General features: G+C 61.0%; 109 protein-coding genes (2 of these 109 cut by a window edge). 40 read left to right on the plus strand and 69 right to left on the minus strand.

The window, feature by feature from the left end; genetic code table 11:
* The 6 genes from rimO to tsaA all read left to right on the plus strand — a co-directional run.
* A protein-coding gene (gene rimO, locus ACZYR5_RS16185; protein WP_489090115.1) for a 30S ribosomal protein S12 methylthiotransferase RimO crosses the window boundary here: on the plus strand, positions 1-137 show its final stretch. Its footprint begins 1201 nt before the window's first position; 137 of the gene's 1338 nt are visible here — the last part of the coding sequence; its start codon lies beyond the left edge, outside the window; its stop codon occupies positions 135-137.
* Between the two features lie 154 nt (positions 138-291).
* On the plus strand, positions 292-765 hold the full coding sequence (locus ACZYR5_RS16190; RefSeq protein WP_489090116.1) for a GNAT family N-acetyltransferase: 474 nt from the start codon (positions 292-294) through the stop codon (positions 763-765).
* An 82-nt stretch (positions 766-847) separates the two neighbouring features.
* Complete coding sequence (locus ACZYR5_RS16195) at positions 848-1558, plus strand: rRNA pseudouridine synthase (protein ID WP_489090117.1); 711 nt, start codon at positions 848-850, stop codon at positions 1556-1558.
* Positions 1559-1625: 67 nt separating this feature from the next.
* Positions 1626-2090 carry a YehS family protein gene (locus ACZYR5_RS16200; protein ID WP_489090118.1) on the plus strand — a complete coding sequence of 155 codons (465 nt, stop codon included), beginning with the start codon at positions 1626-1628 and terminating at the stop codon, positions 2088-2090.
* Between the two features lie 137 nt (positions 2091-2227).
* On the plus strand, positions 2228-2998 hold the full coding sequence (locus tag ACZYR5_RS16205; protein ID WP_489090119.1) for an SDR family oxidoreductase: 771 nt from the start codon (positions 2228-2230) through the stop codon (positions 2996-2998).
* Positions 2999-3137: 139 nt separating this feature from the next.
* Positions 3138-3836 (plus strand): tRNA (N6-threonylcarbamoyladenosine(37)-N6)-methyltransferase TrmO, encoded by a 699-nt coding sequence (tsaA, locus tag ACZYR5_RS16210; RefSeq protein ID WP_489090120.1) that lies wholly within the window; start codon positions 3138-3140, stop codon positions 3834-3836.
* Positions 3837-3894: 58 nt separating this feature from the next.
* On the opposite strand, the gene fpr is transcribed toward tsaA, so the two are convergent.
* Positions 3895-4674 carry a ferredoxin-NADP reductase gene (gene fpr, locus ACZYR5_RS16215; protein WP_003443014.1) on the minus strand — a complete coding sequence of 260 codons (780 nt, stop codon included), beginning with the start codon at positions 4672-4674 and terminating at the stop codon, positions 3895-3897.
* A gap of 138 nt (positions 4675-4812) precedes the next feature.
* On the opposite strand from fpr, the gene ACZYR5_RS16220 reads away from it, so the two are divergent.
* Complete coding sequence (locus ACZYR5_RS16220) at positions 4813-5739, plus strand: LysR family transcriptional regulator (RefSeq protein WP_027619007.1); 927 nt, start codon at positions 4813-4815, stop codon at positions 5737-5739.
* A gap of 4 nt (positions 5740-5743) precedes the next feature.
* Here ACZYR5_RS16220 and ACZYR5_RS16225 read toward each other — a convergent pair whose 3' ends face one another.
* Positions 5744-6106, minus strand: a complete 363-nt coding sequence (locus tag ACZYR5_RS16225) for a diacylglycerol kinase (RefSeq protein ID WP_095166877.1) — start codon at positions 6104-6106, stop codon at positions 5744-5746.
* A gap of 75 nt (positions 6107-6181) precedes the next feature.
* Positions 6182-6832: a response regulator transcription factor ErdR gene (gene erdR / locus ACZYR5_RS16230; protein WP_489090121.1), complete on the minus strand. Its 651-nt coding sequence runs from the start codon at positions 6830-6832 to the stop codon at positions 6182-6184.
* On the opposite strand from erdR, the gene ACZYR5_RS16235 reads away from it, so the two are divergent.
* Together ACZYR5_RS16235 and ACZYR5_RS16240 are read left to right on the plus strand one after the other, a co-directional pair.
* On the plus strand, positions 6825-7043 hold the full coding sequence (locus ACZYR5_RS16235; RefSeq protein WP_489090122.1) for a hypothetical protein: 219 nt from the start codon (positions 6825-6827) through the stop codon (positions 7041-7043). The genes erdR and ACZYR5_RS16235 overlap by 8 nt on opposite strands.
* Before the next feature lie 25 nt (positions 7044-7068).
* Positions 7069-7956: a DMT family transporter gene (locus ACZYR5_RS16240; protein WP_489090123.1), complete on the plus strand. Its 888-nt coding sequence runs from the start codon at positions 7069-7071 to the stop codon at positions 7954-7956.
* A gap of 4 nt (positions 7957-7960) precedes the next feature.
* Here ACZYR5_RS16240 and ACZYR5_RS16245 read toward each other — a convergent pair whose 3' ends face one another.
* Positions 7961-8671, minus strand: a complete 711-nt coding sequence (locus ACZYR5_RS16245) for a tRNA-uridine aminocarboxypropyltransferase (protein ID WP_489090124.1) — start codon at positions 8669-8671, stop codon at positions 7961-7963.
* A 190-nt stretch (positions 8672-8861) separates the two neighbouring features.
* Here ACZYR5_RS16245 and ACZYR5_RS16250 point away from each other — a divergent pair, with 190 nt between their 5' ends.
* Positions 8862-9287 carry a PA3611 family quorum-sensing-regulated virulence factor gene (locus ACZYR5_RS16250; RefSeq protein WP_027619012.1) on the plus strand — a complete coding sequence of 142 codons (426 nt, stop codon included), beginning with the start codon at positions 8862-8864 and terminating at the stop codon, positions 9285-9287.
* A gap of 3 nt (positions 9288-9290) precedes the next feature.
* On the opposite strand, the gene ACZYR5_RS16255 is transcribed toward ACZYR5_RS16250, so the two are convergent.
* Complete coding sequence (locus ACZYR5_RS16255; protein WP_489090125.1) at positions 9291-9482, minus strand: hypothetical protein; 192 nt, start codon at positions 9480-9482, stop codon at positions 9291-9293.
* A gap of 345 nt (positions 9483-9827) precedes the next feature.
* On the opposite strand from ACZYR5_RS16255, the gene ACZYR5_RS16260 reads away from it, so the two are divergent.
* On the plus strand, positions 9828-10943 hold the full coding sequence (locus ACZYR5_RS16260) for an LOG family protein (protein WP_489090126.1): 1116 nt from the start codon (positions 9828-9830) through the stop codon (positions 10941-10943).
* Positions 10944-10981: 38 nt separating this feature from the next.
* On the opposite strand, the gene recX is transcribed toward ACZYR5_RS16260, so the two are convergent.
* From recX to ACZYR5_RS16285, 5 genes are all read right to left on the minus strand, one after another.
* On the minus strand, positions 10982-11449 hold the full coding sequence (recX, locus tag ACZYR5_RS16265; RefSeq protein WP_489090127.1) for a recombination regulator RecX: 468 nt from the start codon (positions 11447-11449) through the stop codon (positions 10982-10984).
* Positions 11450-11457: 8 nt separating this feature from the next.
* Entirely contained in the window at positions 11458-12516 is a 1059-nt protein-coding gene (recA, locus tag ACZYR5_RS16270; protein WP_489090128.1) for a recombinase RecA, read from the minus strand.
* Between the two features lie 83 nt (positions 12517-12599).
* Positions 12600-13100 (minus strand): CinA family protein, encoded by a 501-nt coding sequence (locus ACZYR5_RS16275; RefSeq protein WP_489090129.1) that lies wholly within the window; start codon positions 13098-13100, stop codon positions 12600-12602.
* Between the two features lie 92 nt (positions 13101-13192).
* Complete coding sequence (locus ACZYR5_RS16280) at positions 13193-13543, minus strand: phage holin family protein (protein ID WP_489090130.1); 351 nt, start codon at positions 13541-13543, stop codon at positions 13193-13195.
* Between the two features lie 160 nt (positions 13544-13703).
* The gene (locus ACZYR5_RS16285; RefSeq protein ID WP_489090131.1) at positions 13704-14447 is read right to left on the minus strand and encodes a LexA family transcriptional regulator; all 744 of its coding nucleotides are present in this window, start codon (positions 14445-14447) and stop codon (positions 13704-13706) included.
* 177 nt (positions 14448-14624) lie between these two features.
* Here ACZYR5_RS16285 and mutS point away from each other — a divergent pair, with 177 nt between their 5' ends.
* Both mutS and fdxA read left to right on the plus strand, forming a co-directional pair.
* Complete coding sequence (mutS, locus tag ACZYR5_RS16290) at positions 14625-17204, plus strand: DNA mismatch repair protein MutS (protein ID WP_489090132.1); 2580 nt, start codon at positions 14625-14627, stop codon at positions 17202-17204.
* Between the two features lie 140 nt (positions 17205-17344).
* Positions 17345-17668, plus strand: a complete 324-nt coding sequence (gene fdxA / locus ACZYR5_RS16295) for a ferredoxin FdxA (protein WP_007908827.1) — start codon at positions 17345-17347, stop codon at positions 17666-17668.
* A gap of 485 nt (positions 17669-18153) precedes the next feature.
* Here the strand turns inward: fdxA and rpoS are convergent, their stop codons facing one another.
* The 8 genes from rpoS to ACZYR5_RS16335 all read right to left on the minus strand — a co-directional run bounded on the left by rpoS (position 18154) and on the right by ACZYR5_RS16335 (position 25362).
* Positions 18154-19158, minus strand: coding sequence for an RNA polymerase sigma factor RpoS (gene rpoS / locus ACZYR5_RS16300; RefSeq protein WP_489090133.1), 1005 nt, complete (start codon positions 19156-19158; stop codon positions 18154-18156).
* Positions 19159-19263: 105 nt separating this feature from the next.
* Positions 19264-20121 (minus strand): peptidoglycan DD-metalloendopeptidase family protein, encoded by an 858-nt coding sequence (locus tag ACZYR5_RS16305; protein ID WP_489090134.1) that lies wholly within the window; start codon positions 20119-20121, stop codon positions 19264-19266.
* Between the two features lie 211 nt (positions 20122-20332).
* Positions 20333-20968: a protein-L-isoaspartate(D-aspartate) O-methyltransferase gene (locus ACZYR5_RS16310; protein ID WP_489090390.1), complete on the minus strand. Its 636-nt coding sequence runs from the start codon at positions 20966-20968 to the stop codon at positions 20333-20335.
* A gap of 41 nt (positions 20969-21009) precedes the next feature.
* Positions 21010-21759, minus strand: a complete 750-nt coding sequence (gene surE / locus ACZYR5_RS16315; RefSeq protein ID WP_489090135.1) for a 5'/3'-nucleotidase SurE — start codon at positions 21757-21759, stop codon at positions 21010-21012.
* The gene (gene truD / locus ACZYR5_RS16320; RefSeq protein WP_489090136.1) at positions 21747-22805 is read right to left on the minus strand and encodes a tRNA pseudouridine(13) synthase TruD; all 1059 of its coding nucleotides are present in this window, start codon (positions 22803-22805) and stop codon (positions 21747-21749) included. Before truD ends, surE begins: the two co-directional genes overlap by 13 nt.
* On the minus strand, positions 22802-23275 hold the full coding sequence (gene ispF, locus ACZYR5_RS16325; RefSeq protein WP_489090137.1) for a 2-C-methyl-D-erythritol 2,4-cyclodiphosphate synthase: 474 nt from the start codon (positions 23273-23275) through the stop codon (positions 22802-22804). Before ispF ends, truD begins: the two co-directional genes overlap by 4 nt.
* A gap of 42 nt (positions 23276-23317) precedes the next feature.
* Complete coding sequence (gene fghA / locus ACZYR5_RS16330) at positions 23318-24163, minus strand: S-formylglutathione hydrolase (RefSeq protein WP_489090138.1); 846 nt, start codon at positions 24161-24163, stop codon at positions 23318-23320.
* A gap of 86 nt (positions 24164-24249) precedes the next feature.
* The gene (locus ACZYR5_RS16335; RefSeq protein WP_489090139.1) at positions 24250-25362 is read right to left on the minus strand and encodes an S-(hydroxymethyl)glutathione dehydrogenase/class III alcohol dehydrogenase; all 1113 of its coding nucleotides are present in this window, start codon (positions 25360-25362) and stop codon (positions 24250-24252) included.
* Positions 25363-25470: 108 nt separating this feature from the next.
* Here ACZYR5_RS16335 and ACZYR5_RS16340 point away from each other — a divergent pair, with 108 nt between their 5' ends.
* Positions 25471-26367: a LysR family transcriptional regulator gene (locus ACZYR5_RS16340; RefSeq protein ID WP_489090140.1), complete on the plus strand. Its 897-nt coding sequence runs from the start codon at positions 25471-25473 to the stop codon at positions 26365-26367.
* Between the two features lie 8 nt (positions 26368-26375).
* On the opposite strand, the gene ispD is transcribed toward ACZYR5_RS16340, so the two are convergent.
* The 22 genes from ispD to rpsB all read right to left on the minus strand — a co-directional run bounded on the left by ispD (position 26376) and on the right by rpsB (position 51689).
* Positions 26376-27089, minus strand: a complete 714-nt coding sequence (gene ispD, locus ACZYR5_RS16345) for a 2-C-methyl-D-erythritol 4-phosphate cytidylyltransferase (protein ID WP_489090141.1) — start codon at positions 27087-27089, stop codon at positions 26376-26378.
* Positions 27086-27364 carry a cell division protein FtsB gene (gene ftsB / locus ACZYR5_RS16350; protein WP_489090142.1) on the minus strand — a complete coding sequence of 93 codons (279 nt, stop codon included), beginning with the start codon at positions 27362-27364 and terminating at the stop codon, positions 27086-27088. The genes ispD and ftsB overlap by 4 nt, the downstream gene beginning before the upstream one ends.
* A gap of 169 nt (positions 27365-27533) precedes the next feature.
* A complete protein-coding gene (gene eno / locus ACZYR5_RS16355; RefSeq protein WP_027619032.1) occupies positions 27534-28823 on the minus strand; it encodes a phosphopyruvate hydratase in 1290 nt (429 codons plus the stop codon).
* A gap of 179 nt (positions 28824-29002) precedes the next feature.
* Positions 29003-30634: a CTP synthase gene (pyrG, locus tag ACZYR5_RS16360; protein ID WP_489090143.1), complete on the minus strand. Its 1632-nt coding sequence runs from the start codon at positions 30632-30634 to the stop codon at positions 29003-29005.
* Between the two features lie 274 nt (positions 30635-30908).
* Entirely contained in the window at positions 30909-32237 is a 1329-nt protein-coding gene (gene tilS / locus ACZYR5_RS16365) for a tRNA lysidine(34) synthetase TilS (protein WP_489090144.1), read from the minus strand.
* A 131-nt stretch (positions 32238-32368) separates the two neighbouring features.
* Positions 32369-33316 carry an acetyl-CoA carboxylase carboxyltransferase subunit alpha gene (locus ACZYR5_RS16370; protein WP_489090145.1) on the minus strand — a complete coding sequence of 316 codons (948 nt, stop codon included), beginning with the start codon at positions 33314-33316 and terminating at the stop codon, positions 32369-32371.
* Between the two features lie 139 nt (positions 33317-33455).
* Positions 33456-36977 carry a DNA polymerase III subunit alpha gene (gene dnaE, locus ACZYR5_RS16375; protein WP_489090146.1) on the minus strand — a complete coding sequence of 1174 codons (3522 nt, stop codon included), beginning with the start codon at positions 36975-36977 and terminating at the stop codon, positions 33456-33458.
* 75 nt (positions 36978-37052) lie between these two features.
* Positions 37053-37679: a ribonuclease HII gene (gene rnhB, locus ACZYR5_RS16380; RefSeq protein ID WP_489090391.1), complete on the minus strand. Its 627-nt coding sequence runs from the start codon at positions 37677-37679 to the stop codon at positions 37053-37055.
* A gap of 11 nt (positions 37680-37690) precedes the next feature.
* Entirely contained in the window at positions 37691-38821 is a 1131-nt protein-coding gene (lpxB, locus tag ACZYR5_RS16385; protein ID WP_489090147.1) for a lipid-A-disaccharide synthase, read from the minus strand.
* A 2-nt stretch (positions 38822-38823) separates the two neighbouring features.
* Positions 38824-39600, minus strand: coding sequence for an acyl-ACP--UDP-N-acetylglucosamine O-acyltransferase (gene lpxA, locus ACZYR5_RS16390; protein WP_489090148.1), 777 nt, complete (start codon positions 39598-39600; stop codon positions 38824-38826).
* A complete protein-coding gene (gene fabZ / locus ACZYR5_RS16395) occupies positions 39597-40037 on the minus strand; it encodes a 3-hydroxyacyl-ACP dehydratase FabZ (protein ID WP_007907157.1) in 441 nt (146 codons plus the stop codon). Before fabZ ends, lpxA begins: the two co-directional genes overlap by 4 nt.
* A gap of 108 nt (positions 40038-40145) precedes the next feature.
* Complete coding sequence (lpxD, locus tag ACZYR5_RS16400; RefSeq protein WP_489090149.1) at positions 40146-41201, minus strand: UDP-3-O-(3-hydroxymyristoyl)glucosamine N-acyltransferase; 1056 nt, start codon at positions 41199-41201, stop codon at positions 40146-40148.
* 3 nt (positions 41202-41204) lie between these two features.
* Positions 41205-41708 (minus strand): OmpH/Skp family outer membrane protein, encoded by a 504-nt coding sequence (locus ACZYR5_RS16405; protein WP_027619042.1) that lies wholly within the window; start codon positions 41706-41708, stop codon positions 41205-41207.
* A gap of 45 nt (positions 41709-41753) precedes the next feature.
* The gene (gene bamA / locus ACZYR5_RS16410) at positions 41754-44144 is read right to left on the minus strand and encodes an outer membrane protein assembly factor BamA (protein WP_489090150.1); all 2391 of its coding nucleotides are present in this window, start codon (positions 44142-44144) and stop codon (positions 41754-41756) included.
* A 74-nt stretch (positions 44145-44218) separates the two neighbouring features.
* Positions 44219-45571 (minus strand): sigma E protease regulator RseP, encoded by a 1353-nt coding sequence (gene rseP, locus ACZYR5_RS16415; protein WP_489090151.1) that lies wholly within the window; start codon positions 45569-45571, stop codon positions 44219-44221.
* 54 nt (positions 45572-45625) lie between these two features.
* Complete coding sequence (gene ispC / locus ACZYR5_RS16420; RefSeq protein ID WP_489090152.1) at positions 45626-46816, minus strand: 1-deoxy-D-xylulose-5-phosphate reductoisomerase; 1191 nt, start codon at positions 46814-46816, stop codon at positions 45626-45628.
* Positions 46813-47619, minus strand: coding sequence for a phosphatidate cytidylyltransferase (locus tag ACZYR5_RS16425; protein ID WP_489090153.1), 807 nt, complete (start codon positions 47617-47619; stop codon positions 46813-46815). The genes ispC and ACZYR5_RS16425 overlap by 4 nt, the downstream gene beginning before the upstream one ends.
* The gene (gene uppS, locus ACZYR5_RS16430; RefSeq protein WP_489090154.1) at positions 47619-48374 is read right to left on the minus strand and encodes a polyprenyl diphosphate synthase; all 756 of its coding nucleotides are present in this window, start codon (positions 48372-48374) and stop codon (positions 47619-47621) included. The genes ACZYR5_RS16425 and uppS overlap by 1 nt, the downstream gene beginning before the upstream one ends.
* 13 nt (positions 48375-48387) lie before the next feature.
* Positions 48388-48945, minus strand: coding sequence for a ribosome recycling factor (gene frr / locus ACZYR5_RS16435; RefSeq protein ID WP_016974404.1), 558 nt, complete (start codon positions 48943-48945; stop codon positions 48388-48390).
* A complete protein-coding gene (gene pyrH / locus ACZYR5_RS16440; protein ID WP_019692086.1) occupies positions 48942-49685 on the minus strand; it encodes a UMP kinase in 744 nt (247 codons plus the stop codon). Before pyrH ends, frr begins: the two co-directional genes overlap by 4 nt.
* A gap of 211 nt (positions 49686-49896) precedes the next feature.
* Entirely contained in the window at positions 49897-50760 is an 864-nt protein-coding gene (gene tsf / locus ACZYR5_RS16445) for a translation elongation factor Ts (RefSeq protein WP_489090392.1), read from the minus strand.
* A gap of 191 nt (positions 50761-50951) precedes the next feature.
* The gene (gene rpsB, locus ACZYR5_RS16450) at positions 50952-51689 is read right to left on the minus strand and encodes a 30S ribosomal protein S2 (protein WP_027619050.1); all 738 of its coding nucleotides are present in this window, start codon (positions 51687-51689) and stop codon (positions 50952-50954) included.
* Positions 51690-52058: 369 nt separating this feature from the next.
* Here rpsB and map point away from each other — a divergent pair, with 369 nt between their 5' ends.
* The 4 genes from map to ACZYR5_RS16470 all read left to right on the plus strand — a co-directional run bounded on the left by map (position 52059) and on the right by ACZYR5_RS16470 (position 57774).
* Complete coding sequence (gene map / locus ACZYR5_RS16455) at positions 52059-52841, plus strand: type I methionyl aminopeptidase (RefSeq protein WP_489090155.1); 783 nt, start codon at positions 52059-52061, stop codon at positions 52839-52841.
* Positions 52842-52878: 37 nt separating this feature from the next.
* Positions 52879-55581 carry a [protein-PII] uridylyltransferase gene (locus tag ACZYR5_RS16460; protein WP_489090156.1) on the plus strand — a complete coding sequence of 901 codons (2703 nt, stop codon included), beginning with the start codon at positions 52879-52881 and terminating at the stop codon, positions 55579-55581.
* 42 nt (positions 55582-55623) lie between these two features.
* Complete coding sequence (dapC, locus tag ACZYR5_RS16465) at positions 55624-56823, plus strand: succinyldiaminopimelate transaminase (RefSeq protein ID WP_489090157.1); 1200 nt, start codon at positions 55624-55626, stop codon at positions 56821-56823.
* Between the two features lie 225 nt (positions 56824-57048).
* A complete protein-coding gene (locus ACZYR5_RS16470) occupies positions 57049-57774 on the plus strand; it encodes a M12 family metallopeptidase (RefSeq protein WP_489090158.1) in 726 nt (241 codons plus the stop codon).
* A 33-nt stretch (positions 57775-57807) separates the two neighbouring features.
* Here ACZYR5_RS16470 and ACZYR5_RS16475 read toward each other — a convergent pair whose 3' ends face one another.
* Positions 57808-59439, minus strand: a complete 1632-nt coding sequence (locus tag ACZYR5_RS16475) for a Na+/H+ antiporter (protein WP_489090159.1) — start codon at positions 59437-59439, stop codon at positions 57808-57810.
* 288 nt (positions 59440-59727) lie between these two features.
* Here ACZYR5_RS16475 and ACZYR5_RS16480 point away from each other — a divergent pair, with 288 nt between their 5' ends.
* From ACZYR5_RS16480 to ACZYR5_RS16495, 4 genes are all read left to right on the plus strand, one after another.
* Entirely contained in the window at positions 59728-60036 is a 309-nt protein-coding gene (locus ACZYR5_RS16480) for an arsenate reductase (RefSeq protein WP_489090160.1), read from the plus strand.
* A gap of 34 nt (positions 60037-60070) precedes the next feature.
* Positions 60071-61105 carry a 2,3,4,5-tetrahydropyridine-2,6-dicarboxylate N-succinyltransferase gene (dapD, locus tag ACZYR5_RS16485; protein WP_489090161.1) on the plus strand — a complete coding sequence of 345 codons (1035 nt, stop codon included), beginning with the start codon at positions 60071-60073 and terminating at the stop codon, positions 61103-61105.
* Positions 61106-61177: 72 nt separating this feature from the next.
* A complete protein-coding gene (locus ACZYR5_RS16490) occupies positions 61178-62383 on the plus strand; it encodes an aminotransferase class V-fold PLP-dependent enzyme (RefSeq protein WP_489090162.1) in 1206 nt (401 codons plus the stop codon).
* The gene (locus tag ACZYR5_RS16495) at positions 62380-62784 is read left to right on the plus strand and encodes a SufE family protein (protein ID WP_489090163.1); all 405 of its coding nucleotides are present in this window, start codon (positions 62380-62382) and stop codon (positions 62782-62784) included. The genes ACZYR5_RS16490 and ACZYR5_RS16495 overlap by 4 nt, the downstream gene beginning before the upstream one ends.
* Positions 62785-62790: 6 nt before the next feature.
* Here the strand turns inward: ACZYR5_RS16495 and tcdA are convergent, their stop codons facing one another.
* Positions 62791-63609, minus strand: a complete 819-nt coding sequence (gene tcdA, locus ACZYR5_RS16500) for a tRNA cyclic N6-threonylcarbamoyladenosine(37) synthase TcdA (RefSeq protein WP_489090164.1) — start codon at positions 63607-63609, stop codon at positions 62791-62793.
* A gap of 213 nt (positions 63610-63822) precedes the next feature.
* Between tcdA and ACZYR5_RS16505 the strand changes: the two genes are divergently transcribed.
* The 4 genes from ACZYR5_RS16505 (at position 63823) to ACZYR5_RS16520 (ending at position 69061) form a co-directional block, all read left to right on the plus strand.
* Entirely contained in the window at positions 63823-66414 is a 2592-nt protein-coding gene (locus ACZYR5_RS16505; RefSeq protein WP_489090165.1) for a glycosyltransferase, read from the plus strand.
* A gap of 224 nt (positions 66415-66638) precedes the next feature.
* The gene (dapE, locus tag ACZYR5_RS16510) at positions 66639-67790 is read left to right on the plus strand and encodes a succinyl-diaminopimelate desuccinylase (RefSeq protein ID WP_489090166.1); all 1152 of its coding nucleotides are present in this window, start codon (positions 66639-66641) and stop codon (positions 67788-67790) included.
* Complete coding sequence (locus tag ACZYR5_RS16515; RefSeq protein ID WP_489090167.1) at positions 67790-68599, plus strand: putative RNA methyltransferase; 810 nt, start codon at positions 67790-67792, stop codon at positions 68597-68599. The genes dapE and ACZYR5_RS16515 overlap by 1 nt, the downstream gene beginning before the upstream one ends.
* A gap of 84 nt (positions 68600-68683) precedes the next feature.
* The gene (locus ACZYR5_RS16520) at positions 68684-69061 is read left to right on the plus strand and encodes a hypothetical protein (protein WP_489090168.1); all 378 of its coding nucleotides are present in this window, start codon (positions 68684-68686) and stop codon (positions 69059-69061) included.
* Positions 69062-69158: 97 nt separating this feature from the next.
* Here ACZYR5_RS16520 and ACZYR5_RS16525 read toward each other — a convergent pair whose 3' ends face one another.
* Positions 69159-69368 carry a cold-shock protein gene (locus tag ACZYR5_RS16525; RefSeq protein ID WP_027619064.1) on the minus strand — a complete coding sequence of 70 codons (210 nt, stop codon included), beginning with the start codon at positions 69366-69368 and terminating at the stop codon, positions 69159-69161.
* 373 nt (positions 69369-69741) lie between these two features.
* On the opposite strand from ACZYR5_RS16525, the gene plsB reads away from it, so the two are divergent.
* Together plsB and ACZYR5_RS16535 are read left to right on the plus strand one after the other, a co-directional pair.
* A complete protein-coding gene (gene plsB / locus ACZYR5_RS16530) occupies positions 69742-72243 on the plus strand; it encodes a glycerol-3-phosphate 1-O-acyltransferase PlsB (protein WP_489090169.1) in 2502 nt (833 codons plus the stop codon).
* Between the two features lie 51 nt (positions 72244-72294).
* Positions 72295-72693: a YbaY family lipoprotein gene (locus tag ACZYR5_RS16535; RefSeq protein WP_489090170.1), complete on the plus strand. Its 399-nt coding sequence runs from the start codon at positions 72295-72297 to the stop codon at positions 72691-72693.
* 39 nt (positions 72694-72732) lie between these two features.
* Here the strand turns inward: ACZYR5_RS16535 and ACZYR5_RS16540 are convergent, their stop codons facing one another.
* The 3 genes from ACZYR5_RS16540 to ACZYR5_RS16550 all read right to left on the minus strand — a co-directional run bounded on the left by ACZYR5_RS16540 (position 72733) and on the right by ACZYR5_RS16550 (position 78354).
* Positions 72733-74088, minus strand: a complete 1356-nt coding sequence (locus ACZYR5_RS16540) for a Fic family protein (protein WP_489090171.1) — start codon at positions 74086-74088, stop codon at positions 72733-72735.
* A 99-nt stretch (positions 74089-74187) separates the two neighbouring features.
* Complete coding sequence (locus ACZYR5_RS16545; protein ID WP_489090172.1) at positions 74188-77247, minus strand: efflux RND transporter permease subunit; 3060 nt, start codon at positions 77245-77247, stop codon at positions 74188-74190.
* A 6-nt stretch (positions 77248-77253) separates the two neighbouring features.
* Complete coding sequence (locus ACZYR5_RS16550; protein WP_489090173.1) at positions 77254-78354, minus strand: efflux RND transporter periplasmic adaptor subunit; 1101 nt, start codon at positions 78352-78354, stop codon at positions 77254-77256.
* A gap of 94 nt (positions 78355-78448) precedes the next feature.
* Between ACZYR5_RS16550 and ACZYR5_RS16555 the strand changes: the two genes are divergently transcribed.
* On the plus strand, positions 78449-79090 hold the full coding sequence (locus tag ACZYR5_RS16555) for a TetR/AcrR family transcriptional regulator (protein ID WP_489090174.1): 642 nt from the start codon (positions 78449-78451) through the stop codon (positions 79088-79090).
* Between the two features lie 8 nt (positions 79091-79098).
* On the opposite strand, the gene ACZYR5_RS16560 is transcribed toward ACZYR5_RS16555, so the two are convergent.
* Complete coding sequence (locus ACZYR5_RS16560; RefSeq protein ID WP_489090175.1) at positions 79099-79881, minus strand: class I SAM-dependent methyltransferase; 783 nt, start codon at positions 79879-79881, stop codon at positions 79099-79101.
* A 94-nt stretch (positions 79882-79975) separates the two neighbouring features.
* Between ACZYR5_RS16560 and ACZYR5_RS16565 the strand changes: the two genes are divergently transcribed.
* Positions 79976-80599 carry an energy transducer TonB gene (locus tag ACZYR5_RS16565; protein WP_489090176.1) on the plus strand — a complete coding sequence of 208 codons (624 nt, stop codon included), beginning with the start codon at positions 79976-79978 and terminating at the stop codon, positions 80597-80599.
* A gap of 3 nt (positions 80600-80602) precedes the next feature.
* On the opposite strand, the gene ACZYR5_RS16570 is transcribed toward ACZYR5_RS16565, so the two are convergent.
* The 7 genes from ACZYR5_RS16570 to ppc all read right to left on the minus strand — a co-directional run bounded on the left by ACZYR5_RS16570 (position 80603) and on the right by ppc (position 87955).
* A complete protein-coding gene (locus tag ACZYR5_RS16570; protein ID WP_489090177.1) occupies positions 80603-81301 on the minus strand; it encodes an extensin-like domain-containing protein in 699 nt (232 codons plus the stop codon).
* A 16-nt stretch (positions 81302-81317) separates the two neighbouring features.
* Positions 81318-82139, minus strand: a complete 822-nt coding sequence (locus ACZYR5_RS16575; RefSeq protein WP_489090178.1) for an isocitrate lyase/PEP mutase family protein — start codon at positions 82137-82139, stop codon at positions 81318-81320.
* A gap of 34 nt (positions 82140-82173) precedes the next feature.
* Positions 82174-83034: a DUF72 domain-containing protein gene (locus ACZYR5_RS16580; protein WP_489090179.1), complete on the minus strand. Its 861-nt coding sequence runs from the start codon at positions 83032-83034 to the stop codon at positions 82174-82176.
* A complete protein-coding gene (locus ACZYR5_RS16585) occupies positions 83034-83330 on the minus strand; it encodes a hypothetical protein (RefSeq protein ID WP_489090180.1) in 297 nt (98 codons plus the stop codon). Before ACZYR5_RS16585 ends, ACZYR5_RS16580 begins: the two co-directional genes overlap by 1 nt.
* Positions 83331-83621: 291 nt before the next feature.
* A complete protein-coding gene (gene tsaB, locus ACZYR5_RS16590; RefSeq protein ID WP_489090181.1) occupies positions 83622-84296 on the minus strand; it encodes a tRNA (adenosine(37)-N6)-threonylcarbamoyltransferase complex dimerization subunit type 1 TsaB in 675 nt (224 codons plus the stop codon).
* 92 nt (positions 84297-84388) lie between these two features.
* The gene (gene adk / locus ACZYR5_RS16595; RefSeq protein WP_489090182.1) at positions 84389-85036 is read right to left on the minus strand and encodes an adenylate kinase; all 648 of its coding nucleotides are present in this window, start codon (positions 85034-85036) and stop codon (positions 84389-84391) included.
* Positions 85037-85324: 288 nt separating this feature from the next.
* On the minus strand, positions 85325-87955 hold the full coding sequence (ppc, locus tag ACZYR5_RS16600; RefSeq protein WP_489090183.1) for a phosphoenolpyruvate carboxylase: 2631 nt from the start codon (positions 87953-87955) through the stop codon (positions 85325-85327).
* A gap of 205 nt (positions 87956-88160) precedes the next feature.
* On the opposite strand from ppc, the gene ACZYR5_RS16605 reads away from it, so the two are divergent.
* The 3 genes from ACZYR5_RS16605 (at position 88161) to lptF (ending at position 90027) form a co-directional block, all read left to right on the plus strand.
* A complete protein-coding gene (locus ACZYR5_RS16605) occupies positions 88161-88505 on the plus strand; it encodes a pilin assembly protein (protein WP_489090184.1) in 345 nt (114 codons plus the stop codon).
* 263 nt (positions 88506-88768) lie between these two features.
* On the plus strand, positions 88769-89182 hold the full coding sequence (locus ACZYR5_RS16610; RefSeq protein WP_489090185.1) for a DUF4398 domain-containing protein: 414 nt from the start codon (positions 88769-88771) through the stop codon (positions 89180-89182).
* 53 nt (positions 89183-89235) lie between these two features.
* Positions 89236-90027 (plus strand): lipotoxin F family OmpA-related lipoprotein LptF, encoded by a 792-nt coding sequence (lptF, locus tag ACZYR5_RS16615; protein WP_489090186.1) that lies wholly within the window; start codon positions 89236-89238, stop codon positions 90025-90027.
* An 81-nt stretch (positions 90028-90108) separates the two neighbouring features.
* Here lptF and ACZYR5_RS16620 read toward each other — a convergent pair whose 3' ends face one another.
* The 15 genes from ACZYR5_RS16620 to ACZYR5_RS16690 all read right to left on the minus strand — a co-directional run bounded on the left by ACZYR5_RS16620 (position 90109) and on the right by ACZYR5_RS16690 (position 106387).
* On the minus strand, positions 90109-90438 hold the full coding sequence (locus ACZYR5_RS16620; RefSeq protein ID WP_027619083.1) for a PA3694 family proteiin: 330 nt from the start codon (positions 90436-90438) through the stop codon (positions 90109-90111).
* Positions 90435-91349 carry an alpha/beta hydrolase gene (locus tag ACZYR5_RS16625; RefSeq protein ID WP_489090187.1) on the minus strand — a complete coding sequence of 305 codons (915 nt, stop codon included), beginning with the start codon at positions 91347-91349 and terminating at the stop codon, positions 90435-90437. Before ACZYR5_RS16625 ends, ACZYR5_RS16620 begins: the two co-directional genes overlap by 4 nt.
* 158 nt (positions 91350-91507) lie before the next feature.
* A complete protein-coding gene (locus ACZYR5_RS16630; RefSeq protein ID WP_489090188.1) occupies positions 91508-92785 on the minus strand; it encodes a flavohemoglobin expression-modulating QEGLA motif protein in 1278 nt (425 codons plus the stop codon).
* A 46-nt stretch (positions 92786-92831) separates the two neighbouring features.
* Complete coding sequence (locus ACZYR5_RS16635) at positions 92832-93374, minus strand: hypothetical protein (protein ID WP_489090189.1); 543 nt, start codon at positions 93372-93374, stop codon at positions 92832-92834.
* 26 nt (positions 93375-93400) lie between these two features.
* Positions 93401-94117, minus strand: a complete 717-nt coding sequence (locus tag ACZYR5_RS16640; RefSeq protein WP_489090190.1) for a TetR/AcrR family transcriptional regulator — start codon at positions 94115-94117, stop codon at positions 93401-93403.
* A gap of 98 nt (positions 94118-94215) precedes the next feature.
* On the minus strand, positions 94216-95718 hold the full coding sequence (lysS, locus tag ACZYR5_RS16645; protein WP_489090191.1) for a lysine--tRNA ligase: 1503 nt from the start codon (positions 95716-95718) through the stop codon (positions 94216-94218).
* A gap of 94 nt (positions 95719-95812) precedes the next feature.
* Positions 95813-96908, minus strand: a protein-coding gene (gene prfB / locus ACZYR5_RS16650; RefSeq protein ID WP_489090192.1) for a peptide chain release factor 2 whose coding sequence is annotated in 2 segments (ribosomal slippage) — positions 95813-96835 and positions 96837-96908 — 1095 coding nt in all. Because the reading frame shifts where the segments join, the coding sequence is not laid out codon by codon here.
* A 107-nt stretch (positions 96909-97015) separates the two neighbouring features.
* Complete coding sequence (locus tag ACZYR5_RS16655) at positions 97016-98017, minus strand: diguanylate cyclase domain-containing protein (protein ID WP_489090193.1); 1002 nt, start codon at positions 98015-98017, stop codon at positions 97016-97018.
* 48 nt (positions 98018-98065) lie between these two features.
* Positions 98066-99076 carry a chemotaxis response regulator protein-glutamate methylesterase gene (locus tag ACZYR5_RS16660; protein ID WP_489090194.1) on the minus strand — a complete coding sequence of 337 codons (1011 nt, stop codon included), beginning with the start codon at positions 99074-99076 and terminating at the stop codon, positions 98066-98068.
* The gene (locus ACZYR5_RS16665; RefSeq protein WP_489090195.1) at positions 99073-101361 is read right to left on the minus strand and encodes a hybrid sensor histidine kinase/response regulator; all 2289 of its coding nucleotides are present in this window, start codon (positions 101359-101361) and stop codon (positions 99073-99075) included. The genes ACZYR5_RS16660 and ACZYR5_RS16665 overlap by 4 nt, the downstream gene beginning before the upstream one ends.
* The gene (locus ACZYR5_RS16670) at positions 101358-102041 is read right to left on the minus strand and encodes a chemotaxis protein CheW (protein ID WP_489090196.1); all 684 of its coding nucleotides are present in this window, start codon (positions 102039-102041) and stop codon (positions 101358-101360) included. The genes ACZYR5_RS16665 and ACZYR5_RS16670 overlap by 4 nt, the downstream gene beginning before the upstream one ends.
* The gene (locus tag ACZYR5_RS16675) at positions 102038-103306 is read right to left on the minus strand and encodes a CheR family methyltransferase (protein WP_489090197.1); all 1269 of its coding nucleotides are present in this window, start codon (positions 103304-103306) and stop codon (positions 102038-102040) included. Before ACZYR5_RS16675 ends, ACZYR5_RS16670 begins: the two co-directional genes overlap by 4 nt.
* The gene (locus tag ACZYR5_RS16680) at positions 103303-103839 is read right to left on the minus strand and encodes a chemotaxis protein CheW (protein ID WP_489090198.1); all 537 of its coding nucleotides are present in this window, start codon (positions 103837-103839) and stop codon (positions 103303-103305) included. Before ACZYR5_RS16680 ends, ACZYR5_RS16675 begins: the two co-directional genes overlap by 4 nt.
* Positions 103839-105461: a methyl-accepting chemotaxis protein gene (locus tag ACZYR5_RS16685; RefSeq protein WP_489090199.1), complete on the minus strand. Its 1623-nt coding sequence runs from the start codon at positions 105459-105461 to the stop codon at positions 103839-103841. Before ACZYR5_RS16685 ends, ACZYR5_RS16680 begins: the two co-directional genes overlap by 1 nt.
* Before the next feature lie 233 nt (positions 105462-105694).
* Positions 105695-106387 carry a tellurite resistance TerB family protein gene (locus tag ACZYR5_RS16690; protein WP_489090200.1) on the minus strand — a complete coding sequence of 231 codons (693 nt, stop codon included), beginning with the start codon at positions 106385-106387 and terminating at the stop codon, positions 105695-105697.
* 197 nt (positions 106388-106584) lie between these two features.
* On the opposite strand from ACZYR5_RS16690, the gene ACZYR5_RS16695 reads away from it, so the two are divergent.
* From ACZYR5_RS16695 to ACZYR5_RS16725, 7 genes are all read left to right on the plus strand, one after another.
* Positions 106585-107499, plus strand: a complete 915-nt coding sequence (locus ACZYR5_RS16695; protein ID WP_166588604.1) for a LysR family transcriptional regulator — start codon at positions 106585-106587, stop codon at positions 107497-107499.
* A gap of 101 nt (positions 107500-107600) precedes the next feature.
* Entirely contained in the window at positions 107601-109091 is a 1491-nt protein-coding gene (locus tag ACZYR5_RS16700) for a gamma-aminobutyraldehyde dehydrogenase (protein ID WP_489090201.1), read from the plus strand.
* An 87-nt stretch (positions 109092-109178) separates the two neighbouring features.
* Positions 109179-110330, plus strand: coding sequence for a putative ABC transporter substrate-binding protein YdcS (gene ydcS / locus ACZYR5_RS16705; RefSeq protein WP_489090202.1), 1152 nt, complete (start codon positions 109179-109181; stop codon positions 110328-110330).
* 233 nt (positions 110331-110563) lie between these two features.
* Positions 110564-111601 carry an ABC transporter ATP-binding protein gene (locus ACZYR5_RS16710; RefSeq protein ID WP_489090203.1) on the plus strand — a complete coding sequence of 346 codons (1038 nt, stop codon included), beginning with the start codon at positions 110564-110566 and terminating at the stop codon, positions 111599-111601.
* Between the two features lies 1 nt (position 111602).
* On the plus strand, positions 111603-112550 hold the full coding sequence (locus ACZYR5_RS16715; RefSeq protein ID WP_489090204.1) for an ABC transporter permease: 948 nt from the start codon (positions 111603-111605) through the stop codon (positions 112548-112550).
* Entirely contained in the window at positions 112540-113364 is an 825-nt protein-coding gene (locus ACZYR5_RS16720) for an ABC transporter permease (RefSeq protein ID WP_489090205.1), read from the plus strand. The genes ACZYR5_RS16715 and ACZYR5_RS16720 overlap by 11 nt, the downstream gene beginning before the upstream one ends.
* A gap of 176 nt (positions 113365-113540) precedes the next feature.
* Positions 113541-114294: the 5' portion of a gamma-aminobutyraldehyde dehydrogenase gene (locus ACZYR5_RS16725; RefSeq protein ID WP_489090206.1), read on the plus strand. 671 nt of this gene lie beyond the right edge of the window; 754 of the gene's 1425 nt are visible here — the first part of the coding sequence; it begins with the start codon at positions 113541-113543; the stop codon falls past the right edge of the window.

A 114294-nucleotide genomic window follows, 5' to 3' on the forward strand; every position in this document is an offset into this window, starting at 1 on the left:
GCCGCTGCTTCTTCGATGCCCCGGAAATCGACGGCAACGTATTCATCGACAACGGCAGCAACCTCAAACCAGGCGACAAGGTCTGGTGCAAGGTCACCGACGCCGATGAGTACGACCTCTGGGCCGAGCAGATCTAACCAGCACAAGCTCCTGTGGGAGCGAGACCGCTCGCGAATTGCGCTGAACCCGAAAAGCCCCGCTCATTTCAAAATGATGCGGGGCTTTTTTACGGCTATCGTTTCCTACAGCCAATGGATTTGATCTCACGGACAGCAAAAGGAACAGGTGGGCATGCGCCATCACTCGGTCATCCAGACACCGAAACACAGTGACTACGAAGAACTGACCCAGGTCTGGGAGGCGTCGGTGCGCGCCACCCATGACTTTTTGCCAGACAGCTACATCGAACTCCTGAAAAACCTGGTGCTGACGCGCTACCTGGACGCCGTCATGCTGATCTGCACCCGCGACAAACAGCAGCGCATCACCGGCTTTGCCGGCGTGGCAGGAGGCAAGATCGAGATGCTGTTCATCGCCCCGCAGCACCGCGGCGAGGGTTTGGGCAAGCAGTTGCTGCACTACGCCATGCAGCACCTGAATGCCGACGAGCTGGACGTCAACGAACAGAATCCACAAGCGCTGGGCTTCTATTTCAAGCAGGGTTTCGAAGTGATCGGACGCTCGGAAGTCGACGGCATGGGCCAGCCTTACCCCTTGCTGCACATGCGTTTGAAACAACCCCGCCAGCAGGCGCAGCGCGGCTAAAAGCCACAGGAAGCAAATCGCCCCGCGATTAACCGGCGCGGGGCAGGTACAATACCCACCCCCTTTTTGTTACGGCCCTGTCATGACTGACCCGATTCGTCTTTCCAAACGCCTCATCGAACTCGTCGGCTGTTCCCGTCGGGAGGCTGAGCTGTTCATCGAGGGCGGTTGGGTGACCGTCGACGGCGAGGTGATCGATGAGCCGCAGTTCAAGGTCGGCGAACAGAAAGTCGCGCTCGACCCCGAGGCCAAGGCCACTGTGCCGGAGCCGGTGACCCTGCTGCTGCACGCGCCAGCCGGCGTGGATGTCGAGAGCGCCCAGCAATTGCTGAGCCCAGAGACCCTGAGCGAAGAACATCGTTTCAGCAAGCGCCCGCTCAAGGGGCACTTCCTGCGCCTGAGCGCCAGCGCCGACCTGCAGGCCAATGCCAGCGGCCTGCTGGTGTTCACCCAGGATTGGAAGGTCCTGCGCAAGCTCACCGCCGATGCGAGCAAGATCGAGCAGGAATACGTGGTCGAAGTCGAGGGTGAAATGGTCGCCCACGGCCTCAATCGCCTGAATCACGGCCTCAGCTACAAAGGCAAGGAACTGCCGGCGGTCAAGGCCAGCTGGCAGAACGAAAACCGCCTGCGTTTCGCAATGAAGAACCCGCAACCGGGGATCATCGCCCAGCTCTGCCAGGCTGTCGGGCTCAAGGTCGTCGCCATCCGCCGGATTCGAATCGGTGGCGTTTCCATCGGCAAGGTGCCAGCTGGACAATGGCGCTACCTGTCCGCCAAAGAGAAATTCTGACGCCGCCACCCATTTCGGCGTCGCCGACATCGGCAACGCCCACCGCTGAATGATCAGGACTGCACACATGATTCACAACGACGTACTGCGCAGCGTGCGCTACATGCTCGACATCAGCGACAACAAGGTCGTCGAGATCATCAAGCTCGGCGGCATGGATGTCACCAAGGACAATCTCGTCACCTACCTCAAGAAAGACGAGGAAGAAGGCTTTGTGTTCTGTCCCGACGAGGTCATGGCGCATTTTCTCGACGGCCTGGTGATCTTCAAGCGCGGCAAGGACGAAAGCCGTCCGCCGCAGCCGATTGAAACGCCGGTGACCAACAACATCATCCTGAAGAAACTGCGAGTTGCCTTCGAATTGAAAGAAGACGACATGCACGCGATCCTCAAGGCGGCCGACTTCCCGGTCTCCAAGCCAGAGCTGAGCGCGCTGTTTCGCAAGTTCGGCCACACCAACTACCGCCCGTGCGGCGATCAGTTGCTGCGCAATTTCCTCAAGGGCTTGACCCTGCGCGTTCGCCCGCAGTAACCCCCTCGCCGCCCCTGAACTGCACCCAGTCCGCTCAGGGGCTGGCCTTATGGCCAAGCATTGCGCAAAAAAATAGTGGCTCCGCTTCCGGCGCCTGACGACTAGGGTGTAATGACCTTCAGCCCTCAGGACTTGCCATGCATCCCTACTTCTCCCTGCAAGGCCGCACCGCCTTGATCACCGGTGGCACCCGCGGTATTGGCAAAATGATCGCCAAAGCCTTCGTCGAAGCCGGTGCGACCGTATATGTCTGCGCCCGCGATGCCGAAGCCTGCCAACAGACTGCCGACGAGTTGAGCGCCCTCGGCCGCTGCCACGCGGTAGCTGCCAACCTCGCCAGCGAGGAAGGCGTGATCCAACTGGTCGAGCGCCTGGGTAAACAACTGAGCCACCTGGATATTCTGGTGAACAACGCGGGCACCACCTGGGGCGCGCCGCTGGAGAGCTATCCGGTCAAGGGTTGGGAAAAAGTCATGCAGTTGAACGTGACCTCGGTCTTCACCTGCATCCAGCAATTCCTGCCCCTGCTGCGCAAGGCCGGTTCAGCCGCCAACCCGGCGCGCATTATCAACATCGGTTCGGTCGCCGGGATTTCATCCTTTGGCGAACAGGCCTACGCCTATGGTCCGAGCAAGGCGGCCCTGCACCAACTGTCGCGCATCCTCGCCCGCGAACTGGTCAGCCAGCACATTAATGTCAACGTGATCGCACCGGGACGCTTCCCGAGCAAAATGACCCAGCACATCGGCAACGACGAACAGGCCCTGACCGAGGACACGGCACTGATCCCGATGAAGCGCTGGGGCCGCGAGGAAGAAATGGCCGCCCTGGCGATCAGCCTGGCGAGCACCGCCGGGGCCTACATGACCGGGAATATTATTCCGCTGGATGGTGGGTTCAGCCTCTAGATCCGGGCACGCCCATCGCGAGCAGGCTCGCGCCTACAGGGGTCTGTGTTGCAATGTAGGAGCGAGCCTGCTCGCGATGGCGGCTTGACTGACTCACACGGGTTATCATGCCCACCCCATCCGGCCTCTCGACCCCATCATGACCTACAGCGTTTCCCCCATCGGCTTTGTGCGCTCCTGCTTCAAGGAGAAGTTTGCCATCCCACGCCAGCCCCAACTGGCCCCGGCCGCACGGGGCATTCTGGAACTGGTCGCGCCCTTCGACCAAGGCGACGCGGTGCAAGGCCTGGAGCAGGTCAGTCATGTCTGGCTGCTGTTCATGTTTCACCAGGCGCTGGAAGACAAGCCACGGCTCAAGGTCCGCCCGCCGCGCCTTGGGGGCAACAAGTCCATGGGGGTGTTTGCCACACGCGCGACTCACCGCCCGAATGGCATCGGTCAGTCCGTGGTCAAGCTGGACAGAGTCGAGGCCAATCGCCTATGGATTTCCGGGATCGACCTGCTGGACGGCACCCCGGTCATCGACATCAAGCCCTATGTGCCCTATGCCGACATTATCCCCGAGGCCGCCAATCAGATCGCCAGCGCCGCGCCGCAGCTGATTGCGGTGGAGTGGACGGACTGCGCACTGCAGCAGGCTCATAGCCACGCACAGCGCCTCGACGAGCCGCTGGTGGCCCTGATCGAACAATGCCTGGCACAAGACCCACGCCCGGCTTACCAGACGCCTACAGCGCAAAGGGAATATGGCGCGCAGTTCTGGGATCTGGACGTGCGCTGGCACTACCCCTCGCCAGAACTGATCCGGGTACTGGAAGTCATTCCGGCAAAAGCCTGACTCCGGAAACGACTGTGGGAGCCATTTGGCTCCCACAGGTCCTGCCAGCAGCAGTCGATTATTTCTCGACGAATGCCCGCTCGATCAGGTAATCGCCTGGCTCACGCATACGCGGCGAAACCTTCAGGCCGAAGCTGTTCAGCACTTCGCTGGTCTCGTCGAGCATGCTCGGGCTGCCGCACAGCATGGCGCGGTCGTCCTGCGGGTTAATCGGCGGCAGGCCGATATCGCTGAACAGTTTGCCACTGCGCATCAGGTCGGTCAGGCGGCCTTCGTTCTCGAATGGCTCGCGGGTAACGGTTGGATAGTAGATCAGCTTGTCACGCAGGGCTTCGCCGAAGAACTCGTTCTGCGGCAGGTGCTCGGTGATGAATTCGCGGTAGGCGACTTCGTTGACGTAACGAACGCCGTGGCACAGGATCACTTTTTCGAAACGCTCGTAGGTTTCCGGATCCTGGATCACACTCATGAACGGCGCCAGACCGGTACCGGTGCTGAGCAGGTACAGGTGCTTGCCTGGCTTGAGGTCGTCCAGCACCAGCGTGCCCGTAGGCTTCTTGCTGATAATGATCTCGTCGCCTTCCTTCAGGTGCTGCAACTGGGAAGTCAGCGGACCGTCAGGCACCTTGATGCTGAAGAACTCCAGATGCTCTTCCCAGTTCGGGCTGGCAATCGAGTAAGCGCGCATAAGCGGGCGGCCGTTGGGCTGTTGCAGGCCGATCATCACGAACTGGCCGTTCTCGAAGCGCAGGCCCGGGTCACGGGTGCACTTGAAGCTGAACAGAGTGTCATTCCAGTGATGGACACTGAGGACACGCTCGTGGTTCATGTTGCTCATGTACGGGGAACTCCTGGAGATTTATCTGCACATGCTCTGCGAAAAATGAGCGGCCGTGCGCAATTGCATCGCATTCTAATGGCAGCCACAATATCTGTTAACTGAATTATTAAGATAAGGGTTATCGGTTATATCGATATGCGATTTACTTTACGTCAACTGCAAGTCTTCGTCGCCGTCGCCCAGCAAGAGAGCGTGTCGCGGGCTGCCGGCCTGCTCAATCTCTCGCAGTCGGCAGCCAGCACTTCAATTACCGAACTGGAGCGCCAGTCTAGCTGCCAATTGTTCGATCGGGCGGGCAAGCGCCTGAGCCTCAACGCCCTGGGCAAACAGTTACTGCCCCAGGCCGTTGCCCTGCTCGACCAGGCCAAGGAAATCGAAGACCTGCTCAACGGCAAATCCGGGTTTGGCTCACTGGCGGTCGGTGCCACGCTGACCATCGGCAACTACCTGGCGACCTTGCTGATCGGCAGCTTCATGCAGCGCCATCCGGAAAGCCAGGTGAAACTGCATGTACAGAACACAGCCAATATTGTGCATCAGGTCGCACACTACGAAATTGATCTGGGTCTAATCGAAGGCGATTGCAACCACCCGGATATCGAAGTGCAGAGTTGGGTCGAGGATGAACTGGTGGTGTTCTGCGCCCCCCAGCATCCGCTGGCGGCACGTGGCCATGCGAGCATGGAAGAGCTCGCTCACGAGGCCTGGATTCTTCGCGAACAAGGCTCCGGTACGCGCCTGACCTTTGATCAGGCCATGCGCCATCACCGCAGTGCATTGAATATCCGCCTGGAGCTGGAGCATACCGAGGCGATCAAGCGTGCCGTGGAATCAGGCTTGGGGATTGGCTGCATTTCCCGGCTGGCCCTGCGTGACGCATTTCGCCGCGGCAGTCTGGTGGCCGTGGAAACCCCAGACCTGGACCTGGCGCGACAGTTCTACTTCATCTGGCATAAACAGAAGTACCAGACCTCGGCCATGCGCGAGTTCCTCGAACTGTGCCGCGCTTTCACCGCAGGGGTTCAGCGCAGCGACGAGATCGTCTTGCCGACCATTGCCTGAGCGGTCAGATCAGAATCACTGCCCACACCAGTGCAATCATGCTCAGGGCCACGAACTGAGCGGCGCTGCCCATGTCCTTGGCGTTTTTCGACAAGGGGTGCAGGTCGAGGGAAATTCGATCGATTGCCGCTTCCACCGCGGAGTTGAGCAACTCCACAATCAGTGCGAGCAGGCAGACGGCAATCAGTACTGCCTGTTCGACTCGGCTGACGTTGAGGATAAACGTCAACGGAATCAGGATGACGTTGAGCAGGACCAATTGACGAAAAGCCGCTTCGCCGGTGAATGCAGCGCGCAGGCCATCAAGGGAATAGCCTGACGCGTTGAGGATACGTTTGAGACCGGTTTGACCTTTGAAAGGTGACATAGAGTAAGCAACTGAACAAAAAGGAATGGGAAAGCTAGATCAACAAAAGTCAAAAAAGCGTGAAGGTATCGCCCTTTATTGAGGGGAAATTGACTCAAGTTGTTGCAACAGCAACGCGGCCTGGGTGCGAGTGCGAACGCCCAACTTGCGGAAAATAGCGGTCACGTGGGCCTTGATGGTCGCCTCGGAAACACTCAACTCGTAGGCGATCTGCTTGTTCAGCAGGCCTTCGCAGACCATGGTCAGCACGCGGAACTGCTGGGGTGTCAAGCTCGCCAGGCCTTCACTGGCAGCCTTGGCCTCAGGCGAAACATCGACCGCCTCGAATGCTTGCGGCGGCCAGAATACATCACCATCGAGCACGGCACGCACCGCCTGCTGAATCACTTCAAGCGAACTGGACTTGGGAATGAAGCCACTGGCCCCGAACTCGCGGGACTTGACCATGATCGAGGCCTCCTCCTGCGCCGAGACCATCACCACCGGAATCTGCGGGTACTGACCGCGCAGCAGGACCAGACCGGAAAACCCGTACGCGCCCGGCATGTTCAGATCCAGCAGGACCAGATCCCAGTCGGCTTTTTCCGTCAGGCGAGTTTCCAGTTCGGCAATGCTTGCCACCTCAACCAGGCGCACATCGGGCCCCAGGCCCAGGGTGACGGCCTGACGCAGCGCGCTGCGAAAGAGGGGATGGTCATCGGCAATCAGGATGTCGTATGTGGCCATTTTTCAAATGATCCTGTTTTTTATGGCAGACCTGATGCATTCAGATCTCGCCAAGACACTCAAGGTAGCACCAGCAGGTGCTACCAACAGGGTGCGTTCAACGCCAAGTGCCCGAAAAATCGGCGTTTCAATCTTCGGCCGCACCCCAATCGGCGCCAAGGATGCCCAGCGAAGCCGGGGTGGTCAAGCCGCATCCTTTACGGCATCTTAGCCGGCTAACTAATAAGAGTGCCATCATGCAGACCAAAGCCCTGCGCGCCGATGTCCTGATGCTGATCACCGCCATGATCTGGGGGTCAGGATTTGTCGCACAAACCTCCGGCATGGATCATATCGGTCCCTTCCTCTATTCCGGCCTGCGCTTCGCCCTGGGCTCACTGTGCCTGCTGCCGCTGGTGCTGTTGCGCACCCCCGCTCGAGCGGAGCCCTTTCTGACCCGCGGACTGCTGCTTGGCGGCTGCCTGATGGGACTTGCGCTGGCCCTTGGGATCAATCTGCAACAGGTCGGCCTGCTGTTTACCAGTGTGACCAACGCCGGGTTCATCACCGGCCTCTACGTCATTGTAGTGCCGTTGTTGGGACTACTCATTGGCCACAAGACCGGACTCGGTACCTGGCTCGGAGCATCCCTGGCGGTGGTCGGGATGTTTCTGCTCAGCGTCGGCGATCAGTTCCAGGTGGCTTCCGGCGACTGGTTGCAATTGATCGGCGCATTTGTCTGGGGCGGGCACGTGGTATTGGTAGGTGTTTTCGCCGGCCGACACGATCCGATTCGCCTGGCCTTTCTGCAATTTGCCACGTGCTCGGTGGTCAGCCTGCTGCTGGCGCTGTATTTCGAGCCTTTCGACATCGACGCAATCATCGCAGCCGGCCCGGCCATCCTGTATGGCGGACTGATTGCCGTCGGTATCGGTTACACCTTGCAGGTCATCGCCCAGAAGGACGCGATTGCCTCCCACGCGGCGATCATCTTTTCGATGGAAGCGGTATTTGCCGCCATCGCCGGCGCCTGGTTGCTGGGAGAACAACTGAGCATTCGCGGCTACATGGGCTGCGGGCTGATGCTGGCCGGCATGCTCGCAGCGCAACTCTGGCCAAAGGAGCCCCGATTGGTCGGAGCCTGAGGACTCAGAGGAAGGGTTTGAGGCGAGCGTGAGGGGCGTCGTTCGGATCGATCGGTTGTTGGAATTTGGCCGACAGGTAATGCGTACTGAACACATCCAGGTAAGCATCCAGCGCTTCGCTGGCCAATTGGTCGTCGGCCAGTTCCAGACACAATGCAGCCACTTCGGCGGTACAGAAGTGATCGTCGCGCCTGGAGCGGCGCAGCTTGTAGCGCGACAGTTGCTCGGGCGCCAGACTCAACACCGGCAGGTGCTCAAGATAAGGGCTCTTGCGAAACATCTTGCGCGCCTCACTCCAGGTGGCGTCCAGCAGGATAAACAACGGGCGCTTACCCTCCTCGACCGTGACCTGCGACACCACCCGCTCGGGCGCGACAAACTCGCCGGGAAACACGATGTACGGCTGCCATTGCGGATCGGCGATCAGTGCCAGCAAGTCCGGCTCGACCTCCGTGCGCGACCATGCAAACGCGCTGGTCTGGTCGACCACATCGGCAATCAGCCAGCCCGTATTGCTCGGTTTCATCGGCTCGACGTCGTGCATCACCAGGCACATGGCCGACCTTGCTGCGACTGTCGGTCGCCAGGCGCACATGCAATGACTGGGAATCACTCGGCAGCGGGCGCAACGCTCGGCCCGCGAGCCGCGCGCTACAAAAGGCCTGATGGCTCGCGCCAGACGCAAGGCGCGCAAACGGGAAACGGCATGACTCATGACAGGGTTCGTCGGCAGGTGGATTGAATCGACACGAAAAGCGCTCGGCTGGGCAGGAAAGTAGCGCCAGTTTATCAGAGCGCCCCGCACAAGCCTGTACCGCCCGCGCCCTGCCCCCTATAATTTGCCGCCACTGAACGCTCAGCCCTGTGACGGGTCGAAGCACCAGTCACTGAATCAGGAGAGTTCCATGCTGCGCCTTATCGTTCCCACCGCCGCCCTGCTACTGGCGCTACCCTTCAGTGCCCAGGCCGCGTCCAAGCAAGACTACGACCTGAACAAGATGCTGCAGAAGGTTGCCCAGGAAAGTAACGTCGGCCTGCCTCGCGAAGTCAGCAACGATATTCTCGACATGGGCTATACCGTTGAAGGCAAGGAATTGATCGACCATTTGAGCGTGCAGAAAGACTATGCCGATCAGATGCGCACCAACCCCAAGGCGGTGTACCTGCAATTGGGCGCCAGCGTCTGCCGCAACCCGAACTACCGCAAGCTGATGGCCAAGGGCGCGATCATGCGCTACGAGTTCACCGAGAACAAAACCAATCGCCCAGTCGCCTCGGCCAAATTCCAGGAATCGGATTGCCCGGCAACACCTGCGCAAAAGAAGAAGTAACCCCTACAAACCCGCGCGCCGCTGCTCTTCAGCCGCGCGCAGTTCGGCAACCAGCGCCTGCAAATAGGGCGAACGCTGCTCTCTGCTCTCCAGCCGTCGCCGACATTCCTCCTCGAGGCTCACCTGATGATCCTCGGCTGCCGCCTTAAGCGTTTGATACAACTGCGTATCGATCTCCAGAATCACCAGTTTCATTGATCCCGCCTCCGTGCCCTCGAATCACCACTACTTGCCGATGACTCCCTACCGCTCCTGATACCCTGCGCCTTGCCCTGGACGCACGGTTGACCTGTTGTGTCTGTTATCCAGTAAATCAGAGCCTGCCGGCTTGAGTGTGGGTTCAGACGGGCGGTGAACACCCATCGATCAGCGCGCAGCGCGCTTGCCAGCGCAGTCATGGGAGGGCCATGATCAAGCCAGCGCAACGGACCGCGAACGTCTAGATTCAATGTATTGATATTCAACGTTCGCGGCAGAAAAGGAGCTGCCATCCAGCGTCTGGCTCACGAACCGAGGGTTCCGTGTAGAAGGAGAAGTTGAATGCCCTACCAACCGAATGACCTGCTGATACGTCATTTTCAAAGCAACGGCGTCGATCTCAGTAGCAAGATCGAAGAGCAACTCAACCTGGTTTCCCCCAACAGCCCGAATATCCCGATCTACCGCGACATGATGCTGACGGTCCTGCGCATGGCCCAGGACGACCATAATCGCTGGAACGCGAAGATTACCCTGCAGGCCCTGCGCGAGCTGGAGCATGCCTTTCGCGTTCTCGAACAGTTCAAGGGACGACGCAAGGTCACGGTATTCGGCTCGGCACGCACCCCGATCGAACACCCGCTGTACGCCCAGGCCCGAGAACTGGGGCAGAAACTCGCGCAATCCGGGCTGATGGTGATTACCGGCGCAGGTGGCGGGATCATGGCCGCGGCCCATGAAGGTGCGGGGCGAGAGCATAGCCTGGGGTTCAATATCACCCTGCCTTTCGAGCAGCATGCCAACCCCACCGTCGGCGGCACCGGTAACTTGCTGCCCTTCCACTTCTTCTTTACCCGCAAACTGTTTTTCGTCAAGGAGGCCGACGCACTGGTGCTGTGCCCCGGCGGGTTCGGCACGCTGGACGAGGCTCTGGAAGTGCTGACCCTGATCCAGACCGGCAAAAGCCCGTTGGTTCCGGTGGTGCTGCTGGATGTTCCCGGGGGCACCTTCTGGGAGAGCGCACTGGACTTCATTCGCAACCAACTGGAGGCCAATCACTACATCCTGCCCAATGACCTGAAGCTGGTCCGCCTGGTCTACAGCGCTGAAGAGGCGGTGGCTCAGATCAATCAGTTCTACAGCAACTTCCACTCCAGCCGCTGGCTGAAAAATCAGTTCGTGATCCGCATGAGCCACCCGCTCAACGAGCAGGCACTGGAGCACATACAAAGCGCCTTCGCCGACCTGTGCCTGAGCGATCAATTTCACCAGCATGAATACAGTGGCGAGGAGCACGACGACGCTCAATTCAGCCACCTGACGCGATTGGCTTTCACCTTCAAGGCCCGCGATCACGGGCGCCTGCGCGAACTGGTGAACTACATCAACCTGAGTGGAAACTGGGCGACGACCAAGCCTGCAATCCCGAAACACAAACGGGAATCCAGAGTGACCTGAAATATAAGAGGCCCGACTACGTTCATAGCCGGGCCCAATCAGTCTTCCATTCCTCGGCCGCTGAACAAGCGGCCGATCATCTCCATGGAATAACCGCGATACGCGAGAAATCGCCCCTGCCTGGCACGTTCGCGGGCGTTCGCCGGCAACTGCCCGGAAAACTTGCGCCGCCAGACGTCTTCCAGCTGAGCCTGCCAGTTGATACCGCACTCACGCAGGGCCAACTCGATGTCCGCGCGCTGCAAGCCACGCTGCCCCAACTCATCGCGAATACGCGACGGGCCATAGCCAGAACGAGCACGGTAGGAAACAAAGCTTTCGAGGTAGCGTGACTCAGACAGCAGCCCCTCTTCCGTCAAGCGGTCGAGGGCAGTGTCGATCATTTCATCAGGAGCGCCGCGCTGACGCAGCTTTCGCGTCAGCTCGAATCGACCGTGCTCGCGGCGCGCGAGCAGGTCCATTGCAGTTCGCCGCACTGCGACGAGGTTATCGAGTACGGCGATCATGGGGTCAATCAGACATCAACGTCGACTTCGGCCAGATCATCTTCGGTCTGGCTAACCTTGGAGGCCTCAAGGTTCCCGGCAGGAGACAGCAGCTTATCGCGAATCTGCTTCTCGAGCTTGGCCGCAACGTCCGGGTTGTCCGCAAGGAACTTGGCCGAGTTGGCCTTGCCCTGACCGATCTTGGTGCCGTTATAGGCATACCAGGCACCGGACTTCTCGACAAAACCATGCAGCACGCCCAGGTCGATCATCTCACCGTTGAGGTAGATGCCCTTGCCGTAAAGAATCTGGAACTCTGTCTGGCGGAATGGCGCCGCGACCTTGTTCTTGACGACCTTGACGCGGGTTTCGCTGCCCACCACTTCATCGCCTTCCTTCACCGCGCCAGTACGACGGATGTCCAGGCGAACCGAAGCGTAGAACTTCAACGCGTTACCACCTGTGGTGGTTTCCGGGCTGCCGAACATCACGCCGATCTTCATCCGGATCTGGTTGATGAAGATCACCAGGCAGTTGGCGTTCTTGATGTTACCGGTGATTTTACGCAGCGCCTGGGACATCAGACGGGCTTGCAGGCCCACGTGCATGTCACCCATCTCGCCTTCGATTTCCGCCTTCGGTACCAGTGCTGCCACGGAGTCGACGATAATCACGTCAACCGCGTTGGAACGCACCAGCATGTCGGTGATTTCCAGGGCTTGCTCACCGGTGTCCGGCTGGGAAACCAGCAAGTCATCGACGTTCACACCCAACTTGCCAGCGTACTCAGGATCCAGAGCATGCTCGGCATCAACGAATGCGCAGGTCGCACCGGCTTTTTGTGCCTGGGCGATCACCGACAGTGTCAGCGTGGTTTTACCGGAGGATTCAGGACCGTAGATTTCAACGATACGGCCTTTTGGCAGACCGCCAATGCCGAGTGCAATGTCCAGACCCAGAGAGCCCGTGGAAATAGCCGGGATCGCCTGACGGTCCTGATCGCCCATACGCATTACGGCACCCTTGCCGAATTGACGTTCGATCTGACCCAGGGCCGCAGCCAAGGCTTTCTTCTTGTTGTCGTCCATTAAAGTCCTCACGTAATCAATAAGGCCTGACGGCCAACACCTGTATAAGTAGACAGTATTATTCCACAGCGATTGTGGATCGCCTACCCCTGATTTGAGATTTCTCCGGCAGCATGTTGCAGCAGCCCCTCTAGCGCGGCCTTCACCGTTTGTCGGCGGACGTCATCGCGGTTACCGGGGAAGTGCCGGCATTCGGCAAACACCGCCTCGCCTACCCCCCAGGCCAGCCAGACAGTGCCGACCGGCTTGTTCGGCGAACCGCCATCCGGCCCGGCGATCCCGCTGACGGCCACGGCGAAATGTGCATGACTGGCATGCTGGGCACCGCGGACCATGGCCTCGACCACCTCACGGCTCACCGCGCCCACCTGCTCGAACAATTCGGCCGGCACCTTCAATTGCCGGGTCTTCTGTCGATTGGAGTAAGTGACATAACCTGCCTCGAACCATGCCGAGCTGCCGGCGATCCGGGTGATTGCCTCGGCGATACCACCTCCAGTGCAAGATTCGGCAGTGCTGACATGGGCGTTGAGAACCTGCAGACGCCGGCCCAATTCCGCAGCCAGTTGGGTGATTTCATTCACGGTTATCTCCTTGTCAGACGGGCGTGCGCACTACCCTACATGACCAGGTAGCGCTTGCAAGGCACTGACTGGGACAAATTGTGAGACGAGGACTATGGCCGATCCTGGCCGCGATCCTGGGCAACCGCCTCCAGCACATTGATGCGTCGGGCTGCCCAGCGTCGATACAAGGCAATGGCGAAGTCCGCACCGGCCACCGCCGTCAAACCACCAAGGGCACCGGCCGTCCAGGCAGAAACATTGGCCGCATAGAGCAACATTACCACCGAAACTCCACACATCATGCTGGAACCGGAACGCAGAATCAGACGCCGCACCAACGCCCAGCCCTGCGCCCCTTCCTTATCAGCGCGCCACATTTCCCCCACCACCCCACCCAGCACGGCGAGTGCCATGACCAGCCAGACAGGGATCTCCAGCAGCCCTTGCTGTTCGATTGTCATTTCACTACCTCCAGGCTGGACGATGTTGGCACTCAGGATATGCATCAATGCATAGCAGGTCAATCGAAAAGACCTAGCCCCTGCCAAACCAATGCATCAATGCATTACCCAAGACAAGAAAAAGCCGCCTGCGGCGGCTCGATCGAGCAACTGGAAAACCTTAACGGGCGTACATACCCCACCAGAAGACGTGTCCCAGAATAACGATCTGCCCAGTCTGAATATCCTGGAAGCTGTAATCTTCATCCGGGTGTTCTTCCCGGTTGAAGCTGCGCAGGCGAATCCCGCTCGGCAGGCGGTACAACTGCTTCACCCGCAGTTGGCCGTTGTGATTGATGGCGTACAGGTCGCCATCGACTATATCGCCGATCCCGCACTTTCCAGCGTTGACGCCAACCGTGGCACCATCGCGTAGCACCGGCAACATGCTGTTACCACGCACTGTCACGCACTTGGCCTGGTCAAACTGAACCCCATTCTGTCGCAGGCTGCGCTTGCCGAATCGCAGGCTGGCGCGTTCGCTTTCCTCGATGGCGAATCTTCCCGATCCCGCCGCCAATTCAACCTCGCGCAAAAATGGCACCGACACCTCATCGTCATCGATAGGGGTTTCGTCATCCCATAGACTGATGTCCTTGAGTTCCGAGTGTGAAGGCTCACGAGGTGCTGGATGGTCTGAACCGATCTCGACACGGCCGCGAAGCTGGTCGGTACTGACCTGGAAATAATTGGCGATCTTCGAGATATGCCTGTCCGACGGATCAGCGATCTTGCCGCCAAGAATCCGCGACAGGGTGGATTGCGGCACGCCGGTACGCCGGTGCAACTCTGTAGGAGTGATCCCGTGTTGGTCGAGCAGCGCTCTGAGGACGATAGACACATTGCGTTTTTGCATAAACTGCATGATGCATCTTCTTTAGGGTGATGACAAATGCGCTGTTGCATAGGCCGCCAACGGCCCCGTAAGACGTTGATCCTGGGTCGTGCGGACTCGCCCGTGTTAACCTTGCGTCCATCGCGTAAAGGCCTGCGAAACACCACCCTTTACCCACCCTCTTGAATGAATTCACCTGATTACCCGATGAATAAAGCACTCTCCGATCTGTCCTCCCACACCCCGATGATGCAGCAGTACTGGCGCCTGAAGAACCAGCACCCGGACCAGTTGATGTTCTATCGTATGGGCGATTTCTACGAGATCTTCTATGAAGACGCGAAGAAGGCCGCCAAGTTGCTGGACATCACCCTGACAGCTCGCGGACAGTCGGCGGGCCAGGCGATTCCAATGTGCGGCATTCCTTACCATGCCGCCGAAGGTTACCTGGCGAAGCTGGTCAAGCTCGGCGAGTCGGTGGTGATCTGCGAACAGGTGGGTGACCCGGCGACCAGCAAGGGGCCGGTGGAGCGCCAGGTGGTCCGCATCATCACGCCAGGCACCGTCAGCGACGAAGCGCTGCTCGACGAGCGTCGCGACAACCTGATTGCGGCCGTATTGGGTGACGAACGCCTGTTCGGCCTCGCCGTGCTGGACATCACCAGTGGCAATTTCACCGTCCTTGAAATCAAGGGCTGGGAAAACCTGCTAGCGGAGCTGGAGCGGGTCAATCCGGTCGAATTGATGATTCCGGACGACTGGCCTAAAGATTTGCCCGCCGAAAAACGTCGCGGTGTTCGTCGGCGTGCGCCATGGGATTTTGAGCGAGATTCGGCGCTGAAGAGTCTTTGCCAGCAATTTTCCACCCAGGACCTCAAAGGCTTTGGCTGCGAAAACCTGACACTGGCCATTGGCGCTGCCGGCTGCCTTTTGAGCTACGCCAAGGAAACCCAACGCACTGCCCTGCCGCACCTGCGCAGCCTGCGCCATGAGCGCCTGGACGATACCGTGGTGCTGGACGGTGCCAGCCGTCGCAACCTGGAGCTGGACGTCAATCTGGCCGGTGGTCGCGACAACACCCTGCAATCGGTGGTCGATCGCTGCCAAACCGCCATGGGCAGCCGCTTGCTGACCCGCTGGCTGAACCGTCCATTGCGCGACCTGAAAGTACTGCAAGCCCGTCAGAGCTCGATCACCTGCCTACTTGATGGCTATCGCTTCGAGAAACTGCAACCGCAACTCAAGGAAATCGGCGACATTGAACGCATCCTGGCGCGGATCGGCCTGCGCAATGCCCGCCCTCGCGACCTGGCCCGACTGCGCGATGCCCTGGGCGCCCTGCCGCAATTGCAATTGGCAATGAGCGAACTGGAGGCTCCGCACCTCACTCAGCTGGCAGTGATTACCAGCACCTATCCGGAACTGGCAGCGCTGCTGGAAACGGCGATTATCGACAACCCGCCCGCGGTAATCCGTGACGGCGGCGTGTTGAAAACCGGTTACGACGCCGAGCTGGATGAACTACAAGCCTTGAGCGAAAACGCCGGCCAGTTCCTGATCGACCTCGAAGCCCGGGAGAAAGCCCGTACCGGACTGTCCCATCTCAAAGTCGGCTACAACCGGATCCACGGTTACTTCATCGAACTGCCGAGCAAGCAGGCGGAGCAAGCACCCGCCGATTACATCCGACGCCAGACCCTCAAGGGCGCCGAGCGGTTTATTACGCCGGAGCTCAAGGCGTTTGAAGACAAGGCACTGTCCGCCAAGAGCCGTGCCCTGGCGCGCGAGAAAATGCTCTACGAAGCATTGCTCGAAGACCTGATCAGTCAACTGCCACCCCTGCAGGACACCGCAGCCGCTTTGGCCGAACTGGATGTCTTGAGCAACCTGGCTGAGCGCGCGCTGAATCTGGACCTCAACTGCCCGCGCTTCGTCAGCGAGCCGTGCATGCGTATCAATCAGGGCCGTCACCCGGTTGTCGAGCAAGTCCTGACCACGCCGTTCGTGGCCAACGACCTGAGTCTTGATGACAACACACGGATGCTGGTGATCACCGGCCCGAACATGGGCGGTAAATCCACCTACATGCGCCAGACCGCACTGATTGTGTTGCTGGCTCATATCGGCAGTTTCGTGCCCGCGGCCAGTTGCGAGTTGTCGCTGGTGGACCGCATCTTCACCCGAATCGGTTCCAGTGACGACCTGGCAGGTGGGCGCTCGACCTTCATGGTGGAAATGAGCGAAACCGCAAACATCCTGCACAATGCCACCGAGAGAAGCCTGGTGCTGATGGACGAAGTCGGCCGCGGAACCAGCACCTTCGACGGTCTATCCCTGGCATGGGCTGCCGCCGAGCGTCTGGCTCAATTGCGCGCCTACACTCTGTTTGCCACCCATTACTTCGAACTGACGGTATTGCCGGAAAACCAGCCACTGGTGGCAAACGTGCACCTCAATGCTACCGAGCACAACGAACGCATCGTATTCCTGCACCATGTGCTGCCTGGCCCGGCCAGCCAAAGCTACGGGTTGGCGGTAGCACAACTGGCCGGCGTGCCGAATGAAGTCATCCTGCGGGCCCGCGAGCATTTGAGCCGCCTGGAAACCACCAGCTTGCCCCATGAAGCCCCCGCCCCGGCCAAAGACAAACCCGTGACACCGCAGCAGAGCGACCTGTTCGCCAGCCTGCCTCATCCGGTGCTCGACGAGTTGGCCAAACTTGATCTGGATGACCTGACGCCACGTCGTGCGCTCGAAATGCTCTATACACTGAAGACACGGATCTAACGCTGTCGCCTGCAAGCTGTTAGAATCTCGCGCGGTTTGGGGTGCTGCAGGCAATTAGCCTGGTCTGCAGTCGACCGCTCCCAAACCCAGCGACCCCAACGTGAAGGGGCGCAGCATGCCGCCTGAGGAGAGAATTAGAAATGACCTTCGTCGTCACCGACAACTGCATCAAGTGCAAGTACACCGACTGCGTAGAAGTCTGTCCGGTGGACTGCTTTTACGAAGGCCCGAACTTCCTGGTGATTCACCCGGATGAGTGCATCGACTGCGCCCTGTGCGAGCCGGAATGCCCTGCCGTGGCCATTTTCTCCGAGGACGAAGTCCCGGAAGAGATGCAGGAATTCATTCAGTTGAACGTTGAGTTGGCCGAAATCTGGCCCAACATCACCGAGAAGAAAGAGTCGCTGCCAGACGCCGAAGAGTGGGATGGGGTCAAAGGCAAGATCAAAGACCTCGAACGCTGATCCTGGCTTCGCGCTCTCAAAAGGCCCTTCGTGGGCCTTTTTGCTTTTCTACGGGCAAAAAAAAGGGGCGGTTTGACCCGCCCACATTTTTTCCCTATTCCCTGTGTTCCCTTTCATCGTCCTGATGAATCACGTCCTTGCGATGTTCCTTGACCATCATCCTTGATGGCTGTGTCTGTCCGTCGACACAGGGCTGATATTAAAGAGTTCCCCGACAATCACAATCACCCTTGGGAGTTAAACACTCCGTATAGGCGACCGAAGAAACACAAATAAATCCTTTAAAAACAATAGTTTAAATGACGTACTACACACCGGCGGAATGCAACTTCCGAAATTAAAAACTGAACACTTACGAAAGACTAAGCGAAGGCTTACACAAACCTGAGAAAGAGAACCAACCGCTAGCTCCATTGATCGACACCTGATCAGCGCCCAACAAAAAGCCCCGACACAGGCGGGGCTTTTGTTATCGAGAGAGGCTGTTACTGAAACAGTGACTCACTTGATAATCCATTTTTTTCGAGAATTTCACGCAGGCGTTTGAGTCCTTCGACCTGAATCTGCCTTACCCGCTCGCGGGTCAGGCCGATTTCCAGGCCAACATCCTCCAGCGTGCTGCTCTCATGGCCACGCAGACCAAAGCGGCGGATGACCACCTCGCGCTGCTTGTCCGTCAGCTCAGAGAGCCACTGATCGATGCTTTGCGACAGGTCATCGTCCTGAAGCAGTTCGCAGGGATCGGTGGGACGGTCGTCGGTGAGGGTGTCCAGCAGGGTTTTATCCGAATCCGGACCCAGCGAGACGTCAACTGAAGAAACCCGCTCATTCAAGCCCAGCATGCGCTTGACCTCTCCCACCGGTTTTTCCAGCAGGTTGGCGATTTCCTCGGGGGAAGGTTCATGATCGAGTTTCTGGGTCAACTCACGTGCTGCACGGAGGTAGACATTGAGCTCCTTGACCACATGAATCGGCAACCGGATGGTCCGGGTCTGATTCATGATCGCGCGCTCGATGGTCTGACGGATCCACCAGGTTGCGTAGGTCGAGAAACGGAAGCCGCGTTCCGGATCGAATTTCTCTACCGCCCGGATCAATCCGAGGTTGCCCTCTTCGATCAGGTCAAGCAATGACAATCCCCGATTGACGTAGCGCCGGGCGATTTTCACCACCAGTCGCAAGTTGCTTTCAATCATGCGTTTGCGCCCAGCCGGATCACCACTTTGCGACAGCCGCGCAAAATGAACTTCTTCTTCCGGGGAGAGCAAGGGGGAAAAGCCGATTTCATTGAGATACAACTGGGTGGCGTCTAGCGCCCGGGTGTAGTCAATGTACTTGTGTTGCTTGAGTGAGGCGGAGTGTTTGGATTTTGCGCGAGCTGAGGGCGTAGCAGCCCCATCATTCGACGTCTGATCCGATGCGACGTCGGTCTCCATCAGGAGAACCTCATCGTCGATGTCAAACTCCGGCACTTCTTTACTGAGAGCCATTGTTATAGTCCTTTGGTGAGTTCGACCTCAAGCTCTAGCGGCGCCTTTATCCTTGGCAACGCTGGAGCCTGTTCCCTCTACGTGACGGAACAGGCTGGAAGCACATCAACGACGTGGCAGGAATTGCAGCGGATCGACTGGTTTACCTTGGCGGCGAATCTCAAAATGCAGTTTCACCCGGTCTGTACCCGTTGACCCCATTTCGGCAATTGTCTGCCCGACCTTGACCTGCTGCCCCTCCCGAACCAACAGCCTGCGGTTGTGACCGTAAGCACTGACGTAGGTATCGCTGTGTTTGATGATGACCAACTCGCCGTAGCCCCGCAAGCCACTCCCGGCGTAAACCACTGTCCCATCAGACGCAGCTAAAACAGGCTGTCCCAAATCTCCGGCGATATCAATTCCTTTATTCAAACTACCGTTTGAAGAGAATTTTCCAATCAAAATGCCATTAGATGGCCATCCCCAACCTGTCGGCGCCGGCCCCGCAGGCGGCAACGGCGCGGGCGCCGTCTTGCTGGCAACGCTCGGAGCGACCGTGGTTGTAGGGGTGCCCGCGGCCGAGGCTGGACGTCGGGTGACGGTAAATTTGCCCGAAGGAGAACTGCTGGTCGTGGACGAAGCTATGACCGGCGTCGGCGTTGAACCGGTACGGCCATCAAAGCGAATCGTCTGACCCGGATGTATTGTGTAGGGCGCAGGAATATTGTTTCGAGCTGCAAGGGCCTTGTAGTCCCAACCGTAGCGAAAGGCGATCGAAAACAGCGTATCGCCGCGCCTGACCACATACTGACCGGTGGTGACGGCAGGACGCTGGGCAGCGGTATTGTTACGATCCACGACCCGCACGTCACTCGACTTGGTGCTCGAACATCCGACCAGCAATGAACTCAAGACAAGGCCAGTCACCAGGCACTGAAAGCTTTTTGTACCAATACACTGCGCAATGACTTTGAGACTCACCCGCCGCTCCCTTTCTGGTGGCTGAAATAGAAGATTGCCTTGTTCAGGCATGAAGTGTCGCAAGTATAACTGGCCGTTCGGGCTTTACCGGCGCTGAAGCGAAATCGGCACACGCACACGTTTGCCTGATGCTCCAGGACCGCGTTTAACCCATCCTTGCCGCTGTAAGACCAAGGCAAACGAAGAGAATTCAGCGGTGTTCAACAAATGCTCAGGCCAGCGGCCCATTGAGCAATGGGACGAAGCGAACCGACCCCAGAACACGCCTGGAAAAACCATGTTCCTCACGAATGATCAACATCAGTTGCTGGACTTCTCCCGAGCCAACCGGAATCACCAGACGACCTCCTGGCGCGAGTTGATCGAGCAAGGCCTGAGGCACATCAGTCGCCACCGCGGTGACAATAATGCCGTTGTAGGGCGCCAGAGCCGGCCAGCCCTCCCAGCCATCGCCCCAGCGAAAGACCACGTTGCGTAAATTCAACTCGACCAGGCGTTCCTTGGCCCGATCCTGCAGCACCTTGATGCGCTCGACTGAAAACACACGCTCGACCAGCTGCGACAAGACTGCCGTCTGATAGCCGGACCCGGTACCGATCTCCATCACCTTGTCCAGAGGACCGGCCTCCAACAGCAACTCGCTCATGCGCGCCACCATATAAGGCTGGGAGATGGTCTGGTTGTGGCCGATCGGCAGCGCTGTGTCTTCATAGGCGCGATGGGCCAGCGCCTCATCGACGAACAAATGACGCGGCGTACGACGAATGACCTCCAGCACCTGGGGGTTACTCACCCCTTCTTCGTAGAGACGCTGGATCAAGCGTTCGCGGGTACGCTGGGAAGTCATGCCGATCCCCCGGCGCAACATGTCGTCTTGCTCGCGAGCCATCAGCGCAGTCCCTCCAGCCAGCCATCGAGACGTGCAAAGGCATCATTGAAAGTACGATCGAGTTGCAGCGGCGTGATCGAGACATAACCCTGCATGACGGCATGAAAGTCAGTGCCCGGCCCACCGTCTTCCGCATCGCCGGCAGCGGCAATCCAGTAACCGGCCTTGCCGCGAGGATCGACCACCTTGATCGGTGCCGCCGCACGAGCCCGATGGCCCAGTCGAGTCAACTGGATCCCGCGGATGTGATCGAGCGGCAAGTTGGGAATATTTACGTTCAGCACCGTGCGCGGCGGCAGGTCCAGTTCGGCATGAGCGGCAACCAGTTTGCGCGCGAAGTAGGCAGCCGTCGGCAGGTTTTCGACCTGACGCGACACCAGGGAAAAGGCAAACGACGGCGCCCCAAGGAAGCGTCCTTCAAGTGCTGCGGCGACGGTACCGGAATACAGCACGTCATCCCCCAGGTTGGCCCCCAGGTTGATTCCCGACACCACCATGTCCGGCTCGTGCGCCAGCAGCCCATTGAGGCCCAGGTGCACACAGTCGGTCGGTGTGCCGTTGAGGCTGATGAAGCCATTGGCCAGGGTGTGTGGGTGCAGCGGACGGTCGAGGGTCAGCGAACTGCTGGCGCCACTTTTGTCCTGGTCCGGGGCAACCACCACGCACTCGGCATAATCCGCCAGCGCAGCATGCAGCGCGGCGAGACCGGGTGCCATGACCCCGTCGTCGTTAGAAATCAGAATACGCATGGGCTGTCCGTCTGCCCCACCGGCACCAGATCGACGAGTTCACGCACCAATACGGTGGCGAAGCATCCGGCCGGCAGGACGAATTCCAATTGCAGAATGTCAGGCGAAGGATAATGCCACGACAACCCGCCGATGGGCAGCCGCAGAATGCGCCGTTCCTGGCTCATTCCAGCGTTTGCCAACCAGTCGCGCAAATCGGCTTCGTCATTGGCGATGCGCTGCTCCAGCTCATGGGTCGCACCCGTGGCTGGCGAGTCACCCTCGCCCCACTGGGGCCCGGTGGGATGCAAGTCGAGGATGGCCAGGCGCGGGTCATTGCATTCAGCAACGCCTGCGGGGAAGAAACTGCGGCTGTCGGTGAAGGCCAGCAAATCGCCGACCTGAGCGCGCTGCCAACTGCCGTCGGCGACCCGGGCCGCCAACACCTGGTTGAACAGGAAGCTGCGGGCAGTCGAGAGCAAGCGCGAGCGCACGTTGCGTTGCTCTGGCAAGGCCTTGCGGGCCGCCCAGTCACGGGCATCAACCACGTTGCCACCGTTGTGACCGAAACGCTGGGCACCGAAATAATTGGGGATGCCCTGTTGGGCGATCAACTGCAGACGCGCCTCGATAGCCTCGCGATCGCCAGCAAACTGGGTCAGGCGCAGGGTAAAGCCATTGGCCGAGTGAGCGCCGCGCTGCAGCTTGCGCTTGTGCCGGGCGGTCTTGAGGATTTTCAACGTGGCATTTTCTGCGCCAGACAGATCGGGGTCGGCCTTGCCTGGCAGTTGCACGCTAAACCACTGGCGGGTCAGGGCCTGGCGATCTTTCAACCCGGCGTAGCTGACCGTGCGCAACGGTACCCCCGCCGCCTTGGCGATGCGCCGGGCGGCCTCTTCAGTATTCAGGCCACGCTTCTCGACCCAGATCCACAGGTGTTCGCCGTCGCCGGTCAGCGGGATGTCGAGCACTTCATCGACCTGAAAATCTTCGGCGATGGCTTTCAATACGGCGGTGCCCAGCGGTTCGCCATAGGCACGCGGGCCGAGCAATTGCAGTTCATTCATGGGCGCAGCAACAAGGCAACGGAATGCACGGCGATGCCTTCTTCGCGGCCGACGAAGCCGAGCTTTTCAGTGGTGGTAGCTTTCACGTTCACTTGATCCAGTTCAACTTGCAGATCCGCGGCAATCAGCGCGCGCATCGTTTCGATATGCGGGGCCATTTTCGGCGCCTGGGCAACGATGGTGTTATCGACGTTGCCGACCTTCCAGCCCTTGGCGTGGATCAACGCAACGACGTGACGCAACAGCACACGGCTGTCGGCACCCTTGAATTGCGGATCGGTATCCGGGAAGTGCTTGCCGATATCACCCAGCGCAGCAGCACCCAGCAAGGCGTCGCTCAATGCGTGCAACAACACGTCGCCGTCGGAGTGGGCGAGCAGCCCGAAGCTGTGGGCAATCTGCACACCGCCCAGAGTAATGAAGTCGCCTTGCGCGAAACGGTGCACATCGTAGCCGTGGCCAATACGCATAAAAAAACGCCCTGATTGAGTCAGGGCGTGATTCTACCTGCTTTAGGCGTTCAGGGCGTGCGCGTGATGCCGCAAGTGATCGTCGATGAAGCTGGCGATGAAAAAATAGCTGTGGTCATAACCGGGTTGCAGGCGCAGGGTCAGCGGATGACCTGCCTGCCTGGCCGCTTGCTGCAAGGCCTCGGGCTTGAGTTGCGTGGCCAGGAAGTCATCCCGATCGCCCTGGTCGACCAGCAATGGCAGTTGTTCCGAGGCCTCGCTGATCAGCACAGAAGCATCCCACTCACGCCATTTCGAGCGCTCTTCGCCCAAGTATCGCGAGAAGGCTTTCTGGCCCCAGGGGCAATCCATCGGATTGTTGATCGGCGAAAACGCCGACACCGATTGATAGCGTCCGGGATTGCGCAGCGCGCAGACCAGGGCACCGTGGCCGCCCATGGAGTGACCGCTGACACCACGTTTGTCCGAGGCCGGAAAATGCGCCTCGACCAACGCCGGTAATTCCTGCACCACGTAGTCATGCATCCGATAGTGTTTGGCCCATGGTTCCTGGGTAGCGTTGAGATAAAACCCGGCACCCAGGCCAAAATCCCACGCGCCATCCGGATCCCCCGGCACACCGGCACCACGCGGGCTGGTATCGGGGGCGACGATGATCAACCCAAGTTCCGCCGCCAGGCGCATGGCGCCCGCCTTTTGCATGAAGTTCTCATCGGTGCAGGTCAGGCCCGACAACCAATACAGCACGGGCAACTTACCGCCCTGCTCGGCCTGAGGCGGCAGGTAGACGGCAAACACCATGTCGCAACCCAGCACTTCGGAGTGATGGCGATAGCGTTTATGCCAGCCGCCAAAGCTCTTCTGACACGAAATATTTTCCAGACTCATGAACGCACCCTCGGCTTCAAGCCGCAAGCACTCGCGGCAAGGAGGTACAGCCTCTTGCCGCTTGAAGCTTGCAGCTCCCCGCTGCTTTAGAAGTGAATGACAGTGCGAATGCTTTTGCCTTCATGCATCAGGTCAAAAGCCTTGTTGATGTCTTCCAGGCCCATGGTGTGGGTGATAAAGGTATCCAGCGGGATTTCGCCGGTCTGGGCCATTTCCACGTAGCTAGGCAGCTCGCTGCGACCACGCACACCACCGAATGCCGAACCGCGCCAGACTCGACCGGTCACCAATTGGAAAGGACGGGTGGAGATTTCCTGGCCAGCACCGGCTACACCGATGATCACCGACTCGCCCCAACCTTTGTGACAGCACTCCAGCGCCGCACGCATCAGTTGCACATTGCCGATGCACTCGAAGGAGAAATCAACACCGCCATCGGTCATGTCGACGATGACTTCCTGGATAGGACGGTCGAAATCTTTCGGATTCACACAATCGGTAGCGCCCAGTTGTTTGGCAATTTCAAACTTCGCCGGGTTGATGTCGATGGCGATAATCCGCCCGGCCTTGGCCTTGACCGCACCGATCACTGCAGACAGGCCGATACCGCCCAGACCGAAGATGGCCACGGTGTCGCCCGGTTTGACCTTGGCGGTATTGATCACAGCACCGATGCCGGTGGTGACGCCGCAACCCAGCAGGCAGACTTTTTCCAGCGGTGCGTCCTTGGCAATTTTGGCCACGGAGATTTCCGGCAGCACGGTGTACTCGGAAAAGGTCGAAGTGCCCATGTAATGGAAAATCGGCTGCCCCTTGTAGGAGAAGCGCGTGGTTCCGTCCGGCATCAAACCTTTGCCCTGGGTGGCACGGATGGCCTGGCACAGGTTGGTCTTGCCCGATTTGCAGAATTTGCACTGGCCGCATTCCGGGGTGTACAGCGGGATTACGTGATCGCCCACGGCGACCGAGGTCACGCCTTCGCCAATGGCTTCGACCACAGCACCGCCTTCATGACCAAGGATCGACGGAAAAATGCCTTCCGGATCGGCGCCCGACAAGGTGTAGGCATCGGTATGGCACACACCGGAGGCGACGACCCGCAGGAGCACTTCACCGGCCTTGGGCATGGCGACGTCGACTTCAACGATCTCAAGGGGTTTCTTGGCCTCGAAGGCAACAGCAGCGCGCGACTTGATCATCCTGGCTCTCCAATGTGAATAAAAACGAAGCAACCAGTGTAAAACACTGCCAGACGATGAATAATCCAGACAAAAGCAAAACATTATTGCCATACAGGGATAATCTGCATGTCCGATAACCGCTGGGAAGGCATCGACGAGTTTGTCGCGGTCGCCGAGTGCAGTCAGTTCACCGCAGCCGCCGAACGCCTGGGGGTTTCTTCCTCGCACATCAGTCGACAAGTCGTACGCCTCGAAGAACGCCTGCAAACCCGCCTGCTCTATCGCAGTACCCGCCGCGTGACCCTGACTGAAGCCGGGCAGACCTTTCTCCAACACTGTCAGCGCTTGCAGGACGGCCGCGAAGAGGCATTGCGTGCGGTGGGCGACCTGACCAGCGAGCCCAAGGGCATGTTGCGCATGACCTGTGCCGTGGCCTATGGCGAACGCTTCATCGTGCCACTGGTCACCCGCTTCATGGGGCTTTATCCGCAACTGCGGGTCGATATCGAGTTGAGCAACCGTCCGCTGGACCTGGTACATGAAGGCCTGGACCTGGCGATCCGCCTCGGGCGCCTGCAAGACTCGCGACTGGTGGCGACTCGCCTGGCGCCACGGCGGATGTACCTGTGCGCATCGCCCTCCTACCTTGAACATTACGGTCGCCCACACAGTCTTTCGGAACTCAGCCGCCATAACTGCCTGGTGGGGAGTTCGGATCTGTGGCAACTGGCCCAGGACGGGCGCGAATTTTCCCAGCGCATCCAGGGCAACTGGCGCTGCAACAGTGGGCAAGCGGTGCTGGATGCTGCACTTCTAGGCGTAGGTTTGTGTCAGCTACCGGACTATTACGTACTGGAGCACCTGAACAGTGGTGCGCTGGTGTCACTGCTGGACGCTCATCAGCCACCGAATACCGCCGTTTGGGCGTTGTACCCACAACAACGGCATCTATCGCCCAAGGTGCGCAAGCTGGTGGACTATTTGAAGGAGGGTTTGGCCGAACGGCCGGAATATCAGGGCTGACGCGAAACCTACAAGGAACCGCGATTCGCCCAACGCAAGCGCAGCCACTCGAGATCTTCGGGGCGCGTCACCTTGAGGTTATCCGCCCGCCCCTCGATAAGGCGCGGTGCCTGGCCCGACCACTCCATCGCCGACGCTTCGTCGGTAATGCTGACATCGGCCACCAGGCTGTCGGCCAACGCTCGGTGCAAGGCGCCCAGGCGAAACATCTGCGGTGTGTAGGCCTGCCAGATCAAGCTGCGGTCGACGGTTTCGAGGACCCGTCCGTGCTTGTCCATGCGCTTCAAGGTGTCGCGAGCAGGAACAGCGAGCAAGCCGCCGACCGGATCGTCCGCCAGCTCCGAGAGCAATTTGTCGAGATCGTCGCGACTCAGGTTCGGCCGTGCCGCGTCATGGACCAGCACCCAATCCTCATCAGCGGCACCTTGCGCATGCAAGTGCAACAAGGCATTGAGTACCGAATCCGAACGCTCGGCACCACCCTCTACTCGCTGGATTCGCGGATCGCGAGCGCAGGCCAGGTTCGGCCAATAGGGATCATCAGATGCAAGGCTGACCACCAGACCTTTCAAGGCTGGATGATCGAGGAAACAGCCGAGGCTGTGTTCGAGAATAGTGCGTCCGCCCAATGGCAAATATTGCTTGGGACGGTCGGCGGCCATACGGGCACCCACACCCGCGGCAGGGATCACGGCCCAGAAGGCCGGCAAGGCGTGCATCATTGGGCCAACTGGTAAAGGGTTTCACCATCCTTGACCATGCCCAACTCATGGCGAGCCCGCTCTTCAACGGTCTCCATGCCTTTTTTCAGCTCCATCACTTCGGCGTCCATCACCCGGTTGCGCTCCAGCAACGTCTGGTTCTCAGCCTGCTGGTCGGCGATCTGCCGAGTCAACTCAGCCACCTGTGCCAGGCTGCCGTTTCCCACCCACAGGCGGTACTGCAACCCCCCCAGGAGCAAGAGCAAGACGAGAAACAACCAATAGGGACTGCGCATCGAATTTCAGGTATCCACTGAATAAAAACAGCCATGCCACACTTTGCAACGTCAGATAGCACGAAGCCTGGAAGAACCAGGCTCGTACTCTAAGGCATCAGACTAGTGGCAAAAAACCCGCTGTTGCGATTTTTTCGCCACAATCTGCTGTCTTTTCACTCCACCAAGCTTAGCCGCGGAATTCGCTGCGGCCGTTGTACTTGGCTTTGGCGCCCAATTGCTCTTCGATACGCAGCAGTTGGTTGTACTTGGAAACCCGGTCGGAACGGCACAGCGAGCCGGTCTTGATCTGGCCAGCAGAGGTGCCCACGGCCAGGTCGGCAATGGTCGAGTCTTCGGTTTCGCCGGAACGGTGCGAGATCACGGCAGTGTAGCCAGCGGCCTTGGCCATCTGGATCGCTTCCAGGGTCTCGGTCAGGGTGCCGATCTGGTTGAACTTGATCAGGATCGAGTTGGCGATCTTCTTATCAATGCCTTCTTTCAGGATCTTGGTGTTGGTCACGAACAGGTCATCACCCACCAGCTGGGTCTTCTCGCCGATCTTGTCGGTGAGGATTTTCCAGCCTGCCCAGTCGGACTCGTCCAGACCGTCTTCGATGGAGATGATCGGGTAACGCTCGGTCAGGCCTTTCAGGTAGTCGGCGAAACCTTCGGCAGTGAACACCTGGCCTTCACCGGACAGGTTGTACTTGCCGTCTTCGAAGAACTCGCTCGCTGCGCAGTCCAGCGCCAGGGTCACGTCAGTGCCCAGCTTGTAACCGGCGTTGGCGACGGCTTCGGAGATCACTTTCAGCGCATCTTCGTTGGACGCCAGGTTCGGCGCGAAACCACCTTCGTCACCCACCGCAGTGTTCAGGCCTCGGGCCTTCAGCACAGCTTTCAGGTGATGGAAAATCTCGGTGCCCATGCGCAGACCGTCCGAGAACGACTTGGCGCCAACCGGCTGCACCATGAATTCCTGGATGTCGACGTTGTTATCAGCGTGCTCGCCACCGTTGATGATGTTCATCATCGGAACCGGCATCGAGTAAACACCCGGGGTGCCGTTCAGGTTGGCAATGTGAGCGTACAGCGGCAGGTCCTGGTCGTGGGCCGCTGCCTTGGCCGCAGCCAGGGAGACGGCGAGGATCGCGTTGGCGCCCAGGTTGCCTTTGTTCTCGGTACCGTCGAGCTCGATCATGATGCGGTCGAGGGCTTTCTGGTCAACCGGGTCTTTACCCAGCAGCGCGGTGCGGATCGGGCCATTGATGTTGGCCACGGCCTTGAGCACGCCTTTACCCAGGTAGCGGCTCTTGTCGCCATCACGCAGCTCGAGCGCTTCACGCGAGCCAGTGGAAGCACCGGACGGCGCGCAAGCGCTGCCGATGATGCCGTTATCGAGAAGCACGTCCGCTTCCACGGTGGGATTGCCACGGGAGTCGAGAACTTCACGACCTTTGATGTCGACGATCTTTGCCATTGTTGTAAACACTCCAAAGTTGACGAAAACGCTGTATACCGATCGATTTATAACTTGTGGGTCACATTGCTTTTCGTGGGAGCCGATACCTGGCCCCACACGGAGAAACCTGGTTTCTGCCGTTGAAATCAAAGTGACCCACGGACCTTGCCGGGCCGTGGGTCACTTGGTCAGGCGGGTTACGCCTTCTTCTGGTGCTGTGCCAGGGCCGCCTTGACGAACCCACTGAACAGCGGGTGGCCGTCACGTGGCGTCGAGGTGAACTCCGGGTGGAACTGGCAAGCGACGAACCATGGATGATCCGGTGCTTCAACCACTTCAACCAGCGCGCCATCACCGGAGCGACCGGAAATTTTCAGGCCGGCTTCGATCAGTTGTGGCAGCAGCTTGTTGTTCACTTCGTAACGGTGACGGTGACGCTCGACAATCACGTCCTTGGCGTAGCAATCGTGGACCTTGGAGCCGGCTTCCAGCAGGCAATCCTGGGCACCCAGGCGCATGGTGCCGCCCAGGTCGGAAGTCTCGGTACGGGTTTCGACGGCACCGGTGGCGTCTTCCCACTCGGTGATCAGGCCCACGACCGGGTGACCGCTGGCACGATCGAACTCGGTGGAGTTGGCGTCTGTCCAGCCCATCACGTTACGGGCGAACTCGATGACCGCCACTTGCATGCCCAGGCAGATACCCAGGTACGGCACCTTGTTTTCGCGAGCGTATTGAACCGCGGTGATCTTGCCTTCCACGCCGCGCAGACCGAAGCCGCCCGGAACCAGGATCGCATCGACACCTTCGAGCAGCGCGGTGCCCTGGTTCTCGATGTCTTCGGAATCGATGTAGCGCAGGTTGACCTTGGTCCGGTTGCTGATGCCGGCATGGCTCATCGCTTCGATCAGCGACTTGTAGGCATCCAGCAGTTCCATGTACTTGCCGACCATGGCGATGGTGACTTCGTGCTCTGGATTGAGCTTGGCATCAACCACTGCTTCCCACTCGGACAGATCGGCGCTGTCGCATTGCAGGCCGAAACGCTCGACGACAAAATCGTCCAGGCCTTGCGAGTGCAGGATGCCCGGGATCTTGTAGATGGTGTCGGCGTCTTCCAGGGCAATCACCGCACGCTCTTCAACGTTGGTGAACTGGGCGATCTTGCGACGCGACGAAACGTCGATCGGGTGATCGGAACGGCACACCAGCACGTCCGGCTGCAGGCCGATGGAACGCAGCTCCTTGACCGAGTGCTGGGTTGGCTTGGTCTTGGTTTCGCCGGCAGTGGCGATGTACGGCACCAGCGTCAGGTGCATCAGCATCGCGCGCTTGGCGCCGACTTCGAAACGCAGTTGACGGATGGCCTCGAGGAACGGTTGCGACTCGATGTCACCCACGGTGCCACCGATCTCGACCATCGCCACGTCGGCATCGCCGGCGCCCTTGATGATGCGGCGCTTGATTTCGTCGGTGATGTGCGGGATCACCTGGATGGTTGCACCCAGGTAGTCACCACGGCGCTCTTTGCGCAGCACGTGCTCATAGACACGGCCGGTGGTGAAGTTGTTGTTCTGGGTCATGGTCGTGCGGATGAACCGCTCGTAGTGGCCCAGGTCCAGGTCGGTCTCGGCGCCGTCATGGGTGACGAACACTTCACCGTGCTGGAACGGGCTCATGGTGCCCGGGTCGACGTTGATGTACGGGTCCAGCTTGAGCATGGTGACCTTAAGTCCCCGCGCCTCCAGGATGGCCGCCAATGAAGCCGATGCAATGCCTTTCCCCAATGAAGAAACAACACCGCCCGTGACGAATATGTAGCGCGTCATGAAAAACCCTAGAAGTCTGCGTTAAAGCGGTCCGAGCCGCCGGGGAAAGCGAAGGAAGGCCGAAGCCCCCGATCACCTGCATTAATTACAGTGCATCTTTCAAAAAAACCGCCGCGTTGGGACAGACCGGCAGATGAAACACCGGTAGGTTGCTCGCTACACATTTTTTGGAATCGCCCAGCAAAGACTGCTTGGTAATCGGCAACTCCTGCAATTCAGGCGAATCCACAGAAGTTGTATCAAGAAGGGAGCGTAGTCTACCGGAAAGCCCCTTTCAGCTCAAACCTTGATCTTGGATTCCCGGCTGCCACTGCAAAACGTAGTCTGCCCCCGCGCTGCCGTCCAGCCCGGGCAGGTTGGCCACAGCGATCAATTGCTCGTCGAGGTACAGCAGCGGCAATCTGCCACGGGCGAACGATGGCAATTGCCGTTCATTGAACAGACGCTTGAGGTCGCGATGCCCACGGCCAGGCAATGCCATCACCTCTCCCCCCTGCCGGTAACGCACGCTGAGCCTGCCTGGCGGGGCTGATCCGCTGAGGTTGAGCGTACCGTTATCGGGCAACCGCAACGGCTGTGATGGATCAGACCAGACGCCCACCGGCAGGGCAGCTCGCAACCAATCGCCGGTCAGCCACCAGATCCGCCCATTGGCCCGATGCAACTCGCCTTCGGCCAGGCGCCAGATCGGCTGGGCGTCCGGCGCAGCATCGCGCAGCGAGGTCCAACCCGACCAATGGTCGCTGTCAGGCAGGCGAGTCTTCGCCGCCAACCAATGGCTGAGGGCATTGCGTTGACGTGCCGAAGAAAGCAACTGGAGGGTGGACAGGTCCAGCGACGGCAGCTTCAACCAATCGAATTCGCCGGGGGTTTGCGCTTTGGCCAGATCCATCACGGCCAGCTCGTCGAGCAAGCCCTGGGCTTCGCGCACATGCGCGGCACTGCGGGCAATGGTGGCAGCCGCTTGCGGCCAGCGTCGGGTCAGGACCGGGAAAACCAACTGGCGCAGGTAGTTGCGAGAGAACTGCGGATCGGCGTTCGACGGGTCTTCGATCCACTGCAGCCGATGCTCCCGGGCGTACGCCTCGAGCTCGGCCCGGGAAACATCCAGCAGCGGACGCAACAGATGCCCGCGCCCCAGCGGACGCTGCGTCGGCATCGCCGCCAGGCCCCTGCTCCCAGCGCCGCGCAACAAGCGAAACAGCAGGGTTTCAGCCTGATCGTCGCGGTGCTGGGCCGTCAGCAGTACATCGCCGGGTTGGGTCGCTTCAATGAATGCCCGATAGCGCGCATCCCGCGCCGCCTGCTCAAGGCTCGCGCCAGCATCGACCTGCACATGCACGATGGCCAAGGGCACGCTCAGTGCATCGCATGCCGCCTGACAATGCGCCGGCCACGCGTCTGCCACAGCCTGAAGGCCGTGGTGGACATGAATAGCGCTGAGTGCTGGCAGGGCATGATTGTTTGCGAGATGGGCAAGCAGATGCAGCAGGACGGTGGAATCCAGACCACCGGAGAAAGCGACACGCCAGCGTCTGGCTTGGTGCCAGGGCTGCAGACTGCGCAGCAACCGGGAAGGCAAATCAATCGTGGACTGAGCCATAGCTTTCTCTTCGTCCAAAACGAATGTAGGAGCGAGCCTGCTCGCGATTGCGGTCCGACAGCCAACACATGGGTTGAATGTTACGCCGCCTTCGCGAGCAAGCTCGCTCCTACATGGGTATTGCAGTCGACTTAGAGGCCGTAGCTCATCAGGCGCTCATAACGACGGGCCAGCAGCGCATCGTTGTCGAACTTCTTCAGCATCGCCAGTTGCGCGCTCAGCTCGGCACGGATCGAAGCTGCGGCGGCCGCCGGATCGCGGTGTGCGCCGCCCAACGGCTCGCTGATCACCTTGTCCACAATACCCAGGCCCTTCAGGCGCTCGGCGGTGATACCCATGGCTTCGGCAGCATCCGGGGCCTTTTCTGCGGTTTTCCACAGGATCGAGGCGCAACCTTCCGGCGAAATCACCGCGTAGGTCGAGTACTGCAGCATGTTCAACTGGTCGCAGACACCGATCGCCAGTGCACCGCCGGAACCACCCTCACCGATCACGGTGGCGATGATCGGGGTTTTCAGGCGCGCCATGACCCGCAGGTTCCAGGCAATCGCTTCGCTCTGGTTGCGCTCTTCGGCGTCAATACCCGGGTAGGCGCCTGGGGTGTCGATGAAGGTCAGGATCGGCATCTTGAAGCGTTCGGCCATTTCCATCAGGCGGCAGGCCTTGCGGTAGCCTTCCGGACGCGGCATGCCGAAGTTGCGGCGAACCTTCTCGCGCACTTCACGGCCTTTCTGGTGACCGATCACCATCACTGGCTGATCGTCCAGGCGGGCAATACCGCCGACAATCGCGGCGTCGTCGGAGAAGTGACGGTCACCGTGCAGTTCATCGAACTCGGTGAAGATGTGGTCGATGTAGTCCAGGGTATAAGGACGACGCGGGTGGCGCGCCAGACGTGCGATCTGCCAGCTGGTCAGCTTGCCGAAGATGTCTTCGGTCAGGGTGCTGCTTTTTTCCTGCAGGCGGGAGATCTCATCGCCGATATTCAGCGAATTGTCATTACCGACCAAGCGCAACTCTTCGATCTTGGCTTGCAGGTCGGCGATCGGCTGTTCGAAATCTAGAAAATTCGGGTTCATAGGCGTCCGTCTTGGGTCGAGGCCAAGTGAGCTTGGGTCGGCCGGTTGTCTATTCGCGCCCTACCTTAAGGGACAGGCGCGTTCAGGTCGAGATTAAAAATTCGGGTCAGGGTCAGGGCGCGGCAATGGCCCCTGGCCGTCAACGGTATTGGAGGAAGACGTTGTCTCGCCCGAACTGGTCACGCAGGGCTTGAATCAAGCTGTCTGCCGGATCGATTCGCCAGGTCTCGCCGAATTGCAGCAGGGCCTTGGCGTCGGGGCTGGTGTACTCCATGGTAATCGGGCACGCGCCTCGGTGGCGCCTGAACAACTCGCCCAACCAGCGCAACTGGTCGCCCTTGAGATCCTGGGTCTGGACCTTCAGGCGCAAGCTTTCAGCCAGGTTGGTACGGGCATCTTCCATGCTCATCACCCGCTTGACCCGCAGTCGCAGGCCACCGGAGAAGTCGTCATTGCTGACCTCGCCTTCGACCACCACCATCGCGTCGGTCTGCAGCAACGACTGCGCCGAGTGAAAAGCTTCGGCAAACAGCGAGGCTTCGATACGTCCGGAGCGGTCGTCGAGGGTGATGAAGCCCATCTTGTCGCCCTTTTTGTTCTTCATCACCCGCAAGGCGATGATCATGCCGGCAACCGTCTGGGTATCACGGGCCGGCTTCAGGTCGATGATGCGCTGACGGGCGAAACGGCGAATTTCCCCTTCGTACTCGTCAATCGGGTGACCGGTCAGGTACAGGCCCAGGGTGTCTTTCTCACCCTTGAGGCGCTCTTTGAGCGTGAGCTCCTTGGCCTTGCGGTGATTGGCGTAGACATCGGCGTCTTCTTCGACGAACAGCCCACCAAACAGGTCGGCGTGGCCGCTGTCGTGGGTGCGGGCAGTCTGTTCGGCGGACTTGATCGCCTCTTCCATGGCAGTCAGCAGTACCGCGCGGTTGCGATCGATGTTGGCCTGATAAGCCTTGGGCTCGTCATGGAAGAACGGCCCGAGACGGTCCAGCGCACCACTGCGGATCAAGCCGTCGAGGGTGCGCTTGTTGATACGCTTGAGGTCGACCCGCGCGCAGAAATCGAACAGGTCCTTGAATGGCCCGGCCAGACGCGCTTCGGTGATCGCCTCCACCGGCCCCTCACCCACCCCCTTGATCGCACCCAGGCCGTAGATGATGCGGCCTTCGTCGTTGACCGTGAACTTGAACTCCGAGGTGTTCACGTCCGGCGCGTCGAGGCGCAGCTTCATGGTGCGCACTTCCTCGATCAAGGTCACGACCTTGTCGGTGTTGTGCATGTCCGCTGACAGTACCGCCGCCATGAACGGCGCCGGGTAATGGGCTTTCAGCCAGGCCGTCTGGTACGACACCAGGCCATAGGCGGCGGAGTGGGATTTGTTGAAGCCGTAACCGGCGAACTTCTCCACCAGATCGAAGATGTTACCTGCAAGGTCGGCGTCAATATTGTTGGTCGCACAGCCTTCGATGAAACCGCCGCGCTGCTTGGCCATTTCCTCGGGCTTTTTCTTGCCCATCGCCCGACGCAGCATGTCCGCACCACCGAGGGTGTAACCGGCCATGACCTGGGCAATCTGCATCACCTGCTCTTGATAGAGGATGATGCCGTAAGTCGGCGCCAGTACTGGCTTGAGGCCTTCGTACTGGTAGTCGGAGTGCGGATAGGCCAGTTCGGCGCGACCGTGCTTGCGGTTGATGAAGTCGTCTACCATGCCCGATTGCAACGGACCTGGACGGAACAGTGCCACCAGTGCGATCAAGTCTTCCAGGCAGTCGGGCTTGAGCTTTTTGATCAGCTCTTTCATGCCCCGCGACTCGAGCTGGAACACCGCCGTGGTTTCGGCTTTTTGCAGCAATTGATAGGTCGGCTTGTCATCCAGCGGGATGAAGGCGATATCCAGCGGCGGTTCGTTGACCTTGGCGCGGTCGCGGTTGATGGTTTTCAGCGCCCAGTCGATGATGGTCAGGGTCCGCAGACCGAGGAAGTCGAACTTCACCAGACCCGCCGCCTCGACGTCATCCTTGTCGAACTGGGTGACCAGGCCGCCGCCCTCTTCATCGCAGTAGATCGGCGAGAAGTCGGTCAACTTGGTCGGCGCGATTACCACGCCGCCGGCGTGCTTGCCGACGTTACGCACAACGCCTTCCAGCTTGCGCGCCATCTCCCAGATTTCCGCCGCCTCTTCATCGACCTTGATGAAGTCACGGAGGATTTCTTCCTGCTCGTAGGCCTTTTCCAGGGTCATGCCGACTTCGAAGGGGATCATCTTCGACAGACGATCCGCCAGCCCGTAGGACTTGCCCTGCACCCGCGCCACGTCACGCACCACCGCCTTGGCGGCCATGGAACCGAAGGTGATGATCTGGCTCACCGCGTTGCGGCCGTACTTCTCGGCCACGTATTCGATCACCCGGTCGCGGCCGTCCATGCAGAAGTCGACGTCGAAGTCGGGCATGGAAACCCGTTCCGGGTTGAGGAAACGTTCGAACAGCAGGTCATATTCCAGCGGATCGAGGTCGGTGATCTTCTGCACATAGGCCACCAGCGACCCGGCACCCGAGCCCCGGCCCGGTCCCACTGGCACGCCATTGGCCTTACCCCACTGGATAAAGTCCATCACGATCAGGAAATACCCGGGGAAGCCCATCTGGATGATGATATCCAGCTCGAAATTCAGCCGATCGACGTAGACCTGACGCTTGGCTTCGTAATCTTCAGTGGTGTCCTTGGGCAGCAGGACCGCCAAGCGCTCCTCAAGGCCCTCGAAGGACACCTTGCGGAAATACTCGTCGATGGTCATGCCATCGGGAATCGGGAAGTTGGGCAGGAAGTGCTTGCCCAGCTTCACATCGATATTGCAGCGCTTGGCAATCTCGACCGTATTCTCCAGCGCCTCGGGCAGGTCGCTGAACAGCTCGGCCATTTCCTCGGCACTTTTGAGGTACTGCTGGTCGCTGTAGTTCTTCGAGCGGCGCGGATCGTCGAGCGCCCGCCCCTCACCGATGCAGACGCGGGTTTCGTGGGCGGCAAAGTCTTCCTGCTTGAGGAAGCGCACGTCGTTGGTAGCCACCAGCGGCGCGCCGAGCTTGTCGGCCAGGGCCACGGCGGCGTGCAGTTGTTCTTCATCGTTGGGACGGTTGGTGCGCTGGATTTCCAGGTAAAAACGGTCCGGGAATACCGCCATCCACTCACGCGCCAGGGCTTCGCCTTCCTGCGGATTGCCGCTCAGCAGGGCCATACCGATCTCGCCCTCCTTCGCCGCCGACAGCATGATCAGGCCTTCAGCGGCCTCGGCAACCCATTCGCGCTCGATGATGACCTGGCCGTTGCGCTGGCCCTCGATGAAGCCACGGGAGATCAGTTCGGTAAGGTTGCGATAGCCGACGGCGTTCATCGCCAGCAGGCTGATGCGACTGACCGGGTTCTCCGGGTCCTTGTTCGACAGCCACAGGTCGGCGCCGCAGATCGGCTTGATCCCCGCGCCCATGCTGTTCTTGTAGAACTTGACCAGGGAACACATGTTGTTCTGATCGGTGACCGCCACGGCGGGCATGTTCATGCCGACCAGGGTCTTGACCAGCGGCTTGATCCGCACCAGCCCGTCGACCAGGGAGTATTCAGTGTGCAGGCGCAGGTGAACGAATGAAGCCGGCATGGTGATCCTGTCCAGAACGTGGAGACAACAAGGCCCGGATTGTACCGGGCCTTGGCAAAAACATCAGCCTGGCGACTAGCTCCCGAGCAACTCCTCGCGAGCTTCATACGCCTGGCGCACCGGCGCGAACGAGCGCCGATGGATCGGGGTCGGGCCCAGACGGGCCAGCGCTTCCAGATGAACGGGCGTCGGGTAGCCTTTATGGCCGCCAATACCGTACCCCGGGTAGATCAACTCAAAGGCAGCCATTTCACGATCACGGCTGACCTTGGCCAGGATCGACGCGGCAGCAATCGCCGGCACCTTGCTGTCGCCCTTGACCACCGCCTCGGCCGGCATCGCCAGCTTCGGGCAACGATTGCCATCGATCATCGCCAGTTTTGGCTGCACATGCAGCCCCTCCACCGCGCGCTGCATCGCCAACATCGTGGCATGCAGGATGTTCAGTTCGTCGATTTCCTCGACCTCGGCGCGAGCAATGCACCAGCTCAAGGCTTTTTCACAGATTTCGTCGTAGAGCTTCTCGCGACGGGCCTCGGTGAGCTTCTTGGAATCATTCAGGCCGAGAATCGGACGCAGCGGATCGAGGATCACCGCAGCGGTGACCACGGCGCCGCACAGCGGGCCGCGACCGACTTCGTCAACGCCCGCCACCAGATCCTCGGCGTCGGCGACCAGGGTGAAATCCAGGCCCATTTGCATTTTTGCGTTACTCATTGTGCCCTGCCGATCAGATTGAGGACCGCTTCGGCGGCCTGATTCGAGGCGTCGCGGCGCAGGGTGCGGTGAATCTCGTCAAAACCGGTGGTCTGCTCCTCGCCGCCATCGATCAGCGGTGACAAGGTCAGCGCCAGGGCCTCCGGCGTCGCATCGTCCTGCAGTAACTCGGGCACCAATAGACGCTGGGCTAGCAAGTTCGGCAAGGAGATGTAAGGGCTTTTGACCATGCGCTTGAGAATCCAGTAGGTCAGCGGCGCCAAACGGTAGGCCACCACCATCGGCCGCTTGTACAGCAAAGCTTCCAGAGTCGCCGTACCGGAGGCGATCAATACCGCGTTACAGGCTGCCAACGCTTGATGGGAGCGACCATCGAGCAAGGTCACCGGCAAGTCGCGACCGCTCAGCAGCTCTTCGATCTGAGCCCGACGCTGCGCACTTGCACAGGGAATGACGAAGCGCACACCCGGGCGCATGGCGTGCAAACGCTCGGCAGCATCGAGGAACAAGCCACCCAGGCGCCCGACCTCACCGCCACGACTACCGGGCATCAATGCCACCAACGGTCCATCCGGCAAGCCCAGTTCGGCACGCGCAACCGCGCGGTCCGCCTCAAGGGGAATCGTATCGGCCAGGGTATGTCCGACAAACCGCACCGGCACGCCCTTCTCTTCGTAGAAGCGGGCTTCGAACGGCAGCAGGGTCAGCATCAGGTCGCAGCCTTCGCGAATCTTCAGCACACGCTTCTGCCGCCAGGCCCAGACCGAAGGGCTGACGTAATGCACGGTCTTGATCCCGGCCTGACGCAGTTTCAGTTCGATATTGAGGGTGAAGTCCGGTGCGTCGATGCCAATGAAGACATCAGGCTTTTCCGCGATCAGGGTCTTGATCAGCTTCTTGCGCCGCGCCAGCAACTCGCGCAGCCGGCCCAGCACCTCCACCAGTCCCATGACCGACAGGCGCTCCATGGGAAAATAGGAGGTCAGGCCTTCAGCTTCCATCAACGGCCCGCCGACGCCGATAAACTCGACAGCCGGATGCTGCACCTTGAGCGCGCGCATCAGACCCGCGCCGAGAATATCGCCGGAGGCTTCGCCTGCCACCAGCGCAATACGCAGATTGGCCATGGTTAGCGGGTGATGCCGCGAGTCGAAGACTGGATCGAGTCACGGAATACCGCGACTTCGGGAAATTGCGCGGCCGGCTCGGCCAACTCGTTCAAGGCCTGCTCGACCGTAAGGCCCTGGCGATAGACGGTCTTGTACGCGCGACGCAAGGCATGGATCGCATCGTCACTGAAGCCACGACGGCGCATGCCTTCAAAGTTCATGCTGCGTGCTTCAGCCGGGTTGCCAAACACTGTGACATAGGCAGGAACATCCTTGCCGATGGCCGTGCCCATGCCGGAAAAGCTGTGGGCACCAATGTGGCAGTACTGATGAACCAGGGTGAAGCCGGAAAGGATTGCCCAGTCGTCAACGTGCACATGCCCCGCCAGCGCGGTGTTGTTGACCAGAATGCAGTGATTGCCGATGACGCTGTCGTGGCCGATATGGGCATAGGCCATGATCAGGTTGTGGTCGCCCAGGGTGGTTTCCGAGCGATCCTGCACGGTACCCCGGTGAATCGTCACGCCTTCGCGAATGACATTGTGATCACCGATCACCAGACGGGTTTCCTCACCCTTGTACTTCAGGTCAGGCGTGTCCTCACCGATCGAGGAAAACTGGTAGATGCGGTTGTGCTTGCCAATGCGCGTCGGGCCCTTGAGCACCACGTGCGGGCCAATCACTGTTCCCTCGCCGATTTCCACACCTGCGCCGACGATCGACCACGGGCCGACCTCGACGCCGTCGGCCAGCACGGCCGTCGGATCGATGATTGCGCGAGGGTCAATCAAACTCATAGTTTGCGTTCCGCACAGATGATTTCAGCAGAGCAGACGGGCTTGCCGTCAACCGAAGCCTGGCACTCGAACTTCCAGATCTGGCGCTTGCAGCTCAGGAACTTGGCTTCGAGAATCAACTGGTCACCCGGCAGCACCGGCTGACGGAAACGCAGTTTGTCGGAGCCGACGAAGTAGTAAAGCGTGCCATCGGCCGGCTTGACGTCGAGCATTTTGAAACCAAGGATTCCGGCAGCCTGGGCCATTGCCTCGATGATCAACACGCCTGGCATGATTGGATGCGCAGGGAAGTGACCATTGAAGAACGGCTCGTTGATGCTGACATTCTTGTAGGCACGAATGCGCTTGCCTTCGACATCCAGGTCCACTACCCGGTCCACCAGCAGGAACGGGTAACGGTGAGGCAGGTATTCGCGAATCTCGTTGATGTCCATCATTTCGGGGGGAAGCCTATGTAAAGATTGGGAGCGCGCGACTGACGCGCACTCCTCTAGCAAATCAAGGAGGCAGTCTAACGTCTGTGCATACTTGATATGGAAATGGTATCAGCCATCTGATGAAGCATTACCGCCAGGGGTCACGTCACCGACTTGCTTTTCCAGTTGTCGCAAGCGTCGCGCGATGTCATCGAGCTGACGGATGCGTGCCGCGCTTTTGCGCCACTCGGCGGCTGGCTGCATGGCCGTACCGGAAGAATAGGCACCCGGCTCGGTAATCGAGTGAGTGACCATGGTCATTCCGGTGAGGAATACGTTGTCGCAAATATCAATGTGCCCAACCAGCCCTACACCGCCCGCGAGCATGCAATGCTTGCCGATTTTGGTGCTGCCGGAAATACCCACGCACGCGGCCATGGCGGTGTGATCACCGACCTGCACGTTGTGGGCAATCTGGATCTGGTTGTCGAGCTTCACGCCGTTGCCGATGATGGTGTCAGCCAATGCACCGCGGTCGATAGCGGTATTCACGCCAATCTCCACGTCATCGCCTACCAACACGCCGCCGACCTGGGCAATTTTCTCCCAGACGCCCTTCACGTTGGCAAAACCGAAGCCTTCGCCGCCGAGCACCGCGCCGGACTGAATCACCACGCGCTTGCCAATGCGTACATCGTGATAAAGCGTGACGCGCGGTGCCAGCCAGCCACCCTCGCCGATCTCGCTGCGCGCACCGATGAAGCAGTGCGCCCCGATCGTGACACCGGCAGCAATCCGCGCCGCACTCTCGATCACCGCGAACGGGCCGATGCTTGCCGCCGGATCGACCACCGCATCAGCAGCAATGACTGCAGTCGGATGAATGCCGGCCGCCGCTTTGGGCTTGGGATCAAACAGGTGAGAGACCCGCGCGTACGCGGCATAAGGATCCGGCACCACCAACGCATCACCGGTAAACCCTTCAGCGTCGGCAGCCTTGAGCAGCACGGCTGCGGCATGGCTGTCGGCCAGGTATTTGCGGTATTGAGGGTTTGCCAGAAAGCTCAACTGAGCTGGGCCAGCCTCTTGCAAAGTGGCTAGCCCAGTAATTGTCTTCTCCGGGTCGCCACGGAGGGTGGCGCCGAGGAACTCGGCCAATTGGCCGAGCTTTTTAGTCGCTGTCATGGATTACTTCAGCTGATTCATGCGCTCGATAACCTGGCGGGTGATGTCGTATTGAGGCTTGACATCAATCACTGCGCCACGCTCGAAGACCAGGTCAAAAGCACCTTTCTTGATAACTTCTTCCACAGCGCTGTCCAGTTTCGGCTTGAGCTGCTTCAGCATTTCACGGTCGGCAACGGCCTTGGCTTCGTTCAGTTCCTTGGACTGGAACTGGAAGTCACGGGCCTTTTGCTTGAATTCAAGCTCCAGACGCTCGCGCTCGCCCTGGGCCATTTTGTCGCCACCGCTTACCAAGCGATCCTGGATGCCCTTGGCGCTGCTTTCCAGGGTTTTCAGCTTGGTCAGTTGCGGACCGAACTTCTTCTCGGCATCCACGGCGTATTTCTTCGCCGCGTCGGATTCCAGCAACGCCATCTGATAGTTCAGGACCGCGATTTTCATGTCGGCAAATGCCGGGCCTGCTACCAGGACAGTCGCCAGGAGAACCAATTGAGTCAACTTACGCACGATGCACTCCTACAAAATCCATTGTCGTTATCTTGGGTCAGGCGCTTAGAACGTCTGACCGAGGGAAAATTGGAACACTTGGGTTTCAGCGTTATCAGGTTTCTTCACTGGCATCGCCAGGGCAAAACTCAACGGACCCAATGCCGTCACCCAGGTCACACCGACACCGACGGAGCTGGCCATATTGCTCAGGCTCACGTCGTTGCACTGCGTGTTCGACTTCGAGGTGCCATTGGCGTTAGTGCTTTGATCACACTTGGAGTCAAATACGTTACCCACGTCCCAGAATACAGAGGTCCGAAGCGAACGCTGGTCCTTGACGAAAGGCAGCGGGAACAGCAGCTCGGCACCACCCTGGATCAGGACGTTACCACCAAACGGCAATGGATCCTGGTCCGGGTCGGCCAGCGTGCCCTGGTTACCGGTTTCGCCAACACCACGGCTCGGAGTACTGCGCGGGCCCAGGGTACTGTCCTTGAAGCCACGAACCGAGTTGAAACCACCAGCATAGTAGTTTTCGTAGAATGGCAAGCCATCCGTCGAACCATAACCGTCACCGTAGCCCAGCTCGGTGTGGAAGCGCATGGTGTAGTTGTCGCTCAAAGGCGTGAACAACTGACCGCGGTAGTCGAGCTTGAAGAACGACAGGTCGCTGCCCGGCACCGTGGTTTCCAGCGTGATGCTTTGTGCATGACCACGGGTCGCCAGCACGCCTTTGTTCAGGGTCGATTCGGACCAGCCGGCCGACGCCTTGAAGTTCAGGTATTGGTCGCCTTCACGGTTAACGAAGTCGAAGATTTCGTCGACGGTGTAGTTACCGGTCTTGATCTTGTCCTGCTGGGCATTGAAGCCAAAGGTCAGGCGCGAAGTCTCGCTGATCGGGTAGCCAACGCTGACACCAGCACCCAGGCTGTCCACGGCATAGCTGGAAACGTCGGTATCGAGCTCATCGTAGTCAGTGGTGCGGTAGAACGCGTTGTAACCCAGGCTCACGCCGTCGGCAGTCCAGTAGGGGTCGACATAACCGAAGTTATAGCGGCTCTGGTATTCGCTGCGGGTCAGGCCGATGCTGACCTTGTTACCGGTACCCAGGAAGTTGTTCTGGGTGATCGAACCACCAAGGATCAGACCGGCGCTCTGGGCGAAACCAACGCTCGCGGTGATCGAGCCGGAGGCTTGTTCTTCTACGCTGTAGTTCACGTCAACCTGGTCATCGACACCCGGCACGGCCGGCGTCTCGACGTTGACTTCCTTGAAGAAGCCCAGACGTTCCAGACGGGTCTTGGACTGGTCGATCAGGTAGGTCGAAGCCCAGCCACCTTCCATCTGACGCATTTCACGACGCAGCACTTCGTCTTCGGACTTGGTGTTGCCACGGAAGTTGATACGGTTCACATAGGCGCGCTTGCCCGGATCGACCACAAAGGTGATGTCGACAGTGTGATCGTCATCATGTGGCTGAGGCACGCCGTTGACGTTGGCGAAGGTGTAACCCTCGTTACCCAGGCGGCGAGTGATCAAATCGGAGGTGGTGGTCATCAGCTTGCGCGAGAATACCTGGCCCTTCTGCACCAGCAACAGCGCCTTGACCTGATCTTCAGGCACTTTCAGGTCGCCGCTGAGCTTCACGTCACGCACGTTGTACTTCTGGCCTTCGGTGACGTTGACGGTGATGTAGACGTGCTTCTTGTCCGGGGTGATGGACACCTGGGTCGAAGCGATATCCATGTTGATATAGCCACGGTCCAGGTAGTAGGAACGCAGGCGCTCCAGGTCACCGGAGAGTTTTTCACGGGCGTACTTGTCATCGTTCTTGAAGAATGACAACCAGTTGGTGGTTTTTAGTTCGAACAGGTCGGTCAGGTCTTCTTCGGGGAAGACCGTGTTACCTACCACGTTGATGTGCTGGATGGCGGCAACGGTGCCCTCGTTGATATTGACCTTCAGGCCCACGCGGTTACGCGGCTGTGGAACCACTTCGGTATCAACGGTCGCCGAGTAGCGGCCTTGGGCCACGTACTGGCGTTGCAACTCGTTACGTACCCCTTCGAGGGTCGCACGCTGGAAGATCTCGCCTTCGGCCAGGCCGGATTGCTTCAGGCCTTTCATCAGGTCTTCGGTAGAGATCGCCTTGTTGCCTTCGATCTCGATACTGGCAACCGACGGACGCTCGACTACCGTGATGACGAGGACGTTGCCATCGCGACCCAGCTGGATATCCTGGAAGAACCCGGTTTTGAACAGAGCACGAGTCGACTCGACCAGACGACGGTCATCAGCCTGTTCACCAACGTTCAACGGCAAGGCACCAAAGACGCTGCCCGCGGATACCCGCTGCAGGCCGTTGACACGAATATCGGAGATAGTGAAGGACTCGGCGTGAACTTCGGCGATCATCAATACGGAGAGAACCGCAGTTAGCAGCAGACGTTTCATGAAGTCCTTTCTTATTCCAACTGGCAATAAACAAACTGCCGCACAATGCGGCAGATTCGCAATTTCGCGAAGCGTTACAGTCGACCCAGATCGTTGACCAGAGCAAGAAGCATGACCCCGACCACCAAGCTGATACCGATCTGTATCCCCCAACCTTGCACCCGATCCGACAAGGGACGACCACGCGCCCACTCGATCAGATAAAACAACAGATGCCCCCCATCCAGTACAGGAATGGGCAACAAATTCAGAACCCCCAGGCTAATACTCAGATAAGCAAGGAAATTCAGGAAATCAGCGACGCCCGACTGGGCAGAAGCGCCCGCCACTTTAGCAATGGTTATCGGTCCGCTCAAGTTTTTTACCGAGAGCTCGCCGAACAACATTTTCTTCAGCGAATCGAGCGTCAGGACGCTCATGGTCCAGGTACGGCGTGCGCCTTCGCCAATGGCTGCCAGGGGGCCATAACTGACCTCCCGAATCATCGCTGGTGGCCAATCGACAGCCTTGACCCCGGCCCCCAGGTATCCGGTAGCCGCCTTGCCGTCGCCGCGCGCCGCCAACGTGACAGGCACATCGATTTGTACGCCGTCACGCTCGACCTTCAGCACAATCTTGCTTTCAGGACGCACCCGAACCCAATCCACCACCTGCTGCCAATCGGTCAGTGCCTGGCCGTCCAGGGCCAGCAGACGGTCGCCGGTCTTCAGCCCGGCAGCCTGCGCCGGACCTTTCGGATCGAGCTCAGCCAGCACCGGCGGCAATGCCGGGCGCCATGGACGAATACCCAGTGAACGAATCGGATCGGGCTCATCGGCACCTTTGAGCCAATTATTTAGGATCAGTTCCTTGCGGATGTCGGCGCTGGAGCCTTCATCGCGAACCAGCACCTGCACCGATCCGCTTTCACCGAGGCGGCGTACCAGTTGCAGATTGACCGCCGCCCAACCGGACGTCGGCTCGCCATCGATCGCGACAATTTCCTGCCCCGCATTCAAGCCGGCCGTGGCGGCGATGCTGCCGCTCTCGACCGCTCCGATCACCGGGCGCACCTGCTCGCTGCCGAGCATCGCCAGGACCCAGAAGAACACCAACGCCAGCATGAAGTTGGCGATGGGACCCGCGGCGACAATGGCGATGCGCTGACGAACGGTTTTGCGATTGAAGGATTGATCGAGCTGATCGGCCGGTACTTCGCCTTCACGCTCATCGAGCATTTTCACGTAGCCACCCAGGGGGATGGCCGCGATCACGAATTCCGTACCCTGGCGGTCATGCCAGCGCAGCAGCGGCATGCCAAAGCCGACGGAGAAACGCAGAACCTTGACGCCACAGCGACGCGCGACCCAGAAATGGCCAAATTCATGGAAAGTGACCAGCACGCCCAGAGCCACCAGGGTGCCGACAATCATATAGAGCGCGCTCATCTACTTTTCTCCGCATTCCTAAACAGCGCCGCCACATGCAACCCAGCGCGACAGTTATCGCCCGTGACGACTCAACCAACGCCCGGCCAGCTCACGTGCCTTGGCATCCGCCGTGAATACTGCATCCAGATCATCAACCGAAACCACCGGTTCGAGGTTCAATACTTCCTCGATGATACTCGCGATTTCCAGGTAACGGACACGCCCATCGAGAAAGGCCGCCACCGCGACTTCATTTGCCGCGTTCAGCATGGCCGGCGCACTGTTGCCGGCCTCTGCCGCCTGGCGTGCCAGGCGCAGGCACGGGAAGCGTTCCTCATCGGGAGCCTGGAAGTCCAGGCGCGCCACGGCAAACAGGTCCAAGGGCGGCACTCCGGAGTCGATCCGCTGCGGCCACGCCAGGGCATTGGCAATCGGCGTACGCATATCCGGATTACCCAACTGGGCCAACACCGAACCATCGACGTAATCGACCAGCGAGTGGATCACGCTCTGTGGATGGATCACCACTTCAACCTGGGACGGCCTGGCATCGAACAGCCAGCAGGCCTCGATCAACTCCAGCCCCTTGTTCATCATGCTCGCGGAGTCGACCGAAATCTTGCGCCCCATCGACCAGTTGGGATGGGCACACGCCTGATCCGGCGTAACATGCTCGAGCTCAACCAGAGGGGTTTGTCGGAATGGACCGCCCGAGGCTGTCAGCAGAATCCGCCGCACGCCGACATTGCTCAACCCACGGGAAAAATCCGTCGGCATACACTGAAAAATCGCATTGTGCTCGCTGTCGATAGGCAACAACACCGAACCACTTTTATGCACGGCCTGCATGAACAGGGCGCCGGACATCACCAGCGCCTCCTTGTTGGCCAGCAGAATCTTCTTGCCGGCCTCGACCGCCGCCAGGGTCGGGCGCAAACCCGCCGCCCCGACAATCGCCGCCATCACTGCGTCGACTTCGGCGTCGGAGGCAATCTGGCACAGCCCCTCCTCCCCCACCAGAACGCGCGTCGGTAAACCTGCCGCACGCAAATCATCCTGCAGTCGGCGCCCCGCCACCGGCTCCGGCACCACCGCAAAACGCGGCACATGACGGACACACAGGGCCAGCAACTCGCTCAGGCGCGAATAGCCGCTCAGGGCAAAGACCTGGTAGCGCTCGGGGTGACGGGCGATGACATCCAGGGTACTCAGGCCAATGGAGCCGGTCGCCCCCAGTACAGTGATCTGTTGAGGACGGCTCACGGTGCAGCCATCCAGAGCAGCACGGCAAACACCGGAATCGCAGCGGTCAGGCTGTCGATGCGGTCCAGGACCCCACCGTGACCGGGCAGCAGATTGCTACTGTCCTTGATGCCCGCCTGGCGCTTGAACATGCTTTCGGTCAAATCGCCCACCACCGAGATGAACACAATGATGGCTGCCCCCATCAAGCCCTTGAGCGCGTCGGCCAGGGACCAGTCACGCACCAGGCCGACGATGAGGGTGATCACCAGGCTCAACGCCAGGCCACCGTACACGCCCTCCCAGCTCTTGCCAGGACTGACCATTGGTGCCAGCTTGCGCTTGCCGAAGGCCCGACCGGAGAAGTAGGCGCCAATATCGGCACCCCAGACCAGCACCATGACCGCCATGATCAGCCAGTTACCCAACGGGTACTGCTTGATCATCACCAGGCCCTGCCAGGCCGGCAACAGGATCAACAGGCCGATGACCAGCTTGCAGGCCGCACTGGCCCAATGCTCGCTGGTACGGGGATAGGTCAGCACCAGGAAGGTAGCAACGCCCCACCACAGCACAGCCGCCCCCAACACCCAGGGCGCAAGCCCCTGCTCCAGGTGCATGATGAACAGCATGGCGGCCACCACCCCTGCATAGCCGATACGCATGGACTGCGCCTCGAACCCTGCCAGGCGCGCCCATTCCCACGCACCAAGGGTCACTACCAGGCCGATGAACAGGGCAAAACCGGAACCCTCGAGCAGGAAAAACCCGCACAGGGCGATAGGCAGCAGGATCAGCGCCGTGATGATTCGTTGTTTAAGCATTAAACCCGGGCTCCAGCTTCGACCTGCTCGCTCGTTTTACCGAAGCGACGCTGGCGAGAAGCGAAATCGGCCAGCGCAGTGCGCATGGCTTCGTGTTTGAAGTCCGGCCAGAACAGGTCGGAGAAGTACAACTCGGAATACGCCAACTGCCACAGCAGGAAGTTGCTGATGCGGTGCTCGCCACCGGTGCGGATACACAGGTCCGGCAACGGCAGATCACCGGTGGACAGGCAGGTCTGCAACAATCCGGGCGTGATGTCGTCCGGCCGCAGGTGGCCGGCCTGGACTTCACGCGCCAGACGTTGCGCAGCCTGGGCGATGTCCCACTGACCGCCGTAGTTGGCGGCAATCTGCAGGACAAAACGGTTGGCGCCGGCGGTCATCGCCTCTGCTTCACGCATGGCTGCCTGAAGCTCGGGATGAAAACGCGAACGATCACCGATGATGCGCAAGGTGATGTTGTTGTCGTTGAGGCGCTTGGCCTCGCGACGCAACGCCTTGAAGAACAGGTCCATCAAGGCACTGACCTCATCGGCCGGGCGCTGCCAGTTCTCACTGGAGAAGGCGAACAGGGTCAGCACTTCGACACCCGACTCGGCGCACACTTCGATTACCGCACGCACCGCGTCAACGCCCGCCTTGTGCCCGGCAACGCCAGGCAGGAAGCGTTTTTTTGCCCAGCGATTATTGCCGTCCATGATGATCGCGACGTGTCGCGGCACCGTGGACAGCGCAGGTTGCTTGGTCTTTTCCATGAAAAGGTGACCCTTATACGGCCATCAGGTCTTTTTCTTTTTCTTCCGTAGCCTTGGTGATCTGGGCCTCGGCATCCTTGGTCAGCTTGTCGATATCAGCGACGGCACGGCGCTCTTCGTCTTCGCTGATTTCCTTGTCCTTGACCAGCTTCTTCAGGTCACCCAGGGCATCACGACGAATGTTGCGCACGGCAACACGAGCATCTTCAGCTGCACTGCGCGCCTGCTTGGTGAAGCCCTTACGGGTCTCTTCGGTCAGGGCAGGCATGGAAATCAACAGCAACTCGCCCAGGTTGGTCGGGTTGAGGTTCAGGCCAGCACTCTGGATCGCCTTGTCGACGGCAGCGAGCATGTTGCGCTCAAAGGCCACGACTTGCAGGGTACGGGAGTCTTTCACCGTGACGTTGGCCACGCCGCTCAGCGGGGTGTCAGCACCGTAGTAAGGCACCATCACGCTGCCCAGGATGCTCGGGTGCGCCTTGCCGGTACGAATCTGGCCGAATGCGTGGCTCAGAGACTCCAGGGATTTCTGCATACGCGCTTGGGCGTCTTTCTTGATTTCGTTGATCATTGTTCGCCTTCCTCGATCAGAGTCCCTTCAGCGCCGCCATGTACGATATTCAGCAGGGCGCCGGGCTTGTTCATGTTAAATACGCGCAGCGGCATCTTGTGGTCGCGGCACAGGCAGATTGCGGTCAGGTCCATGACGCCCAGTTTGCGATCCAGTACTTCATCGTAAGTCAGATGATCGAACTTCTCGGCATGCGGGTCTTTGAATGGATCTGCAGTGTACACACCGTCGACCTTGGTTGCTTTCAACACAACATCCGCGTCGATCTCGATCGCGCGCAAGCAGGCAGCCGAGTCGGTGGTGAAGAACGGGTTGCCGGTACCGGCAGCGAAGATCACCACTTCCTTGGCGTTCAGGTGGCGCATGGCTTTGCGGCGGTCATAGTGATCGGTCACGCCAACCATGGAAATAGCCGACATCACGATCGCCGAGATATTGGCGCGCTCCAGCGCGTCACGCATGGCCAGGGCGTTCATCACAGTGGCCAGCATGCCCATGTGGTCGCCGGTTACCCGATCCATACCGGCTGCACTCAATGCCGCGCCGCGGAACAGGTTGCCACCACCAATCACCAGACCGACCTGGACACCGATACCGACCAGTTGGCCGACTTCCAGCGCCATGCGATCGAGAACCTTGGGGTCGATCCCGAACTCTTCGGAGCCCATCAGGGCCTCGCCGCTAAGCTTGAGTAGAATGCGTTTATAGCGAGCCTGATAACCACTGCCCTGCTGAGCCATTGCGAATCTCTCCTGCGGCGTATTTTAAAAAATTCTTTGCGAGCTGGTTTGCAGCCTGCGTTCACTCTAGCTTGACGCTATCACAGCGCCATCGGAACACGGCTTTGTAAGCCAGTTCCGCCAGGATGCCAAATAAATCGGCCTCCCCATCTGAAAAGAGGCTGCGCGCGTAAGCGGGCAGCCTCTTCAGGGCGACAGTTGAAAAACTGTCTTACTGCTTGGCAGCAGCCAGTTGTGCAGCAACTTCTTCAGCGAAGTTGTCCACTGGCTTCTCGATGCCTTCGCCTACTTTGAAGTAAGTGAAGGAAACGATTTCAGCACCGGCTTTCTTGGCCAGTTCGCCAACCTTGATTTCAGGGTTCTTGACGAACGCCTGCTCAACCAGGCTTGCTTCGGCCAGGAACTTGCTGATACGGCCTTTGACCATGTTCTCAACAATGTTTTCTGGCTTGCCTTTGATTTTTTCTTCGTTCAGCTGCAGGAACACAGCTTTTTCGCGCTCGATCGCTTCGTCAGAAACTTCCGAAGGCAGCAGGAACTCAGGGTTGCTGGCCGCTACGTGCATAGCGATGTCCTTGGCCAGCTCAACATTGCCGCCTTTCAGGACTACAGCTACGCCGATCTTGTTGCCGTGCAGGTAACCACCAACCACGTCACCTTCAACGCGCACCAGGCGACGGATGTTGACGTTTTCGCCAACCTTGCCAACCAGCACCAGACGATCAGCTTCTTGAGCTTCGATCAGCGGAGCAACGTCAGTCAGCTTGTCAGCGAACGCTTTTTCAACGCTGGCAGCAACGAATGCCTTGAAGTCGTCCTGCAGAGCCAGGAAGTCGGTCTGCGAGTTCACTTCCAGCAGAACGGCGGATTTGCCGTCTTCTTTCAGCGCGATGGCGCCTTCAGCAGCAACGTTACCTGCTTTTTTGGCAGCCTTGATGGCGCCCGAAGCACGCATGTCATCAATGGCTTTTTCGATGTCGCCGCCAGCCTTGGTCAAGGCCTTCTTGCAGTCCATCATGCCTTCGCCAGTACGCTCGCGCAGTTCTTTGACCAACGCTGCAGTAATCTCTGCCATTTCAAAATTCCTCTTGGATAGGTTATCAACCATTCCACCCGATCGAACGGGCGTTCAATTCTTCCCCGAACCACCCTTGTTAGCTGCCGCACGTTACAAAAAAGGCAGTGGGCGCCGACAAATGGTTTTCGAGGTGGCAAAAAGGGGGCCAAGCCCCCTTTTTGCTTACTGAGTCAACGCCAAGGCGTCAATTACTCAGCGGCAGCTGCCGGAGCTTCTTCAACGAAAACTTCGGTGGCGCCAGCAACGTTGTTGCGACCACGGATAACAGCGTCAGCCATCGAACCCATGTACAGCTGGATAGCGCGGATGGCGTCATCGTTGCCTGGGATGATGTAGTCAACGCCTTCCGGGCTGCTGTTGGTATCGACTACGCCGATAACCGGGATGCCCAGCTTGTTGGCTTCGGTGATCGCGATGCGCTCGTGATCAACGTCGATAACGAACAGTGCGTCAGGCAGACCGCCCATGTCCTTGATACCACCCAGGGAACGATCGAGCTTTTCCAGGTCACGGGAGCGCATCAGCGCTTCTTTCTTGGTCAGCTTGGCGAAAGTACCGTCTTCGGCTTGTACTTCAAGGTCACGCAGACGCTTGATGGAAGCACGGATGGTCTTGAAGTTGGTCAGCATGCCGCCCAACCAGCGGTGATCGACGTACGGCGAGCCGCAACGTGCTGCTTCTTCAGCAACGATCTTGCCAGCGGAACGCTTGGTGCCGACGAACAGAATCTTGTTTTTGCCCTGGGCCAGGCGCTCTACGAAAGTCAGAGCTTCGTTGAACATTGGCAGGGTTTTTTCAAGGTTGATGATGTGAATCTTGTTACGCGCGCCGAAAATGTACTTGCCCATTTTCGGGTTCCAGTAACGGGTCTGGTGACCGAAGTGCACACCGGCCTTCAGCATATCGCGCATGTTGACTTGGGACATGATAGTTCCTTAATAAGTCGGGTTTGGCCTCCACGTATCCCAATGACCAACCAGCAGCTTCAGCTGAAGGCACCCAGGTCATCGTGTCGACACGTGTGTGGATTTAAGCTTTTCGGGGCATCCCCGGAAAGCGGCGCATTTTATACCACAGCGAGGTTGAAAACGGAACCCGGATTCTCAAAAGCCCGCGCGCGGCGCCGTTGCAGCCGTAGAATCAGCGCAGACTGCGCCACCCTATAGAGAGAAGCGATGCAGCCCGCCACGGTTTTGCCCTGATCGTCTGGTAGAATTGCGCTTTTCGGGGCAACACACCGCACCACACCGCCCCATTCCGCATAGAAAGCGCCACTGAGCGTAGAGAGAGCCTGTATGACCGTCACCCTCAAAACCCCAGAGGACATCGCCAAAATGCGCATCGCCGGCAAGCTTGCCGCCGACGTCCTGGAAATGATTGCCGAATACGTCAAGCCCGGCGTCACCACCGAAGAGCTCGACCGCATCTGCCACGACTACATCGTCAACGAGCAGAAGGCCATCCCTGCCCCGCTCAACTACAAAGGCTTTCCGAAGTCGATCTGCACTTCGATCAACCACGTGGTCTGCCACGGCATCCCCAATGAAAAAGCGCTGAAGGATGGCGACACCCTGAACATCGACGTCACGGTGATCAAGGACGGCTACCACGGCGACACCAGCCGCATGTTCCATGTCGGCACCGTGCCCGTGTGGGCCGAGCGCCTGTCGCAGGTCACCCAGGAATGCATGTACAAGGCCATCGAACTGGTCAAGCCTGGCTGCCGCCTGGGTGACATCGGCGAAGTGATCCAGAAGCACGCCGAGAAGAACGGTTTCTCGGTGGTTCGCGAGTTCTGCGGCCACGGCATTGGCAAGGTGTTCCACGAAGAACCGCAGATCCTCCACTACGGTCGCGCAGGCACCGGCATGGAGCTGCAAGCCGGCATGACCTTCACCATCGAGCCGATGATCAACCAGGGCAAGGCTGACACCAAGGTGCTGGGCGACGGCTGGACCGCCATCACCAAAGACCGCAAGCTCTCGGCACAGTGGGAGCACACCCTGCTGGTCACCGACACCGGCTACGAGATCTTCACCTTGCGCAGCGATGACACCATCCCACGCGTTTCCGCCTGACTTGCCGTTCCCAGCCTTATAGAAGGAAAGCCAATCGATGCCGCAGGTGGATCCAGAACTGTTTGACCGCGGCCAGTTCCAGGCTGAACTGGCCCTGAAGGCAAGCCCGATTGCGGCATTCAAAAAGGCCATTCGCCAGGCCCGCGAAGTGCTCGACACGCGCTTTCGCACTGGCCGCGACATTCGCCGGCTGATCGAAGACCGCGCATGGTTCGTCGACAACATCCTGCAAAAGGCCTGGGAACAGTTCACCTGGAGTGCAGACGCCGACATCGCCCTGGTCGCCGTGGGCGGCTACGGACGCGGCGAACTGCACCCCTACTCCGACATCGACCTGCTGATCCTGCTGGACAGCGCCGATCACGAAATCTTCCGCGACTCCATCGAGCGCTTTCTCACGCTGTTGTGGGACATTGGCCTGGAAGTGGGCCAGAGCGTGCGCTCGGTCGAAGAGTGCGCCCAGGAGGCGCGCGCCGACCTCACGGTTGTTACCAACCTCATGGAAAGCCGCACCATCGCCGGCCCCGAGCGTCTGCGCCAGCGCATGCTCGACGTCACCAGCACCCAGCACATGTGGCCGGCCAAGGAGTTTTTCCTGGCCAAGCGCGCCGAGCAGAAGGCCCGTCACCACAAGTACAACGACACCGAATACAACCTGGAACCCAACGTCAAGGGCTCGCCCGGCGGCCTTCGGGATATCCAGACCATCCTCTGGGTTGCCCGTCGCCAGTACGGCACCCTGAACCTGCACGCCCTGGCGGGCGAAGGTTTCCTGGTCGAAAGCGAAAACGCCCTGCTGGCCTCGTCCCAGGAGTTCCTGTGGAAAGTCCGCTATGCCCTGCACATGCTGGCCGGGCGCTCCGAGGACCGCCTGCTGTTCGACCACCAGCGCTCGATTGCCGGCTTGCTCGGCTTTGAGGGCGATGACGCGAAACAGGCCATCGAAAACTTCATGCAGCAGTACTACCGGGTGGTCATGAGCATTGCCCAGCTCAGCGACCTGATCATCCAGCACTTCGAGGAAATCATCCTCGCCCCGGAAGACGAAGCGCCGCCGCAACCGATCAACTCGCGCTTCCAGTTGCATGATGGCTACATCGAGGCAATCAACAGCAATGTGTTCAAGCGCACGCCGTTTGCCATGCTGGAAATCTTCGTGCTGATGGCCCAGCAACCGGAAATCAAAGGGGTGCGCGCCGACACCATTCGCCTGCTGCGCGAACACCGGCACCTGATCAACGATGAATTTCGCCACGACATTCGCAACACCAGCCTGTTCATCGAGCTGTTCAAGTGCAAGATCGGCATCCACCGCAACCTGCGGCGCATGAACCGCTACGGCATTCTCGGGCGCTACCTGCCGGAGTTCGGCTTCATTGTCGGGCAGATGCAGCACGACCTGTTCCACATCTACACGGTTGACGCCCACACCCTGAACCTGATCAAGCACCTGCGTAAACTGCAGTACACCCAGGTGTCAGAAAAATTTCCGCTGGCCAGCAAGACCATGGGCAAGCTGCCCAAGCCCGAACTGGTCTACCTCGCCGGGCTGTACCACGATATTGGCAAAGGCCGGCATGGCGACCACTCGGACATCGGCGCAGTCGACGCCGAAGCCTTTTGCCAGCGCCATCAACTGCCCGCCTGGGACAGCCGACTGATCGTCTGGCTGGTGCAGAACCACCTGGTGATGTCGACCACGGCCCAACGCAAGGACCTCTCCGATCCGCAGGTGATCCACGATTTTGCCCAGGTGGTCGGCGACGAAACCCGGCTCAACTACCTCTATGTGCTGACGGTCGCCGACATCAACGCCACCAACCCGACCCTGTGGAACTCCTGGCGAGCCAGCCTGCTGCGCCAGCTGTACACCGAGACCAAGCGCGCCCTGCGTCGCGGCCTGGAGAACCCGGTGGATCGCGAAGAGCAGATCCGCCAGACTCAAAGTGCCGCCCTGGACATCCTGGTGCGCGGCGGCACCGATCCAGACGACGTCGAGCAGCTGTGGTCGCAATTGGGCGACGATTATTTCCTGCGCCACACCGCCGGCGACGTCGCCTGGCACAGCGACGCGATTCTCCAGCAACCGTCTGACGGCGGCCCGCTGGTGTTGATCAAGGAAACCACCCAGCGCGAATTCGAAGGCGGCACGCAGATTTTCATTTATGCCCCGGACCAGCACGACTTCTTCGCCGTGACCGTGGCCGCGATGGACCAGCTCAACCTGAACATTCACGATGCCCGGGTCATCACCTCCACCAGCCAGTTCACCCTCGACACCTACATCGTGCTCGACACCGACGGCGATTCGATTGGCGACAACCCGGTCCGGGTCAAACAGATCCGCGACGGCCTGACCGAAGCCCTGCGCAATCCGGACGACTACCCGACCATCATCCAGCGCCGGGTACCGCGCCAGCTCAAGCACTTTGCCTTTGCGCCCCAGGTGACCATCCATAACGACGCCCATCGCCCGGTGACCGTCCTCGAGCTCAGCGCGCCGGATCGGCCGGGCCTGCTGGCGCGGATCGGCGGGATATTCCTCGAGTTCGACCTGTCGCTGCAGAACGCCAAGATTGCCACCCTGGGCGAGCGGGTCGAAGACGTGTTCTTCATCACCGACGCCGAGAACCAGCCGTTGTCCGACCCGCAACTGTGCAGCCGCCTGCAGGATGCAATTGTCGAGCAACTGAGCGTCAGACCCGAATCCGATGTCAACCTGTCGCGCATCAGCATCTGATGCACGCCATGATTTAACTGCTTTGATCGAGACCCCGCACCGATGAACAACGCTCTGAACCAGCTCCAGCCTTACCCGTTCGAGAAACTGCGCGCCCTGCTCGGTGCGGTCACCCCCAACCCGGACAAACGCCCGATCGCCCTGTCCATCGGCGAGCCGAAGCACCGCTCGCCGGAGTTCGTCGCCCAGGCCCTGGCCGACAACCTCGACCAGATGGCGGTCTACCCGACCACCCTCGGCCTGCCCGCATTGCGCGAGGCCATCGGCGGCTGGTGCGAGCGTCGTTTCAAGGTCCCGGCTGGCTGGATCGATCCGGCGCGCAATGTGCTGCCGGTCAATGGCACCCGTGAAGCGCTGTTCGCCTTTACCCAGACCGTGGTCAACCGTGGCGAAGACGCGCTGGTCGTCAGCCCGAACCCGTTCTACCAGATCTACGAAGGCGCAGCGTTCCTCGCCGGCGCCAAACCCCACTACTTGCCGTGCCTCGACGAAAACGGCTTCAACCCGGATTTCGATGCGGTGTCGCCCGAGATCTGGCAGCGTTGCCAGATTCTGTTCCTGTGCTCGCCAGGCAACCCGACCGGCGCACTGATCCCGGTCGAGACCCTGAAGAAACTCATCGCCCTGGCCGACGAATACGACTTCGTGATCGCCGCCGACGAGTGCTACAGCGAGCTCTATTTTGACGAACAGACCCCTCCGCCAGGCCTGCTCAGCGCCTGCGTGGAACTGGGCCGTAAAGATTTCAAACGCTGCGTGGTATTCCACAGCCTGTCCAAGCGCTCCAACCTGCCGGGCCTGCGTTCGGGCTTTGTCGCCGGCGACGCCGAGATTCTCAAGGGTTTCCTGCTGTACCGCACCTACCACGGCTGCGCCATGCCGGTACAAACCCAATTGGCCAGCGTCGCGGCCTGGAACGACGAAGAGCACGTGCGCGCCAACCGCACCCTGTACCGCGAGAAGTTTGACGCCGTGCTGGAGATCCTCGCCCCGGTGCTCGACGTCCAGCGTCCGGATGGCAGCTTCTACCTGTGGCCGAACGTCGAAGGTGACGATGCCGCCTTCTGCCGCGACCTGTTTGTCGAAGAACACGTGACCGTGGTCCCTGGCTCCTACCTGTCGCGCGAAGTCGATGGCTTCAACCCTGGCGCCGGACGCGTGCGCATGGCCCTGGTTGCGCCGCTGGCCGAATGCGTGGAAGCCGCCGAGCGGATTCGCGCGTTCATTATTCGACGCAAGTAACATCGACAGTTCTGCGCCAGGCAATCTGGCGCAGTACTTCATTGCCAGAACCTGACCTCACAAGCAGCAACAACCTCTCACACTTGCGGCTTTACCCAGCGCTCCATCATCCCTAAGTTATGCCCGCGCTATCACCATTACCTGAGAAAACACTCAATCGTTACTAGCGATAATTGCGTTTAAACCCACCCTTCAAATCAACTCGTTAATTCAAGGATGACATTAATGAAACCCTTTGCGCCGTGCCGAACTCGCCAACCTGACAATGAGACAGACTCATTTCATGCTGCGATCTCGGAGAATCCGAACAACCAACCAGCCGCAGCATCCGGTGCTCGCCACAAGCGCTCGACAGGCTCGTGGCAAAAGTTCTGGGGCAATGGACGGGTGTTGAACATCAGTTTCATGCCACCTGTCGCTACTGACCTCAAGGCCCGCGTTGAGCGGCTGATCCGACAATGGGAGCCGGCCACCAACCTGTCATTCAACTTTGATGACAAGCGCGCAGGGGATATTCGTATCTTCCTCGGAGGTGATCTGAACAATTCCTATATCGGGACTGACGCTCTCCTGGCGGCGATGGATGTTCCCACCCTGAGCATCGCCGCTGGACCGGATGAAGCAGAGTTCGACCTGACCGTACTCCATGAGTTCGGGCATGCGCTGGGACTGCAACATGAACACTTGCACCCGAAAGCCAACATCCCGTGGGATGTAGCGAAGCTCTACGACTACTACGCCCTGCACTTCGGGTGGACCACGGAAGAAGTCGACTTCAACATCCTCACGCCACTAAGCGACGACTTGCTGACGGGACCGTACGACAAGGACTCGATCATGCACTACGAAGTCCCCAACGAGTTGACCACCGAAGATTGGCAGGTGGGGGTCAATACCCGGATCAGCAAGCTTGATCGACGCAACGTTCGTCGAGCCTATCCAAAACCCTAGCCAATCGACCGCAACCAAGGCGCCCCACCCTCCTTATTTGACGTGACCCAGGTTGGCCTCGCTCAAGTCCAGGTCAGCCAGCACCTCGCGCAGCACGTCATCACCAATCTGGTGTTGGCGGCTGAGCCGGTACAGTTCCAGGCGCTGGGCGCGCAAGGCGTTCAGGCGCATGCGTCGCTCCAGCAAATCCATCTGGAAGGCCAGCGCCTGGGCTTCGGCGGAATCGTTGAACACGTCCAACTGATGCCGGTACTCGGACATGATCCGCGCCTTGAGTTCAGCCGCCAGTGCCGCTTGCGCCGCGTCCTGCGGGTTGACCTCCTGCGCCTCCAGCGCATGGATCGCCGCCTCGGCGGTCTTGCGCCAGGCCTCACGCACCTCTTGCAGACGTTTTTCGTCAGGACTTTGCTCAATCCCCCGCAACAGGATCGGCAAGGCGATACAGGCCGCCACCAGCGACAGCAGGATCACCCCGGCAGCGATGAAGATCAGCAGATCGCGCTCCGGGAAGTCCGCGCCGTTGAGCAGCAGCGGTATCGACATTACACCTGCCAGGGTCACCGCCCCCCGCACCCCGCCCAGCGTCAACAGCCAGCACGAGCGCGCGGTCGGCACCAACGTCAACTCGCCCCTTCCGCGCCAGCGCCGCAGCCAACCATAGAGGCGCCAGATGCTCTGCACCCAGATGTAGCGCAGCACCAGCAACACCGCAAAGATCGCCAGCACTGCCAGGGCGCGATAGAACAGCGTCGGCCACAACGAGCTTTCATGGCTGGCCACCGCCTTGATGATGTCCGGCAGTTGCAGACCCAGCAGCAGGAAAATCAGGCCGTTGAAGGCAAACTCCAGCAGCGACCAGACGCTGCGGTTGAGCAGTCGGGTGCTGGTCTGGCGCGGCAGCAGGTCGAGCCAGCTCTGCATCATCCCCGCCGCCACCGCCGACAGAATCCCCGAGGCGCCAAGGCGTTCGGCCAGCACATAGGCGGCAAACGGCAGCAGCAACATGAACACCACATGGGTCGCCGGATCGTCCCAGCCCCGGGCGATCATCCACGCCCGCAAGCGGCCGACCAACCAGCTCAAGGCCACGCCGACCAACAGCCCGCCAATCGCCACCAGCACGAACGTCAGGCTGGCATTGGCCAGGGAGAACATGCCAGTGAGCGCCGCCGCCAGGGCGAACTTGAAGGTCACCAGGCCCGTCGCGTCGTTCATCAACGCCTCGCCCTGGAGCATGTGCATCAAGGGCGTCGGCAGGCGGTTCTGGGTGATTGCCGACACCGCCACGGCGTCGGTCGGCGACAGCACGGCCGCCAGCGCAAAGGCCACCGGCAGCGGTATGCTCGGCAACAGCCAATGAATGAAGTAGCCGGCGCCGACCACGGTGAACAGCACCAGCCCAACCGCCAGGGTCAGGATGGGTCCGCGCAGTTTCCACAGTTCACGCTTGGGCATGCGCCAACCATCGGAAAACAACAGCGGCGGCAGGAATAGAAACAGGAACAGCTCGGGATCCAGCGCCACGTGCAGCCCCAACGTCGGCCAGGCCAGCAGCGCACCCGCGGCGATCTGCACCAGCGGCAGCGGCAGCGGGATCAACCGGCCGACCAGACGCGAAAGGCTGACCAGCATCAGCAGAATGAGGACGGTGTAGGCGGTTTGCATAAAACGAAGTTCCCGATCAGTCGACACGCAACAGCATGTAACAGGCAACGAGTTGCCGTCGAAGTGCCATATTAGACGCTTAAGCTGCTGCCTGACCGTTGCACAAAGGTCGCACCCGGCCTGGTAACTTGTCGCACAATCGCTCAATCCCGCCCGCCGCCGACGCCGAACCCGCTCGGTCGTGGCATAATCCGTCACCTTTTAATCCCAGCACCTCCAAAGGGGGGCAATTCCTTGACCGCTTCAAGCAAAACGTTGCACCTTTTCGGCATCAAAGCCTGCGACACCATGAAAAAGGCGCGCACCTGGCTCGATGAAAACGCTGTCAGCTTTGATTTCCATGACTACAAGACGGCCGGAATCGACCGTGAACACCTGACCCAGTGGTGCAACGAGCACGGCTGGCAAGTGGTGCTCAACCGTGCAGGCACGACCTTTCGCAAACTCGACGACGAACACAAAGCCGATCTCGACCAGGCGAAAGCGATCGAACTGATGCTTGCACAACCCTCGATGATCAAGCGCCCGGTGCTCGATCTCGGTGACCGAACCCTGATTGGCTTCAAGCCAGATATCTACGCGGCCGCTCTCAAGTAAGGCAGCCCGTTCATCTTTTTTTAGAGGTAATTGCATGTCCACTACTCTGTTCAGCGTCGCCTTCGGTGTCGGTACCCAGAATCGCCAGGGCGCATGGCTGGAAGTGTTCTACGCACAGCCATTGCTCAACCCGTCGGCCGAACTGGTCGCCGCCATCACCCCGATCCTCGGCTACAGCGAGGGCAACCAGGCGATCGCGTTCAGCAACGCCCAGGCGGCTCAACTGGCTGAAGTGCTGAAGTCGGTCGATGCTACCCAGGCCGCCCTGCTGACCCGCCTGGCGGAAAGCCACAAGCCGCTGGTCGCCACCCTGCTGGCCGAAGACGCCGCACTGAGCTCGACCCCTGAGGCCTACCTCAAGCTGCACCTGCTGTCCCACCGCCTGGTCAAGCCCCACGGCCTGAACCTGACCGGTATCTTCCCACTGCTGCCGAACGTGGCCTGGACCAGCCAGGGCGCCATCGACCTCGGCGAACTGGCCGAACACCAACTGGAAGCGCGCCTGCGTGGCGAACTGCTGGAAGTGTTCTCGGTAGACAAGTTCCCGAAAATGACCGACTACGTGGTACCGGCTGGCGTGCGTATCGCTGACGCCGCCCGCCTGCGCCTGGGCGCCTACGTCGGCGAAGGCACCACCGTGATGCACGAAGGTTTCGTCAACTTCAACGCTGGCACCGAAGGCCCGGGCATGATCGAAGGTCGTGTCTCGGCCGGCGTGTTCGTTGGCAAGGGTTCGGACCTGGGCGGCGGTTGCTCGACCATGGGTACCCTGTCGGGTGGCGGCAATATCGTCATCAAGGTCGGCGAAGGCTGCCTGATCGGCGCCAACGCCGGTATCGGCATTCCGTTGGGCGATCGCAATACCGTCGAGTCGGGCCTGTACGTCACCGCCGGCACCAAAGTCGCGCTGCTGGACGAGAACAACAACCTGGTCAAAGTGGTCAAGGCCCGTGAGCTGGCTGGCCAGGCCGACCTGTTGTTCCGCCGCAATTCGGAGACCGGTGCAGTGGAATGCAAGACCCACAAATCGGCCATCGAACTGAACGAAGCGCTGCACGCTCACAACTAAGTACAGCGCCAACCACCCCAGACCCCGCAGGGTTTGGGGTGTATTCGCCCATCTTCACCAGGGCCAGAAACCGTGATGATTGCCTCCCCCTGGCGCGCCGATTTTCCGGCCATCGCCGCTCTGCAACGGCAGGACCAGACCTACCTGGACAGCGCCGCCACCACCCAGAAACCCCAAGCCCTGCTTGACGCGCTGACGCATTACTACGCCAACGGCGCGGCCAATGTGCATCGTGCCCAGCACCTGCCCGGCGCTCACGCCACCCAGGCGTTCGAAGACAGCCGCAGCAAAGTCGCGCACTGGCTCAATGCCGGTGACAGCGGGCAGATCATCTTCACCCATGGCGCCACCTCGGCGCTGAACCTCCTGGCCTATGGCCTCGAGCACAAATTTACGGCGGGCGATGAGATTGTCATCAGCGCCCTGGAACACCACGCCAACCTGCTGCCCTGGCAGCAACTGGCGAAACGACGTGCCCTCAAACTGGTGATCCTGCCCCTGGACGCCGACGGCCTGATCGACCTCGATGCCGCCGCCACCCTGATCGGCCCACGCACCCGTCTGCTCGCCGTCAGCCAGCTGTCCAACGTGCTCGGCGCCTGGCAACCGCTGGCGCCTTTGCTGGCACTGGCCAAGACGCAAAACGCATTGACGGTGGTCGATGGCGCCCAGGGCGTGGTCCACGGTCGTCACGACGTGCAGGCCCTGGGTTGCGACTTCTATGTCTTTTCCAGCCACAAACTCTACGGTCCGGACGGCCTCGGAGTGGTCTTTGCCCGCAACGCCGCGCTGGGACAACTGCAGCATTGGCAGTTCGGCGGCGAAATGGTGCTCGATGCCAATTACCACGACGCACGCTTTCGCTCTGCCCCCCTGGGCTTCGAAGCCGGCACGCCGCCGATTGCCAGCGTGATCGGCCTCGGCGCGACCCTGGATTACCTGGCCGGGCTCGACCAGGTCGCCGTATCCGCCCACGAAGCTGCACTGCACGACTACCTGCTGCGTGGCCTGCAGGCGCGCAATGGCATCCGCCTGCTGGGTAAACCGCAACTGGCCCTGGCCAGTTTTGTCGTCGAAGGCGTGCATAACGCCGACCTGGCGCACCTGCTCACGGAGCAGGGGATCGCCGTACGCGCCGGGCATCACTGCGCCATGCCGTTGCTGAAAAGCTTCGAACTGGCCGGCGCCATTCGCGTATCGCTGGCGCTGTACAACGACTCCGACGACCTTGAACGTTTCTTCGAAGCCCTCGACCAGGCGCTGGAGCTCCTGCGATGACCCTCCCCGCCGACGCTGTTACCGCCCTCGCCACCTTCCAGGCCGCCGCCGGCTGGGAGCAACGGGCACGCCTGCTGATGCAATGGGGTGAGCGCTTGCCGCCCATGAGCGACGCCGACAAGACCGAGGCCAACCGGGTACACGGCTGTGAAAGCCAAATGTGGCTGGTGGGCGCCTTGCACGACGGCCACTGGCAATTCAACGCCGCCAGCGATGCACGCTTGATCCGCGGCTTGGTGGCGCTGCTGCTGACGCGGGTCAACGGCTTGTCCAGTGCCGAGTTGCAACGGGTGGACCTGCCGGGCTGGTTCGAGCAATTGGGGCTCAGCCGCCAGTTATCGCCGTCGCGCAGTAATGGGTTGAATGCGGTGTTGCAGCGGATGAGGGAGTTGGCTCAGTAACACCACTCAAACCTGCGGCTTCACCCTATCCGCCGGCCGCCGTACCCCCGCGACAATCTTGTCCACCGCCTTGGTCGCCGCCACCATGCCGAAGGTCGCGGTAACCATCATCACCGCGCCAAAGCCTCCAGCGCAGTCCAGCTTCACGCCATCACCGACAAAACTTTTCTGCAGGCAGATGCTGCCGTCCGGTTTTGGGTAGCGCAGTTGCTCGGTGGAAAACACGCAGGGCACGCTGTAATGGCGGGTCACGGTGCGTGAGAAGTTGTACTCGCGGCGCAGGGTGGAGCGCACTTTCGAGGCCAGCGGGTCGTTGAAGGTGCGGTTCAGGTCGCAGACCTGGATCAGCGTCGGGTCGATCTGCCCGCCCGCGCCGCCGGTGGTGATGATCTGGATCTTGCGCCGCTTGCACCAGGCGATCAGCGCCGCCTTGGCGTTGACGCTGTCGATGCAGTCGATCACGCAATCGATATTCGGCGTGATGTATTCAGCCATGGTGTCGCGGGTGACGAAGTCCGGCACCGCATGCACCGTGCAGTCCGGGTTGATCCCGCGCAGACGCTCGGCCATGACCTCGACCTTGGGTTTGCCCACGGTGCTGTCGAGGGCGTGCAACTGGCGATTGGCGTTACTGACGCAGACGTCATCGAGGTCGAACAGGGAGATCTCCCCTACCCCGCAACGGGCAATGGCTTCCGCCGCCCAGGAACCGACGCCACCGACGCCAACGATCGCCACATGGGCCGCCCGCAAACGGTCCATGCCCTCGATGCCATACAAACGAGCGATGCCAGCAAACCGCGGATCTTCTGTACTCATGACCACTACCCTGAAAACCGGCGCGCATTATAGGGGAACCCGACGACAAGTTTTCACCTTCAGCCTTCAAGTGTAAGAACTTATGTGAAAACAGGCTGCCAAATGCCTGACACCGCCCTGCCCGCTGTACGGTCAGGGAAAGCCCAGTGTAGGATGCGCGCCCTTTGGCCGTATGCCGACCGTCCCCTCGTTCCACACCCTTTGGAACCCGAAATAGCCATGTCATCGCGTAAATTTGGACTCAACCTCGTGGTAGTGCTGGCAATCGCCGCGCTGTTCACTGGTTTCTGGGCGCTGATCAACCGCCCGGTCACGACCCCCAACTGGCCTGAACAAATCTCCGGTTTTTCCTACTCGCCGTTTCAGCAAGGCCAGTTCCCACAGAAGAACCAGTATCCGTCCGACGACGAAATGCGCCGTGACCTGGAAATCATGAGCAAGCTGACGGACAACATCCGCACCTACTCGGTCGACGGCACGCTGGAAGACATCCCGAAACTGGCGGAAGAATTCGGTCTGCGGGTAACTCTGGGGATCTGGATCAGTCCGGATCAGGAGCGTAATGAACGCGAGATCCAGCGCGCCATCGAAATTGCCAACACCTCGCGCAGCGTGGTGCGGGTGGTGGTCGGCAACGAAGCGATCTTCCGCAAGGAAATCACTGCCGAGCAACTCAGTGTGCTGCTGGATCGGGTACGGGCTGCGGTCAAAGTCCCGGTCACCACGTCGGAGCAATGGCACGTCTGGGAGGAACACCCGGAGCTGGCCAAGCACGTCGACCTGATCGCCGCGCACGTCCTGCCCTACTGGGAATTCATTCCGGTGGATCAGGCTGGGCAATTCGTCCTCGATCGTGCCCGCGACCTGAAAAAGCTGTTCCCGAAGAAACCGCTACTGCTGTCCGAAGTGGGCTGGCCGAGCAACGGTCGCATGCGCGGGGGTGCAGACGCTTCGCCGGCAGACCAGGCGATTTACCTGCGTACCCTGGTGAACAAGCTTAACCGCCAGGGCTTCAACTACTTCGTGATCGAAGCCTTCGACCAACCCTGGAAAGCCAGCGACGAAGGCTCGGTCGGCGCCTATTGGGGCGTGTTCAACGCCGCGCGCCAGCAGAAATTCAACTTTGAAGGGCCGGTGGTGGCGATCCCGCAATGGCGGGTCCTGGCGATCGGCTCGGTAGTGCTGGCGCTGCTGTCGCTGACCTTGTTGATGATCGATGGCTCGGCCCTGCGCCAGCGCGGCCGGACCTTCCTGACCTTCATCGCCTTCCTCTGCGGCTCGGTGCTGGTGTGGATCGGTTACGACTACAGCCAGCAATACAGCACCTGGTTCAGCCTCACCGTCGGTTTCCTGCTCGCCCTTGGCGCCCTCGGGGTGTTTATCGTGCTGCTCACCGAGGCCCACGAACTGGCGGAAGCGGTGTGGATCCACAAGCGTCGCCGCGAATTCCTGCCGGTTGAAGGGGATTCGACCTACAGGCCCAAGGTGTCGATTCACGTGCCCTGCTACAACGAGCCGCCGGAGATGGTCAAACAGACCCTCGATGCCCTGGCCAACCTCGACTATCCGGACTTCGAAGTCCTGATCATCGACAACAACACCAAGGACCCGGCCGTCTGGGAACCGGTACAGGCCTACTGTGCCACCCTCGGTCCGCGCTTCAAGTTCTTCCATGTCGCGCCACTGGCCGGTTTCAAGGGCGGCGCGCTGAACTACCTGATCCCGCATACCGCCAAGGATGCCGAAGTGATCGCAGTGATCGACTCCGACTACTGCGTGCACCCGAACTGGCTCAAGCACATGGTGCCGCACTTTGCCGATCCGCAAATCGCCGTGGTGCAGTCGCCGCAGGACTATCGCGACCAGAACGAAAGCACCTTCAAGAAGCTCTGCTACGCCGAGTACAAGGGCTTCTTCCATATCGGCATGGTCACCCGCAACGACCGCGATGCGATCATCCAGCACGGCACCATGACCATGACCCGTCGCTCGGTGCTCGAAGAACTGGGCTGGGCCGACTGGTGCATCTGCGAAGACGCCGAGCTGGGCCTGCGCGTGTTCGAAAAAGGCCTGTCGGCGGCGTACTACCACGACAGCTATGGCAAGGGCCTGATGCCCGATACCTTTATCGACTTCAAGAAACAGCGCTTCCGCTGGGCCTACGGCGCGATCCAGATCATCAAGCGCCACACCGCCAGCCTGATCCGCGGCAAGGACACCGAGCTGACCCGTGGCCAGCGCTACCACTTCCTCGCGGGCTGGCTGCCGTGGGTGGCGGACGGCATGAACATCTTCTTCACCGTCGGCGCGCTGTTGTGGTCGGCGGCGATGATCATCGTGCCGCACCGGGTCGATCCGCCGCTGCTGATCTTCGCCATCCCGCCATTGGCGCTGTTCGTGTTCAAGGTCGGCAAGATCGTGTTCCTCTACCGCCGCGCGGTCGGGGTCAATCTCAAGGATGCGTTCTGCGCGGCGCTGGCCGGGCTGGCGTTGTCCCATACGATTGCCAAGGCGGTGCTGTACGGGTTCTTCACCAGCAGCATTCCGTTTATCCGCACGCCGAAAAACGCCGACAGCCACGGCTTCTGGCTGGCGATCTCGGAAGCCCGCGAAGAGCTGTTCATCATGCTGCTGTTGTGGGGCGCCGCCCTGGGGATCTTCCTGGTCCAGGGCCTGCCGAGCAACGACATGCGTTTCTGGGTGGCAATGCTGCTGGTGCAGTCACTGCCGTACGTGGCGGCGCTGATCATGGCGTACCTGTCGTCGCTGCCAAAACCGGCGGTTGCCGCGCAAACCGCAGCGGCCAGTTAAATCTGCAGCGATCCACCAAACGGCGGCCAATGGTCGCCGTTTTGCTTTAAGATAACCGCCATTTTGCGGGGCTTGGCTTAAGGGTCAGACCCAAAACCTGTGGGAGCTAGCCTGCTCGCGATGCAGGCGATGAGGTTTGTCATATGGACCCTGTCATCGTTCATCGCGAGCAGGCTCGCTCCTACAGCAGTCCGCGCCCATATTCATGATTTCCGGAGTTTTCCATGACGGCCCACGCCGACCTTTCGCCGACCCTTCAACTTGCCATTGACCTGATTCGCCGTCCGTCGGTGACGCCGCTGGATGCCGACTGCCAGAAGCAAATGATGCAGCGTCTGGGCGATGCTGGTTTCATGCTGGAGCCGATGCGCATCGAAGACGTGGACAACTTCTGGGCCACCCATGGCAGCCAGGACGGTCCGGTGCTGTGCTTCGCTGGTCACACTGACGTGGTGCCGACCGGCCCGGTGGCGGCCTGGCAGATCGAGCCGTTCAACGCGCTGATCGACGAACACGGCATGCTCTGCGGCCGCGGCGCCGCCGACATGAAAGGCAGCCTGGCGGCAATGACCGTGGCGGCCGAGCGCTTCGTCGCCGACTACCCCGACCACAAGGGCAAGGTCGCGTTCCTGATCACCAGCGACGAAGAAGGCCCGGCGCACCACGGCACCAAGGCCGTGGTGGAACGCCTGGTGGCCCGCAAGGAGCGCCTGGACTGGTGCATCGTTGGCGAACCGTCGAGCACCAGCCTGGTCGGTGACGTGGTCAAGAACGGTCGTCGCGGCTCCCTCGGCGCCAAGCTGACCATCCGTGGTGTGCAGGGGCACGTGGCCTACCCGCACCTGGCCAAGAACCCGATCCACCTTGCCGCACCGGCCCTGGCCGAGCTGGCCGCCGAACACTGGGACCACGGTAACGACTTCTTCCCGCCGACCAGCTTCCAGATCTCCAACGTCAATTCCGGCACCGGCGCGACCAATGTGATCCCTGGCGAGCTGGTCGCGGTGTTCAACTTCCGCTTCTCCACCGAGTCCACCGTCGAAGGCTTGCAGCAGCGGGTCGCCGACATCCTCGACAAGCATGCCCTGGACTGGCATATCGACTGGGCGCTGTCCGGCCTGCCGTTCCTCACCAAACCTGGCGCGCTGCTGGATGCCGTGGCGTCGAGCATCAAGGACATCACCGGTCGCGACACCCATGCTTCCACCAGTGGCGGCACCTCGGACGGGCGTTTCATCGCCACCATGGGCACCCAGGTGGTCGAGCTCGGCCCGGTCAACGCGACCATTCACCAGGTTAACGAGCGAGTCCTGGCCAGCGACCTCGATGTGCTGACCGAGATCTACTACCAGACCCTGATCAAGTTGCTCGCCTGATGCTTGCCTGCCCTATCTGCAGCGCACCGCTGAGTGCGGTCGACAATGGTGTGGCGTGCCCGGTCGGGCATCGTTTCGACCGTGCCCGCCAGGGTTACCTGAACCTGCTGCCGGTGCAGCACAAGAACAGCCGCGATCCGGGCGATAACCAGGCCATGGTTGAAGCCCGCCGCGATTTTCTCAACGCCGGTCACTACGCGCCGGTCGCCCGGCGTCTCGCCGAACTGGCCGCCGAACAAGCCCCGCAGCGCTGGCTGGACATCGGTTGTGGCGAGGGTTACTACACCGCGCAAATCGCCGACGCCCTGCCCGCTGCCGACGGCTACGCCCTGGACATTTCCCGCGAAGCGGTGAAACGCGCCTGCAAGCGCAACCCGCAACTGACCTGGTTGATCGCCAGCATGGCGCGCATCCCTCTGGCCGATGCCAGCTGCCAGTTCCTCGCCAGCGTGTTCAGCCCACTCGACTGGGACGAAGCCAAGCGCCTGCTCAGCCCTGGCGGCGGCCTGATGAAAGTCGGCCCAACCAGCGGCCACCTGATGGAGCTGCGTGAGCGCCTGTACGACGAAGTGCGCGAGTACACCGATGACAAGCACCTGGCGCTTGTCCCCGAAGGCATGAGCCTGCAACACAGCGAGACCCTGGACTTCAAGCTGACCCTGGTCAGTCCCCAGGATCGTGCCAACCTGCTGGCCATGACCCCGCATGGCTGGCGTGCGAGCGCCGAGCGCCGGGCAGCCGTGATCGAACAGGCAGAGCCGTTCGAGGTCAGTGTGTCGATGCGCTACGATTACTTCGTTCTGCAGTAACCCTTAAACCCTTGGCCTCACGCGATGACGTGAGGCCGGCAAAATCCGCGAATGGATTTTCAGAACCCGCAGTGAGGAACATCCATGCGCCAACCCGATATCGAGATTTACCTGAAGGACGCCGACGTCGACCACAAGGCCATCGCCACCTGGCTCGCCGAAGCCCTCGGCCCTTGCAGCGACTGGGTACAGAAAGGCCAGACCTACAAGTGCACGGCCGGCAACGTGCCCGTGACCTGGCTGCCAAAGGCTGTAGGCAAATGGAACAGCCTGTACCTGGAAAGTGACCAGACGCCGTGGGATGACGACATCGCCTGCGCCCGCGCCGCCTTCGTCGCGCTGAACGTGGAAGTGCGCTGCGCACCGGGCACCTGGGTCGAGGAAGAGGGTGAAGAGTCGGCTGATCGCTGGATTCGGATCAGCGCCGATGGTGAAGAAGAGATCACCTGGAAAACGGCGTAAAAGCTTGAATCTGATGGAGCTTGCTTGCTGGCGATCATGACTGCGCGGTGTACCTGGCACTCCGTCTCGCTGGCAAGCCAGCTCCTACAGGATCGTATTACAGGCCGATTACGTCTTCGGCCTGCAGGCCTTTCTGGCCGTCGACCACCGCATATTCCACCTGCTGGCCTTCGGTCAACGAACGGTGGCCTTCGCCACGGATCGCACGGTAGTGCACGAATACGTCCGCCCCGCCTTCACGCTGGATAAAGCCATAACCCTTGGCGTCGTTGAACCACTTGACGTTGCCGGTCTCGCGCGTTGCCATCAATCAGTACTCCCATTTTTTTATTATTGAATAGGCCTAGGGAACCTGTAGGAGTGAGCTTGCTCGCGAAAAACTTCAGGGCGCCGCGTTTATTCTGTATATCCGCGTTATCGTTGACGTCCTTCGCGAGCAAGCTCGCTCCTACAAAAAAGCCGTAGCCTCGGCCCCTGAACAAACCCGATGAACATTTGCCAGCGCTCGACGGTCTGTCAACAACAGGGTCGATAGTGGCAAACGGCCGGCCGAGTATATGACAGTCTTGAAAACTCTCAACTCAACTTTACTTGCCTGCTTTTTTGCCGATTTTCGACGAATACGGCACACTATCGCCCCCGAGCAATTGCTCGGTTTTTTCCACTAAAGCAGCACGCCTATGACCCGCTCTCCGTTCCGCCGTCTGGTGTTCGGCGCCCTGCGCCGACTGTTGTACCTCTGGGTTCGCTCGGAAACGATCAACCAGTCGTCCTTCACCCTCAACCTCGACCGCAGTCGTCCGGTGTTCTACGTCCTGCAAAGCCCGTCGCTGACCGACCTGGCCGTGCTCGACCGCGAATGCACCAAGGCCGGCTTGCCGCGTCCGGTGTTGCCGGTGTCGGTGGGTAATCTGCTGGAGCCCGCGGCGTTCTTCTACCTGACGCCCGAGCCCGACTGGCTCGGCCGCCAGGACAAGCGCGGCGCACCGCCGACCCTGACGCGACTGGTCAGCGCCCTGAGCCAGAACGCTGCCGAAGATGCGCAGATCATTCCGGTCAGCGTGTTCTGGGGGCAGTCGCCAGACAGCGAGTCGAGCCCGTGGAAACTGCTGTTCGCCGACAGCTGGGCAGTGACCGGGCGCCTGCGTCGACTGCTGAGCATCATGATCCTGGGGCGCAAGACCCGGGTGCAATTCTCGGCGCCGATTCACCTGCGTGAACTGGTCGAGCACAACAAGGGCCACGAGCGCACCGTGCGCATGGCCCAGCGCATCCTGCGGGTGCACTTCCGTAACCTGAAGACGGCGGTGATCGGGCCGGACATTTCCCACCGACGCAACCTGGTCAAGGGCCTGGTCAATCAGCCGCTGGTGCGCCAGGCGATCCTCGACGAAGCCGAGCGCGAGAACATCAGCCCCGAGAAAGCCAAGGCCCAGGCGCTGCGCTACGGCAACGAGATCGCCTCGGACTACACCTACACCGCCATCCGCTTCCTCGAAGTGGTGCTGAGCTGGTTCTGGAACAAGATCTACGACGGAATCAAGGTCAATCACATCGAAGGCGTGCAGAAGGTCGCACCGGGCCATGAGGTGATTTATGTGCCTTGCCATCGCAGCCACATCGACTACCTGCTGTTGTCCTACCTGCTGTTCCGCAACGGCCTGACCCCGCCGCACATCGCTGCCGGGATCAACCTCAACATGCCGCTGATCGGCGGCCTGCTGCGCCGTGGCGGCGCGTTTTTCATGCGCCGCACCTTCAAAGGCAACCCGCTCTACACCTCGGTGTTCAACGAGTACCTGCACACCTTGTTCACCAAGGGCTTCCCGGTGGAGTACTTCGTCGAAGGCGGCCGCTCACGCACCGGGCGCATGCTGCAACCGAAGACCGGGATGCTGGCGATCACCCTGCGCAGCTTCCTGCGTTCCTCGCGCATGCCGATCGTGTTCGTGCCGGTCTATATCGGCTACGAGCGGGTGCTCGAAGGCCGTACCTACCTGGGCGAACTGCGCGGTGCGAGCAAGAAAAAAGAGTCGATCTTCGATATTTTCAAAGTGATCGGCGCGCTCAAGCAGCGCTTTGGCCAGGTCGCCGTGAACTTCGGCGAGCCGATCAAGCTCGCCGAATTCCTCGACAGCGAACAACCGGACTGGCGCTCCCAGGAGCTGGGCCCGCAGTTCCGTCCCACCTGGCTGAACGAAACCACCCATCGCCTCGGCGAACGCGTCGCGCGTCACCTCAACGAAGCGGCGGCGATCAACCCGGTCAACCTGGTTGCCCTGGCGCTGCTCTCCACCAGCCGCCTGGCGCTGGATGATCGAGCCATGGCCCGAGTCCTCGACCTGTACCTGGCGCTGTTGCGCCGCGTGCCCTACTCACCGCACACCACTTTGCCCGAAGGTGATGGCCGCGCGCTGATCGAGCACGTCAAGGACATGGACCTGCTGTCCGAGCAGAGCGATGCGCTGGGCAAGATTCTCTATCTGGACGAGCAGAACGCCGTCCTGATGACCTACTACCGCAACAACGTCCTGCACATCTTCGCTTTGCCGGCGCTGTTGGCGAGCTTCTTCCAGAGCGCCTCGCGGATGAGCCGCGAACAGATCCTGCGCTACACCCGCGCGCTCTATCCGTACCTGCAAGCGGAGTTGTTCATCCGCTGGTCGCTGGACGAACTGGACGCGGTGATCGATCAGTGGCTCGAAGCCTTTGTCGAGCAGGGCCTGCTGCGTTTCGAGAACAACGTCTACCTGCGCCCGGCGCCAAGCTCCCGGCATTTCGTGCTGCTGACCCTGCTGTCCAAGAGCATCGCCCAGACCCTGCAGCGTTTCTACATGGCCATCTCGCTTCTGCTCAACAGCGGCCAGAACACCCTCAGCGCCGAAGAACTGGAAGACCTGTGCACAGTCATGGCCCAGCGCCTGTCGATCCTGCACGGCCTGAACGCCCCGGAGTTTTTCGACAAGAGCCTGTTCCGACACTTTATCCAGACCCTGCTCGACCTCGATGTGTTGCGCCGCGATGAAGCCGGCAAACTCAGCCATCACGAGTTGCTCGGCGAGTTGGCCGAAGGCGCGGCGAAGCGCGTATTGCCGGCGGAAATTCGCCTGTCGATCCGCCAGGTGGCCCTGCACCGCAGCGAAGATGCGGCGGATCAACCCGCGCCTGCGCCAACTGCCTGATTTGTTCAAGGCGCCAGTCTGCTTCTGGCGCCGCCGATACGGAGTACTCCGATGAAAAAACTCACCCTGCTCGCCGCCGCGACCCTGCTCAGCGCCTGCCAGTCGACCTCCCCCACCGGTAAAGCCAGCCTCGACGGCGAGGTGTTTTACCTGCAGCGCATCGCCCTGCCGCCGACTGCGACCCTGAGTGTCAGCCTGCAGGACGTATCGCTGGCCGATGCGCCGGCACAGGTGATTGACGAACAGAAAGGCCAGGTCCAGGGACAGGTCCCGCTGAAGTTCCACTTGAGCTATGACCCGCAGCAAGTGCAGCCCGGACACCGTTACTCGGTGAGTGCGCGGATCGAGAACGAAGGTAAGTTGCTGTTCATCACCAGCGAACATCACGCCGTGCAATTGGACGGCAGCGACCCGCAGCCAATGAAAGTCCGCGTCGACGCTGTTCGTTAAGTATCAACGGTCGGATGAGAGGAGCCCGCTGGCGGGCTCCTACTTCCAGTCAGCCTGGATATTCGCGGCATCCCGCAGGAAGAACACCCACTCGCGCCCCATCTTTTTCTTCTCGAACACCTTGAGTGCCACCAGACCATTGAGAGTGCTCGCCGCAGTGTTGTAGGAGCAATCGAGGTTTTCCTTGACGTTGACCGCGGTGAACTCCTTGGCCATGCCACTCTTGGCGACCTGCACCAGCGTGCGCTGCTTATCGCTCAATTGTTTGAACAGGCCGGATTCTTCCAACCAATGGTTGAAGCCCTTGGCGTATTCCAGGCTGTTGCGGAAAGCCGCCGTAAACTCGGTGACGGCTCGCAAAATGACCGAGCACTGGTAATCGATGAAATAGGTCAGGTCGAGGCCGTCGCTCTCGCTGTACAGGTAGGACCGGCCATATTTCACCGGCGCATTGCGCAGCAGAATACTGATGGCAATGTAGCGAAACGCCGAAAAATCATGCTTGAACATCAGCCAGTAGAACAACGCCCGGGCCACCCGGCCGTTGCCGTCACGAAACGGATGCTCGTAGCCAATCGCGAAATGCAGGGCGATGGCCCTGATCAGCGGGTGCACATAATCACCCTGCAGCAGATCGTTTTGCGCCTGATTGATCCAGTTGCTCAGACGCTCCAGCCGCGCGCCGAGGCCGGACGCCGGTGGCGGCGTATGCACGGTATTACCTTGCGCATCCTGCACCACGACCTGATCGTTGCTGCGGAACTGGCCAGGTGAGTATTGCCCGTCATCGATACCCTCCACGCCGACACCATGCAGTTGCCGAATAAGATCGAGGCTCAATGGCTCATCGCGCTTTTCCCAGGCCAATAGCATCATTTTGTAGTTGCCGATGACCATCCGCTCATCCGGCGAGCGTGGCAGGCGATTGCGCTTGAGCATGTCCTTGGCCACCTGCGTGGTGGTCGCCGCCCCCTCCAACTGGCTGCTGCTGATGGCTTCGTCTTCGATCAAGTCATTGAGCAGGTAACTGAAATGCGCCGTCTCGCCGATATGATGGGTCATGTACTCCAGCGCCGCAGTGGTGGCCTGGCGATCGACCACCGACAGGGTTTTCTGCGCCAACGGCGTGAGCACGTACTGCCCCCAGCACGTCGGTTCTCCAACAGGTAATAGGCGTACGTACTGCGCGGCGCGGGCCTTTTTCACCAAGGCCCAGCACAAGGTTGCATCCAGGCCAGGGGCCCAGCGGTAACGCAGATCATCGAACGGCAAATATCGCCCCTGCTCATCCAGCGGCTTGAGCAAGGCCAGGTACTCGGCAAGCTTTTCCTTGTGAGGAGAAAGCGCGAGTCTTTCCAGCACATGGGGATCGATGGTGGGAGGGCTTTTGATCATCGCTGTCTCAAAATCAGCTAAAACTGAGACAGCAGTACAGCATATGAGGCTCCTTGTCTCAATATTCGCCAATATTGAGACAAGGATTTCTGACTGGCCCTATTCCTTCCTGATCCTGAACCATGCCGCATACAGCGCCGGCAGGAACAGCAGGGTCAGCGCCGTGGCGACAATCAGCCCGCCCATGATCGCTACCGCCATCGGCCCGAAGAATACGCTGCGCGACAGCGGAATCATCGCCAGCACCGCGGCCAGTGCGGTCAGCACGATGGGGCGGAAGCGCCGTACGGTGGCTTCGATGATCGCCTGCCAGGGTTTCAGGCCGGCGCGGATGTCCTGTTCGATCTGGTCCACCAGGATCACCGAGTTGCGCATGATCATCCCCGACAGCGCAATGGTGCCGAGCATGGCCACGAAGCCGAACGGCTGGCGGAACACCATCAGGAACAGCGTCACGCCAATCAGCCCCAACGGCGCGGTGAGGAACACCATGGCCGTGCGCGAGAAGCTGCGCAGTTGCACCATCAGCAAGGTCAGGACGACCACGATGAACAACGGCACGCCGGCTTTCACCGAGTCCTGGCCACGGGTCGAGTCCTCCACGGTGCCGCCGACATCCAGCAAGTAACCGTCAGGCAACTCGGCGCGAATCGGCTCCAGGGTCGGCAGGATCTGCTTGACCAGGGTCGCCGGTTGTTCCTTGCCATAGATGTCGGCGCGCACCGTCACGTTGGGCAGGCGGTTACGGTGCCAGATGATGCCCTCCTCGAAGCCGTACTCCAGGGTGGCCACCTGGGACAGCGCCACACTCCTGCCGTTATCGGTGGGCACTGCCAGGCTCGACAACCGCGACAACTCGCTGCGCTCGTGCACCGTGCCGCGCAGCAGGATTTCGATCAATTCATTGTCTTCGCGATACTGGCTGACGCTGGAGCCGGTCAGCGAGCTTTGCAAAAACTTCGACAGGTTGGCGGTGCTCACCCCCAGCGCTCGCGCGCGGTCCTGATCGATGTTCAGGTAGACCACCTTGCTCGGTTCTTCCCAGTCCAGGTGCACATTGACCACATGCGGGTTCTCGCGGACCTTGGCCGCCACCTTGCGCGCCAGCGCGCGGACCTCCTCAATGTGCTCGCCGGTGACCCGGAACTGCACCGGATAGCCCACGGGCGGCCCGTTCTCCAGGCGCGTAACCCGCGAACGCAAGCTCGGGAACTGTTCGTTGAGGGTCTCGATCAGCCAGGTGCGCAGGCTTTCGCGTTCTTCGATGGTATTGGCCAACACCACGAACTGGGCAAAGCTGGCCGCCGGTAACTGCTGGTCCAGCGGCAGGTAGAAGCGTGGCGAACCGGTGCCGACGTAGGCCACATAGTTTTCAATGCCGGCGCGCTCCTTGAGCATCGCCTCCAGGCGCTTGACCTCATCCGTGGTGTTGCTCAGCGAAGCGCCCTCCGCCAGTTTCAGGTCGACCATCAACTCCAGGCGCCCCGAGGCCGGGAAGAATTGCTGCGGCACGAAGCGGAACAACACCACCGAGGCCACGAACAGCATGAGGGTCAGGGTGATCACCGTTTTACGCCGTCGCACGCACCATTCCACCAGACGGCGCACCCGCTGATAAAACGGCGTGGCGTAAGGGTCCGGTTGATCGGCGCCATGCTTGGCGGCGTGGATTTTCGCCAGGTCCGGCAGCAGTTTCTCACCCAGGTACGGCACGAACAACACCGCCGCCACCCACGAGGCCAGCAGGGCGATGGTCACCACCTGGAAAATCGAACGGGTGTACTCGCCGGTACCCGATTGCGCGGTGGCGATCGGCAGGAAGCCGGCGGCGGTGATCAGGGTCCCGGTGAGCATCGGAAACGCGGTGCTGGTCCAGGCATAGCTGGCCGCCTTGATCCGGTCAAAGCCCTGCTCCATCTTGATCGCCATCATTTCCACGGCAATGATCGCGTCGTCCACCAGCAACCCCAGCGCCAGCACCAAGGCACCGAGGGAAATCTTATGCAGGCCGATGCCCAGGTAATACATGCAGGCGAAGGTCATCGCCAGCACCAGCGGAATCGATAGCGCGACCACCATGCCGGTGCGCACGCCCAAGGAGAAAAAGCTCACCAGCAGGACGATCGCCAGTGCCTCGACCAACACCCGGACAAACTCGCCCACACCGGTTTTCACCGCCGCCGGCTGATCCGAGACCTTGCGCAGTTGCATGCCGGCCGGCAGGTTGTTCTGGATGCGCTCGAACTCCGCCTCCAGCGCCTTGCCGAGCACCAGAATGTCGCCACCGTCCTTCATCGCCACGGCCAGGCCAATCGCGTCCTCGCCCATGAAACGCATGCGCGGTGCCGGTGGATCGTTGAAGCCGCGGCGCACGTCGGCGACGTCGCCAATACGGAAGGTGCGATCGCCTACCCGAATCGGGAACTGCTGGATCTGTTCGACCGACTGGAAATTGCCCGAGACCCGCAACTGCAGGCGCTCGCTGCCCGTCTCGAAGAAGCCGGCGTTGGACAACGCGTTCTGTTCCTCCAGGGCCTGCTGCACCGCCGCCACCGGCAGTCCGAGGGTCGCCAGCTTGAGGTTGGACAACTCGATCCAGATCTTCTCGTCCTGCACCCCGAGCAGTTCGACCTTGCCGATATCCTTGACCCGTTGCAGCTGGATCTGGATGCGATCGGCGTAATCCTTGAGCACTGCGTAATCGAATCCTTCACCGGTCAGCGCATAAATGTTGCCGAAGGTGGTGCCAAACTCATCGTTGAAAAACGGCCCCTGGATGCCCGGCGGCAGGGTCTGGCGGATGTCGCTGACTTTCTTGCGCACCTGGTACCACAGCTCGGGAATTTCCACCGAGTGCATCGAGTCGCGGGCAATGAAGGTGACCTGGGATTCACCCGGACGGGAGAACGAAACAATGCGCTCGTACTCGCCGGTCTCCATGAGTTTCTTTTCAATGCGCTCGGTGACCTGTCGCGAGACTTCCTGAGCGGTCGCGCCTGGCCAATTGGTCTTGATCACCATGGCCTTGAAGGTGAAGGGCGGGTCTTCGCTCTGGCCCAATTTGGTGTAGGAAAGCGTGCCGACAACCGCCAGCAGAATCATCAGGAACAGTACGATCTGGCGATTACGCAGCGCCCAGGCGGAAAGATTGAAACCCATCGGGGATTACTCCTTGGCCGTCACATTGACCGCGCGGTTCGAGCGATCCACCGGACGCACTTTCTGGCCGTCGAGCAGCACATGCACGCCCGCCGCCACCACCCAGTCATTGGCGCTCAAGCCTTCGAGCACCGGCACGGTTTTCTCGCCGAAGGCACCGACCCGCACCGGGGCTTTTTTCAGGGTGTTATCCGGGCCGACGACCCACACGTAGGTCGCGCCGTTCTCGGCGGTCAGCGCCGAGAGCGGTACCGACAGCGCCAGCGCCTGGGCATTTTCGATGAACACCCGGGCGCTCTGGCCGAGTTCCGCCGCTACCTTGCCGGCAGTGAAGGCAATGCGTGCGGCAAAGGTCCGTGATTTTGGATCGGCCGCCGGCGACAACTCGCGAATGGTCCCCGCCAGGCGTTGATCGGGCTGGGTCCAGAGCTCCACAGAGACTGGCTGGCCCACCTTGAAGCGGCCGAAGTTCTGCTCCGGCAGACTGATCAGCACCTCACGCTCACCGTCGGCGGCCAGGGTAAACACCGTTTGCCCGGCGGCCACCACTTGCCCGACTTCTGCCGCACGCTTGGCGACCACCCCGTCCTGAGGCGCGCGCAGGATCGCGTAGCTGGCCTGGTTGTTGGCCACGTCGAACTCCGCCTTGATCTGCTTGAGGCGTGCTTCACCGGATCGATAGAGATTTTCCGCATTGTCGTACTGCGAACGGCTGACCATCTGACGTTCCATCAGGGTCTTGTAGCGATCGCGTTCGGCGCGCACCAGATTCAGGTTGGCGGTGGCTGCTGTGACCTGGGCGCGGGTCGCGTCCAATTGCAGGCGTACATCTTCGGGGTCGAGTTCGGCCAATGGTTGATTGGCCTTGACCCGCTCACCCTCATCGACCAGCCGTCGGCTGACTTTGCCGCCAATGCGAAACGCCAGGTCGGGCTCGAAACGTGCGCGAACTTCACCGGGGTAGCTCTCCAGCGACTGCGCCGAGGGCTCTGGTTGAACCACCATGGCCGGGCGCACGGTGGCTTGCACCGCCTCATCCTGACCACATGCCGTTAACAGAAATGCCAGGCTGACTGGCAACGCGAGGGGCAAGGCATAGCGGAACATGGTGAACGACCTTTCGCTAATGGTGCTTGGAATATTTATACTGGCCAGTATGTTATTAATAGCAAACTCACCAGTCCAGTATTAAAAGCGAAAAATGTCCGACAATCTTTCTTCACAAAACGGCCCTGGCCGCCCCAAAGATCTCGCAAAACGCGAGGCAATCCTTGAAGCGGCAAAGCGCCTGTTTCTGAGTAATGGTTACGCGAACACCAGCATGGACGCGGTGGCGGCTGAGGCCGGCGTATCGAAGCTGACGGTCTACAGTCATTTCAATGACAAGGAGACGCTGTTTTCCGCGGCCGTCATGGCCAAATGCGAAGAACAATTGCCTACCTTGTTCTTCGAATTGCCTGACGGCATGTCGGTGGAAAATGTATTACTGAACATTGCCAGGGGCTTTCATCACCTGATCAACAGCGATGAATCAGTCAACCTGCATCGCCTGATCATGGCCCTCGGCAGCCAGGACCCCAAGCTCTCGCAGATCTTCTTCGAGGCCGGTCCCGAGCGAATGTTGCAGGGCATGGAGCGCTTGCTGGGCAAGATCGATCAGTTGGGTGCCTTGCGCATCGACAAGCCACGCAACGCCGCCGAGCACTTTTTCTGCCTGCTCAAGGGCGCCGGGAATTTTCGCTTGCTCTACGGATGCGGCGAGCCTCTGACCGGCGAGGCGGCCGAGGCGCATGTGCGGGAAGTGGTGGAATTGTTCATGCGGGCATTTGCCCGCAGGGATTAGCCGCAAGCTCAGGGCTTCAGGGCTTTTTTGGGATAAATATCGTAGCGGCTGGACTTGCCATCTAGCGCGTGGCTCGGCTTCGGCCCTTCGATGCACGGTGCCTTGCGCGGACGCTTGACCACCACGCGGTGCGTGGCCAGCGCCAGGGCGGCGGCGAGCAGAGCCGGGGCGTCCGGATCGTCGCCGACCAGCGGCCGGAACAGGCGCATTTCCTTCTTCACCAGCGCGGTTTTCTCGCGGTGCGGGAACATCGGGTCGAGGTAGATCACCTGCGGCGGTTCACCTTCCCAGTTGCGCATCAGCTCGATCGAATTGCCCTTGAGCAACTGCATCCGCGCAACAATCGGCGCCACCTCGAAGTCTTCAGCAGCGCGGGCCAGACCGTCTTCGAGCAGCGCGCCGATCAGCGGCTGGCGTTCGATCAGGCTCATTTCGCAGCCCAGGCTGGCGAGCACGAAGCCGTCTTTACCCAGGCCCGCCGTGGCATCCAGCACTCGAGGCCGCACGCCTTGGGCGACCCCCACCGCCTTGGCAATCATCTGCCCACTGCCGCCGCCGTACAGCCGGCGATGGGCTGCACCGCCCTCGACGAAATCGACCCGTACCGGGCCCGGCGCGTCCGGCCCCAACTGCTGCAACTGCAAGCCTTGCTCGCCCACCTGCAAGGCGAACTCGGCATCGTCCAGTTGCAACGGCAGATCGAGGCGCTCGGCCCACTGCTCGGCCTGGGTGCGGTAGGCATCGGCCAGGGCCTGGACGATGATGCGGCTGGCCGCGGGTTGCTCGTTCATCAGAAATCACACTCGAAAAAATCAAGGATCGGCAAAAACGGCCGATAACCAAACTATCGAGCATTTTGCCAGAGCTGAGCGTCGACCGAGAACCATGTCAGACCTTCAACGCGTCCCCGCAGGCTTTATTACGCCCTATCGCGAATACAGCCGTCACAACACCCAGACACTGAGCGGCGTCAGCAGCCACCTGTGGCAAGATTTCTTTGCCCGGGCGCTGGCCGATCAGTTGGGTGACGGGGCTCCGCCGCCAGGCACCTTGCAGCCGGTGGTGGTCGATGGTCCGGACGAACCTGCAGGTGGCTCCGAGCTGCTGGCAGAGATCGTCACCCAGCGCGCCTGCGAAATCGTCGACACCGAGGTCCGCCCGCCGGAGCCACTGTTCCTGCCGATTGCCGAATTCGAGATGGAACTGGCCGACAAGCCTGCACCCGCCTTCGCCGCTGAAGAACTGGTAGCCCAGCAGGCGCAACAGGATTTCGACAGCGAATGGCTGCGTCCGCTGGTCCTCACTGCCGGTCAACCGCTACCGACGCCAGGCCCGGCGCCGCAACCGCGCTCGTTGTTCCTGCCGATTGCCGAATTCGAGCTGGACCTGCTGGACCCACCTGCCCCGCCGTATCCGCCGCAAGAGCTGGTGGAGCAACAGCAAGACCTGGACTACGACCTGCACTGGGCGCGTCCGATCGTTCTGCAGAACCTGCGCATCGCCGCCTGAGCCTCAACGACAGACCCACCAACGTCCCACGTCCAGATGAAAATGGTTGCGATGCGCCGCGTTGTAGTCCGGGCTCAACACCACATTGAACATCGCGCAAGCATCGTCGCGGACCTGACGCAGAAAGCGCGCGTCATCGTTATCTTTCGGCCAATCGCGCAACACATTGATGCTACGACCATCGGCCAGGCGAAAGCCGGCGATATCCAGGGCACTGGCGCTCGCGTGCTGACTGCGTGCGGCTTTTTCCCGGCCATAGATATTGCGACAGGCAAAACTGCCCAGATGATCGACCCGTGTCACCGCCTGGCCATAGACCTGCTGCGCCGCCGGTTGCAGGGCATGCCGATCGAACAGGGCAAAGGCCACGGCCAGCGGGCAACTGGCGAGGAAGCTGCTGCTCAGGCCGACGTCGGCGCCCTGCACTCGCACCACATTGGTCAATGGACAGGCAACGTTCGCCGGACTGTCGGCCTGGCGACTGACTTTCAACCCGGAGCCGGCGAGCACCTGATCGCAGAGCGCCGGGTCGTCGCGCAACTGGGCGAGCTTGAAGCGAGTCAGCAGGTTCGGCGCCATGCGCACGTCCAGCGGCGCCCAGGGGTTCCAGGCAGAGGATAGCGGCAGCCAGCCACGCCAGACGCTGAACAACAGCGTGGCGAAAAGCACCAACAGCAGCGCCAGCACTTTCAGCACCCGCATGAAGACGTCCTACCCATCAGCCCTTGAACAGTTGATTGGCCTGGGCAAACGGCATCGAGCGCTCGGTGAAGCCGAAAGTGCCGTGATCGCGGATTTCCTGCGCGGCACGGAAGAACTCGCCATAGGCCGCCAGGGCCATCGCCGAACCGACACTGATGCGCTTGACGCCCATCTCACCGAGTTGCGCCACCGTGAGTTTGAGCCCGCCCGACATCAACACGTTGACCGGTTTCGGCGCCACGGCGCGCACCACCGCCAGCACCTCCTCAGCCGTGCGTAGGCCCGGGGCATACAACACATCGGCGCCGGCTTCGGCAAATGCCTGCAGGCGGCGAATGGTGTCGGCCAGGTCTGGCTTGCCGTGCAGGTAGTTTTCGGCGCGGGCGGTCAGGGTGAACGGGAATGGCAGGCTGCGCGCCGCCACGACTGCCGCTTCAATCCGTGCCACGGCGTGTTCGAAGCAATAGATCGGGCCCTCTTCGCGGCCGGTGGCATCTTCGATCGAGCCACCGACGGCCCCGGCCCCAGCGGCGGCCAGCAGACTGGCGGCGGATTGTTTCGGGTCGTCGGCAAAACCGTTTTCCAGGTCCACGGCGACGGGCAAATCACTGGCCGCGACAATGGCCCGGACGTTAGCCAGGGTATCGTCGAGTTTCAGCGCACCATCGGCGCGAGCCATGGAAAACGCACAGCCGGCGCTGGTGGTGGCCAGCGCCTGGTACCCCAGGCTGGCGAGCATTTTCGCCGAGCCGGCATCCCACGGATTGGGAATCACGAACACCCCGGCATCTTCGTGCAAGGCTTGGAACGCGAGGGCTTTGCGGGTTTGCGCATCCATAGATGGGCTCCTTGGCGATGGGCGTGAGCCGTCGTCAGAGCAATCCGAGCTGCACGGCGGCGGGCTCTCTGTATAGCTCAGGCAGCGCCGGCAAGCCAGGCAATCGCAGCATCAGGCGCTGATGAAAGCGTTGCGCCAAGGCCGCTGCCAGGCGGTTATCCGCGGTGTGCAGGAAGATGTAGGGGGTACGACCTTCTTCAATCCACAGGGCGATTTTCTCAACCCAGGGCGTGAGAAAGGCTTCGTTGGCCTCAAGCTCGGGATGGCCAATAAAACGCACCTGGGGAAATTGGGTAAAGGCCGCCGGCCGGGTCGGCACATTGGGCTTTTTATCCTGTGCGTGCAGGATCGCGGCCTCGTTCGAGGTGCAACTGAACAGCGCCCGCGGATCGAGGCAGATGCGCTCGACGCCACGGTCGCGCAACAGCCGGTTGAGCATGCGTTCGGCATCGCCCTTGGCGAAGAAGTCCCGATGCCGTACCTCGACCGCCAGCGGGCACTGCAGGCCGTCGATAAACCCGGCAAGTTCGCCCAGGCGTTGCGGGGTAAAGGCCTTGGACAGTTGCAACCAGAACGGCGCGACTCTGCCACCCAAAGGGCTGAGCAACTGCACGAAGGTCTCGGCCGCGGTCAGGTGCTCGCGCAGGTCGCCGCCGTGGCTGATATCGCCGGGAAACTTGGCAGTGAAGCGAAAGTGCTCGGGCATGCTCTGCGCCCAACGCTCCACGGTCGCCGGGGCGGGACGGGCATAGAAGGTGGTGTTGCCTTCCACCGCGTTGAACACCTGGCAATACAGTTCGAGGTATTGGTTGGCGCGCGCGTCTTGCGGGTACAGGTACTCGCGCCAGGCGTTTTCGCTCCAGGACGGACAACCGAGGAAATAAGGCAGTGACATCAGATGTACAGGTCGAGCCCCAGCACTTCCATATCCCAATCGACGAAAGCGGCGGTACTCAGGTAACTGGCCAGCGCCAGGGACACGTTGCGATTCATCGCACGGTGATAGAGCAGGTCTTGCTGACGGGCCGGCAGGTTGCTGGTGCGTTGCTCGGCACGCGCGGCCAGTTGCTCTTCGGAAGGGATCTGCGGCTCGCCATCTTCGTCGATGACAGACTCGTCCACCGTCACCGAGCCTTTGCGAGGCTTGCGTGAAATGGGGTACGACTGCGAGGAAAATCCGTCTATGCGCATGAGAGCGTGCCTGTCATCAATGATGGCAATTTAGCGGCACTTGTTGATGTGCGCAAACAACCAAGTGATAACTAGAACACATAAAAGGCAAAAGGTTTAAAAGGCTGAGGGAAAACAGACGATTGGCGGGCTTATCGGCCACCGATCACCATTTGATCGACCACAAAACCCTGTAGGAGCAAGCTTGCTCGCGAAGAACCTGACGGCGACGCGCACATTCAGGATGCCCGAGTCATCGTTGACGTTCTTCGCGAGCAAGCTCGCTCCTACAGGGTTTGTGTATATCGGTGTTCACCGCGCCTTCGGCGTCGCCACTTTATCGCGCAGGTAAACCGGCTGCGCCTGATCGGCGGCAACGGCTTCGCCGCGCTCCCAGGCGAACCGAGCAAGGCTCAGCAAGTCCTCGGCGTGGGGCAACATGCCCGCGTCCTGGCCGCTGAGACTCACCGCAATGCGCTCACCGTAGCCCCAGCCGGTGCCCGCGCCGAACCACTCACCCGAGGCATCGGCCGGCAAGGCCGCGACTTCCGGCGGCAATACCGCTTCAACCCCCACCAGGCGCATTTCGCCGGCGGTCTCGCGGTAGCAACCCCAATAGACTTCGTCCATCCGCGCATCGATGGCCGCGGCCACCTGCGTCGCGCCATGCTCGCGTAATGCACGTTGCGCCAGCACCGCCAGGTTGGACACCGGCAACACCGGACGATCGAGGGCAAACGCCAGGCCCTGGACCACGCCAATGGCAATCCGCACACCGGTGAAGGCGCCCGGGCCACGGCCGAAGGCGATGGCATCGACGGCCTGCAAGGTGGTGCCGGCGTCCGCCAGCAACTGCTGGATCATCGGCAGCAGCTTCTGCGCATGCAGGCGCGGGATCACCTCGTAATGGCTCGTCACTTTGCCGTCATGCAGCAAGGCAACGGAGCAAGCTTCAGTCGCGGTGTCCAGGGCCAGCAAGGTGCTCATCGATGTTTCCGTCAGGCAGTAGAAAAAAGTTCGTCAGTATAAACAACAACGGCCCGCAAGCGGGCCGTTGACGACAAAGCAAATCAGCTTTCTCAGCTCAGCGCTTCCAGCACTTTGCCAGTGATGGCTTCAACCGAGCCAACGCCTGCAATGTGGCTGTACTTCGGCTTGCCCTGGTCAGCCGACAGCTTCTGGTAGAAGTCCACCAGCGGCTTGGTCTGCGAGTGGTAGACCGACAGGCGATGACGCACGGTTTCTTCGGTGTCGTCCTTGCGCTGCACCAGCTCTTCGCCAGTGATGTCGTCCTTGCCAGCCAGCTTTGGCGGGTTGTAGACGGTGTGGTACACGCGGCCGCTGGCTTCGTGAACACGGCGACCGGCGATGCGCTGGACGATTTCTTCATCGTCTACAGCGATCTCGACCACGTGATCCAGCTCGACGCCTTCAGTGACCAGGGCTTCAGCCTGGGGAATGGTGCGCGGGAAACCGTCGAACAGGAAACCGTTGACGCAGTCCGGCTGAGCGATACGGTCCTTGACCAGGGCGATGATCAGGTCATCGGAAACCAGGCCACCGGCATCCATGATGCCCTTGGCCTTGATGCCCAGCTCGGTGCCAGCCTTGACCGCCGCACGCAGCATGTCGCCGGTGGAGATCTGTGGAATGGCGAATTTTTCGGTGATGAACTTGGCCTGAGTACCTTTACCGGCTCCGGGAGCTCCCAGCAGAATGACGCGCATCGATGTGCTCCTCAATTTCTTATTTATAAACAATCGGATTCGCCGCGAAGGGCCAATCCTGGAATAGGGTTGTGGGCCGCCCAAACGGCCAAAGGCTGATCAAGATACACAGCAGGCACGACCCACACAAGCCGCCGAAAGTCGGAAGAACCCGCGTCTGTGGTGCCGTTGCGACGAGGTTTTCCAAGTCGCAACCCCATAACAAAGTGTCGCCTGGCCATCGTCAACAACCCTCCCCCCTTGCCCTTAAAAGGGCCGACAGCGCTCATTGACGACGGCGCAAACGCCTCAGCCGGTATTACGCAAACCGGCAGCAATTCCCGCCACAGACACCAGCAACGCCTGTTCCACCGGGCTGCCCTGTGCCACTTCCTGCTGCCGCGAACGCGCCAGCAACTCGGCCTGCAATAGATGCAGAGGGTCCAGGTAGGTGTTGCGCAAGCGGATGAACTCGAGGGTAGCCGGGCTGTGGGCAAGTAGCTGCGACTGGCCGGTCAGGCCCAGCACCACCGCGCAGGCCTGCGACAATAGGTCGCGTAAATGCGCACCCAATGGCAGCAGATCGGCCTCGACCAGACGCTCGTCGTACGACCGGGCGATGTCCGCATCGGCCTTGGCCAGCACCATCTCGAGCATGTCGATGCGGGTGCGGAAGAACGGCCATTGCTCGCGCATCTGCGCCAACAGCTCGCCCTCGCCGCGCGCCAGGGCATTGCTCAGTGCTGCCTCCCAACCGAGCCAGGCCGGCAACATCAGGCGCGTCTGGGTCCAGCCGAAGATCCACGGGATCGCCCGCAGGCTTTCGATCCCCCCGGCGCGGCGCTTGGCCGGCCGGCTGCCCAGCGGCAGGCGCCCGAGCTCCTGCTCGGGGGTGGACTGGCGGAAGTACTCGACGAACTGCGGATTCTCGCGCACCACCGCGCGATAGGCGCTGACGCCATCCGCCGCCAGTTCGTCCATCAGATGCCGCCACTCGGGGGTTGGCGGTGGCGGAGGCAACAGCGTCGCTTCCAGCACCGCGGCCAGATACAGGTTGAGGTTCTGTTCGGCGATGTCCGGCAGGCCGAACTTGAAGCGAATCATCTCGCCCTGCTCGGTGGTGCGGAAGCGCCCGGCCACCGAACCCGGTGGCTGCGAGAGGATGGCCGCGTGAGCCGGGCCACCACCACGCCCCACGGTGCCGCCGCGACCGTGGAACAACAACAGTTCGACCTGCTGCTCGCGGCAGATGTCCACCAGCCGCTCCTGCGCGCGATACTGCGCCCAGGCGGCCGCCGTCGTGCCGGCGTCCTTGGCCGAATCGGAGTAGCCAATCATCACTTCCTGCGGACCGTGCAGCCGCGCGCGATAACCCGGCAACAGCAACAGCTTCTCGATCACCGGCCCGGCGTTGTCGAGGTCGGCCAGGGTTTCGAACAGCGGCACCACGCGCATCGGCCGCAGCACCCCGGACTCCTTGAGCAGCAGTTGCACCGCCAGCACATCGGAGGCGGCACCGGCCATCGAGATCACATAGGAGCCCAGCGAAGCCCCCGGTGCTGCAGCCACTTCACGACAGGTCGCAAGGACTTCGGCGGTATCGGCCGAAGGCTTGAAGTGCGTCGGCAACAACGGCCGGCGGTTGTTCAACTCGTCCATCAGGAAGCGAATGCGCGCGTCCTCGTCCCAGTCCTCGTAGCGACCGAGGCCGAGATAGTCGGTGATTTCAGTCATCGCCGAGGCATGGCGCGAGGCGTCCTGACGCACGTCCAGGCGCACGAGGAACAGGCCGAAGGTCACCGCGCGGCGCAGGCAATCGAGCAAGGGACCATCGGCAATCACGCCCATGCCGCACTCATGCAGCGACTGGTAGCACAGCTCCAGCGGGTCCAGCAGTTCACGGTTGTTGTGCAGCACTTGCGCCGGCGCCGCCGTCGTTGTGGTCAGCGAGGCCTGGGCCCATTGGCGGGTCGCGCGCAGGCGGTCGCGCAGTTGCTTGAGCACCGTGCGGTAAGGTTCGGCGCTGTCGCCGGCCTGGGCGCGCAATGCCGCACTGGCCTGTTGCATCGACAGGTCGGCGGCCAATTGATCGACGTCGCGCAGGTACAGGTCCGCCGCCATCCAGCGCGCCAGCAACAGCACTTCACGGGTCACGGCGGCGGTGACGTTGGGGTTGCCGTCACGGTCGCCGCCCATCCACGAGGCGAAACGAATCGGCGCGGCTTCCAGCGGCAGACGCAGGCCAGTGGCGGCCTGCAGCGCCTGATCGGCCTTGCGCAGGTAATTGGGAATCGCCTGCCACAGCGAGTGTTCGATCACCGCGAAGCCCCACTTGGCTTCATCCACCGGGGTGGGTCGGGTGCGGCGGATTTCTTCAGTGTGCCAGGCCTCGGCGATCAGCCGCTGCAAGCGCTGCTGGATCTGTTCACGCTCGGCGCTGGTGAGGTCGCGGTGATCTTGCGCGGCCAGTTGTGCCGCGATCGCGTCGTACTTCTGGATCAGCGTGCGGCGCGCCACTTCGGTGGGGTGCGCGGTGAGCACCAGCTCGATTTCCAGGCGTCCCAACTGTCGCGCCAGCGCTTCGGCGCCATGGCCTTCGGCACGCAGCCGGGCCAGCAGTTCGGGCAACACCCGCGCCTCGAACGGTGCCGGTTGCGACTCGTCGCGGCGATGAATCAACTGGTACTGCTCGGCAATATTCGCCAGGTTGAGGAACTGATTGAACGCCCGCGCCACGGGCAGCAGCTCGTCTTCGCTCAGCTGGTTGAGGCTGGCACTCAGCTCGGCGTCCATCGAGCCCCTGCGGTCAGCCTTGGCACCCTTGCGAATCTGCTCGATCTTGTCGAGAAATCCTTCCCCGTACTGCTCGCGAATGGTGTTGCCCAACAGCTCACCCAAGAGGTGAACATCTTCGCGCAAGCGTGCATCAATATCGGTCATCAGCAGTTCTCCAGCGAATGGCGGTCAGCTCTGAAGCGAACCCCAAGAGTGCCGCCCGCAGCCGGTTCTTACAAGCAGGCGACGAACTGACAGTAAACCTTCGCGGTTACGACTAGTCTCATAAGTAAGCCGCACAAAGGCTTGCACCGGCCACGGCCGGACATTCATCTCAGCCTGTCACGAGCAGGTGCCTATTGAGGTCATTATGAAAATCCGTGAACTGGCCCAGCATTGGGAAGAAACCGCCAAAGGCCGCTTGACCAAGACCGGCTACACCATCCACCTCGACGTCGAAGCCGCCGCTCGCCTGGCTGCCCTTAGCGACATGTACCCCAAACGCCATCCCGAAGAACTGCTGGGCGAATTGATCGGTGCGGCGCTCGAGGAGCTTGAAGCGAGCTTCCCGTACATCAAGGGCCAGCAGGTCATTGCCACCGACGAAGAAGGCGATCCGCTGTACGAAGATGTCGGTCCTACCCCGCGTTTCCTGACCTTGTCACGCCAGCATTTACGCGATTTGTCCGCCGAAGCCGGCAAGCAGAAACACTGATCCTAGCTCGCTGCGCCCTTCCCCCCGAACAGCAGATTTCCCGGGCCTTCACAGGCTCGGGAATTCGGCTGTGCGCCTCTCAGACAACGCCCGCAAGCCCTGACCCAGGCGTCCATTTTTTTTACAACAACCGTCAATTTTTCTGAACTTTGAAAAAAAGCCTCGGGTCCATCCTGTAACCATCGCTGGAACTGCCGTCTCAAAACCGGCTTCACCCACGCTCCGCCCCCAGGATGGATTTGACGATTTTCAGGAGTTATCCAATGGAGTTGACGACCATGAAATCCCACACTGCCACCCGCACCCCCACCCTCCCGCGCGGTCTGAAACTGGCTGCCCTGGCCCTCGGTTGCAGCTTCGTGCTGGCCGGATGTGCCGGCAACCTGCCGACCGAGCAGTACGCCGTGACTGAATCAGCGGTCAAGAGTGCCGTGAGCGCCGGAGGCACCGAGTTTGCCGCCGTGGAAATGAAGTCCGCCCAGGACAAGCTCAAGCAAGCCGAGTTGGCCATGCATGACAAGCAATATGACCAGGCGCGGATGTACGCCGAACAGGCCGAGTGGGATGCCCGCGTCGCCGAACGCAAAGCCCAGGCCGCGAAAGCCGAACAAGCAGTCAAGGACTCTCAGCAAGGCGTCCAGGAACTGCGTCAGGAAAGCCAGCGCACCGTGCAGTAAAAGCTGCCCCCTACGCCCTGAGCCCCGCGAATAGATAGAAAGGACGAATTCATATGCGCAAACAACTGATGATCCCAGCCCTCTTGGCCGCCAGCGTTGCCCTCGCGGCCTGCTCGACTCCACCCAACGCCAACCTGGAACAGGCCCGCGTCAACTACTCGGCACTGCAGGCCGATCCGCAGGCAAGCAAGGTTGCGGCCCTGGAAACCAAGGAAGCCAGCGACTACATGGACAAGGCCGACAATGCCTTCCGCGAGCGCGAAGACACGGCGAAGGTCGACCAATTGGCCTACCTGACCAACCAGCGCGTCGAAGTGGCCAAGCAGACCATCGCCCTGCGCACCGCCGAAGCCGAGTTGAAAAATTCCTCGGCCAAACGTGCCCAGGCCCGCCTCGACGCCCGTGACACGCAGATCAAACAGCTGCAGGCCAGCCTCAACGCCAAGCAGACCGACCGCGGCACCCTGGTGACTTTCGGCGACGTGCTGTTCGCCACCGACAAGGCCGAGTTGAAATCCAGCGGCCTGGTCAACGTCAACACCCTGGCGCGCTATCTGGAGCAGAATCCGGACCGCAAAGTGATTGTCGAAGGCTACACCGACAGCACCGGCACCGCCTCGCACAACCAGTCGCTGTCGGAACGTCGCGCCAACTCGGTACGCATGGCCCTGGTAAAAATGGGCGTCGACCCGGCGCGCATCGTCGCCCAGGGCTACGGCAAGGAATACCCGGTCGCCGACAACGGCAGTGCCTCGGGCCGGGCAATGAACCGTCGGGTGGAAGTCACCGTTTCCAATGACAACCAGCCCGTGATGCCACGTTCGGCCGTCAGCGCCGTCAACTAAAAGCGCCATCGCAGTCGAACAAAAGCCCCGCCTGATCGAATCAGGCGGGGCTTTTTTCTGCGCGCGCAGTGCGGCTTGGGCTTACGGCTCAAGCTGCTGCGGCGTTTCCTGGCCCATGCAGCGCACGGCCTGCTTCTTGTTGTTGACCAGCACACCGGTCAGGCCCTTCTGCTCGGTGTCGAACATCACCAGCACGCCATCGATGCACTGCGCCACTTGCGCGGCCGGTTGCAGGGAGATCTTGTAGTCTTCGCCCGGCACGGTCTTGAGCATGGTGAAGTCGCTGAGCAGCAAGGCGTCTTCCGGCTTGGCAAAGTGCAGGTAGCCGTACCACCACAGGGCGCCCACGGTGCCGAGGATGGTGCAGATACCGGTGATGATCAGCGGGATGGCGTTACGTTCTTCACTCATTGCGGGCTCTCTTGCGGTTCAACTTCAGAATGACGGGGTGCCGGGTAATTGGGGATTTCGCCGAGCCGGCGCACCCCGTTGAAATGTTCTGGATCGTCCAGCCAACGCAGCATGACGGTGCGCCAGACCGGGTCGGCGAAGGTCTGCACATGACCGCCTCGGGTCAGTTGCAGGACTTTGGGCGGCGGCGCAGCTTGATACAGTCGGATGCCATTGGAAAGAGGCACGATCGGGTCATCGATGCTGTGGTAGATCAATTTCGGCACTTGATTGATCTTTGGCATCGCGTAAATGGCACTGTCGGCGTCCGGCACCAGCCAGGACAACGGCACCTGCAGCGGCCAGGTCAGCCATGACGTGCTCAAGGCAAACTGGCCGACTGCGCGGTAGCTGGCGGGTACGCCATCGAGCACCAGCGCCTTGAGCCCGGCCTGACGCTGCGGGCGTTCGGCCAGATAATGCAGGGCCATGGCCCCACCCAGACTCTGGCCCAGCACGATCAGGGGTTTGCCCTTGACCTCGGGCGCCTGGTCCAGCCAGTTGAACGCGGCGTCGATGTCGAGATAGACCTCCGGCAGGCTCGGCTTACCTTCGGAGAGGCCGTATCCGCGGTAGTCCAGCAGTAACACTTGGTAACCTTCTTTCGGCAACCAATGGCTACCTCCCAGGTGCATCGGCAGATTCCCGCCGTTGCCGTGCAGGTGCAGCACCGTACCCTTGACCGCTACACCCGGCTTCGCCGGCAGCCACCAGGCGTGCAGGCGGACACCGTCGGCGGTGATCAGGGTGATGTCGCGAAATTCGAGATCGGCCTTGGCCGGGGTGAACAACTGACCGGGTTCGGGGTAGAACAGCAGGGAGCTGCAGCCGGTCAGGGACAGGAGAAGGCAGATGACGCCGAGGATTCGCATCCTTTGAAACCTCGCAGATGAATGGAAAAAAGGTAATGCACACCCCTTGTGGGAGCCAGCCTGCTGGCGATGGCGGTGTATCAGACAACAGGGATGTTGGATATTGCACCGCCATCGCCAGCAGGCTGGCTCCCACAAAGTGCAGATCTCATCGGTTCCTACAGAATGTTCGAATAATCCGCCTCGATCCTGTCCAGGCTCAGGTGATTGAGGAAGTTGGAGAAACACATCCACGCCGACAGCGCGTTCATGTCGCGGAACTGCGCCGGCAGGTATTTCGGTGGTTCCACCAGGCCTTCATCGACCAGCTGGCGCAAGGTGCGCATGTCTTCCAGGGTCGTCTTGCCGCAGAACAGCAACGGAATCTGCTCGAGCTTGCCTTTGCGCACGGCCAACTGAATGTAGTTGTAAACCATGATGAAGCCCTTGAGATAGGACAAGTCTTTGGTAAATGGCAGGCCATTGGGCACCGAACCGCGGAACACCCGGCTGGCGTTGCCGTAGCTTTCGGCCATCTCGAAGCCCTGCTCGCGGAAGAATTCGTAGATCTGCAGGAAGTCCGCGCCCTCCTCGACCATATGGATGGCACGGGTGCGGTTGGTCAATTTGCGCAGGCGACTCGGGTAGGAGGCGAAGGTGATGATTTCCATCAGGATCGCCAGGCCTTCCTGGGTCACGGTCGACGACGGCGGCCCCTTGGCCAGGAAGGTGCAGATCGGCTGGCTCAGGCCGTTGAGGGTGGTGCCGACATGCACCAGCCCTTCATGCACTTCCAGGGCGCGCACGTCGCGGTCGTTGAACATCGCGTCGGCGCGGATCTTGATGTAGTCGGCGCCCGCCGCCGCATCGGCGACGATACCGTCGGACTCGAACACCCGAATGGTTTCCTCGGCCTCGCCAAACACCTTGTTCAGGCGGGTTTGCAGCAGGTGTACGGCTTCCTTGGCGTTGAGGGTTTTCGGTTCGTCCTTGAGATCGCCGCGGCCATCGATGTTGTTCAGGTAATCGGACATCATCAGGCCCAGGTCGGCCAGGGTCGGGTCGCCAGCGTGGAAGGCATCGGAGGCCGCGCCGTAGAGTTCCTGGGAGATCAGGCCGAAATCCTCGGTGCCCCGGGCTTCGAGCATGCGCACCACCATGCGGTACTCCTTGCACATGCGCCGCATGATCTGCCCGACCGGGTTGAACTGGCCGAGCTGGCGGGTGATGTCACGCTCGATGTTCTGGAACTCCAGCTTCACTTTGCTCGAGTCGAAAGACAGCGGCCGATTGAGGTAATAGTCGCGGTCCACCGCCGGCATCTCCTTGCCCTTGGCCTTGAGGAAGCCCTTGCGGATGGTGTCGTCCCACTTCACCGCATCGAGGACACGGATCGGCGCCTGCGCCAGCACTATGCGATCAGACAGGGTACGTATCGTCTGCTGGTAATCGTCCACCGGTAACTCCCTTGTTCAAGCCTGACGTACTGCGTTGAGTGAATATTCAGCGCCGCTGGTAGCGGGCGGCCTCGACAAAGACATCGGAGTTGGCCGGGTCATCGAGGTAGGCGAACACCTGGTCCATGCTGCTGTTGACCAGCACGCCATCGCCTTCCTCGGTGGTAAAGGGCTCACCCTGCAGCCGCTGCTGCCCGAGGGCCTGGCGGATCTGGTCGAGGTCGAGATGATAGATCACCAGTTCCTGGCGATCGTCGAGATCGAAGCCGGCGATGGTGAAATGGCCGCCGAACTGGGCCGGGACCTTGGCCGACAGGTACCAGCGGTTGCCATGGCGCGACACGGTGAAGGGGTAGGCTTCGCGCTCCTTGGGCCGTGCCTTGAAATAGCTCACCGCCTGATAACGATCCGGACCGACGCGGGTCAGTTCCAGATTCTGCGCTTCGCCCCAGGCGTTCTTGCTGGTCCATTTGCCCAGCAACCCGGCCGGAGCGGCTTCACTGGCGGGCAACGGCTCCTTGAAGGAAACCAGGCAGCCGCCCAGCAGCGAAAAGGCCAGGAAGATCACCATGACGCGCCAATACTTCATCCACCACTCCCGTTCACTGCCTGGGGCTACACCGAGGCCAGCACCAGATGCATGTACCGGGTGAGGATAGCGAGTGTTTCCTCTTCCGTTTGCGGCTGGGCCTCGTTGAGCAAGCCTTGATATTCCATCCGTCCGATTATAGCCGTCAACACTTTGGCATCCTGCTCCGGCTGCGCCGAGCCCAGCACCTCGAACAACTGGAAGGTGCCATGCAGGAGAATCTGCTGGTGGGAGCGCACCAGCAATGCCAGGCGCGGATTGAGCAGGGCTTCCTGGCGAAAGGCCTGCTCGGCCATCAGGTGCTCGCGACGATTGACCAGTTGCCGGTGCACATAATCGGCGGTGAACCGCGCAATATCGTCAGCCACTCGCGAACGCGATTCGGGGCTGCCATCACTGCTGACCACCAACTCGCGCAATAACCCTTCGTGGTTGGCCCACAACTTGGCCATGTACGCGGCACTGCGCTCCACGTACTGGGCAAAGGTATCGGTGAGCAGGTCGTCGATGTCCTTGAAATAGTAGGTGGTCGCCGACAGCGGCACCTCGGCTTCGGCCGCCACGGCGCGGTGGCGCACCGCGCGCACACCGTCGCGCACGACTATCCGCATCGCGGCGTCGAGAATCTCCTGGCGACGCTGTTCACTGCCCTGTCGGCTGGCCTTGCGGCCCTGGTACTGAACGCTTTCGGCGACCGCCGTGGCGACCCCCGCTGCTCCTTCTTGAGCATTTGCACGATTCACCGGTCTTACCTCGCAGTTGGAAGCAATAAGTTGATACGTTTGTTCCATTCAGGCAATAAAAAGCCGCCTGAAGTAGGCGGCTTTTTAAATTCCAGCACTTACGCTTGCGGTCGCATGTGCGGGAACAGGATCACATCGCGGATCGACGGCGAGTTGGTCAGCAACATCACCAGGCGATCGATACCGATACCCTCGCCCGCCGTTGGCGGCATGCCGTATTCGAGCGCGCGGACGAAGTCGGCGTCGTAGTGCATGGCCTCGTCGTCGCCGGCGTCCTTGTCAGCCACCTGGGCCATGAAGCGCTCGGCCTGGTCTTCCGCGTCGTTCAACTCGGAGTAGGCGTTGGCGATTTCGCGACCACCGATGAACAGCTCGAAACGGTCGGTGACGTTCGGGTTGTCGTCGTTGCGACGAGCCAGCGGCGACACTTCGAACGGGTACTGGGTAATGAAGTGCGGCTGTTCCAGCTTGTGCTCGACCAGCTCTTCGAAAATCATCACCTGCAGCTTGCCCAGGCCTTCGAAGCCCAGCACCTTGGCGCCGGCTTTCTTGGCGATGTCGCGGGCCTTGTCGATGTCGTTCAGGTCGTCGGCGGTCAACTCAGGGTTGTACTTGAGGATCGAGTCGAAGACCGACAGACGCGCGAACGGCTCGCCGAAGTGGAACACCTTGTCGCCGTACGGCACGTCGGTGCTGCCCAGCACCAGCTGCGCCAGTTCACGGAACAGTTCTTCGGTCAGGTCCATGTTGTCTTCGTAGTCGGCGTAGGCCTGGTAGAACTCCAACATGGTGAATTCTGGGTTGTGACGAGTCGAAACGCCTTCGTTACGGAAGTTGCGGTTGATCTCGAACACTTTTTCAAACCCGCCAACCACCAGGCGCTTGAGGTACAGCTCAGGCGCGATACGCAGGAACATTTCCATGTCCAGCGCGTTGTGGTGGGTCTCGAACGGCTTGGCTGCGGCGCCGCCCGGGATGGTCTGCAGCATCGGCGTTTCGACTTCGAGGAAGTCGCGCTTCATCAGGAAGCTGCGGATGTGCGCGATCACTTGCGAACGCACGCGGAAGGTCTGGCGCACGTCTTCGTTGACGATCAGGTCAACGTAGCGCTGGCGATAGCGCTGTTCGGTGTCGGTCAGGCCGTGGTGCTTGTCCGGCAGTGGGCGCAGGGATTTGGTCAGCAGGCGCACGCTGGTCATTTCAACGTACAGGTCGCCCTTGCCCGAACGAGCCAGGGTGCCTTCGGCGGCAATGATGTCGCCCAGGTCCCAGGTTTTCACCTCGGCCAGGGTTTCTTCCGGCAGGGTCTTGCGGTTGACGTAGACCTGAATGCGCCCGGTCATGTCCTGGATCACCATGAACGAGCCACGGTTGAGCATGATGCGACCGGCAACCTTGACCGGGATTGCAGCCTCTGCGAGCTCTTCCTTGGTCTTGTCCGCGTACTGTTTCTGCAGGACATCGCAGTAGTTGTCGCGGCGGAAGTCGTTCGGGAAGGCATTGCCCTTGGCGCGCTCGGCAGCAAGCTTTTCCTTGCGCAGGGCGATCAGGGTGTTTTCTTCCTGTTGCAGGGCTTGCGGGTCGAGTTCTAGGTCGCTCATGTCTTTAGGTATTCCATCTGGTTCGTTGCCCCCGGCCTGCGGCCGGGGATCGCCGGCAAGCCGGCTCCTACAGGGATAGCAGTGCGTCAGTCAGTTACAGCCCGGACTTCAGGCTGGCTTCCAGGTATTCGTCGATGTCGCCGTCGAGCACCTTGTCGCAGTCGCTGCGTTCGATGTTGGTGCGCAGATCCTTGATCCGCGAGGCATCCAGTACATAGGAACGAATCTGGTGACCCCAGCCGATATCGGACTTGGTGTCTTCCAGCGCTTGCGAGGCGGCGTTGCGTTTCTGCATTTCCTGCTCGTACAACTTGGCCCGCAGCATTTTCATGGCGGTGTCCTTGTTGGCGTGCTGGGAACGTTCGTTCTGGCAGCTGACCACGGTGTTGGTCGGTACGTGGGTGATACGTACGGCCGAGTCGGTGGTGTTTACGTGCTGACCACCGGCACCGGAGGAACGATAGGTGTCGATCCGCAGGTCTGCCGGGTTGATTTCGATTTCCACCTTGTCGTCGATCTCGGGCGAGACGAATACCGCGGAAAACGAGGTGTGGCGACGGTTGCCGGAGTCGAACGGGCTCTTGCGCACCAGGCGATGCACGCCGATCTCGGTACGCAGCCAGCCAAAGGCGTACTCGCCCTTGATGTGCACGGTGGCACCCTTGATCCCGGCGACTTCACCGGCCGACAGTTCCATGATGGTCGCGTCGAAGCCGCGCTTGTCGGCCCAGCGCAGGTACATGCGCAGCAGGATGTTGGCCCAGTCCTGGGCTTCGGTGCCGCCGGAACCGGCCTGGATGTCCAGGTAGGCGTTGTTCGGGTCCATTTCATGGCTGAACATGCGGCGGAATTCCAGCTTGGCCAGGCTTTCCTCGAGACGGGCCAGTTCGGCCACCACATCGTCGACGGCGCCTTCGTCGTTTTCTTCGACGGCCATGTCCAGCAGGTCACGGCAATCGGCCAGACCGGTGTTCAATTCGTCCAGGGTGTCGACGATCTGCGCCAGTGCAGAGCGCTCGCGACCCAGCTCCTGGGCGTATTCAGGTTTGTTCCAGACACTCGGATCTTCAAGCTCGCGATTGACCTCGGTCAGACGCTCATGCTTTTGATCGTAGTCAAAGATACCCCCGAATAGTTTCGGAGCGCTCGGACAGGTCCTTGATGGTGTTAAGGATCGGGTTGATTTCCATGGCGGGCAGCACTCGTTGGCGAACTTTTGAAAGCCGGCGAGTATACCGTAATCAGGCCGCCACGGCAGCCCGCCTGGCGGCTATTGCGCCACCAAAACGGCTGTTTTTTACGCAATACCGACCTGATTGCGCCCATTGTTCTTCGCCAGGTACAGCCCCTTGTCCGCCGCCGAAATCAGCTGCCGGCAATCGCTGCCCTGCTGTGGGGTGAGGGTCGACAGGCCGATGCTGATGGTCAGGCTCGCGCCCTCGGCCGGGGAAATGTGCGGAATTTTCAGTGCAGCCACGGTCTGGCGCAGTTTTTCCGCGACCAGTCGCGCGCCACCCGGCGAGGTGTTGGGCAGCACCAGGGCGAACTCTTCACCGCCATAGCGTGCCGGCAGGTCCGACGGGCGGCTGCTGGCATCACGGATGGCCGTGGCGACCTTGCGCAGGGCCTCATCGCCCTCCAGATGGCCGAAACTGTCGTTGAATGACTTGAAGTAATCGACATCGATCATCAACAGCGAGAGCTGGGTCTGGTCACGCAGCGACCTTCTCCACTCCAACTCCAGGTACTCGTCGAAGTGCCGGCGGTTCGACAGGCCGGTCAGGCCGTCGGAGTTCATCAGGCGTTGCAGCACCAGGTTAGTGTCGAGCAACTGCTGCTGGCTGACCCGCAGCGCGCGGTAGGCGGCGTCACGCTGGATCAGGGTGTTGTAGGAGCGTGAGTGGTAGCGGATCCGCGCCACCAGTTCGATATTGTCCGGCAGCTTGACCAGGTAATCGTTGGCGCCGGCGGCAAAGGCCGCGCTCTTGATCAAGGGGTCTTCCTTGGTCGACAGGACGATGATCGGGATGTCCTTGGTCGCCGGGTGATTGCGGTACTCGCGCACCAGTGTCAGGCCGTCCAGCCCCGGCATCACCAGGTCCTGGAGGATCACCGTCGGCTTGATGCGGATCGCATGGGCAATCGCCTGATGCGGATCGGCACAGAAATGGAAGTCGATGTTGTCTTCGTTCGCCAACCCACGGCGCACCGCCTCGCCGATCATCGCCTGGTCGTCGACCAGCAGGACCATCGCGGCATTTTCATCGTTCTTGAAATCGTCGAGCTGTAACTCATCCATGGGGATTCACCTGAAATACTGCCTGGCCAGTACCGCTGTGGATGTCAGTCATTGTGCAAAGATCTCCAGCAAACGTGGCGCTATTTTGTCCAGCGGGCGAATTTCCACAGCCGCATCGATGGCGGCGGCGGCCTTGGGCATGCCGTACACCGCACTGCTGTGCTGATCCTGAGCAATGGTCAGAAAGCCCTGCTGGCGCATCAATTTGAGTCCCTGGGCGCCGTCGCGCCCCATGCCGGTCAGCAGCACACCCACTGCATCACCGTTCCAGTAACTGGCCACGCTTTCAAAGAACACGTCAATCGAAGGTCGGTAGATCTCGTTGACCGGTTCGGCGGTGTAGGCCAGCGTACCGTTTTTCAATAATCGAATATGGTGATTGGTGCCCGCCAGCAGCACCGTGCCGCTTTGTGGCGGCTCACCTTCCCGCGCCAGGCGCACATTCAGGCCACTGGCACTGCTCAGCCACTCGGCCATACCGGCGGCAAACACCTGATCCACGTGCTGCACCAGCACAATGGCCGCGGAAAAATTGCGTGGCAGGCCCTTGAGCAGCACTTCCAGAGCAGCCGGCCCGCCGGCCGAGGAGCCAATGGCAACCAGGCGCTGGCGCGACGCCGAAGCGCGCAGCGGACTGGGCGTCGATCGTTCACGGCCGGTTTTTTCGCCGATCAACCAGCCGATGTTGAGAATTTTGCGCAGCAGTGGCGCGGCCGCTTCCTGGGCGTTTCCAGCACCCAGCGCCGGGGTATCGACCACATCCAGGGCGCCATGGCCCATGGCCTCGAACACCCGGTGCACGTTCTGCTGGCGATCGACCGTGACAATCACGATCGCGCATGGGGTCTCGGCCATGATCCGCCGGGTCGCCTCGACCCCGTCCATGACCGGCATGATCAGGTCCATCAAGATCAGGTCTGGCGTCAGCTCGGCACATCGCTGCACCGCTTCCAGGCCATTGCTGGCGACCCACACCACCTGATGCGCAGGTTCGAACGCCAGGGCCCGACGCAGGGCTTCCACCGCCATGGGCATGTCATTGACGATTGCGATCTTCATGCCCGTGCTCCTCCTATGAGCTCAACCACTGCATCGAGCAGGGCATCGTCATGAAAACTGGCCTTGGCTAGATAATAGTCGGCTCCGGCTTCCAGTCCACGGCGCCGGTCTTCTTCACGATCCTTGTAGGACACCACCATCACCGGCAATGACTGCAAGCGGTTGTCGCGACGCAACAGCGAGACCAGCTCGATGCCGTCCATGCGCGGCATGTCGATGTCGGTAATCAACAGGTCGAAATCCTCGGAGCGCAGGGCATTCCAGCCGTCCATGCCGTCCACGGCAACGGCCACGTCATAACCACGATTGACCAGCAATTTGCGCTGCAACTCGCGTACGGTCAGCGAATCGTCGACCACCAACACCCGCTTGCGTGCCACGTGCGCCGCCTGCTGGCTATTGCGCGCGATGCGCTCCAGGCGTCCGGTGTTGAGCAGCTTTTCCACCGAGCGCAGCATGTCTTCGACGTCGACGATCAACACCACCGAGCCGTCATCGAGCAAGGCCCCGGCGGAGATATCCTGGATCTTGCCCAGGCGCTCATCCAGCGGCAGCACCACCAGGGTGCGCTCGCCGATAAAGCGTTCGACCGCTACGCCGTACACGGCATCGCGCTCGCGAATCACCACGACCTTGAGGGTCGCGGCGCTGTTCTGGCTGGCCGGACGCTGCAACAACTGGCTGGCGGCGACCAGACCGACGTGACGCCCTTCGTGCCAGAAATGCTGGCGACCCTCGATCTGAACGATGTCCTCCGGGGCCAGGTCGCACATCCGCTCGATGTGCGCCAGGGGAAAGGCATAGGCCTCTTCGCCCACTTCCACCACCAGGCTGCGGACCACCGACAAGGTCAGCGGCACTTCCAGATGGAAACGACTGCCCTCCCCGGCCTTCTGCTCCAGCTCCACCGCGCCGCGCAACTGGCGCACCATGTGCTGCACCGCGTCAAGGCCGACCCCACGCCCGGAGACCTCGGTAACCTTGTCGCGCAGGCTGAAGCCAGGCAGGAACAGGAACGTCAGCAGCTCTTCCTCGCTCAACTGCGCTGCCGTCTCGACCGGCGACAACTGGCGCTCGACGATGCTGCGGCGAACCCGTTCCAGGTCGACGCCATTGCCGTCGTCACTCAATTCCAGCACCAGCAGGCCGGCCTGATGGGACGCGCGCAAGCGGATCAATCCCTCCGCGGGCTTGCCAGCGAGCAAGCGCTGCTCGGGCATTTCGATGCCGTGGTCGACCGCGTTGCGCAGCAAATGGGTCAACGGCGCCTCGAGCTTTTCCAGGACATCGCGATCGACCTGGGTCTTCTCGCCTTCAATCTCCAGCCGCACCTGCTTGCCCAGGCTGCGTCCGAGGTCACGGACCATCCGCGCCTGCCCGACCAGCACGTCGGCAAAGGGCCGCATGCGACAGGCCAGCGCGGTGTCATACAGCACCTGGGCACGCTGACTGGCCTGCCAGGCAAATTCGTCGAGCTCGGCGGTTTTCTCCGCCAGCACCTGCTGCGATTCGGCGAGCAAGCGTCGCGCATCCTCCAGGGCTTCCTGGGCTTCCAGGCTCAAGGTCTGCTCCTTGAGTTGCGCGTTGAGATTTTCCAACGCGCGCAGGCCGTTGCTCTGCATGCGCTTGAGGCGTTGCAGGGTCGCCAGATAAGGTTTCAGGCGCAGGGTTTCCACCAGCGACTTGCTCGACAGGTCGAGCAGGCTGTTCAGGCGCTCGGCGGTGACCCGCAGCACCCGCTCGCCACCTTCGGTGGTGCGCTTGCCCGGACGTGACGATTGCACCGAGGTCGTGATCTCCGGCTCGATCAACTCTGGAGCAGGCGGTGGTTCAAGCTGCAACTCAGCCATCGGCAGTTCGGGCAGCGGCGCGACCACGCCTGGTGCGGTCGCCGCCGGATCAAGCAGGCGCCCCATCAACGCGACATAGGCCTCGATGTGCTCGGGACCAATATCGGCGCTTCCGGGCGTGGCGATGCGCATCAGCAGATCGGTACCCTGGAGCAGCGCATCGATGTGGTCGGGGCGCAGCAACAGGCGACCTTCCTGGGCGCTGACCAGGCAATCTTCCATCACATGGGAAACGCTGACGCCGGCGTCGACCCCGACAATCCGTGCCGCGCCCTTGAGCGAGTGGGCCGCGCGCATGCAGGCTTCGAGCTGGTCGGCCAGGGTCGGATCACGCTCCAGCGCCAACAGACCGGCACTGAGCACCTGAGTCTGGGCCTCGGCCTCCAGGCTGAACAACTCCAGCAGCGAGGCGTCGCGCATTTGCTCGGGGGTCATGTCAGGCTCCGGGTCACGGCGGACAACAACTGCTCTTCATCCAGCCAACGCAAGCTGCGCCCCTTGTACGGCAATACACCTCGGGTGTACCGGGCGCCGGCCTGCTGGCCGGACTGCGAGGCGGCGTCGAGCAGGCGCTGGTCAATGGCGTGAATGCCGTCGACTTCATCCACCGGCACCACCACCGGGCCACCCTGTGCGGCAATGATCAACATGCGTGGCATCACCCGCGCGCCTGAAGCGACCGCCGTCGATGCTTCCAACCCCAGCAATTCCACCAGCGACAGGCAGGCCACCAGCGCCCCGCGCACATTCGCCACCCCCAGCAGGGCCCGCGAGCGCTGATGGGGCAACGAATGCACGGTCTGCAACGGCGCGACTTCCACCAGGCTGCGGGTACTCAATGCCAGCCACTCCTCACCCAGGCGGAACATCAACAGCGAACGCGTGGCGACCTGCACTTCGACCACCGCCGAAGAATGCCGCTCATCATCCTGCTGCAGGGCATAGCGATCCAGCAGGTACGTAGCCGCCGCGGAGTACACCGCGCAATTGCGGCAATGAATATGATCGGCCAGCAACGGGCAGGAGTGATCGCCATGGATACCGATGCGGTTCCAGCAGTCATCAATGGCCTGGGCCTCGTCGTGGGTGACGTTCAAGGAAACAGGACCGGTCATCGTTTGCGCTCACTGTCAGCGATTCGTTCGTTGCGCGCAGCGCGTTCCTGCAAGCGCCGGGCACCGGCTTCATCGCCCTGGGAGGCAAGCAGCGCGGCCAGATGCATCAGGGCTTCGGGGTGTTGCGGCTCCAGGTACAACGCCTTGCGATAAAAGCCCTGGGCCTCGAGTGCGCTGCCTGCCACATCGCTGAGCAAGCCCAGCCAGTAGAACACCTGGGCGACAGGGGCGTGGTTGCGCAGGTAAGTCTCGCAGGCGGCACGCGCTTCCAGGCTTTTGCCTTCGTTGGCCAGGGTCGCGATGCTTGCCAACAGCTGTGCGGCGTCGCTGGCCGGGGGTTTGGCAACAGCTGCCGGAGCCGTGCTGGCAAAGGGACGACTGCGTGGCGTCGGCGCCGGTGCGCGACGCACCGGCGCACTCACCGGCAAGGGCGGAGCAATGTAGACAGGCAATGGCTCGGGCAGCGGTTCGCTGTGTCGACTGAAGGCGAACGACTGAGGGATACCAATCGAACGCATGCCCAGGCGCCCCAACAGGCTGCCTTCGGCGGGGCCGATAAACAGCACGCCGTCCTCGTGGGTCAGGCGCTTGAGCACTTCGAACACTTGCTGCTGGGTCGGCTGGTCGAAGTAGATCAGCAGGTTGCGGCAGAACACGAAGTCATAGGGCGGTTCATTGGCCAGCAGGGTCGGATCCAGCAGATTGCCGACCTGCAGGCGCACCTGCTCGCGCACTCGCTGGTTGAGCAGATAACCGTCGGCCTCGGCACTGAAATGCCGTTCGCGAAAGTCGATCTGCTGCCCACGAAACGAGTTCTTGCCGTAGCGCGCACGCTTGGCCCGCTCCACCGACAGCGGGCTGACGTCCAGGCCCTCGACCTTGAACTGATGCGGTGCAAGGCCGGAATCGAGCAAGGCCATGGCGATCGAATAGGGTTCCTCGCCGGTGGAACACGGCAGGCTGAGGATGCGCAGCGCGCGCATGTTGTGCAGCTCGGCCAGGCGTTTGCTCGCCAGTTTGGCCAGGGTCGCGAACGACTCCGGATAACGAAAGAACCAGGTTTCCGGAACGATCACCGCCTCGATCAGCGCTTGCTGCTCATCAGCCGAAACCTGCAGGCGCAGCCAGTACTCATCGGCGGTCTGTATCTGTTGCGCGGCGGTGCGCTGACGCACCGCACGCTCGATGATCGCCGGCCCGACCGAGGTCACGTCGAGGCCGATGCGCGCCTTGAGAAAATCGAAGAAGCGTTGGTCGCTGCTCATGCTCGCTCCTCAAGCAGCGCCAGATCCAGCGGCGGTTCGGGAAACAGCAACCCACGCACCTGGGCATCCAGCAGATCCGCCACTCGCACCCACTGCAACAACCCTTGGGCGTCCTCGCGCACAGGCCCGAGATAGGGCGCCTGGCGGTTGTCCAGGCCATAGGGCTGGAAGTCGGCGGGGTTGCAACGCAGGGTGTCGGTGGCCTGCTCGAGAATCAAACCGAGCAAGCGCGCCGGGACGCTGTCATCCGCCCGGTAATGCACCAGCACCAGGCGGGTACTGGTGCGCGACACGGCGGCCTGGCCAAAAGTCAGCGCGGCGATATCGATCACCGGCACCACCGCGCCACGGTAGGCAAACACCCCCGCGACCCAGTGCGGCGCTCTGGCAATCGGCTTCAACGGCAGGCGCGGCAGCACCTCCGCCACCTCGATGGCTTGCAACGCATAGCGCTCACCGCCAATGCGAAACACCAGGAACAGCGACAGTTTCGGAGCCACACCTGCCCCCCGCTTGGCCACGAGTTCGCTCATCAGACTTTGAATCGCGAGACGCCGCTGCGCAGGCCGACAGCCACCTGGCTCAGTTCGTCGATGGCGAAACTGGCCTGACGCAACGACTCGACGGTCTGGCTGCTGGCATCGCCCAACTGCACCAGCGCATGGTTGATCTGCTCGGCGCCGGTGGCCTGGGCCTGCATGCCTTCGTTGACCATCAGCACCCGCGGCGCAAGCGCCTGGACCTGATGAATGATCTGCGACAGCTGCTCGCCGACCTGCTGCACCTCAGACATGCCGCGGCGCACTTCCTCCGAGAATTTGTCCATGCCCATCACCCCTGCCGAGACTGCCGACTGGATCTCGCGGACCATCTGTTCGATGTCGTACGTGGCAACGGCGGTCTGATCGGCCAGGCGTCGCACTTCGGTGGCGACCACGGCAAAGCCACGGCCGTACTCACCGGCTTTTTCCGCTTCGATGGCGGCGTTGAGCGACAGCAGGTTGGTCTGGTCGGCGACCTTGACGATGGTCACCACCACCTGGTTGATGTTGCCGGCCTTCTCGTTGAGGATCGCCAGCTTGGCATTGACCAGATCGGCGGCGCCCATCACCGAGTGCATGGTGTCTTCCATGCGCGCCAGGCCTTGCTGGCCGGAGCCGGCGAGCACCGAGGCCTGGTCGGCGGCGGTGGAGACTTCGGTCATGGTGCGCACCAGGTCGCGGGAGGTCGCGGCGATCTCCCGCGAGGTGGCGCCAATTTCCGTGGTGGTCGCCGCGGTTTCGGTGGCGGTGGCCTGCTGCTGCTTGGAAGTCGCAGCGATTTCGGTGACCGAAGTGGTGACCTGGACCGAGGAGCGCTGGGCCTGGGACACCAGTGCCGTGAGCTCGGTCATCATGTCGTTGAAGCCGGTTTCCACGGCGCCGAATTCGTCCTTGCGGTCGAGGTTCAAGCGACTGCTGAGGTCGCCGGTGCGCATGACTTCGAGGATCTTCACGATGCGGTTCATCGGCGCCATGATCGCGCGCATCAGCAGCAGACCGCAGAGTGCGGCGGCAAGCACCGCGAGCAGCAGGGAAATGCCCATGATCAGTTTTGCAGTGACAACCGCGTCATCGATGGCTGCAATGTCCCTGTCTGCCACTTTCTTGTTGTGACGCAAAATATCATTGAGCTTGACTCGACCCGCCGTCCAGGCCGGCGTCAGTTGCTCGTGGAACATCTTCAGGGCGTCAGCATTCTGATTGCGTGCATGCAAGTCGATCACGGCGGCGAGAATGCGGTGGTAGTCCTCGTGGAGCTTGCCGAAAGCGCCGTACTCAGCCCGGTCTTCGTCATCCGTCACTGTCGCCTGATACAGGTCCATCTGCTCCTGCAGGCGTGCGGCGTAACCCTTGAAATCGGCGGCATCCTGAGCACTGAAGCCCTGCCCCTCCTCCGTGCCCAGCATCTCCAGCATCCGCAGGTAACTGTCGGACCAGGCGCCGCGAATCATCGAACTGTAGAACACCCCGGGCAGTGCGTCTTCACGAACGCTGGCTTCGCTGCTTTCAATCTTCAACAGCCGCGAATACGAGACGACAACCATCAGCAGCATGATGGCGATAATTACCGCAAAGCTCGCCAAAATGCGTTGGCGCAACGTCCAGTTCTTCACAGTCAGTCCTCGGGGCCATTCAAATGGTGGGGAGTATAGCCGAGGGCGCGCGGCGTTTAAGCAGCCGTTGCGCACTGCGTCTCATCCCGAGCGAAAAGTCTGCATCCGCTCTGGGACGGCTACTTTCCGTCAGATGGGCCAAGTGCCGCCAGTGATATTTGTGTAGAAACAGACCGTGGAATGGTCATGTGCGGGGCGGCGATGGCAAGGCTGGCTCGCCATCGCCCGGGGGATCAGACCAGCGCCTGACGGACCTGCTTCTCCAGTTCGACCTTCAAGCCAGGTTCCAACTTGAGTTGGCGCGCCAGTTCGTCGAGGTAGGACTTCTCCATGAAGCTTTCCTCATCCACCAGCATCACGCTGGCGATGTACATCTCGGCAGCCATTTCCGGGGTGCTGGCGGCGCGGGCGACGTCGGCCGGATCCAGCGGCTTGTTCAGCTCGGCGTGCAGCCACTGCTGCAGTTGCTGGTCGTTGTCGAGTTTGACGAATTCGCCCTCGATCAACGCGCGCTCACGCTCATCGATATGCCCGTCCGCCTTCGCCGCCGCCACCAGCGCCTTGAGGATTGCCTGGCTGTGCTGCTCGACCTGCGCCGGCGGCAGGCGGTCGAGGGTTTGCGGCGCCGTCTGGGGTGCCGTGCCCTGCTGCGCCTGCCAGTTGCCGAAGGCCTTGTAGGCAATCACGCCCAGGGCCGCCAGCCCGCCATAGATAGCGACCTTGCCCCCAACCTTGCGCACTTTCTTGTTGCCCAGCAGCAGGCCCATGGCGCCAGCCGCCAGGGCGCCGCCACCGGCACCGGACAACAGACTGCCGAGACCGCTTTTATCCGAACTTGAAGTTTTACGCTGAACGTTGCCGGCCTTGTTCTGCAACAGGTCCTGACCGGACTTGAGTAGCTGATCGAGCAAACCACGGGTGTTCATCTATAGCCTCCAGAAAATCAGGTTCAACCGATAAATAAGGCCACCAGCCTAGATCCAAAGTGCCCAGGCCTCGTCGATGAGAGTGCTTCCAGATGTTGCCCGGCCCTTGCTACTCCTCCTTTGGTGGACTAGGGCATCGAAAAAAAAGATATACACTGAAACAAATCTATAAAAACCGCTTACCGGGTATTTTTCCCATGATGACCCTGCGTCAAATCCGCCATTTCATCGCCGTGGCCGAAACCGGCTCGATCTCGGCCGCCGCCCAGGCGGTGTACATCTCCCAGTCCACCCTGACCCTGGCCATCCAGCAACTGGAGCAGGAGATCGGGGTCAACCTGTTCAATCGCCACGCCAAGGGCATGACCCTGACCCACCAGGGCCATCAGTTCCTGCGCCAGGCGCACTTGATCCTCGCCACCGTCGACAACGCCAAGCGCAGTCTGCAGCAGAGCACCGACCAGGTCGCCGGGCAGTTGACCATTGGCGTGACCAGCCTGGTGGCCGGTTACTATCTGGCCGACCTGCTGACCCGTTTCCAGCGCGCCTACCCCAATGTGGAAATCCGCGTGATGGAGGACGAGCGCCCGTACATCGAGCATTTGCTGGTCAGCGGTGAAATCGACGTCGGGGTGCTGATCCTCTCCAACCTGGAAGATCGCCACGCCCTGCAGACCGAAGTGCTGACCCACTCGCCCCATCGCCTGTGGCTGCCGGCCCAGCACCCGTTGCTGGAACACGACAGCATCAACCTGGCCGACGTTGCCCGCGAACCGCTGATCCAGCTCAACGTCGACGAAATGGACCGCAACGCCCAGCGCATGTGGCGCGCCGCCTCCCTGCAGCCACGCATCACCTTGCGCACCGCCTCCACCGAAGCCGTGCGCAGCCTGGTGGCCGCCGGCCTGGGCGTGTCGATCCAGCCCGACATGACCTACCGCCCCTGGTCGCTGGAGGGCGACATCATCGAAGCACGCCCCATCGCCGACCTCAGCCAGACCCTCGACGTCGGCCTCGCCTGGCGTCGCGGCACCGCCCGGCCGGCGCTGGTCGACCCGTTCCTCACCGTGGCCCGCGAGCAACCGCCCGGCGGGCGCAAGCCATCTATTTAATCGAACGCTGCATTCAGTATTTAGAATTTGTCGTCCCCAGGCCCTGCCACTAGTCTTTGTCCATCTATAAGACGGTCGGGCCCCCAGTCACAGGGAGCACCATGGCCACACAAGAAAAGAGAACCCGCAAAATGCCCGGCACGCAGACCCCGTTGTTCACCAACTTATTGATCGATGGTGAATTGGTTGCCGGCCAGGGCTTTGTCGAGCCGATTCTCAATCCGGCCACTGGCGAAGTGCTGACCCAGATTGCCGAAGCCAGCAGCGAACAAGTCGAAGCGGCGATTCTCGCAGCCCACCACGCCTTCCCGGCCTGGTCGCGGACCACCCCGCAACAGCGCTCGAACATTCTCCTGAGCATTGCCAATGCCGTGGAAAAACACGCCGACCTGCTCGCCCGCCTCGAGTCGCTGAACTGCGGCAAGCCCCTGCACCTGGCGCGCCAGGACGATCTCAGCGCAACGGTCGATGTGTTCCGCTTCTTTGCCGGCGCCGTGCGCTGCCAGACCGGCCAGCTCAGCGGCGAATACCTGCCCGGCTACACCAGCATGGTGCGCCGCGACCCGATTGGCGTGGTGGCCTCGATCGCCCCGTGGAACTACCCGATCATGATGGCCGCGTGGAAAATCGCCCCGGCCCTGGCCGCCGGCAACACCCTGGTGTTCAAGCCTTCGGAACACACCCCGTTGTCGATCCTCGCGCTGGCGCCGATGCTCGCCGAGATCCTCCCGCGCGGGGTGATCAACATTATCTGTGGCGGTGGCGAGGGCGTTGGCAGTCACCTGGTCAGCCACCCGAAGGTGCGCATGGTCTCGCTGACCGGCGACATCGTCACCGGGCAGAAAATTCTTCAAGCAGCAGCCAAGACGCTCAAGCGCACCCACCTGGAACTGGGCGGCAAAGCGCCGGTGATCGTTTGTAACGACGCCGACCTGCAAGCGGTGATCGAAGGCGTGCGCAGCTACGGTTATTACAACGCCGGGCAGGACTGCACGGCGGCCTGCCGGATCTACGCCCAGGCCGGCATCCACGACAAGCTGGTGGCGGAACTGGGCGCCGCGGTCAGCAGCCTGCGGTTTGCCGGCAAGCGCGACGCCGACAACGAAATCGGCCCGCTGATCAGCACCCGCCAGCGTGACCGCGTCGCCAGCTTCGTCGAACGCGCCCTCGGTCAGCCACACATCGAACGCGTGACCGGCGCGGCGGTGCACTCCGGCGCCGGCTTCTATTACCAGCCCACCCTGCTGGCCGGCTGCAAGCAGAGTGACGAGATCGTCCAGCGCGAAGTGTTCGGCCCGGTGGTCACCGTGACCCGCTTCGACGAACTGGAGCAGGCGGTGGATTGGGCCAACGACTCGGAATACGGCCTGGCCTCTTCGGTCTGGACCCAGAACCTGGACAAGGCCATGCAAGTCGCCGCGCGCCTGCAATACGGCTGCACCTGGATCAACAGCCATTTCATGCTGGTCAGCGAAATGCCCCACGGCGGCTTGAAGCGCTCGGGCTACGGCAAAGACTTATCCAGCGATTCGTTGCAGGACTACAGCGTGGTGCGGCACATCATGGCGCGTCACGGCAATGATCTGAAATAACACAACTAAGCTAATAACGAGCCAAAAGGCCAGCAACCCTGCTTGAAACAACTGCCCCGACCATAATTTAAAGAAGAGGGAATTCCCATGTTCGCGCACAAGACCGCACTGCTCAGTGCAATCACCACCGCGCTGCTGGCCAGTGCCAGTCTCCAGGCCGCCGAACCGGCGACAGCCGTTGGTGCCGGCGAAGGCCAACTGGATATCGTGGCCTGGCCTGGCTACATCGAACGGGGCGAGAGCGACAAGGCCTACGACTGGGTGACCGGTTTCGAGAAGGAAACGGGCTGCAAGGTCAACGTCAAGACCGCCGCCACTTCCGATGAAATGGTCAGTCTGATGGCCAAGGGCGGCTACGACCTGGTGACCGCGTCCGGCGACGCCTCGTTGCGATTGATCGTCGGCAAGCGTGTACAGCCGATCAACACCGCGCTGATCCCGAACTGGAAAAACCTCGACCCGCGCCTCAAGGATGCGCCGTGGTACGTGGTCAACAAGCAGACCTACGGCACTCCTTACCAGTGGGGCCCGAACGTGCTGATGTACAACACCAACGTGTTCAAGACGCCACCCACCAGCTGGAACGTGGTGTTCGACGCGCAGAACCTGCCGGACGGCAAGCCGAACAAAGGCCGCGTGCAGGCCTATGACGGCCCGATCTACATCGCCGATGCGGCGCTGTTCCTCAAGAGCACCAAGCCGGAACTGGGGATCCAGAACCCCTACGAACTGACCGAAGTCCAATACAAGGCCGTGCTCGACCTGCTGCGCGCGCAGCAGCCGTTGATCCACCGCTACTGGCACGACACCACCGTGCAAATGAGTGACTTCAAGAACGAAGGCGTGGTGGCTTCCAGCGCCTGGCCGTATCAGGTCAACGGCCTGATGAACGAGAAACAGCCGATCGCCTCGACCATCCCGAAAGAAGGTGCCACCGGCTGGGCCGACACCACCATGCTGCACGCCGAAGCCAAGCACCCGAACTGTGCCTACAAGTGGATGGACTGGTCGCTGCAGCCGAAAGTCCAGGGCGACGTCGCGGCCTGGTTCGGCTCCCTGCCAGCGGTCCCCGCGGCTTGCCAGGGCAGTGAGCTGCTGGGCGCGGAAGGCTGCAAGACCAACGGTTTCGACCAGTTCGAGAAGATCGCCTTCTGGAAAACCCCGCAGGCTGAAGGCGGCAAATTCGTGCCGTACAGCCGCTGGACCCAGGACTACATCGCGATCATGGGCGGCAGGTAACCCCGCCCTCTGTAGGAGCGAGCCTGCTCGCGATTGACGGCGTGTCAGTCAACACAAGGTTGGCAGAACAAACGCTTTCGCTGGCAAGCCAGCTCCTACAGTTATCCGCGCATCCCCTGTAGGAGCTGGCTTGCCAGCGAAGAGCGCAAAGCGCTCGTCTCTACCGATTCAGATTTTTCAGAAGTCCAGGCAGGGCCGCTGCGACGGCCTTCGCCTTTTTGGAGCACCGCACCATGACGCTTGCAGTCCAGTTCACCAACGTTTCCCGTCTTTTCGGCGAAGTGAAAGCCGTAGACCGGGTTTCCATCGACATCCAGGACGGCGAGTTTTTTTCCATGCTCGGCCCCTCCGGTTCGGGCAAGACCACTTGCCTGCGGCTGATCGCCGGTTTCGAACAACCGAGTGCCGGTTCCATCCGCATCCACGGCGAAGAAGCAGCGGGCCTGCCGCCCTATCAGCGTGACGTCAACACCGTGTTCCAGGATTACGCCCTGTTCCCGCACATGAACGTGCGAGACAACGTCGCCTATGGCCTGAAGGTCAAGGGTGTTGGCAAGACCGAACGCCTGCAACGCGCTGAAGAAGCCCTGGGCATGGTCGCCTTGGGTGGCTACGGCGACCGCAAGCCGGCGCAACTGTCCGGCGGCCAGCGTCAGCGCGTGGCCCTGGCTCGCGCACTGGTCAATCGTCCGCGAGTGTTGCTGCTCGACGAACCGCTGGGTGCGCTGGACCTGAAGCTGCGCGAGCAAATGCAGAGCGAGCTGAAAAAGCTCCAGCGCCAGCTCGGCATCACCTTTATTTTCGTGACCCACGACCAGACCGAAGCGCTGTCGATGTCCGATCGCGTGGCCGTGTTCAACAAGGGCCGCATCGAACAGGTCGACACCCCGCGCAACCTCTACATGAAACCGGCCACCAGCTTCGTCGCCGAGTTCGTCGGCACCTCCAACGTGATTCGTGGTGAACTGGCGCAGCAATTGAGCGGCAACCCGCAAGCCTTCTCGATTCGCCCGGAACACGTGCGTTTTGCCGACGGCCCGCTGGCCAGCCATGAAGTCGAAGTCAGCGGCCTGCTGCACGACATTCAATATCAGGGCAGCGCCACCCGCTACGAACTGAAACTGGACAACGGCCAGACCCTGAACATCAGCAAGGCCAACAATCAGTGGCTGGACACCAGCGCGCAGCACCAGACCGGCCAGCGCATCAGCGCGCGCTGGGCACGCGAGGCAATGACGCCGTTGCATGACACTGCCGTGGGCGGGGTGTGAGATGAACAGCGCAACAATGACCCCTACAGCCACAGGCGGCTCGCCGCTGCGCAGGTTGTCCAACCTGCTCTATCGCCGACCCAATCTGTACCTGTCGATGCTGCTGGTACCACCGCTGATCTGGTTCGGCGCGATCTACCTCGGCTCGCTGCTGAACCTGTTGTGGCAAGGCTTCTACACCTTCGATGACTTCACCATGGCGGTCACCCCTGACCTGACCCTGGCCAACTTCGCCGCGCTGTTCCAGCCGTCGAACTTCGACATCATCCTGCGCACCCTGAGCATGGCCATCGTGGTCTCGATCGCCAGCGCCTTCGTCGCGTTTCCGATCGCCTACTACATGGCGCGCTACACCACCGGCAAGACCAAGGCGTTTTTCTACATCGCGGTGATGCTGCCGATGTGGGCCAGTTACATCGTCAAGGCCTACGCCTGGACCCTGCTGCTGGCCAAGGGCGGCGTGGCGCAATGGTTCGTCCAGCACCTGGGGCTGGAGCCGCTGCTGCAATTCGTGCTGGGGATTCCCGGGGTCGGCGGCAGCACCTTGTCGACCTCGCACCTGGGGCGCTTCATGGTGTTCGTCTACATCTGGCTGCCGTTCATGATCCTGCCGATCCAGGCCTCGCTGGAACGCCTGCCGCCCTCGCTGCTGCAAGCCTCCGCCGACCTCGGGGCGAAACCACGGCAGACCTTCATGCAGGTGATCCTGCCGCTGTCGATCCCGGGGATCGCCGCCGGTTCGATCTTCACGTTCTCGCTGACCCTGGGTGACTTCATCGTGCCGCAACTGGTGGGCCCGCCCGGTTACTTCGTTGGCAGCATGGTCTACGCCCAGCAAGGTGCGATCGGCAACATGCCGATGGCCGCCGCCTTCACCCTGGTGCCGATCGTGCTGATCGCCATCTACCTGTCCATCGTCAAACGTCTGGGGGCCTTCGATGCACTCTGATTCTTCATCTCAAGGGCAGGCTTCCCTGGGCCTGCGCATAGCAGCCTGGGGCGGGTTGGTGTTCCTGCACTTCCCGATCCTGATCATCTTCCTGTACGCCTTCAACACCGAAGACGCCGCGTTCAGCTTTCCGCCCAAGGGCTTCACCCTGAAGTGGTTCAGCGTCGCGTTCTCGCGCCCGGACGTGCTCGAAGCGATCAAGCTCTCGGCACAGGTCGCCGCCATCGCCACCCTGATTGCCATGGTCCTCGGCACCCTGGCCTCGGCCGCGTTGTACCGGCGTGACTTCTTCGGCAAGCAAGGCATCTCGCTGATGCTGATCCTGCCGATCGCCCTGCCCGGGATCATCACCGGTATTGCCCTGTTGGCGACGTTCAAATCCCTGGGCATCGAGCCGGGCATGTTCACCATCATCGTCGGTCACGCGACCTTCTGTGTGGTGATCGTCTACAACAACGTCATCGCCCGCCTGCGTCGCACCTCCCACAGCCTGATCGAGGCCTCAATGGATTTGGGCGCCGACGGCTGGCAGACCTTCCGCTACATCATCCTGCCGAACCTCGGCTCGGCGTTGCTGGCCGGCGGCATGCTGGCGTTTGCCCTGTCGTTCGACGAAATCATCGTGACCACCTTCACCGCCGGTCACGAGCGCACCTTGCCACTGTGGCTGCTCAACCAGCTCAGCCGCCCGCGGGACGTACCGGTGACCAACGTGGTGGCCATGCTGGTGATGCTGGTGACCATGCTGCCGATTCTCGGCGCCTACTACCTGACACGCGGCGGTGAAAGCGTGGCGGGGAGTGGTGGGAAGTAGGCCAGAAATAACTGAAAACAATCCCCCCAGTAGGAGCGGGCATGCCCGCGAAGGTCGTGATAGCACCGCGATTCGTCTGGATGCACGCGTGATCGTTGACGACCTTCGCTGGCAAGCCAGCTCCTACAGGAGGCCGGCTTGCGCAGAACAACAACAGCTTCGAAGAGGACAAGAACATGCAAACCAAACTTTTGATCAACGGCCAACTGGTCGCCGGCGAAGGCGCCGCCCAACCGGTATTCAACCCGGCCCTGGGCCGAGTCCTGGTGGAAATCAATGAAGCCAGCGAAGCCCAGGTCGATGCCGCCGTACGTGCCGCCGATGCGGCGTTCGACAGCTGGTCGCAGACCCCGCCCAAGGATCGCTCGCTGCTGCTGCTTAAACTCGCAGACGCCATCGAAGCCAACGCCGAAGAGCTGGCCAAGCTGGAATCGGACAACTGCGGCAAGCCGCTGAGCGCAGCGCTGAATGACGAGATCCCGGCGATTGCCGATGTGTTTCGCTTCTTCGCCGGCGCCAGCCGTTGCATGAGTGGCATGGCCGGTGGCGAGTACCTGCCGGGGCATACCTCTATGATCCGCCGCGACCCGGTGGGCGTGATCGCCTCCATCGCGCCGTGGAACTACCCGCTGATGATGGTCGCCTGGAAAATTGCCCCGGCCCTGGCCGCCGGTAATACCGTGGTGCTCAAGCCCTCGGAACAAACCCCATTGACCGCCCTGCGCCTCGCCGAATTGGCGTCGGAGATTTTCCCGGCAGGTGTGCTCAATCTGGTATTCGGTCGCGGGCCAACCGTCGGCAGCCCGCTGGTGACTCACCCGAAAGTGCGCATGGTGTCGCTGACCGGTTCGATTGCCACTGGCTCGAACATCATTTCCAGCACCGCCGACAGCGTCAAGCGCATGCACATGGAACTGGGCGGCAAGGCGC

It is taken from the genome of Pseudomonas sp. F007 (assembly GCF_057814275.1).

Bases quoted from the DNA above. Each gene is read 5' to 3' on its own strand.
- ACZYR5_RS16190 (WP_489090116.1), top strand. From the start codon at position 292: ATGCGCCATCACTCGGTCATCCAGACACCGAAACACAGTGACTACGAA.
- ACZYR5_RS16195 (WP_489090117.1), top strand. From the start codon at position 848: ATGACTGACCCGATTCGTCTTTCCAAACGCCTCATCGAACTCGTCGGC.
- ACZYR5_RS16200 (WP_489090118.1), top strand. From the start codon at position 1,626: ATGATTCACAACGACGTACTGCGCAGCGTGCGCTACATGCTCGACATC.
- ACZYR5_RS16205 (WP_489090119.1), top strand. From the start codon at position 2,228: ATGCATCCCTACTTCTCCCTGCAAGGCCGCACCGCCTTGATCACCGGT.
- tsaA (WP_489090120.1), top strand. From the start codon at position 3,138: ATGACCTACAGCGTTTCCCCCATCGGCTTTGTGCGCTCCTGCTTCAAG.
- fpr (WP_003443014.1), bottom strand. From the start codon at position 4,674: ATGAGCAACATGAACCACGAGCGTGTCCTCAGTGTCCATCACTGGAAT.
- ACZYR5_RS16220 (WP_027619007.1), top strand. From the start codon at position 4,813: ATGCGATTTACTTTACGTCAACTGCAAGTCTTCGTCGCCGTCGCCCAG.
- ACZYR5_RS16225 (WP_095166877.1), bottom strand. From the start codon at position 6,106: ATGTCACCTTTCAAAGGTCAAACCGGTCTCAAACGTATCCTCAACGCG.
- erdR (WP_489090121.1), bottom strand. From the start codon at position 6,832: ATGGCCACATACGACATCCTGATTGCCGATGACCATCCCCTCTTTCGC.
- ACZYR5_RS16240 (WP_489090123.1), top strand. From the start codon at position 7,069: ATGCAGACCAAAGCCCTGCGCGCCGATGTCCTGATGCTGATCACCGCC.
- ACZYR5_RS16245 (WP_489090124.1), bottom strand. From the start codon at position 8,671: ATGAGTCATGCCGTTTCCCGTTTGCGCGCCTTGCGTCTGGCGCGAGCC.
- ACZYR5_RS16250 (WP_027619012.1), top strand. From the start codon at position 8,862: ATGCTGCGCCTTATCGTTCCCACCGCCGCCCTGCTACTGGCGCTACCC.
- ACZYR5_RS16255 (WP_489090125.1), bottom strand. From the start codon at position 9,482: ATGAAACTGGTGATTCTGGAGATCGATACGCAGTTGTATCAAACGCTT.
- ACZYR5_RS16260 (WP_489090126.1), top strand. From the start codon at position 9,828: ATGCCCTACCAACCGAATGACCTGCTGATACGTCATTTTCAAAGCAAC.
- recX (WP_489090127.1), bottom strand. From the start codon at position 11,449: ATGATCGCCGTACTCGATAACCTCGTCGCAGTGCGGCGAACTGCAATG.
- recA (WP_489090128.1), bottom strand. From the start codon at position 12,516: ATGGACGACAACAAGAAGAAAGCCTTGGCTGCGGCCCTGGGTCAGATC.
- ACZYR5_RS16280 (WP_489090130.1), bottom strand. From the start codon at position 13,543: ATGACAATCGAACAGCAAGGGCTGCTGGAGATCCCTGTCTGGCTGGTC.
- ACZYR5_RS16285 (WP_489090131.1), bottom strand. From the start codon at position 14,447: ATGCAGTTTATGCAAAAACGCAATGTGTCTATCGTCCTCAGAGCGCTG.
- mutS (WP_489090132.1), top strand. From the start codon at position 14,625: ATGAATAAAGCACTCTCCGATCTGTCCTCCCACACCCCGATGATGCAG.
- fdxA (WP_007908827.1), top strand. From the start codon at position 17,345: ATGACCTTCGTCGTCACCGACAACTGCATCAAGTGCAAGTACACCGAC.
- rpoS (WP_489090133.1), bottom strand. From the start codon at position 19,158: ATGGCTCTCAGTAAAGAAGTGCCGGAGTTTGACATCGACGATGAGGTT.
- ACZYR5_RS16310 (WP_489090390.1), bottom strand. From the start codon at position 20,968: ATGACTTCCCAGCGTACCCGCGAACGCTTGATCCAGCGTCTCTACGAA.
- surE (WP_489090135.1), bottom strand. From the start codon at position 21,759: ATGCGTATTCTGATTTCTAACGACGACGGGGTCATGGCACCCGGTCTC.
- truD (WP_489090136.1), bottom strand. From the start codon at position 22,805: ATGAATGAACTGCAATTGCTCGGCCCGCGTGCCTATGGCGAACCGCTG.
- ispF (WP_489090137.1), bottom strand. From the start codon at position 23,275: ATGCGTATTGGCCACGGCTACGATGTGCACCGTTTCGCGCAAGGCGAC.
- fghA (WP_489090138.1), bottom strand. From the start codon at position 24,163: ATGAGTCTGGAAAATATTTCGTGTCAGAAGAGCTTTGGCGGCTGGCAT.
- ACZYR5_RS16335 (WP_489090139.1), bottom strand. From the start codon at position 25,362: ATGATCAAGTCGCGCGCTGCTGTTGCCTTCGAGGCCAAGAAACCCCTT.
- ACZYR5_RS16340 (WP_489090140.1), top strand. From the start codon at position 25,471: ATGTCCGATAACCGCTGGGAAGGCATCGACGAGTTTGTCGCGGTCGCC.
- ispD (WP_489090141.1), bottom strand. From the start codon at position 27,089: ATGATGCACGCCTTGCCGGCCTTCTGGGCCGTGATCCCTGCCGCGGGT.
- ftsB (WP_489090142.1), bottom strand. From the start codon at position 27,364: ATGCGCAGTCCCTATTGGTTGTTTCTCGTCTTGCTCTTGCTCCTGGGG.
- eno (WP_027619032.1), bottom strand. From the start codon at position 28,823: ATGGCAAAGATCGTCGACATCAAAGGTCGTGAAGTTCTCGACTCCCGT.
- pyrG (WP_489090143.1), bottom strand. From the start codon at position 30,634: ATGACGCGCTACATATTCGTCACGGGCGGTGTTGTTTCTTCATTGGGG.
- tilS (WP_489090144.1), bottom strand. From the start codon at position 32,237: ATGGCTCAGTCCACGATTGATTTGCCTTCCCGGTTGCTGCGCAGTCTG.
- ACZYR5_RS16370 (WP_489090145.1), bottom strand. From the start codon at position 33,316: ATGAACCCGAATTTTCTAGATTTCGAACAGCCGATCGCCGACCTGCAA.
- dnaE (WP_489090146.1), bottom strand. From the start codon at position 36,977: ATGCCGGCTTCATTCGTTCACCTGCGCCTGCACACTGAATACTCCCTG.
- rnhB (WP_489090391.1), bottom strand. From the start codon at position 37,679: ATGCAAATGGGCCTGGATTTCACCCTGGTCGCCGACGCCGAGGATCTG.
- lpxB (WP_489090147.1), bottom strand. From the start codon at position 38,821: ATGGCCAATCTGCGTATTGCGCTGGTGGCAGGCGAAGCCTCCGGCGAT.
- lpxA (WP_489090148.1), bottom strand. From the start codon at position 39,600: ATGAGTTTGATTGACCCTCGCGCAATCATCGATCCGACGGCCGTGCTG.
- fabZ (WP_007907157.1), bottom strand. From the start codon at position 40,037: ATGATGGACATCAACGAGATTCGCGAATACCTGCCTCACCGTTACCCG.
- lpxD (WP_489090149.1), bottom strand. From the start codon at position 41,201: ATGACAGCGACTAAAAAGCTCGGCCAATTGGCCGAGTTCCTCGGCGCC.
- bamA (WP_489090150.1), bottom strand. From the start codon at position 44,144: ATGAAACGTCTGCTGCTAACTGCGGTTCTCTCCGTATTGATGATCGCC.
- rseP (WP_489090151.1), bottom strand. From the start codon at position 45,571: ATGAGCGCGCTCTATATGATTGTCGGCACCCTGGTGGCTCTGGGCGTG.
- ACZYR5_RS16425 (WP_489090153.1), bottom strand. From the start codon at position 47,619: ATGCTTAAACAACGAATCATCACGGCGCTGATCCTGCTGCCTATCGCC.
- uppS (WP_489090154.1), bottom strand. From the start codon at position 48,374: ATGGAAAAGACCAAGCAACCTGCGCTGTCCACGGTGCCGCGACACGTC.
- frr (WP_016974404.1), bottom strand. From the start codon at position 48,945: ATGATCAACGAAATCAAGAAAGACGCCCAAGCGCGTATGCAGAAATCC.
- pyrH (WP_019692086.1), bottom strand. From the start codon at position 49,685: ATGGCTCAGCAGGGCAGTGGTTATCAGGCTCGCTATAAACGCATTCTA.
- tsf (WP_489090392.1), bottom strand. From the start codon at position 50,760: ATGGCAGAGATTACTGCAGCGTTGGTCAAAGAACTGCGCGAGCGTACT.
- rpsB (WP_027619050.1), bottom strand. From the start codon at position 51,689: ATGTCCCAAGTCAACATGCGCGATATGCTGAAGGCCGGTGTGCACTTC.
- map (WP_489090155.1), top strand. From the start codon at position 52,059: ATGACCGTCACCCTCAAAACCCCAGAGGACATCGCCAAAATGCGCATC.
- ACZYR5_RS16460 (WP_489090156.1), top strand. From the start codon at position 52,879: ATGCCGCAGGTGGATCCAGAACTGTTTGACCGCGGCCAGTTCCAGGCT.
- dapC (WP_489090157.1), top strand. From the start codon at position 55,624: ATGAACAACGCTCTGAACCAGCTCCAGCCTTACCCGTTCGAGAAACTG.
- ACZYR5_RS16470 (WP_489090158.1), top strand. From the start codon at position 57,049: ATGAAACCCTTTGCGCCGTGCCGAACTCGCCAACCTGACAATGAGACA.
- ACZYR5_RS16475 (WP_489090159.1), bottom strand. From the start codon at position 59,439: ATGCAAACCGCCTACACCGTCCTCATTCTGCTGATGCTGGTCAGCCTT.
- ACZYR5_RS16480 (WP_489090160.1), top strand. From the start codon at position 59,728: ATGAAAAAGGCGCGCACCTGGCTCGATGAAAACGCTGTCAGCTTTGAT.
- dapD (WP_489090161.1), top strand. From the start codon at position 60,071: ATGTCCACTACTCTGTTCAGCGTCGCCTTCGGTGTCGGTACCCAGAAT.
- ACZYR5_RS16495 (WP_489090163.1), top strand. From the start codon at position 62,380: ATGACCCTCCCCGCCGACGCTGTTACCGCCCTCGCCACCTTCCAGGCC.
- ACZYR5_RS16505 (WP_489090165.1), top strand. From the start codon at position 63,823: ATGTCATCGCGTAAATTTGGACTCAACCTCGTGGTAGTGCTGGCAATC.
- dapE (WP_489090166.1), top strand. From the start codon at position 66,639: ATGACGGCCCACGCCGACCTTTCGCCGACCCTTCAACTTGCCATTGAC.
- ACZYR5_RS16515 (WP_489090167.1), top strand. From the start codon at position 67,790: ATGCTTGCCTGCCCTATCTGCAGCGCACCGCTGAGTGCGGTCGACAAT.
- ACZYR5_RS16520 (WP_489090168.1), top strand. From the start codon at position 68,684: ATGCGCCAACCCGATATCGAGATTTACCTGAAGGACGCCGACGTCGAC.
- ACZYR5_RS16525 (WP_027619064.1), bottom strand. From the start codon at position 69,368: ATGGCAACGCGCGAGACCGGCAACGTCAAGTGGTTCAACGACGCCAAG.
- plsB (WP_489090169.1), top strand. From the start codon at position 69,742: ATGACCCGCTCTCCGTTCCGCCGTCTGGTGTTCGGCGCCCTGCGCCGA.
- ACZYR5_RS16535 (WP_489090170.1), top strand. From the start codon at position 72,295: ATGAAAAAACTCACCCTGCTCGCCGCCGCGACCCTGCTCAGCGCCTGC.
- ACZYR5_RS16540 (WP_489090171.1), bottom strand. From the start codon at position 74,088: ATGATCAAAAGCCCTCCCACCATCGATCCCCATGTGCTGGAAAGACTC.
- ACZYR5_RS16545 (WP_489090172.1), bottom strand. From the start codon at position 77,247: ATGGGTTTCAATCTTTCCGCCTGGGCGCTGCGTAATCGCCAGATCGTA.
- ACZYR5_RS16550 (WP_489090173.1), bottom strand. From the start codon at position 78,354: ATGTTCCGCTATGCCTTGCCCCTCGCGTTGCCAGTCAGCCTGGCATTT.
- ACZYR5_RS16555 (WP_489090174.1), top strand. From the start codon at position 78,449: ATGTCCGACAATCTTTCTTCACAAAACGGCCCTGGCCGCCCCAAAGAT.
- ACZYR5_RS16560 (WP_489090175.1), bottom strand. From the start codon at position 79,881: ATGAACGAGCAACCCGCGGCCAGCCGCATCATCGTCCAGGCCCTGGCC.
- ACZYR5_RS16565 (WP_489090176.1), top strand. From the start codon at position 79,976: ATGTCAGACCTTCAACGCGTCCCCGCAGGCTTTATTACGCCCTATCGC.
- ACZYR5_RS16570 (WP_489090177.1), bottom strand. From the start codon at position 81,301: ATGCGGGTGCTGAAAGTGCTGGCGCTGCTGTTGGTGCTTTTCGCCACG.
- ACZYR5_RS16575 (WP_489090178.1), bottom strand. From the start codon at position 82,139: ATGGATGCGCAAACCCGCAAAGCCCTCGCGTTCCAAGCCTTGCACGAA.
- ACZYR5_RS16580 (WP_489090179.1), bottom strand. From the start codon at position 83,034: ATGTCACTGCCTTATTTCCTCGGTTGTCCGTCCTGGAGCGAAAACGCC.
- ACZYR5_RS16585 (WP_489090180.1), bottom strand. From the start codon at position 83,330: ATGCGCATAGACGGATTTTCCTCGCAGTCGTACCCCATTTCACGCAAG.
- tsaB (WP_489090181.1), bottom strand. From the start codon at position 84,296: ATGAGCACCTTGCTGGCCCTGGACACCGCGACTGAAGCTTGCTCCGTT.
- adk (WP_489090182.1), bottom strand. From the start codon at position 85,036: ATGCGCGTCATTCTGCTGGGAGCTCCCGGAGCCGGTAAAGGTACTCAG.
- ppc (WP_489090183.1), bottom strand. From the start codon at position 87,955: ATGACCGATATTGATGCACGCTTGCGCGAAGATGTTCACCTCTTGGGT.
- ACZYR5_RS16605 (WP_489090184.1), top strand. From the start codon at position 88,161: ATGAAAATCCGTGAACTGGCCCAGCATTGGGAAGAAACCGCCAAAGGC.
- ACZYR5_RS16610 (WP_489090185.1), top strand. From the start codon at position 88,769: ATGGAGTTGACGACCATGAAATCCCACACTGCCACCCGCACCCCCACC.
- lptF (WP_489090186.1), top strand. From the start codon at position 89,236: ATGCGCAAACAACTGATGATCCCAGCCCTCTTGGCCGCCAGCGTTGCC.
- ACZYR5_RS16620 (WP_027619083.1), bottom strand. From the start codon at position 90,438: ATGAGTGAAGAACGTAACGCCATCCCGCTGATCATCACCGGTATCTGC.
- ACZYR5_RS16625 (WP_489090187.1), bottom strand. From the start codon at position 91,349: ATGCGAATCCTCGGCGTCATCTGCCTTCTCCTGTCCCTGACCGGCTGC.
- ACZYR5_RS16635 (WP_489090189.1), bottom strand. From the start codon at position 93,374: ATGAAGTATTGGCGCGTCATGGTGATCTTCCTGGCCTTTTCGCTGCTG.
- lysS (WP_489090191.1), bottom strand. From the start codon at position 95,718: ATGAGCGACCTAGAACTCGACCCGCAAGCCCTGCAACAGGAAGAAAAC.
- ACZYR5_RS16655 (WP_489090193.1), bottom strand. From the start codon at position 98,017: ATGGATGAGTTACAGCTCGACGATTTCAAGAACGATGAAAATGCCGCG.
- ACZYR5_RS16660 (WP_489090194.1), bottom strand. From the start codon at position 99,076: ATGAAGATCGCAATCGTCAATGACATGCCCATGGCGGTGGAAGCCCTG.
- ACZYR5_RS16665 (WP_489090195.1), bottom strand. From the start codon at position 101,361: ATGACCCCCGAGCAAATGCGCGACGCCTCGCTGCTGGAGTTGTTCAGC.
- ACZYR5_RS16670 (WP_489090196.1), bottom strand. From the start codon at position 102,041: ATGACCGGTCCTGTTTCCTTGAACGTCACCCACGACGAGGCCCAGGCC.
- ACZYR5_RS16675 (WP_489090197.1), bottom strand. From the start codon at position 103,306: ATGAGCAGCGACCAACGCTTCTTCGATTTTCTCAAGGCGCGCATCGGC.
- ACZYR5_RS16680 (WP_489090198.1), bottom strand. From the start codon at position 103,839: ATGAGCGAACTCGTGGCCAAGCGGGGGGCAGGTGTGGCTCCGAAACTG.
- ACZYR5_RS16690 (WP_489090200.1), bottom strand. From the start codon at position 106,387: ATGAACACCCGTGGTTTGCTCGATCAGCTACTCAAGTCCGGTCAGGAC.
- ACZYR5_RS16695 (WP_166588604.1), top strand. From the start codon at position 106,585: ATGATGACCCTGCGTCAAATCCGCCATTTCATCGCCGTGGCCGAAACC.
- ACZYR5_RS16700 (WP_489090201.1), top strand. From the start codon at position 107,601: ATGGCCACACAAGAAAAGAGAACCCGCAAAATGCCCGGCACGCAGACC.
- ydcS (WP_489090202.1), top strand. From the start codon at position 109,179: ATGTTCGCGCACAAGACCGCACTGCTCAGTGCAATCACCACCGCGCTG.
- ACZYR5_RS16710 (WP_489090203.1), top strand. From the start codon at position 110,564: ATGACGCTTGCAGTCCAGTTCACCAACGTTTCCCGTCTTTTCGGCGAA.
- ACZYR5_RS16715 (WP_489090204.1), top strand. From the start codon at position 111,603: ATGAACAGCGCAACAATGACCCCTACAGCCACAGGCGGCTCGCCGCTG.
- ACZYR5_RS16720 (WP_489090205.1), top strand. From the start codon at position 112,540: ATGCACTCTGATTCTTCATCTCAAGGGCAGGCTTCCCTGGGCCTGCGC.